The following is a 115,343-nucleotide window of genomic DNA, read 5'->3' on the forward strand; positions in this document are numbered from 1 at the left end:
TGACCGCTCTCGGCCTGCTGTCGAAGTGGCGCTGACGCACCGACGTTCTTCCATCTGTTTCAGCCCCGCCCCGCTCGCCTCAACAGGCGGGCGGGGTCTGGGCAGTTGTGCCCACCCTCACATTACTGAACGGTAACTAGGGCGTAGGCTCTGTTTGGTCTAGAAGTGTCGGATAGACGTATGGGTTAGACAGGGCTGATACCAGGGCGCAGGGAGGCGTGGGTATGGGCGTGGTGCAGATCGTCAGCACGGTGTTGGCGTTCGCGGTGACCGCGGTCGCCGTAGTGCTCGTCGTGCGGGCGGTGCGGCAGATGCTGGCCGTGATCAGGCTGGGACAGCCCGACCCGACGCGCTCGAACGACCGGGGCACGCGCACGGTGACGATGCTGCGCGAGACGTTCGGGCACACGAAGATGCTGACCTGGACGTGGGTGGGTGCCGCCCACTGGATCGTGATGATCAGCTTCATCGTGCTGTCGGCGCTGGTCCTGGGCGCCTACTTCGAGGTGATCAACCCGGAGTGGGAACTGCCGATCCTCGGCAACTGGGCGCCGTTCCTGTTCGTCACCGAGTGGCTGGGCATCCTCGGCATCGTCTCGATCATCACGCTGATCGCGATCCGGTTGCGCAACCTGCCCTCGCGCACCTCGCGGTCGCGGTTCGCCGGCTCCACGATGTGGCAGGCCTACTTCGTCGAGTACGTCATCCTCGCCGTGCTGATCCTGGGGTTCCTGATCCGCGGCTTCAAGGTCGCCAACGGCTGGTTCCACGCCCCCGGCTGGGCCACCCCGCTCTCGCACGCACTCGGCGACGTGCTGCCCGCCTGGCCGAACGGCATCACCATCACGGCCCTGGTGAAGATCGGTGTGTCGATGGCATGGGCGATCACCATCGGCCTGAACGTGACCATGGGCGTGGCCTGGCACCGCTTCCTGGCCTTCTTCAACATCTTCTTCAAGCGCAACGCCGACGGCGCCCCCGCGCTCGGCGCGCTCAAGCCGATGACCTCGGCGGGCAAGCCGATCGACCTGGAGGAAGCCGACCCGGAGCAGGACACCTTCGGTGTCTCCCAGGTCGAGCACTTCGGGTGGAAGGGTCTGCTGGACTTCTCCACCTGCACCGAATGCGGCCGCTGCCAGTCGCAGTGCCCGGCGTGGAACACCGGCAAGCCGCTGTCGCCGAAGCTGGTGGTGCTGTCGCTGCGCGACCACGCCTACGCCAAGGCGCCGTACCTGCTCGCCGGCGGCGGCAAGGACCTCAGCGGGGACGAGAAGGGCACGGCGGAGCAGCTGGCGAAGGTCAACGTCCTGGCCCTGGCCGAGGCGGAGCGGCCGCTGATCGGCGGCGCGGACGAGCTCGGCGTCATCGACCCGGACGCGCTGTGGGCGTGCACCACCTGCGGGGCGTGCGTGGAGCAGTGCCCGGTCGACATCGAGCACGTGGACCACATCGTCGACATGCGCCGCTACCAGGTGATGATCGAGTCGAGCTTCCCGGCCGAGGCCGGGGCGATGCTGCGCAACCTGGAGAACAAGGGCAACCCGTGGGGCGCCCCGCCGAACACCCGCGAGGACTGGACCAAGGGCCTGGACTTCGCCGTGCCGCGCGTCGGTGAGACCGAGTCGTTCGAGTACCTGTTCTGGGTCGGCTGCGCCGGGGCGTTCGAGGACAAGGCCAAGAAGACCACCCGGGCCGTTGCGACGCTGCTCAACGAGGCCGGGGTGTCGTTCGCGATCCTGGGCAACAACGAGACCTGCACCGGCGACCCCGCCCGCCGGATCGGCAACGAGTTCGTCTACCAGATGCTCGCCCAGCAGAACGTTGAGACGATCAAGGAATCCGGCGCGCTGAAGATCGTGGCGACCTGCCCGCACTGCTTCAACACCATCGGCAACGAGTACAAGGAGCTCGGGCTGGAGGTCGAGGTGGTGCACCACACCGAGCTGCTCGCGCACCTGGTCAAGATCGGCAAGCTCACCCCGGTGACGCCGATCGAGGGCGGACTCACCTACCACGACCCGTGCTACCTGGGTCGCCACAACCGGGTGTTCACCCCGCCGCGCGAGGTCCTCGGCGCCGCCCTGGGCGGCTCGACCGCCCCGGCCATCCTGGAGATGGGCCGCCGCGAGGAGCGCTCGTTCTGCTGCGGCGCCGGCGGTGCCCGGATGTGGATGGAGGAGCGGATCGGCAAGCGGATCAACGTCGAGCGCACCGAGGAGGCCCTGGCCACCGGCGCCAAGACGATCGCGGTCGGCTGTCCGTTCTGCTCCACGATGATCACCGACGGGGTCCGGTCCAAGGGCGAGGAGAGCGTCGAGGTCATCGACGTCGCGACCGTTCTGCTCAAATCCGTCAAAGGCTGACCGCGGGGGGCGACCACCAGCGATCGGCCGCCGACCGCATCGGTAAAGGAACGTGGCATCGCCGCAGGCGATGTAGTGACGCGCCGATGCGGTCGGCTTCCAAGGCCGATCGCCGCGCCCGCGAAGGCGGGCGCCATGAAACAGTCTGGCAGAATCGGGCGCGAGGTGATCTCGCCATCGACACGCTGTTGACGATCCTGCCCCTGCTGCTGTTCGTGCTGCTGACCGCCGGCAACGCGTTCTTCGTGGCTGCCGAGTTCTCCCTCGTCACCGTCGACCGCGCCGACATCGACACGCGCGCCGACCGCGGCGACCGCGCCGCCCGGACCGTCCGGCGCGCGCTGCGCGAGCTGTCGTTCCAGCTTTCCGGCGCCCAGCTCGGCATCACGCTGACCGCACTGCTCACCGGTTACCTGGCCGAGGACGCGCTGGCGAAGCTGCTGGCGCCGCTGAAGTTGTCCACGGGCTGGAACCACGCCCTGGCACTGGGCATCGCCACGCTGTTCTCGATGCTCTTCGGCGAGCTGGTGCCCAAGAACGCGGCGCTGTCGCGGCCGATGCCGCTGGCACTGCGTACGGCGGGGCCGATGCGGGTCTTCTCGCGGATCCTCCGACCGCTGATCATGGCGCTCAACGGTTCGGCGAACTGGCTGGTCCGGCGGATGGGCATCGAGCCGCAGGAGGAACTGGCCAGCGCCCGCTCGCCGGAGGAGCTGGGACTGCTTGCGGCGATCTCGGCGCAGGCGGGCGCGCTGCCGGGGGACACGGCGCTGCTGCTGCAGCGTACGGTCCGGTTCGGGGACAAGCACGCGGCCGAGGCGATGACGCCGCGCATCGACGTGGTCGGCCTGTCCGCGGCGGCCACCGTCGCCGAGCTGTTCGACGTGGTACGCGAGACCGGCCACAGCCGCTTCCCCGTCTACGAGCAGACTCTGGACACCGTCACCGGCGTGGTCTCCGTCAACGACGCGCTGGCCGTGCCGCTGCACCGCCGGGAGGCGACCTCGGTGGCCTCGGTCGCCCGCGAACCCGTCCTGGTGCCCGGCTCGCTCGACCTGGACAAGGTGCTCGCCGCCCTGCGCGCGGGCCGCGCCGACCTCGCCATCGTGGTCGACGAGTACGGCGGCACCGACGGCGTGGTCACCATCGAGGACCTGGTCGAGGAGCTGGTGGGCGAGATCGCCGACGAGCACGACACCGCCGAGGAGGAGGAGTCCGGCTCGGTGGAGGTGACCGTCCCCGGCGGCGTACGCACCTGGCTGGTGGACGGCATGCTGCGCGAGGACGAACTGGACGAGCAGACCGGCTTCCGCCTGCCGGAGGGCCCCTACGAGACGCTGGGCGGCTTCCTGATGGCCGAGCTGGGCCGCATCCCGGTGGTCGGCGATGTCGTCGACGTGCACGGCTGGGAGTTCACCGTGGTGGAGATGGACCGGCACCGGGTCGAGCTGGTCCGCCTGGCGCAGCTCGCGGGGGACGACGAGTGACCAACATCCTGATCACCATCGGGCTGCTGCTCGGCAACGCCTTCTTCGTCGGCGCGGAGTTCGCGCTGATCGCGTCCCGGCGTACCGTCATCGAGCCGAAGGCGCAGAGCTCGCGCCCGGCGGCCTGGGCGCTGTCGGCGATGAACCAGATTCCGCTCATGATCGCGGGCGCCCAACTGGGCATCACCATCTGCTCGCTGGCGCTGGGCGCGATCGCCGAGCCCGCGCTGGCCAACGTGCTCGCCCCGCCGCTACACGCCCTCGGCCTGCCGCCGAACCTGCTGCACACGGTGGCGTTCCTGACCGGCCTGCTCATCGTGGTCTTCCTGCACACGGTGCTCGGCGAGATGGTGCCGAAGAACATCACGCTGGCCGGGCCGGAGGCGAGCGTGCTGTGGCTCGGTCCGCCGATGCTGGCCTTCTGCGTGGCGACCAAGCCGCTGCTGCTGGCGATGAAGTGGGCGTCGCGGCAGGTGCTGCGGCTGTGGCGGATTCCAGCGGCCGACGCGGTCAAGACCGTGTTCACCGCCGAGGAGCTGGCCGGGCTGGTGGCGCAGGCACGCACCGAGGGGTTGCTCGATCCGGAGCAGCACGCCCGGATCGCGGGGGCGCTGGCGCTGCATCAGCGCACCGCCGCCGACGCGCTGCGCCCGTGGTCGTCGGTCACCATCGTCACCGACGACACGTCTCCGGCGACGCTGGAGGTGCTGGCCACCCGCACCGGCCGGTCGCGGTTCCCGGTGGTGGCCCGCGGCACCCGGCGGGTGCTCGGGTTCGTGCACGTCAAGGACATCATCGGGCTCGACGGGGCGGCGCGGCGCGAGCCGATCCCGCAGCGGTTGGTGCGCACTTTGGCCGTGGTGCCGCCGGAGCGTTCACTCGCCGAGCTGCTGTTGGCGATGCGCCGCGAGCGGCGGCACATCGTGCTGGTCAGCGACGGACCGGTGCCGGTCGGTGTGGTGACGCTCGACGATGTCCTGACCGCCATCATGGCCCCGAGCGCCGTCTGATCACGTCTGACGCTGCGTGACATCGGCGCAGCTCAGCGAAGTTGTCGCGTCAGCAGCTTGAAACCGGCTCACCTTGTTTCCTAGGGTTGGTGACCGACTGCCGCGTACGCCTGGTTGTTACCCCCTGCAACCCCGTGGCGGTCACCGCGGCCGGGTCTCCTCAACCCTCCGGCTGCGGTCGGCGGCAAAGGAGATCAGGTGTCCCCCCTCCGTACCGCGCGCAGACGTCCGCGGCGGCTGCTCCTTCTCGCTGCGGCGATGGCCGCCAGCCTGCTCAGCGGGCTGTTCGTGGGGCTGGTGCCGGCGACGCCGGCACATGCCGAGCCGTCGCTGGCCGAGATCGAGGCCGAGATCGCCAAGCAGTGGAACCAGCTCGAGCCGATCATCGAGGAGTACAACAAGGCCCACAGCGATCTGCTGAAGTCGAAGAAGAAGGCCGCGGCGATCGATGCCAAGCTGCAGCCGCTGCGGCTCACCGTCGAGGTGACCCGGACCCGGGTGGGCGCCATCGCCGCCGAGTACTACAAGGGCGGGCGCAACCAGGAGCTCAACTCGCTGCTGTCCAGCGGTTCGCCGAAGCAGTTCGCCGAGCAGCTGTCGATCCTGACGTACCTGGCGCACTCGAAGCAGGAGCAGATCTCCGCGACGACCGAGGCGAAGGCCAAGTTCGACCAGCAGAAGGCAGAGCTGGACGCGATCATCGTGGACCAGGCCAAGAAGGACGCCGAGGTCGGGGCCAAGAAGAAGGCCATCGAGACCGAGGTGAACCGGCTGCAGGCGCTGCGGCTCAAGGCCTACGGCAGTGGCGCGCCCGGTGGCGACTACAAGATCGGCAAGCTCTGCCCGGCCACCGCGATCGGCGGCGACGGGCAGAAGGTGGCCGTCGCCGCGTGCAAGCAGATCGGCAAGAGCTACGTCTTCGGTGACCCGGAGGAGCTGTCCAAGCTCCCGCAGGCGCACTACGACTGCTCGGGCCTGACCCAGTGGGCCTGGTACCAGGTCGGGGTGAAGCTGACCCACTACACCAAGGACCAGTGGACCGAGGGCAAGCGGGTGAGCACGCCGCAAACCGGCGACCTGGTGTTCTTCTTCCCGAACGACGGCCTGCACCACGTCGGGCTCTACGTCGGCAAGGTGAACGGCCGCGGGGTCATGGTGCACGCGCCGCACACCGGTGACGTGGTGCGCATGGCGTACATCGACACCATGCCGATCGCGGGTTACATCCGGCCCAGCTGACGCTGTTCCGACAGCTCATGCCGACCGCCGGGCCATTGTGGCCCGGCGGTCGGCGTTTGCGCCCGTGCGGGCCGGTGCACGCCCCGCTCGGCCGGTGTCTGGGCGTCGCCGCCCTGTGGTAGACCTGTCCGGGTGCGGCAGATCAAGTGGTGGCAGGTGGTACTCGTACTCGTGCTGATCGGGGCCGGGGGCGCGATCGCGTTCCTGGTGAGCCGGTCCGGCGACGAACCGCGGGCCACCCCGGCGCCCTCAGCGACCCCGTCCGGATCGTCCGCGCCCTCGCCGCGGCCGAACCCCGGCACCGGCCTGCGGCTCGACTTCGACGGCGGCCTGGACCGCAGCGGCGCCGGACTCACCCTGACGAAGAAGGCGCAGCAGGGCGGCGAGCTCACGTTCGTCGCGCACGACGCCGGGCTCGCGGTGCGGTTCCCGGAGACCTGCCACGCGGCGGCCGAGGACAGCTGCCCGCGGGCGATTCTGGAGGTGGCCGACAGCGCGGGGCTCAACCCGGGCCTGCGGCCGCTGCACTGGGGCGCGGCGGTCCTGATGACGCCTGGCGAGACCAGCAAGGGCTCCAACGTGGTCCAGAAGGGCTACTCGATGCAGGGCACCCAGTTCAAGCTCCAGGTCGATGGGTACGAGGGCAAGCCCAGTTGCGTCATCTCCGGTCCGGTCGAGGGCCAGAACCACATCTTCGTGGCGTTGGGCAGCAAGGGCGTGGCCGACGGCGGCTGGCACCACGTCGAGTGCGTCCGCGACGGCGCCAAGCTGGCCGTCCTCATCGACGGCGCCCCGTCCGGCGAGGCCGAACTGCCCGCTGACCTGGCCATCGACAACGAAGCCCCGGTGCGTGTCGGCGGGAAGGGCGCGGCGACCAACAACGACCAGTTTCACGGCATGATCGACGACGTCTTCATCGACATCCGGTAGGCCCGTGCACACGTAGAGCCATCGAACGTGGCCGAAGTTGCGAAACGGTAACGGCCGTGCCTAACGTGGATCCTCGTGTGTAGCCATAACAGGCCCCAGTCGGGGCTAACCAGTGGACCACGGACCCCCCGCCTCCTCGCGGTGCTGGCGGTAGCCGGCGCGGCGTTGCTGCTCACCCCCGCCGTGGCGCACGCCGCGCCGTCACCGGCGGAGGTCGAGAAGCAGATCGACGAGCAGTGGAACAAGCTCGAGCCGATCGTCGAGGAGCACAACGCCACGAAGATCAAACTCGCCCGGCAGCAGGAGAAGGCGCGGGCGCTGAACACGCAGCTCGCCCCGCTGGAGCTGCAGGTGCAGGTCACTCGGACCCGGATCGGCACCTTCGCCGACCACCTGTACCGAGGTGGCCAGCTGGCCCAGGTGAACCTGTTCCTGTCCCGGGGCGACAGTCGCGAGACGGCCCGGCGCCTGACCATGGTGGGTCAGGTCGCACGGGAGAAGCAGGCCCGGATCGCCGACGTGCTCGCCGCCAAGGCGGAGCTCGAGAAGGTCAAGGAGCCGCTGGACGTCCTGGTCGCGCAGCTCAGCAAGGTCGAGGCCGAACAGGCGGCCCGAGCCAAGGTGATCGAGTCCGAGATCGCCAAGTTGAACAAGCTGCGGTTGCAGGCATACTCCAGCGGCAGCGGGTTGGGCGAGTTGCGACCCGCGCCGTGCCCGGCGTCGTACCCGGGCGGCGACGCGGCGAAGGCCGCGCAGTTCGCCTGCCGTCAGATCGGCAAGGACTACGTCTGGGGCTCGGCGGGGCCGAACACCTTCGACTGCTCCGGCCTGGTGATGGCGGCTTGGGACAGCGTCGGGGTGTCCCTGCCGCACAACGCGAAGGCGCAGCGCTCGAAGATCAAATCTGTCAGCCGGGCCGACCTGCGCCCCGGTGACCTGGTCTTCTACTACAGCGACCTGCACCATGTCGGCATGTACGTCGGCGGCGGCTGGATCGTCCACGCCTCCCGACCAGGCAAACCGATCGCCATGCGCAAAATGGACGACGGCAATATCCACAGTTTCGGCCGCCCGGCCTGAGCTGCTCCGTCGTGAGGGCCGACGCGTTCGCGTCGGCCCTCACGACGTCTCAGGTCGCCCTCAAGATCGGTGCAGTTTCGGGGAAAGTGCGGCAATCGCGCCCAAGATTCGTGCACCTTCCCCGAACCCACATGATCGATCGAGGCGGTGCCGGGGCTCAGGACGTCGGGCGGAGCATCGGCGGGTGTAGGAGCTGGGCGGAGCCGCGGCGGAACAGTTGCGCCGGGCGGCCCCGCTCAGCGGCGACGGAGCGGCCCACCGGCTCCACGAAGCCGGGCGTGCCGGTCACCTTGCGGTGGAAGTTGCGGGGGTCGAGTCTGGCGCCCCAGACCGCCTCGTACACCGCGCGCAGCTCGGTGATGGTGAACTCGGGTGGGCAGAACGCCGTGGCCAGCGCCGAGTACTCCAGCTTGGCGCGGGCCCGTTCGATGCCGTCGGCCAGGATGCGGGCGTGGTCGAAGGCGAGCTCGTCGACCTCGGCCAGCGCCACCCAGTCGGCACCCGCGGCGTCGCCGCCCGCGACCGGGGCGGGCAGGTCGGGCACCAGTGCCAGGTACGCCACGGTCACCACGCGGCCACGCGGGTCCCGGTCGGGTGCGCCGTAACTGGCCAACTGCTCCAGGTGCCCCAACGGCGCGGTCAAACCGGTCTCCTCGACCAGCTCGCGCCGGGCCGCCGCGTCCAGGTCCTCCGTGCCGCGCACGAAGCCGCCGGGCAGCGCCCACGCCCCGAGGTGCGGCTCCAGCCCGCGCCGGATCAGCAGCACCTGCAGCGCGTCGTCGCGCACCGTCAGCACGACCAGGTCCGCCGTCACGGCGAACACGGGGTATTCGGTCTTCGACCCGACACCTGGAACCACCGCCATGATTTATCACCACCTTGACGAGAATGTAGCACGGAGCTTATCGTCATGGTGACGAAAAAGGGACCTGGGTTCATCCGAAAGGGACTCATCATGGCTGACGTGTCGAGACGGTTCTTCCTGCGGCACCTGCGCAGCACCCCCACCAGCTGGGTGCGCCACAGCGTGCGCGGCCGGGCCAAGCGCGCTGGGGTGGGGCTGGCGTTCTGGTACCGGCCACTCACCGCGGTGCTCAGTGAGGTGCCGATCGACGACCGCGAGCTGCCGCTGCTGTTCCACGCGCGCACCAGCGACTTCACCGACGTCACCGTGCAGGCCACGGTGACCTACCGGGTGGCGGAACCGGCGGTCGCCGTCGCCCGGCTGGACTTCTCGATCGACCCGTACCAGGGCAAGAGCGTGGGCCGGCCGCTGGAGCAGATCGCCACGCTGCTGGCCGAGCTCGCCCAGCAGCCCGCGCTCGACCTGCTCACCCGCCTGCCTCTGGCCGAGGCGCTGACCGAGGTCGCCTCGGTCCGCGAGGCGGTGACCGCCGCGCTGAGCACCGAGCCGCGCCTGGCCGACCTCGGCGTGCAGGTGGTCAGCGCCCGCGTGGTCGCCATCCGCCCGGAGCCGGAGCTGGAGCGCGCGCTGCAGACGCCGACCCGGGAGGCCGTGCAGGTCGAGGCGGACCGGGCCACCTTCGCCCGCCGGGCGCAGGCCGTCGAGCAAGAGCGCGGAATCGCGGAAAACGAGCTCAAAAACAAGATTGAGCTGGCTCGGCGCGAACAGCAGCTGGTCGAGCAGCACGGTGCCAACGCCCGCCGCAAGGCCGAACTGGACGCCGCGGCGCAGCTCGCCGACGCGCAGGGCCGAGCCGAGCGCGACCGGCTGCTCAGCGCGGCCGAGGCGGAGAAGGAGCGCACGCTGGCCGAGGCCAAGGCGGCGGGCGTACGGGCCCTCGGCGTCGCCCAGGGCGAGGCGGAGGCGGCGAAGCTGGCCGCATACCGGGACATGCCCGCCGAGGTGCTGCAGAGCCTGGCCCTGCGCGAGTTCGCCGGGCAGCTGCCGGAGATCGGGCAGCTCACCGTCACCCCGGACGTCATCACCGGCCTGCTGGCCCGTTTCGGCGCGGGTGGCGGCGACCGATGAGCGCGACGCTGGCCCCCCGGGCGGTCGTGGTGTCCCGTCGCAGCGAGCTCGACGAGCTGCTGGGACGCCACGGCACCCGGGCCGCCGCGGAGTACTTCCTGAAAGAACGGGGGAGGAAGATCTCCGAGGTGGAGGAGCGGCACGCGGCACAGCAGGCGGCGCTGGCCACGGTCAGCGCCGCCCTGCCCGCCGACTGGCGCCGCGGCCAGGTCGACCGCGACGACCTGGCCCGGTTCCTGTTCGGGCCGGAGGACGTGGTGATCACGGTCGGCCAGGACGGCCTGGTCGCGAACGCGGCCAAGTATCTCGACGGACAGCCGGTGGTCGGGGTCAATCCCGAGCCCGCGCGGTTCCCGGGCGTGCTGGCCCGCTTCTCCGCCGAGCAGGCCGCCGCGCTGCTGCGCGACGTCCCCGACGGCCGGGTGGAGGTGCAGCGGCGGGCCATGGTGCTGGCGACCCTCGACGACGGCCAGCAGCTCGGCGGGTTGAACGAGATCTACGTCGGGCACCAGTCGCACCAGTCGTCGCGATACCTGGTCACCACGCCGGAGGGCGGACGCGAGCGGCACTCGTCCTCCGGCGTGCTGGTCGGCACGGGCACCGGGGCCACCGGCTGGTGCGCCTCGGTCGCGCTGGAACGCGGGATGAACGAGACGCTGCCCGGCCCGGAGGCGAGCGAGCTGTGCTGGTTCGTCCGGGAGGCCTGGCCGTCCCAGGCCACCGGGGTGCGGTTCACGGCCGGTCGGATCGCGCCGGGGCAGCAGTTGTCGCTGACCAGTGAGAGCGAGCGCCTGGTGGTGTTCGCCGACGGCGTCGAGTCCGACCATCTGGTGCTGACGTGGGGGCAGCGGGTGGATATCGGTCCGTCGCCGCGCCACCTGCACCTGGTGATCGGGCACCCCTCGTTTTCCCGGAAACCGTCGCGTCCGGGCCGCCGGGGGAAGTGAGTTCACTCACCGATAAACAAGCGACCGGTCGGTCGTTTTGTATGGTGACCAGGTGACCGAGACAGACGGACGGCTGGCCCGTGGCGAGCGCACCCGCACCGCGGTGCTCGACGCCGCCGTGGCGCTGGCCAGCGAGGCGGGGCTGGACGGGCTGTCGCTCGGCCAGCTCGCCGAGCGGCTGCACGTCAGCAAGTCCGGTCTCTTCGCGCACTGGGCCTCGAAGGAGGAGCTGCAGCTCGCCGCGATCGAGCACGCCCGCGAGCAGTGGCGCCGCCTGATCGTCCTGCCCGCGCTGGAGCAGCCCCGCGGCGTACGCCGCCTGTTCGCCCTGCACGAGGCCCGGCTCGCCTTCTACACCGCGCGCACCCTGCCCGGCGGCTGCTTCTTCGCCAACGCCGAGTTCGAGTTCACCGGCCGCACCGGTGCCGTGCCCGACCGGCTCGTCGTCATCCTGAGCGAGTGGATCGAACTGCTGGAACGGCTCGTCACCGAGGCCGTCGAGCTGGGTGAGCTGCCGCCGACCACAGACGTGCGGCGGCTGGCCTTCGAGGTCGACGCGGCCGGGGTCGCGGCCCTGCTGCACTCCCGCCTGCTCGCCCGCAGCTGCGATGACGCCCGCCTGGCCGTGCTCGGCCGCCTGCGCGAACTGACCTCCGTACCCGATCTGCTGCCGGCACCCTGAGAGGCCCTGGATATGACCACCGCACTGCTCGACATGTCCACGGGCACCGTCCGCACCGCGACGATCCACATCGACGACCTGGACATCGTCGGCATCATGCACAACGCCCGGTATGCCCTGGTGCTGGAGCGGGCCATGTCGGAGTTCTGGGCCGAGCACGGCTACGGCTTCCGCGACGGCAGGCCGAGCAGCTCCGACATGATCGCGGCGGTTCGCGAGTTCACCATCACCTACCACGCGCCGATCCGCGGCACCGGCCCCGTCGGGGTGCAGTTCTGGCTGGACAGCATGGGTGAGACCAGTGCCGTCTACGGCTTCCGTTTCCTGTCCGAGGACGGCGCCACCGTGTACGCCGACGGCCGCCGCGTGATGGTCAAGATGGACCCCAAGGGCCGCCCCACCCCCTGGAGCCCCGAAGCTCGCACCATCGCCGCCGTCCTCCTCCGCTGACGACGCCGGAACTGTTGCCGCAGTTTCGGGGAAACTGTCTCTTCCTGGAGCCGGGTAGCCGCACTTTCCCCGAACCCGCAGCCTCGCCTGCCCAGCGGCGGCGATGGTGGGTTGGGAGGATGGTCCGGTGCGTCGGTTGGTCGGAACGCTGGTGGCGGCAGTGGTCGGGGTCGCGGCCGCGGGCTGTCGCGTCGATCCGGTCCAGCCGTGGACAGCTCCGACGCCCAGCCCCAGCCCGGTCGCGGTGACGGCAGGGCCCACCGCCGCGGCGAGTCCGAGCGCCGGACCGAGCCCGGTCGCCTCGCCGAAGGCGCTGCCCGGACAGACCAGGGCCGGGCTGCTGCCGCCGGTCGTCGAACACGGCAGCCGCAAGGAGCACCGGGTAGCGCTCACCTTCGACGCCGACATGACCGACGACATGCTGCGCCGGCTCGCGCGGGGCAAGGCCACGTCATATACCAACCTGCGCGTGCTGGACCTGCTGGAGCGGGAGCGGGTGCCCGCGACCTTCTTCCTCACCGGCAAGTGGGTGCGGCAATACCCGGAGGTGACCGCGCGCCTGGCCGCGAACCCGAGGTTCGAGCTGGCCAACCATACCTACGGGCACCAGGCGTTCACCGCGGACTGCTACGGGCTCCCGCAGATCAAGCCGGCCCAGATGACCGCCGACGTCGCGAAGACGTTCCAGCTCATCTCCGGGTACGGCGGCCGCCAGACCCGCTACTTCCGCTTCCCGGGGTTGTGTCACGACCACACCGCCCTGCGCGCGATGGCGCCGCTCGGCCTGACCGTCGTCGACGGCGACGTGGTCAGCGGTGACCCGTTCGCCGCCGACTGGCGCCCGATCGTCGCGGCGGTGAAGAAGCGGGTCCAGCCCGGCTCGATCGTGATCATGCACATCACCGAGGACAACGCCCGCTTCACCGACGAGGCGCTGCCGCACATCCTCGATCTCCTGCGCGAACGCCAGCTCCGCCCCGTGACCGTGTCCGAACTGTTGGGACGCTGAGCCCCGTCGGCGCATTGTCCCGGTTACCGGGCGGTGTTAGCGTGCCTCGCGTTCACACGGAGGGTCCTGCATGTCGCTGCACCGCAACACTGGAAAAGTCGTCCGGACCAGCCTGGTCATGCTGCTCCTGAGCGCGTTGGCCGCCGGGCTTCCGTCACTGCTGGCGCTCGTGGACCGGGAGTTCGTCCTCGGCCCGTGGTTCTGGTATCTGACCGGCGCCGTCATGGCGGTCTTCAGCCTCGGCAGCCTGTACTCCACGCTGCGCCACGAGTTCCGCCTGGAGGCGGCGGACACCGGGCTGGTGGTGCGGTGCGCCGAGATCAAGGCCGACCTTCCGTGGAGTTCGGTCGCGGCCGTCACCATCGAGCGGCCCCACTACCTCGACGGGAACGCCAGCCCCGCGGTCATCCTGTGGCTCGCGCCGGGTGTGGAGGTAAAGGCCAAGCCGAACTATCGCACCAAGGATGGAAGCCGGGCCGGGTTCCAACTGATCTCGCTCGACGACCTGGTGGAGAGCCCTGACGAGGTCGTCGCCACGCTGCGGCGGTACGGCGGGGAGAAGGTCGCCGTCCTGGCGCGACCCACCCGCTGAGGCGACTGTCCGATTTGCTGGGTCGCCGAACTTGACGTTGATCGCTAGGGTTGGCGCCACGACCAGGCAGCCCAGGGGGACGGGGAGATTCGCGTGGCCGATTCGGCGTCATACGCCATGGTGTGGGCCCGCCGTGCCACCGGCATCGGGCTGGCGGTGGCACTGCTGTTCGGGCTAGCCGCCCTGGTGACCTATCTGACCGGCCGGGCCGAGGTCGAGCACCTGGTCACCGAAGGTGTCGCGGTGCCCGCCACCGTGGTCGCGGTGCGCGCCGGCAAGATCGACACATTCGTGGTCAGGTACCGCCACGATGGCCGTACCTATACCGCGGAACTCACCGGCTCCATCGGCACGACGCTGTCGCTCGGCGAGCAACCGACGATCTACCTCGACCCGGCCGAGCCGGGCACGGTCGCCACCGCCGACGGACTGGCCAGCCGACCCGGACACTGGCTGCCGCCCGTGCTGGCCATGTTCGCGGGGCTCACCGCGTTCGTCGCGATCAGCGGGCGGATCACCACCCTGCGCCGCCGCTGGACCGAGGTGCGGCTGGACGACCTGCCCTCGACCACGCTCCGGGGCCGCCGCCGGCGCGGCGTCGTGCGCCGCCGGGACGTGGTCGCATGGATCATGCTCGGCATCGTGGCGGCCGCGCTGCCGCTCGCGATGTGGCTGAACCCGCTCGCGACCGCCCCGGTCATCGCGGGCGTGCTCGTGCCCGTCGCAGTCGCGTTCTACCTGCTCGGGCCATCGGGGAAGATCGTCGTCACGCCCCGGCGGCTCAGCCTGCACACCGCGTTCACCACCCGCCACGTCCCCCGACACCTGGTCGGCGGCGTCGACCTGGCCGACGACGACCACGTCCGGGTGCGCGTCGCCGGGCAGCGCCACCTGGCCGTGCCGATGGGTGCCGGTGCCGTCTGGGGTGACGGGCTCAACCGCCGGCCCGCGCAGCTGCGCGCGGCGGCACACGTCCGGGCGCTGCTGGAGGCCGTCCCCGCCGAGCGGACCCTCGGCGAGGTGCGCATCCGGCCCCGGATCTGCACGATCGCGCTCGGGCTCGTCTCGGGCGCCGGGTTCGTCGCCGTGGCCGTCACCGTCCTGAGCAGCTGATCCTCAGCGGCCCAGGAACGCCGTCAGCGCGTCCCGCCACTGCTGTGGGCTGTCCAGGTGCACGTCGTGGCCCGCGCCCTCGACCTCGACCGCGGTGACCTTCGGGTGCTCGGCCATCCGGGTGAACTCGTCGGCGTCCATGAAACCGGCGCTGCCGCGTACCAGCAGGATGTCGCAGTCGATGCGGGCGAACTCGGCCCACCGCGGCGCGTGCGCGCCCGCGACCGTGGCGACCATGACGTCGCGCTCGAACACCGGGCGCCAGCCGTCCGGGTGCTGCCGCAGGCCGCCCGCCCAGGCCGGGCCGACCAGTCCGCCGCCGAGGAACTCGGCCGCCGTGGCCAGGTCCGGGAACGGGACCGGCCACGACGCCAGCCAGCGGTCGATCGTGTCGGCGGTGCCGTCGCCGCCCTTCGGCCCCGCCTCCACCAGCACCAGTCGGGCGACCAGGTCAGGTCGCGTCGCCGCGGTCAGCATCGCGGTATGGCCGCCCAGCGACTGCCCGACCAGGACCACCGGTCCGATCCGGGTCAGCGCCGCGACGGTGTCGGCCACGTGAGCCTCGCGGGACACGTCGCCCGGCCGGGTCTGGCTCGCCCCGTGGCCACGGGGATCGAGCGCGTACACGTGATGGGTCGCCACCAGCCACTCCGCCGTCGCCGACCACTCCCCGGCGTAGCCGCACAGGCCCGGCAGCAGCAGCACCGCGTCCCCCGTGCCGCCGAAGTCGTGCAGCGCCAGGCGGGTCCCGTCGGGGGAGTGGAGGTCGATCACGCGCGCGTCGGTCACGGCTGCGCAGGCTAGCAGCGTTGGCGGGGCAGCGTGGTCTCGCACCGCCCCCTAGCATGGCCAGCTATGCCCCACGCCCTACAGCTGACCCGGTACCGCCTGATCTACGTGTTGATCGTGCTCACGGCTCCGCTCTGGCTGTGGCTTGCCACGGTGCCGGAGAACTGGCACGGGCTGGTCGTGCTGGCACGTCTGGCGGTGATCGGGGTCGGAGTCGTCTTCCTGGTGCGGGCCCATCGCCGTCCGGTCAGCACGAGACTCCGCTTCGACGTGGCGGACGGGGCATTCGTCACCCGGACGTACACGATTCCAGTGGTGTTGCTGTGCCTTACGGCGATGGAGGTGTGCGGGCTGAGTCTCTTCACCCGTCTCCCGCTGCTCGGCTGGTTTCTCGGCGCCCTGTCCGTGCTGGTGGCGTTCGGCACCGGCATGGTGCTGTGGCGCGGCCTGCCCGCGCTGGAACTGCATCCGGATGGAATCAGGATCGCGGGCTTAGTGCTGCGCGACGTCGAGATCCCGTGGACGCTGCTGCGTCCGGGGTTCCCGGTGCGGGGCAAGCTCTCCGATCAGACTCTGCCCCTGGTGTATGAGCAACCGCTGTCGCTACCCGCCAGACTGCGTCGTCACCGGACGCTGCAGCTGGTCTTCGAGGTCCACCCGTGGTTCCTGGCTGACGCGGTCCGCTGGTATGTCGACCATCCCGAGGATCGCGCCGCGATCGGCACCCAGGCCGAACACGACCGCCTCGTCGCCGCCCTGGGCGCGGCCTGAGCCGGATGTGCCACGGACAGGGCACGGACCCGCCAACTCGGCAGCCCTCTTGATCCCACGTTTACGATCAAGCCATGTCGTCCGGTCCGCAGCTTCCCATGTCCGCCCGGGGCGCCTTGCGGATCATGATCTTTGGCACCGGCGGACCGCAGACGAAGTCAGTGGCCGTCTGGCCGCTTCTCGGCGGGACCGCGGCCCTGATCGTCGTCCTCAGCATCCTCGAAGGCCTGATCGACGTGGTGTTCGGTGATCCGTGGCGCTGGGATCTCGGCCCCAGCATGGGGATCGCCATGTCGGGGTTTCTGGCGCCAGTGCTCCTCCAACCCATCCGACACCGTTGGCCCGCGCTGGTCGGCGGCCTCGCCGCTCTGCTCCTCGCGGTGTCGGTGCTGCGTGCCCTGCCCGCACCGCACCTGGCCGTGGTGGCGATTGGGCTGCTCACAGGTGTTGCCACCTTCGCGGGGATCACCCATTTACCCGCCTGGTTCCCGCGTAGCGGTGCAGACCCGACTGACTGAGCGTCGGCTGGGGAGACGGGCACGTAACGGGCACGACAGCCGGATAGAGATCGCGAGAAATAGAGAAGCCTGGTTGGGACTCGCGTCCTACCAGGCTTTTCGTTGTGGAGCGGGTGAAGGGAATCGAACCCTCACTGTCAGCTTGGGAAGCTGATGTTCTGCCATTGAACTACACCCGCGAGCGGTCCCCACTGTACCTGACCGCACCGCCGCAACGCACGCAGGTAAGTGCCGCGGGTCGAGGCCGCCGGTCAGGCCGCGAGAAGCTGCAGGTGGGGCCGGGCAGCTCGACGTTCGACGCGCGGCGCCGGCTCGGGAAGCGGCGCGCGCCGGTCCCGCCACAGCACCGGCAGGGTGTCGGGCTCGTGCCGGTGCAGCAGTGCGGTCTCGATGGCGAACTCGTACAGCCGCCAGTCGGCGAGCGGGGCGGCCCGGTGCGTGCGGGCCAGGTGGTCGACGGTGACCGGGCTGGTCACGGGGTAAGCGCGCCCGGTGACGCATGCTTCGACGTCGCTGTCCTCGGCCGGGTACGCGTGCAGGGCGTAGCGGCCGTCGCGATCGAGGTCGCGTCGCTTGGGCGTGTCGAGGATGAAGCAGTAGAGCCCCTCGTCGGTGACGATCGGGGACACCGGGTGCAGGCGCGGACTGCCGTCCGCGCGCACGGTCGCCAGGAAGCCCATGCCGGGCCCGTACTGGTGCAGCAGGGCGCGGATCGACGAGGCCAGCCACGGTGTGGCGGCGGCGAACTCGGACCAGGTAGCCATGTCGGGGACTTTATCGAACAAATGTTCGACTGCGCTATCGAGACACGCCTGCCGTGCCCGATCGGGTGATTTGTTGGTAAATGGCACCTCGGCGATCCCGATTTCGGGGCGCAACGTCAACTCCAACATGGGGGTACGACCACAAGCGGTGATCTCGGCACCCGGCCGTGCACATTCTTGGCCCCGGGCCCCACTTCGGGGTCCGGGGCCGTGCCCGGGGGTTCGGACACCGAGGTACTACCCGGCCGACAACGGCCTAAACCACCGCTGTGACCTGCTGATTCGTTGCGGGAAGGGAGGCTGGCACTAGGCTGGCGGTCGTGCTGCTTTCGGACCGCGACCTGGTAGCGGAGATCAAGTCGGGCCAACTCCAGCTCGATCCGTTCGAGCCGAGCCTGGTCCAGCCGTCGAGCATCGACGTGCGGCTGGACGGCCTGTTCCGGGTCTTCAACAACCACCTGTACACGCACATCGACCCGGCCGAGCGCCAGGACGATCTGACCACCATGGTCGAGGTGCGGGACGGGGAGCCGTTCGTGCTGCACCCGGGCGAGTTCGTGCTCGCCTCGACGCTCGAGGTCGTGACGTTGGGCAACCAGCTCGCGGCGCGGCTGGAGGGCAAGTCGAGCCTGGGCCGCCTCGGCCTGCTGACCCACTCGACCGCGGGCTTCATCGACCCGGGCTTCTCCGGGCACGTGACCCTGGAGCTGTCGAACGTGGCCACGCTCCCGATCCGGCTCTGGCCCGGTATGAAGATCGGCCAGCTGTGTGTACTACGCCTGTCCTCGGAGGCGGAGCACCCGTACGGTTCGACCGTGAACGGCTCGCGTTACCAGGGTCAGCGCGGCCCGACGGCGTCGCGCTCGTGGCTCAACTGGCGCACCTGGCCGACCGGAACCGGCGCGGCGGAGTAGCCCTTCCGGCATTTCGCCATCAACACGGCTGAATCATGGGCCGCATCGGACGCTTCGCTGCTGGCGACGCGTTGCCTTACTCGACTATGTCCCTTTGAAAAGCTGTCCGACCGGACAGAATGTGATCCACCAAGGGGACAATCTGAGCGTTGGGGCCAAGTTGATCAGGCATGCTGGTTGCCGTACGCATACCACTTGCCCTGTCGGGCGGACGCCCGCTCAGCCCCGGTTTCCGCGCCGGTCTCGGCGCGGCCTTCGTGCTGCTCGTTTTGATCTCCGCAGTGGAACTCGCCGACGGCAGTCCCGCCCGGTACGTGGGCCTGATGGCGACGGTTCCCTTCCTGGCAGCCGTGTTCGCACCCTGGCAGGCGGTGCTGGTCGCGGGCGGGGTGGCCACCGTCGCGGGCATGGTGTTCGCGTTCTTCAGCGGCCTGGACGACGTCCCGTCCTTCATCAACGTCATCGGGGTCGGCCTGGCCACCGGCATCGCCGCCGTGGTGGCGATGCTGCGCCAGCGACAGGCCGAGCGCATCGCCGAGTTGGCCAAGCTCGCGACCATCGCGCAGCAGGCGGTGCTGCGCACGCTGGGTCCGAAGGTCGGCACGCTGGCCGTGGCCGGTCGCTACATCTCCGCGACCGCGGCCGCCGACATCGGTGGTGACCTCTACGAAGCCCTGGACACGCCGTACGGCGTCCGCATGATCATCGGAGACGTGCGCGGAAAGGGCCTGGACGCGGTGCGTACGGCGAGCATCGTGCTCGGCTCGTACCGTCATGTGGCCTATGAGCGTGCCGACCTGCGCGCGATCGTCGCGGACCTGGACCGGGCCGTGGCCCGCAGCGTCGGCGACGAGGACTTCGTGACGGCCTGCCTGGTCGAGGAGCGCGGCGGCACGCTGACCATCGTCAACTGCGGCCACCCGGCGCCGATCCTGATCCGGCGCGGTGAGGTCATCACGCTGGATCCGCCCGCGCCCGCGCCGCCACTGGGCTTCATGCCGGTGGTACGCAGCCGGGTGGAGCGGCTGGAGCCGGGCGACCGGCTCCTGATGCTCACCGACGGTCTGGCGGAGGCGCGGCGCGACGGGGAGTTCTTCCCGATCACCGACCGCGCCCGGAAGCTGCTCGGGCACGGCACCGTCGCCGACGGGCTGGCCTCGGTCGAGTCCGCGCTCATGGAGTGGGTGCAGGACCGCCTCGACGACGACATCGCCCTGATCCTGATGGAGTACAGCGGGCCGACGCAGGCACCGGCACCGGTGCCCAGCTGGGAACTGGGCGCCGCGAACTGACGGTCAGGCCGCGGTGGTCGTACGCGACCGCCGCAGCGAGACCGAGAGCTGGGGCAGCGAGAACGGCTGGCCGACCATGCGGTGGCGGCCGACGTAACGCACCGGGTAGCGCGGCTCGAACAGCAGCTTGTGCAGCTTCTCGATCATGATTGACTCCCCTGGTCCGGCGGGCGGGGGCGCCCGCGTCACCCGGATGAACGACCTCACCCGCTTTCGGTGACGCCGTACGGCGTGGCGGCTTGCTTATGCCCGTTTTGACACTCTATGTGCGTCACTCGCCCGGCCGACCCGCCCAGAAATTCACGCAGATGTGACGAGGGAAGCGCACGATTCGGGTTGTCGATAGTTACCGACGAGTAATAGAGTCGCCTTACTGGTCGGTAACGAATGCGCTGAGGGCGGGAAAATGAGCCACTACCAGAGCAACCTGCGGGATCTTGAGTTCAACCTGTTCGAGGTGTTCAAGACGCCGTTCGGTGAAGGACCGTTCGCGGAGGTCGATACCGACACCGCGCGCAGCGTGCTGAGCGAGATCGACCGCATGGCGCGCGTCGACCTGGCCGCCAGCTACGCCGACGCCGACCGCAACCCGCCGGTGTACGACCCGGCCACGTTCACCGTGAAGATGCCGGAGAGCTTCAAGCGCTCGTTCAAGACCTGGATGGACGCGGAGTTCTGGCGCCTGGACATGCCCGGCGACCTCGGTGGCAGCAACGCCCCGCGTACCTTGACCTGGGCCTTCGCCGAGCTGGTGCTGGGCTCCAACGCGCCGGTGTGGATGTTCGGCTCCGGACCGTCCTTCGCGCACGTGCTGTTCGTCGAGGGAACCGAGGAGCAGAAGGAGTGGGCCAAGCTCTTCGTCGAGAAGAAGTGGGGCTCGACCATGGTGCTGACCGAGCCCGACGCGGGCTCCGACGTCGGCGCCGGGCGCACCAAGGCGGTCAAGCAGGAGGACGGCTCCTGGCACATCGAGGGCGTGAAGCGCTTCATCACCTCGGGTGAGCACGACATGTCCGACAACATCATCCACTACGTGCTGGCGCGGCCCGAGGGCCACGCGGTCGGCACCAAGGGCCTGTCGCTGTTCGTGGTGCCGAAGTTCCACTTCGACCCGCAGACCGGCGAGCTGGGTGACCGCAACGGCGTCTTCGTCACCAACGTCGAGCACAAGATGGGCATCAAGGTCTCCACCACCTGCGAGACCACCTTCGGCGGGCATGGCGTCCCGGCCAAGGGCTGGCTGGTCGGCGAGGTGCACGAGGGCATCCGGCAGATGTTCCTCATCATCGAGAACGCCCGCATGATGGTCGGCACCAAGGCGATCGCGACCCTGTCGACCGGTTACCTGAACGCGCTGTCCTACGCCAAGGAGCGGGTGCAGGGCGCCGACCTGCTGCAGATGACGGACAAGACCGCCCCGCGCGTCACCATCACGCACCACCCGGACGTCCGACGCTCGCTGCTGCTGCAGAAGTCGTACGCCGAGGGCCTGCGCGCGCTGGTCGCCTACACCGCGTACTGGCAGGACCGGGTGAAGATCGCCGAGTTCGCCGGGGACGAGAAGGCGGCCGGGCGCGCCGCCAAGATCAACGATTTCCTGCTGCCGCTGGTCAAGGGCTGCGGCTCCGAGCGCGCATTCGAGATCCTGGGCAACGAGTCGCTGCAGACCTACGGCGGCTCCGGCTTCCTGCAGGACTACCCGCTGGAGCAGTACGTCCGCGACTCGAAGATCGACTCTCTGTACGAGGGCACCACCGCGATCCAGAGCCTCGACCTGGTCTTCCGCAAGATCGTGCGGGACAACGGCCGCTCGCTGATGGCCGTCGCCGGTGAGATCCAGGAGTTCCTGAGCAACGAGACCGGCAACGGTCAGCTCAAGGAGGAGCGCGCCGCCCTGGCCACCGCGCTCGGCGACGTGCAGGCGATGCTCGGCACGTTCACCGGCTGGCTGGCCGAGTCGCAGAGCGACGACCCGCGCTCGCTGTACAAGGTCGGCCTGCACTCCCGCCGCCTGCTGCTCGCCATCGGCGACCTGGTCGTCGGCTGGCTGCTGCTGCGCCGCGCCGACGTGGCCCTCAAGGCGCTGTCGGCCGAGCCGAACACCACTGACGCCACCTTCTACACCGGCGTCGTGGCCACCGCGCGGTTCTTCTCCCGCGAGGTGCTGCCGCGGCTCGGCTCCGACCGCCGCATCGTGGAGCTGGCCACGCTCGACGCCATGGACCTGGACGAAGCCGCCTTCTGACCCGTGCACCCATCCCGCAGAGCGCGGGCGGCGCCTCGAGCGCCGTCCGCGCTTCCCTCGTTCAGGGGTCCTGCGGCCCGATGGCGTCCGGGATCGCGGTGGTTGGGATGCGCGCGGTCGCCGCTTACGGCAAGCTGAGCACATGGCCCCGTTGTCTGGCGCCGTCGAGCGCCCGCGCACTCTGGTGCTTTTGCGCCATGCCAAGGCCGACCGGCCCGTCGGGATCCCCGACGCGGACCGGCCGTTGACCGACCGGGGGCACGCCGACGCGGCCGCCGCCGGAGCCTGGTTGGTCAGCCAGGAGTACGTACCAGACCTGGTCCTCTGCTCCCCGTCTCGGCGAACCCGGCAGACCTGGCACTCCGTCGCCGTCGCGCTGTCGGGGGCGGGCTCGCCCACGGTCCACTACGAGCGACCGATCTACGAGGGTTCGGCCGACGACCTGCTCGACGTGATCCGCGCCGCCGACCCCGCGTGCCGGACCGTGTTGCTGATCGGCCACAACCCTTCGATCTCACAGCTGTCGGCACAGCTCGACGCGGGTGGGGGCGAGGGCGACTCCGACGGCCTGCGCACCTGCGGTCTGGCCGTGCACGTGGTCGAGTCCGACTGGGCCACCCTGGACGCCGCGAAGCTGGCCACCGCGCACACCGCCCGCGCCTGACAGAGGCCTTGCGCCGGTGGCCGATGATGGTCGACGTCGACCCATCCGGCCTCGGGGGAGCCTTTGCGTACGGATTCGATGTGCCTGCTGCTCAGCCTGCTCCTGTCGGTTCCCGCCGGCGGGGAGGCCAGGCCCGACCCGGGTGAACCCGCGCCGGTCTTCGTCGACAACACCGTCGCGTCGGGCTGCTCGGATGCGGGCACCGGCACCCAGGCCACGCCGTACTGCACGATCCGCGCGGCGCTGGCTGTGGCCCGGCCGGGCCTGACCATTCGCGTCAGGGGCCGTTTCGCGGAGCACGTGACCATCGACCGCTCCGGCGCCCCGGGCCAGCCCATCACCCTGCGGGGTGTCGCCGGTCCGGATGGGGCGACACCGCGCCTTGCCGGCCCGAACGCGGGGCTGACGATCTCCGGTGTGCACGACGTCGAGGTCGACGATCTGCAGGTGGATATGCCGGCCACCGGTTCGGCCGGCCTCGACCTGCACGACAGCATCCGTCTGACGATGCGGCGGATACGTGTGGCGCAGCAGCCGCAGACCGGCTACCCCGAACTCGGCGCCGCTGCCGTCTTCCTGCGCGCCGTGACGGACTCGGAACTGCTCGAGTTGTCCGTGCGGGTTCACACCAAATCCATGATTGTGATGGTGGGACAGACCTCCCGGACGCACGTGACCACCTTCTCGCGGAAATCCGCCGGAGGACTGGGCGGCAGCCTCATGATCGTCGGGGATGACAACACGGTGACGGGAGTGGCCGCCGGGGTGGCCGGCCTGCCCAATTCCACGCAGCCGTGTGCCGACCTGCGGGCGACCGCACGGCAGGACCTCATCCTGCAGCTGCTCCGCGGCGACTGCCTGCTCTGACCGAATCACCGCGCCAGGTGCCACCGGCGGGCTGCAGTTTCGGGGAAACTGCAGCTTAATCGGCCAAGATTCGCGCACTTTCCCCGAAACTGTGGCGATCTTGCCGTGGCGGGTGGCGGGTGGCGGGTGGCGGGTGGCGGGTGGCGGGTGGCGTCAGGCAAAGAGGGCGAAGTAGATGGCGATGTGGTGGCAGATCGCGGCCACCAGCGTGCAGGCGTGGAAGAACTCGTGGTGCCCGAACACCTCCGGCCACGGGTTGGGTCGCCGCAGCGCGTAGAAGACCGCCCCGACGCTGTACGCGGCGCCGCCGACCAGCAGCAGGACCAGGGCGGTGACGCCGCCACGGTGCAGGATGTCAGGCAGCACGGCGACCGCGACCCAGCCCAGGGCCAGGTAGAGCGGGGCGGAGACCCAGCGCGGGGCGTGCGGCCAGATCAGCGACAGCACCGCGCCGCCGAGCGCGCCGCCCCAGACCAGCGCCAGCAGCAGCACCGCCTTGCCGCGGTCGAGCAGCAGCACGCAGAACGGCGTGTACGTCCCAGCGATGAAGATGAAGATCATGGCGTGGTCGAGGCGGCGCATCGTCTGGTAGCCGCGTTCGCTCCATACCCGGCGGTGGTAGAGCCCGCTGATGCCGAACAGCCCGCACACGGTCAGGCTGTAGATCGCGACGCTGGTCACCGGCCCGGTGCCGGGCCGGAAGGCGGCGATGGTCACCAGGACGACGCCGCAGACCAGGGCGACGAAGAAGGCGTACGCGTGGAGCCAGCCGCGCATACGCGGCTTGCCGAGGTCGACGGGGCGCAGACGTGGGGCGCGTGCGGCGGTGCCGGTCATGGTCCTAGGTTACGGCGTCGTAGGTTACTTATCAGTAGGTAAAGGCGTGAAGTCGATGACACCTAGACTTGACGCGCTGCCTAACCGGGCGAGAGGAGATCAGGGTGGAGCGGGCGGACCTGCGCGCCGACTGTGCGAACTGCTTCGGCCTGTGCTGCGTGGCCCTGCCGTTCACCGCCTCGTCCGACTTCGCGCTCACCAAGGACGCCGGACAGCCCTGTGCCAACCTGCGCCCGGACTTCCGCTGCGGCATCCACGCGCGGCTGCGCGACAGCGGCTTCACCGGCTGCACCGTGTACGACTGCTTTGGCGCGGGGCAGAAGACCTCCCAGGTCACCTTCGGCGGCCGCAGCTGGCGCGACGACCCGGCCACCGCCACCGCGATGTACGCCGCCTTCCCCGTCCAGCGACAACTGCACGAGCTGCTGTGGTATCTCGCCGACGCGCAGAACCTGGTCACCGAAGAGCCGCTGCGTACCGAGCTCGCCCGTGCCAACGCCGAGACGGAACAGCTCACCGAACAGGACGCGGAGACGCTGCTGGCCCTCGACGTCGCCGCGCACCGGGCGAAGGTCAACGCGCTCCTGGTCCGGGCCGGGGAACTGGCTCGCTCCGCCGTACGCCCGAAGCCGAAGGACCGCCGCGGCGCCGACCTGGTCGGCGCCCGTCTGCGCAACGCCGACCTGCGCGGGGTGAACCTGCGCGGCGCCTACCTCATCGGCGCCGACCTGCGCGGTGCCGACCTGCGCCGGGCCGAGCTGATCGGGGCGGACCTGCGCGGCGCCGACCTGCGCGGCGCCGACCTCAGCGAGGCCGTCTACCTCACCCAGTTCCAAGTCAACGCCGCCCGTGGCGACCGGTCCACCCGGCTGCCCGCCACGCTCAGCCGCCCGCCGCACTGGGCGAATTGAAACAACAGCCGGGCGCGGCCAAGCACTACTGTGACCTTCCATGGATCTCAACGCTGATCTCGGGGAAGGCTTCGGCCGCTGGCAGCTCGGCGACGATGAAGCTCTGCTCGATGTCGTGACCAGCGCGAACGTCGCATGTGGCTTCCACGCCGGGGACGCCGAGACGATGCGGCGCAGCTGCGCGTACGCCGCCCGGCGCGACGTCGCCGTCGGCGCCCAGGTCGGCTATCGCGACCTCGCCGGATTCGGGCGCCGGTTCATCGAGTACGACCTGAACCAGCTGCGCGACGAGCTCATCTACCAGGTCGGCGCCCTGCAGGCGCTGGCCGCCGTCGAAGGCGCCCGGGTCCGCTACCTCAAACCGCACGGTGCGCTCTACCACGCCGTCGCGCACGTCGACGCGATCGTCGAGGCTGCTCAGGCCACCGGTCTGCCGGTGCTCTGCGCCCCGGCCTCGCCGTTGGCGACCGCCGCCGGCGATGCCGTCGTCCCGACCTACGCCGAAGGCTTCGCCGACCGGGCATACCGGGCTGACGGGACGTTGCTGCCGCGGGGCAAGGCCGGGGCGGTCATCACCGACCAGGAGGAGGTGGTGGCCCGCGCGCTGCTGATGGTGGTCGACCAGCGGGTGATCGCACTCGACGGGACGGTGCTGCCGCACGCGGTCGACTCGATCTGCCTGCACGGGGATACGCCAGGCGCGGTGGTGCTGGCGCGGGCCGTCCGGGCGGCTCTCGAAAACGCCGAGGTCCCGCTGACGCCGTTCATCCGCTGACACCGGCCCGGTCCGCGCCGGACCGGATTCCGATTTGACGTGACGGTGACCTATCCGGAGAACATTCTGGATAGGCCACCGTCGGTGCTGCGTGCGGCGGCGGGTCGCCCCTCGGTGAGCGCTAGTCGGCGTCGAGGCCGCGCAGGATCAGGGGGAGGCGGGTGGTGCCCTCGGCGTCGATGACGATCGGGACGCCCCAGTCCTGGCGAGTCAGGTGGCACGCGGCGTGCTCGGCGTCGGCGTCGCACGTGGCCGCCTGTGCGACCACCTGCAGCACACCCCGTGTGACGGCCGGGTTCAGCACCAGGCGTCTGCTCAGGTCTGTGGTGACCCCACCGCCGTCGAGGAGCAACTCGGCCGGAGAGGCGGACACCTCCAGCCGGGTCGGGTCGCCGAAGCTGTTGTCGAGCTTCTGGCCGGGCGCGGGCGTGAAGATCACGTCGAGGGTGACCTCGCCCGGCGCCAACAGCGCCGGTGGGCGCTCGACCTTGTGGCGGCCGCCGTCGACGTACGCGGTGAGGGTCTGCGCGAGTCCGATCAGTCGGTGCGCGGCGGACTCGACCACGAGCACGTTCCCGTCAGCGGTCGCCACGACGTCGCTGGGCTCGGCCAGGTTCCGTTCGACGGTCGACACCACGCCGTCGGCATACCGGCGCACCGCGCCGTTGTAGGTGTCGGCGATGAGCACCGAACCGTCCGCGAGCGCGCACACGCCGAGCGGGTGCTGCAGCAGCGCCTCGTCGGCGGAGCCGTCGACGTGGCCGAAGTCGAACAAGCCCTGGCCGACCGCCGTGTGCAGCACGCCGTCCTCGATCCAGCGCAGCGCGCTGGTCTCCGAGTCGGCCAGCCACAGCTTGCGGCCGTCGGGCGAGACGGACAGCCCGGAGGGCTGGGCCAGCCAAACGTCGGGCAGCGGGCCGTCGCGGAGAGCTTCGACGGTGGTGCCCGCGTACACCCCGACGGTGCGCTTGACCGGGTCGAACCACCACAGGGTATGGGTGCCCGCCATCGCGACGATCACCTTGCCGTCGTAGTAGGCGACGTCCCAGGGCGAGGAGAGGTCGGTGGCGCGGGCGTCGTGGGCGTGGTCGTCCACGCTGGACCGCCACTGCCGTCCCGTGCCCGCGACCGTGGTGACGCTCCAGTCGGCGAGCTTCACGCCACGCAGCAGGTGGTTGACCGTGTCGGCGACGACGATGTCGTACCCGACGAGCTCGGCGACGGATTCGGGCAGCGTGCACATGCCCTGCGGCTCGGAGAACGCGGCCCGCTCGGCGGTGCCGTCGGCCCGGCCGCGGCTGCCGGTGCCGATGCGCTGGGTGACCTGCGTCAGGTCGGCGTCGAGCACGGCCAGGCTGTGCCGGGCGGAGTCCGACACGAGCACCCGGCCGTCGGGCAACGGCAACGCCTTGCCGGGGAAGCGGAGCAGGGTGTCGGCAGGCGGTGGTGGCACGAACGGCCCGTCGCCGCGGTGCAGGGTGCCCTTGGCCTCGTGTTCGGCGATGAGCTGGTCGAGCAGCCGGACCAGGCCCTCGGCGTGTCCCTCCCCGGCCATCGACGCGACCACGTAACCCTCGGGGTCGACCACGGCCAGGGTCGGCCACGCCTTGGCGGCGTAGTGCTGCCAGGTGATCAGCTCGGGGTCGTCGAGCACCGGGTGGTCCACGCCGTACCGCTCGACGGCGGCGGCGAGGGCCTGCGGGTCGCGCTCGTGCTCGAACTTGGGCGAGTGCACCCCGATGACGACGAGCACGTCCGCGTACCTCTGCTCCAGCGGGCGCAGCTCGTCGAGCACGTGCAGGCAGTTGATACAGCAGAAGGTCCAGAAATCGAGAAGTACGATTTTTCCGCGTATGTCCTTGAGGGTGAGCTCTCGGCCACCCGTGTTGAGCCAGCCCCGTCCGCGCAGCTCAGGTGCGCGTACCCGCGAGATCGTAGCCATGTGCGCAAGCCTAGCCAGCCCGGTCCAAACCCCTCCCGCCGACGCCACCCCGCGTCTTGGCCCTACGCGGGCAGGCCGGGGGTGGCAGTTTCGGGGAAACCGCTGGAATGGACGTGTGGATAGGCGCACTTTCCCCGAAACTGCGGCCTCGGCCTCAGGCGGGAGTGGGGGCGGGGGTGAGCGGCGCGGCGGGGGTGAGGAGGCCGTCCTGTTCGGGAGTGATGAGGTTGCGGAGGGAGTAGGCGACCACGGACGCGGCCAGGCAGCCACCCGCGACCAGCACGATCCATACGCCACCCAGCCCCGCCGCCAGCAGTGGACCGGCACTGACCGGTGCGATCACCGCCGAGATGCCCCACACCATCGCCGACAGCGCGTTGTACCGCCCGCGCAGTTCGTCGCTGGCCAGCTCGTTGACCAGGGCCGGGTTGATCGGTGACAGCAGCGTCTCGCCGAACGCGAAGATCCCGCCGAACGCGATCACGCCGATGGCGCTGATCACCGTGTTGCGGCCGTCGACATACCCGGCGACGCCGAGTACCAGCCAGGCGGCGGCGAAGACGACGCCGACCGTCATCAGCGCGCGAGTGCGGCTCCGGCCCTGCAGCAGCCGGATGACCAGTAACTGGGCCAGCACGATCACGATGGTATTGCAGGTGAAGGAGTATCCGACGATGCGCGTGCTGGCCCCGGCGACCTTGGTCGCGAACCCGGTGAAGCCCACCTCCAGCTGCGCGTACCCGGAGACGGTCAGCAGCACACTGAAGATCATGAGACGGCGGAACGGGCGGTGCCGCAGCACCTCGGCGTACCCTCTGCGCTCTTTTGGTCCGGCGGCCGTGGGTTCGTCGCCGACCAAGCGCCGCCCGACCTGAGGCATGGTCAGCAAGATCACGAACGGGCCCGCGTAGCAGAGCATGTCGGCGAGGTAGATGAACTGGAACGTGCCCGGCCGGGTGACGTCGACGACGGTCCCGGCCAGCGCCGAGCCGATGCCGATGCCGAGGTTGAGCAGCGCGAACTGCAGACCGAAGACCCGCTGGCGTTCGTGCTCGCCGGTCAGCGTGGTCATGATGGTGTTCTGACCGGCCCAGATGGCCGCGCCGCCCAGGCCGCAGACGGTGAGCGAGGCGAACGCCTGCCAGATGTCGCCCACCAGGGCCAGCGAACCGGAGCCGATCGAGGAGATCGCCAGCGCGGGCAGCACCACGCGGCGGGCGCCGTACCGGTCGATCAGGGTGCCGCCCAGCGGCGACAGCAACAGGGTGAGCAGGCCGAACCAGCCGATGGCCAGACCCACGCTGGAGCCGGGCAGGTGCCGTACCTCGGTCAGGTAGATGTAGAGGAACGGCAGCGTCAGCCCTCGGCCGAGCGAGGAGAAGAGGGTGCCGACGAGCTGGCGTCGGGCCTCGCGGCGGGCGGGCAGGGCATCGCGCAACATGGGGCCAGTCTCGCTGGCCAGGGTGACGTTGCGCGACCGAAAAAACGGCCCAGTGGTCATGGTCACTGGGCCGTTTCGGTGCTTACACCAAAGTTCCGTTGCTAGGGCGTGGGCTCCGTCGACGGGGCGACGGACGGCGCGGTCCCGGTGGCAGCCGCGCCGGGCGCGAGGCAGAGGACCTTGCTACCCACAGTCACGTGCGGCTGCTGCTTGTCCGGGCACTGGTCGATGCTGTCGGTCACCGACACCACCGAGAACGCACCCTCGTCACCGCACGCGGCGGCGACCGCGGCGTTGCCACTCTGCTTCAGGCAGTCGCCCACGCCGAAGGTGTCCGAGCCGTCGTCGGACATCAGCTTCTGTACGCCGATGAGCAGGCCGAACGCGACGGTCAGCAGCAGCACGCAGCCGATGATGACACCGATGATCAGGCGGCCGCTGCGTACCGGCTTCGGCTCGACCGAACCGGTCTCGTCCGGCTTGAACTTGTCGAACTTGGCCTGGTCGGTGCCGGGCGGCGGAGGCGAGTCCACCGGCGGGCGCTGTCCGGGCACCAGGCCCACCGGCGCCTGGTTGCCGGGCTGCGCCCACTGCTGCTGCGGCTTGGCCTGGGCGACGGGTGCCGCCGTCTGCACGGGTGCCGGGCCGCCAGGCCAGGACTGCGGCGGGCCGGATGGCGGCACGGACGGCGCGGCGGCCGGAGGCTGCAGCAGATCGCCGTACGCGGGCTGGCGTCCGCCGCGGGCGGGTGCGGCGGGCGTAGCCGCGGCGGCCTGCGGGGGCGGCGGCGGTGACTGCGGCGTGGTCGGCATGGGCGGCGCCTGCTCGGCGGGCTGCGCCGGGCGGGAGCCGTACACGGTGGACGAGCGGGCGATCGGCGGCGCCGCGTGCGGCTCGACCGGGGCGACCTGGGGCGCGGAGACCGAAGCCCGAGCGGTGGCACGGGCGGCACCCTGCGCGGGTACGGCAGCAGCACCGCTCGCGGCCTGCGGCGGCACCGAGGCGGCCGCGGTCGTCGGCGCGGCGGCCGCAGCCGGTGCCGGAGTCCCTTCGGCGGGCGACGTCACCGATGCCGAGCCGTAGACCCGCGGCGGCGGCTTGGGCAGCGACACGTTCTCCTCGGGCGCGATGCGGCTGCTGGCGGGCACCGCGGCACTCGCGGCGCCCACGCTGGCCGAGCCGACGCTCGCGGACCCGACACTGGCCGACCCGACGCTCGCGGAACCGACGCTTGCGGACCCGACACTGGCCCGCGCCACCGACGGGGGCGGCGTGACCGGGATGGCGGCGGCGGGCGGCGTGCTGACCGGAGTGGTCGCGGCGGGCGGGGTGCTCACCGGCGTCGAGTAAGCGGGCGGCGCGCTGGCCGGACGCGACTCGTACGCGGGCGGGGTGCTCGCGGGGCGGGCCTCGTAGGACGGCGGTGCGCTGGCCGGACGCGACTCGTACGCGGGCGGGGTGCTCGCGGGCCGGGCCTCGTAGGACGGCGGTGCGCTGGCCGGACGCGACTCGTACGCGGGCGGGGTGCTCGCGGGGCGGGCCTCGTAGGACGGCGGGGCGCTGGCGGGCCGGGACTCGTACGCGGGCTCGGGGTCCATCAACGCGGCGACCGCGGGCGGCGGGGTCCACGGGCCGTTGGGCGCGGAGGGCTTCGGGCTGTCCCCGGCCGCGAACGCGGCCCACGAGGCCGAGCCCGACGTCGGTTCCGGCGTGGCCGGTTCGGGCTGCGAGAAGTCGGAGTAGTCGGGCCACTGCTGTTCGGCGCGGGCGGGCTCGGCCGGCGGCGCGCTCCACGGGCGCTCGGCGGGCGCGGCGCTCCACTGCGGCTCGGCGGGCGCGGCGGCGGCCTGCCACTGATCGGCCGACGGCGTCTGCCACGACGGCTCCGCCGGGGCCTGCCAGGCAGGCTCTGCGGGTGCGGCGTTCCAGGCGGGCTCTGCGGGTGCGGCGTTCCAGGCGGGTTCAGCCGGGGCGGGCGTCCACTGCGGCTCCGCGGGTGCGGCGTTCCAGGCGGGTTCGGCCGCGGTCTGCCAGGACGGGGTCTCGGCGGCGGGCGTCTGCCACGGCTGCTCCGGCGCCGGGGTGTGCCACGACGGCTGCTCGGGCTGCGAGGTCTGCCACGCGGCCTCGGCCGGGGCGGGCGTCCACTGCGGCTCGGCGGGCGCGGCCTGCCAGGACGGCTCGGCGGGCTCGGCCGGAGGCGCCACGAACGGCTCGTGCGCGGCGAACGCCGAGGACATCTCGTGGCGTACGCCCGGAATCGGCACCACGGCCGGGGCGGGCACGTACGGCTGGGCTTCCTCGGCGGCCGGAGCGGGGGCGGCCGAGTCGGCCGGGAATCCGGCGAACGACGACGGGGCGGCCGAATCCGGCGGGAAGTCCGACTGGGTCTGGCTGCCGTACGGGGTGAAGACCGGGAACTCCTCGGGTGCCGGCGGCGCCTCGAACAGCCCGTATCCACCCTGCCGTTCGTTCGCGTCAGCCGGCGGCCAGCCGGACTGCTGCGATCCCTCGGACGTCATATGCGCACGCCTCCCTCTTCGATGCCACCCCTCCAGGCGACAGCGCGGGAGTTGCGCAGCGTCACGCGGCCGAGGGGTGGCGGCCGTGCCCACCGTACCGGTCCCGCCGCCCGACCGGAATACGGGTGGCCCCGCCACCGATGTGACCGGTCCCTATGGCCGATCGCCCGCCACCGGTATGGCCGGACCGGAATGCGCCGCAGCCCCGCGCGGCTCGGGGCCGGCGGGGCTGCGACGTTTTTGGAGGAGGAGAAAGTCGGGTCAGCGCATGAAGACGCTGGTGATGGGGTCGCGCATCTCACCGGCGGCGCGGCTGCGCTGCGCACGCTCGCGGTGGGCGCGCTCGAGGTGGATCTGCTCGGCGCTGCGGTTCTTCCGCATCTTGTCCATGATGCTCATGCCGACTATTACATCGCATCGTGCCCGCCAACTCCACTGATTATTCGGTGTGCTCAGACACATTCCGAAGAATCTTAAGTCAACTGCCCGACAGGGTTCATGTTGCGGACCCGTCGGTGTTCGGGCGCCGACCGTCCACTCACCGCTTCGGCGTCACCGCCGCGAGCAGTTCGGGCTGCCGCCGGTCCAGCGCGTCGCCCGCGGTGAGCGCGCCGAGCCAGGCCGCGCCGAGGCCGTACGCCAGCCCGGCGGGCAGCGCCAGCACCGAGCCGACCGAGCCGCCGAGCACCGCCAGCAGGAACACCGGGATGGCCAGCAGCGGCCCGGTGATCATGGCGGCCATCGCGAACAGACTCTTGGCCACGCCCGTGCCGGTGTTGATGGCGAAGGGGTTCTGGCTCTCCGGCAGCGAGTAGGCCCCCCACACCGACAGGTGCAGGCAGCAGGCCAGGCCCGTGCCGTACGCGGCGAGCTGTACACCGAGCACGGCGGGCAGCTCGCCCGGGTGCCCGCGCAGCACCACCGTCAGCGCGGCCACGCCGAGCAGGATCGGCATCACGAACCACGAGTACGCCACGGCTCGGGCGCGCAGCTCCAACCGCCCCGGAATGCCCGCCACCACCTGTGCCGCGTACGCGCTGCCGTCATACCCGAACTGGTTGGCGATGCCGACCGAGGCCAGCGTGCCCACCCCGACCATGGTCAGCAGCTGCATGCTCACGGGGATCTGCCCGTCGGCGGCGGCCGGGCCGAGGTTGAGCATCACCGGCAGGAAGACGCCGACCACCGCGAACGTGATCAGACCGGCCCGGCGGCGCGCGTCGCGCAGCCAGTACCGCAGCTCCCGTACCCGCATCGCGCCGTACGCGGTGCGCGGCGCCCGGCTGCGCCGAAAGAACCTGGCCGTCGGGGTGCCCGCGCGCGCCGGACCGGCGCTGCCACCGCCGTCGCCCGCCGAACCGACCATGGCCGACTCCAGCGACGTGCTCCACCACCACGCCAGCAGCACGATCACGACCACGGTCAGCGCCAGCCGCGCCGCGACCGCGTCCCAGCGGCCCGCCATCGCGTCCTGGCCCACCACGTACGGCGCGCCGAAGGGCGTCCAGCCCAGCACCCGGGCGATCGACTGCAGTCGGTCCATGCCGATGGACTGGGCGCCGGAGTTGACCGCGTACTGGATCGGGCCGATCGAGGCGGCCAGCACGGCCAGCACCACCGCGGCCAGGTCGCGGGTGCGCCGGGCGCGCAGCGCGCGGGCGAAGCCGCTGGTGACCGCGCGGCTCATCAGCACGCACAGCACCAGCCCCAGCAGCACGCCGACGGCGCCGACCACCCCGGCCACCGGGCCGCCCTCGATCGCCGCGCCGACCGCCAGCCCGGAGGTGGCCAGCAGCGTCGCCGCGGCGGGCACGCCGATGAGCGCGCCGACCAGCAGCCCGCGCAGCAGCACCAGCTTCGGGATCGGCAGCAGCGCGAACCGGGCCGGGTCCAGGGTCTCGTCGACGCCGAACCAGACCAGCGGCATCAGCAGCCAGGCCAGCGCCAGCAGCGTGCCGCCGTACGCGGGGGCCAGCGCCAGCCCCTCATGCCCGGACACCATCGCGCCCAGGAACACCAGGAACGTCAGGCCGCCGTAGAACAGGGCGCCGAGCAGGCCGAGGATGAACATGATGATCTTCGCGGGCCGCCCGCGGAATCCGTTGCGCAGCGTACGCAGCTTGAGCTTGGCGAAGGTCAGAGCCATGACAGCTCCGAACCGGTCGCGGTGCGCCCGCCGACGATCTCGACGAACGCCTCCTCGAGCGTGTGCTCGCCGCGCACCTCGTCGAGCGTGCCCACGGTGCGGATGCGGCCCGCCGCCATGATCGCCACGTGGCTGCACAGCCGCTCCACCACCTCCAGCACATGGCTGGAGAAGATGACCGTGCCACCACCGGTGACGTAGCGGGTCAGGATGTCGCGGATGGTCGCGCCGCTGACCGGGTCGACCGCCTCGAACGGCTCGTCCAGCACCAGCAGCCGGGGCGCGTGCAGCAGGGCGCAGGCCAGCGCGATCTTCTTCTTCATACCGGCCGAGTAGTCGATGACCAGGGTGCGGCCCGCGTCGGCCAGGGCCAGCACGTCCAGCAGTTCGGTGACGCGCTGGTCGATCACGTCGGGGGCCAGCCCGCGCAGCAGGCCGTGGTAGGTCAGCAGCTCGGTGCCGTCGAGTCGGTCGAACAGCCGTACGCCGTCGGGCATCACCCCGACCAGCGCCTTGGCCCGCACCGGGTCGGCCCACACGTCGTGGCCCAGCACCAGCGCCCGGCCCGCGTCGGGCCGAAGCAGGCCGACCGCCATGGACAGGGTCGTGGTCTTACCAGCACCGTTCGGCCCGAGCAGGCCGAAGAAAGAGCCCGCCGGGACGGACAGGTCGACGCCGTCCACGGCGAGCTTGGTGTCGAACTTCTTCACTAGCCCCTGAAGGGCGAAGGCGGCATCGGCTGTCACCCGACCGACTGTAGACGCCTGTCCACAGCGGCAGAGTCGTGCGCCGATGCCGCCCTCGTCGCTGTCCGGTCAGTCCCTCCCGTGTTGGTTCAGCCGTTCCGCGTCGGCACACGTCCGGGTGGTCGGGCGCGGAGTGACGTCGGCCAGCAGTTCACGGGCCTGAGCCCGGCTGAGGTTCCAGGAGTACCACTGCTCCTTGTTCTGCCGCAGCTCGCGGTCCATCCAGCTCAGCGCGCAGCTGCGGTACGGCTCGGGCAGCTTGACCAGTGCGGGGGCCGCGTCCGGGCCAAGTGCCCGCAGGTACCAGAAGTCGATCTTCTGCACCCGCTCGACGTTCTGCTCGGCGATGAAGTGCTCCGGGTTGGCCACGGCCAGGCCCAGCAGCAGCGCCGCGAACCCGGCCACCGCCGCGCGCGGGAACCACGTCGCCCGCAGCTTCCAGCCCGCGAGCGCCACCAGCACGAACACGCCACCCAGGTACAGCTCGACCGAGCCGAAGAACAGCCGTTCGCGGGTCCAGCCGTAGGTGTTCTGGTAGAGCCACATGCGCCAGGCCGCCGAACCGACGATCACCATGCTCAGCACGATCAGCAGGCCCAGCAGCGAACGCAGCAGCGTCCGGTCCGAGCTGGTCTCCTTGGGCGCCCAGCGCGACACCAGCCCGATGACGACCAGCGTCAACAGGGTCACCACGAGCAGTTGGCCGAAGCCGCGTACGGCGTACTGCGAGTAGGTCAGGCCGGTGGTCTTGCGGATGTACTCGGAGTCGCCGAAGAAGTTGCGCACCTGCAGCGCCACGAACGCGGCGAACAGCAGCACCAGGCCGCCCAGCGGCAGCGCCAGCTCGATGCGCCCGATCCGGCGGGGCGAGGTGCGCTCCATGCCGGACAGGTCCGGCGGCGCCAGCACCGTGAAGATCGCACCGGCGGTGACCAGGCCGCCGATCGTGGTGTAGATCAGCCCGCGGGCGATGGTGCGGCCGTTGAGCTCCGGCAGCAGGTCGCCGAGCAGCTTCGCGAACGAGGCGTCCGCCGAGGCGAACAGGGCGCCGAAGACCACCAGCAGCACCACGGTGACCAGCAGCGACAGGGCGATCCGGCCGAACGTGCCGCCCTTCTCCCGGGCCCGGTGCCAGTTGGCCAGGCCCCGGCCCAGCCACGGGATCGCCCGCAGCGCCGCGATCGGGACCGCGATCGACGCGAACAGCACCGCACGCACCGACCGGCCGCCCGCGACCGCGAGCGAGCCGCAGGCCACCGCGCCCAGCGCGCAGAACACGAACAGCCACTCCGCGGCGCGGAACGTGCCGACCGCCAGCAGCGCGATCGCGATCACGCCCCAGCCGACGCGGATCAGGCGCTCCGCCTTGCTGTCCGGCTTCGGGCCGAACCGGGCCGCGTGCACGACCGCACCGGCCAGCACCAGGCCGACGAGCACCCAGCCCAGACCGGGGCGGCTCAGCGGCAGCATGATCGCCGTGGCCAGGCCGCCGATCAGGGCGGCGATCCAGGCCGCCGGGCCTCCCGCGTAGTCAGGCCCCTTCCAGCGCGACTCCATGAACCCCGGCGGGGGTGGCGGCAGCGGGTTGAACCGGGTCATGTCCGCCGGGTACTGCTGCGGCGGCACCTTCGTGGCGCCGGGTTCGGACCCGGCCGGGGTGGCCGTGGTGGCGGTCGTGGTGGACTCGGCGGTCGCGGCCGCCGGGCTGTCGGGGGCGGTCCAGGCGTTCGCCTCGGCCGCCGGAGTCTCGGCTGCCGGAGTCTCGGCCGCCGGAGTCTCGGCTGCCGGAGTCTCGGCTGCCGGAGTCTCGGCTGCCGCGGCCTCCGGGACGGGGCTGTCCGCGGCCGGGGTCGCCGCCGCGGCGGGCTCTGCCGCCTCGGACGGCGGTGGGGCGCTGTCTGGGTTGGGGGTGGACATCATTGCCTCCAGGCTCGGCTGGCTTGCGCTGCGAAACGACATGCGGACGGCGGATCGACGCGGCGGGCTGCCTCGCGGCAGCGCGCCGACGGCTCACCGCTGATCGTGGGGCAGGGTGACGCGTACGCGGCAGCCGACGCCCGCCGGGGGGTCGACGATCGCGATGGTGCCGTGGTGCAGCTCGACGGCCCACCGGGCGATGGCCAGGCCGAGGCCGGTGCCACCGTCGCTGCGGGCGGTCTGGGTGGCGCGGGATCCGCGCCGATCGGAGTCGGCGGCCGAGGACATCGCCCCCGGCCGGGACACCTTGGTGGTGAAACGCTCGAAGACCCGCTCCCGGTGGGCAGGGGCGATCCCGATCCCCTGGTCGAGCACTTCGAAGACGGTCGTCGCGCCCTCGGGCCGGGCACTGACGGTGACCAGGCCCCACGGCGGGCTGTGCCGGGCGGCGTTCTCCAGCAGGTTGGCGAAGACCTGGTGCAGGCGGGCCGGGTCGGCGCTGATCGTGTGGGCGACCACGCCGTCGAGCCGGAACCTGGTCTTCGGCGAGTTCAGCCCCGCCTCCTCCACGACCGTGGCCAGGAACTCGGCGACCGGCACCGGCACCCGCTGCAGCGCCGCCGCGCCCGCGTCGACCTTCGACAGGTCCAGCAGCTCGGTGACCAGGCGGCTGAGCCGCTGCGTCTGCGCCAACGCGGTACGCAGCGTGGCCGGATCGGCGGTGCTGACCCCGTCGACCATGTTCTCCAGCACGCCCTGCAGCGCCGTGATCGGCGTACGCAGCTCGTGCGACACGTTCGCGATCAGCTCGCGTCGCTGCTGGTCGTTGGCGGCGAGGTCGGCCGCCATCAGGTTGAACGCGCGGGCCAGCGTGCCCACCTCGTCACGGCTGGTCGCCCGCACCCGGCGGCTGTAGTCGCCCCGCGCCATCGCCTTGGCGGCGGCGGTCATCTCCCGCAGCGGCTTGGTCATGCCGTGCGCCAGCACCTGCAGAGTGATCACGCCGACCATCGCCGCGGAGATCGCGGTCCGCCACGGGATGGCGTTCAACGACAGGTAGAAGACGCTGAGGCCGGTGGCACCCGAGATGCCCAGCAGGATGCCCAGCTTCAACTTGATCGATCGGAACGGGTCCAGCGGCCGGGGCAACCGGTCCAGTGCCCGGTTGGAGAACACGATCAGGGGGCCGAGCAGCCAGTACATCGGCTTGGTCAGCCAGTCGAGGATGCGCTCGATCATGGGTGCTCGGCTTCCAGCGCGTACCCGACGCCGTGCACGGTCCGGATCAGGTCCGCACCGATCTTGCGTCGCAGGGCCTTGATGTGTGAGTCGACGGTACGGGTCCCGAAGCCCTCGGCCCAGCCCCAGATCTCGGCGAGCAGCCGTTCGCGGGGCAGCACCGCCCGGTGCCGCTCGGCGAGGTACACCAGCAGGTCGTACTCGGTCGGGGTGAGGTGGGCCTCGACGCCGTCACGGCGCACCCGGCGCTCGGTGCGGTTGATCTCCAACGGGCCGAGCTTGATCGGGGCCTCGGGCGCGGTCGTCCGCTCGGCCCGACGCAGCAGCGCGTGCACCCGGGCCGCCAGCACCCGCAGCGAGAACGGCTTGGTCAGATAGTCGTCGGCGCCCACGGCCAGCCCGACCAGCAGGTCGTTCTCGTCGTCGCGAGCGGTCAGCATCAGCACCGGCACCGGCCGCTGCGCGTGGATGCGTCGACACACCTCCAGCCCGTCGAAGCCGGGCAGCATCAGGTCGAGCACGACCAGATCCGGCCGCAGCCGCGCCGCCGCCTCCACCGCGGCCGGTCCGGTGCCCGCGTGGTCGACGGCGAACCCCTCCGCCCGCAGTCGGGCGATCACCGACCCGGCGATGGTGGGGTCGTCCTCGACTACCAGGACCCGACGCTCGTTCATGTCACGGGACTGTAGCCGCCACCTGTGCAGACCCTCAGCCCCCAATGTGAAGGAGTTGTGCACGCCTCCCCACCCCCGGGGTAAGGAAGGGCACCTTGTTGTCGCATTACGTAAGAAAGGAGAACGGCCGAGCGCCCTGACGGGTGCCCGGCCGTTCGAAGTTCGGGTGGGTCAGTACGCGCCCTTGCGCTTGAGCACGACTCCGACCGTCCGCCACAGGATGGACAGGTCGTACGCCAAGGACCAGTTGTCGACGTAGTAGAGGTCGAGGCGGACCGCCTCGTCCCAGCTCAGGTCCGAGCGACCGGAGACCTGCCACAGGCCGGTCATACCAGGGCGCACCAGCAGCCGCCGCCGTACGTCGCCGAGGTAGTCGCCGTCGTCGGCGGGCAGCGGCCGCGGCCCGACCAGCGACATCTCGCCCTTCAGCACGTTGATCAGCTGGGGCAGCTCGTCGATCGAACTGGCCCGCAGGAACCGGCCGACAGGCGTGACCCGCGGATCGTCACGGATCTTGAAGAGCATGCCGTCGCCCTCGTTCTGGGCCTCCAGCTTGCTCTTGCGCTCCTCCGCGTCGGTGTACATGGTGCGGAACTTCCACACCTTGAACACCCGTCCCTCGTGCCCCACCCGCAGCTGGCGGAAGAACGCCGGGCCACGGTCGGTGATCGAGATGGCCAGCGAGATCACCAGCAGGATCGGCGACAGCACCACCAGGCCGAGCGCGGCCGCGATGCGGTCCAGCAGGTTCTTGGCCAGCCAGGCGACGCCGGAGAGCTTCGGCTCCTCCACGTGCAGCAGCGGCAGGCCCTCGATCGGCCGAATGTGCACGCGCGGGCCGGCGATGTCGGTGAGCTGCGGCGCGACCACCAGGTCGATGCCGGTGCCCTCCAGCTGCCAGGCCAGGCGGCGCAGCTCGTCGGGTTCGGCCCCGGCCGAGCCGCAGACCGCGATCGTGTCGGCGCGCAGCTCGTGCACGAGTTCGACCAGGTCGCGGCCGTAGTGCACCGGCACCGGAGCCTGCGCCCGCCGGGCGGCGGGCAGGTGCTCGGACAGGTGGATGGCGACCGGCACCAGCCCGGCCTTCGGGCTGCGGGAGACGACCTTGTAGACGAACAGGGTCTCCGGCAGCGAACCCACCAGCAGCATCCGGTACGTGGCCAGGCGGCCGCGGCGACGGATCATGTACAGCGCGCGCCGGGCCATCAGCCGCAGCACGAAGATGTACGCCATCGCGCCGAGCACGACGACGCCGACCGTGCCTCGGGAAAGGTCCTTCTGGAACGCGAACGCCAGGAACGACACGGTCGCGCCCACGGCGATGGTCGCCCGGAACACCCGCTTGAACTCGTCGGTGCCCAGGCCGATGACGCGCCTGTCGTAGGCCCCGTTGGCCCACAGCAGCAGCAGCCACATCACCGGCAGCGCGAGGTACGCCACCGCCTGGAAGAAGTTGGTGCGCCCGTCGAAACCGGCCGTGACCCGCTGGGCCTCGAACCAGGAGATGGCCGTGTAACTGGCCAGGACCGCGCACAGGAAGTCGCCGAAGATCAGGCACATGATGTACGGCCGGTGCCACCTGGCGCGGCGGGCCGTGGGCCGGGCGAACGCGGTGCGGGCCACACCGTTGGTCTTGGGGGTCGGCGGGAGTTCGTAGCGGTCCGCCACGAAGTCCGGAACGTTCGACCGAGTGGACGCCCTGCTCGGGTGCTTCAGGCTCGTCGTCACCTCACCTGGGTCCTCCCGTGCGTCACGTCCCTGCCCGGCGGAACCGGCCAGTGTTGCAGCCTGCGGCGTTGAACGTGCGGCAGGACGGGGTTCGCCCACAACGTTCAGTCTCGCATGGTTTGTCCGGGGGGCACGGTGACACCGTGTGCAGATGCGTCCGAACACCCCAGGACCGGGACACTATACGAAGTCGGCTCTCGGTGACACTAGCGCAAGAGCTTGGAAAGTCTCCGGTCCGCGAGCGGCTTTCCGCCGGTCTGGCACGTCGGGCAGTACTGCAGACTCGAGTCCGCGAACGAGACTTCCCTGATCAGGTCGCCGCAGACCGGGCATTTCTCACCGGCTCGACCGTGCACCCGCAGCCCCGCCCGTTTCTCCGCTTTCAGGGTGGCGGCACGCTGACCCACGGAGCGGGTGACCGCCTCGGTCAACACCTGCCGCATCGCCGCGTGCAGCGCTTCGAGCTGCGCCGCGGTGAGCTTGTCGGCCCGCGCGAACGGCGACAGCCGGGCGGTGTGCAGGATCTCGTCCGAGTACGCGTTGCCGACGCCCGCCAGCACCTGCTGGTCGCGCAGCACCCCCTTGAGCTGGGCGTTGCGGTCCTTGAGCACGTCGGCGAGCCCGGCCAGGTCGAGGCCGAGCGCGTCCGGGCCGAGCCTGGCCACCCCCGGCACCTGCGCCACATCGGTCACCAGATAGGCGGCGAGCTTCTTCTGCGTACCGGCTTCGGTCAGGTCGAAGCCCGACCCGTCGCCCAGCCGCACCCGCAGCGCGATCGGCCCCTTGCCCGGCTTGAGCAGCGTGTCGGGCAGCTCGTCGCGGTAGTGCAGCCAGCCCGCGCGGGCCAGGTGCACCACCAGGTGCAGTTCGTCGGCCTGGATGTCGAGGAACTTGCCGTGGCGCGCGGCGCCGGTGAGGGTGCGCCCGTGCAGGGCGGACAGCGGCGGGTCGAACGTCTTGAGGGCGCTGATCGCCGACACGTCGACCCGCTCGACGCGCTGACCCACGGCCCGCTCGCGCAGATATGCGGCGAGGGCCTCCACCTCAGGCAACTCCGGCACGACCGTAACGCTACCGTTCACACATGACGTTGAAAGTCGTCGTCGCGCACAACCGGTACCGTTCCGAGCTGCCCTCGGGTGAGAACGTCATCGTCGATCAGGAGATGGCGCAGCTCGCCGCGGCCGGGGTGACGGTGCTGCCGTTCCTGCGCAGCTCCGACGACATTCCGTCGCTGCCCGCCGCGAGCAAGGCGCTGTTGCCCCTGTCGCCGATCTGGGCGCCCGGCGCCCAACGTGACCTGGCCCGACTGCTGAAGGCCGAGCGGCCGGACGTGCTGCACCTGCACAACCCGTACCCGCTGCTGTCGCCCTGGGTGGTGCGGACCGCGCACGCGCACGGCGTGCCGGTGGTGCAGACCGTGCACAACTACCGGCAGGTGTGCGCACCCGGCCTGTACTTCCGCGACGGGCAGGCCTGCTACGAGTGCCGGGGCAAGGCGTTCGCGCTGCCCGCGATCAAGCACAGGTGCTACCGGGACTCCGCCGCGCAGAGTGCGATCATGGCGACGGCGCTGGCGGTGCACCGCCCGACCTGGCGCTCGGTCGACCGGTACATCGCACTGACCGACAACATCGCCGACCACCTGCGCGACTACGGCATCCCGGACGACCGCATCGTGGTCAAGCCGAACGGCGTCGACGACCCGGGCCGCCCGACCCCGCCCGGCGAGGGCGTGCTGTTCGTGGGCCGGTTGAGCCCGGAGAAGGGCCTCGGCCTGCTGCTCGACGCCTGGCGGCGGCACCCGGACGGCTCGCTGGGCACGCTGCGCATCGTCGGCGACGGCGAACTGCGCACGCTGGCCGAGCAGGCCGCCGCCGAGCGCGACGACGTGGTGTTCCTGGGACCCCAGGACCGCGAGGGGGTACGGGCCGCGTTCCGCGCCTCGGCCCTGTTCGCCGCCCCGTCGACCTGGCACGATGTGCTGCCCACAGTGATCATCGAGGCGCTGGCCGGCGGCCGGGCGGTCATCGGCAGCGCGCTGGGCGGCATCCCGTACCTGATCGGCGACGCCGGGGTCGCGGTGCCGCCCACGGTCGACGACTGGGCCGCCGCGCTGCCCGACGCGGTCAAACTGGCCCCGTCCCTGACCGAGGCGGCCCGTCGCCGCTACGAGCAGACGTTCCACCCGTCCGTGGTCATGGACCGCCTGATCGGCGTCTACGAGGAGCTGCGCCGCTCCTGACGCGGCCGCGGTTCTCGCGGGGCGAGCCCGTAGAGCCGAGGCAGGTCGACGAGCAGAACGCTCGGGTCCGTCTCGGCGACCCGCCGGAGTTCCTCGGTGAACCCGCGGCCGCTGAAGCAGGCCAGCCGCACCCGCTCGGTGCGGATCCGCTTGACCGTGAGCAGGTCGCGGGCGCGGCGCAACCGGTCGAGATGGGGCAGGCCCATGGTCTGCTGCCACTTGGCCTCGCCCAGGCACAGGACACCGCTTTCGGCGCCGAGCACCACCACGTCGACCTGGATCTGACTGCGCTCGGCCGGGTCCGCGACGGTGCCCGCCGCGACCTCGGCCGGAGGCTCGCCGAACAGCTCGACCGCGTTGCGTAGGGCGTACTCACGGCACAGTTGCTCGAAGTGGGGTCCGACGACCTGCGAGCGGAACGTGTCGCGGCCGGACTGCCAGGCCTGCTCCGCCATGCCGCGCTCCAGGAAGCTCCAGTTGCGGCGCATCACGGCCGAGTAGAACGTGATCAGGGGCTCGGCGATGCGGTACACCGAGCGGCCGGTCCGGAACGCGTCCGCCTCCTTCGTGATCAGACCGCAGTCCTCCAGCACCGTCAGCGGGTGCGAGATGTTGGTCGACGGCCGTTCGAGGTAGCCCGCGATGCCCCCGCGGGTGTTGTGGCCGAGCGCGATCGCGCCCAGCACGCCGTGGTAGAGCGCCGTGTCCCGGGCGCCGGTCTCCTCGGCGAGCAGGTAGCGCGCTTCCCGGAACAGCGGCACCGCCGGGTTGAGCACGGTACGGACCACCCAGCCGTCAAAGTCGTCCACACCGGCCGGGGCGTCGGAATGCACGAACTCGTGCCGGTACGCCGGGGTTCCGCCGACGATGCTGTGCAGCAGCAGGGCCAGTTCCGGCTGTTCCGCGACCCCCCAGAACCCTGCCGCGGTCAGGTAGTCCATCGGCCGGACCACGAGTTCCAGGCTGGCCCGGCCGCGCAGCGGCGCGTTGCCGGACAGCAGCCCGCCCATGACCGACATCGCCGAGCCGCACACCAGCAGTTTCGACTTGCTCTCGCGGGCCGTGCCGCCCGGATCGAGCGCCCGCTGCAGGTGCGAGGCGAGCGACGGGCTCGCCGCCAGCAGGTACGGCAGTTCGTCGATGACGATCAGCCCGTCCGGCACCACGGCGTACAGCCGCTCGATCGCCTCCTCCCAGCCGCTCAGCTGGAACTCGCCACCGGTGCCCGCGCGGGAGGCCAGGGTTCGGCCGAAGCGCCGCAGCGACTCCAGCTCGGTGTCCTCACTCGCGGCGAAGTAGAAGCCCCCGGTGGCGCGGGCGAGGGCGTCGAGCAGGAAGGTCTTGCCCTGTCGGCGCCGACCGCTGACCACCCCGAACCGGACGCTGGGGGCGGTGGAGGTCGCGAAGCCGACCAGCGACGCCCACTCGGCGTCGCGGGCGAACATTCCCTCGGGCTTGGTCAGCACCTTAGAACTGTACCTCTAAGAGTTACGCCTCTTAGAGGTACAGCTCTACGCAGGTTGCCCTGCCGACGGGTTAAGAAAGGGGCCCTTCCTATACGGAAAGCGATGGGAAGGGGCCCTTCCTTACCTACGAGCGGTAGGCGGTGCGGGCGGTGAAGGCGATGCTGGCCAGTAGGAAGCCGAAGTTGACGACGGTGAACGCCGCCACGAACCAGATCGTCAGGCCGGGCGCGAACGCCAGCACCAGACCCGCCACAAAGATCACGGCGCCGTAGTCGCGGACCAGCTTGACCAGCCGCACCGGCAGCGACGTCGAGGTGACCATCGACTGGGCCTTGTCACTGGTGGCCAGGACGCTGGTCACCAGGTTGACCATCCAGGAGCCGGCGAACAGGGCGGTCAGCCACACCGGCGGCTTGGCGACCGCGACCAGCGCGGTGACCAGCCCGATCTGCGACGCCACGTCGCACAGGATGTCGATGCGCGCCCCGGCCAGGCTGCGCTGGTTGGTGACCCGGGCCAGCTGTCCGTCGGCGCAGTCCAGGCAGTACGCCACCTGCCAGCCGACGAGCGCGAGCAGCCCCAGCGCCAGACCGCCCTGCCCGCGTACCACGATCAGGGTCGACACGGTCAGCCCTAGCACCAGGTTGGCCAGGGTCAGCGTGGTCGGCTTGAGCCCGGTGCGCTCGGCCACGAGGGCGAACACGGCGCCCAGGCGCTGGCTGAGCGCTTCGGAGAACAGCCCGCCACCGCGGTTGACGGCGTAGAAGTCGGCGGCCGAGGGGCGCCGCACGGGCGACGCGTGCAGGTCAGTCGATGACATCGGCGTAGTCTCCCACCCGCGCGCGGATCTGCTCGTAGTTCAGGTTCAGGTGCTCCAGGATGGTGTACCGGTCGGGTCGGGTGCGCGGGGCGTACTCCACCGCGCGGGCGAAGTCGTCGTCGCTCAGGCCCAGGTCGGCGGGCTTACGCGGCAGGTCGTGCCGCTTCAGGCAGGCGTCGATCTCAGCGAACCGGGCCTGCTGTGCCGGGTCGATTGAGGCCCGCAGGAAGGTGCAGAACAGGGCGCCCAGCCCGCACTGCTCGCCGTGCCCGGCGGTGCCGGGGAACAGGATGTCCAGCGCGTGCGAGATCTCGTGGCAGCCACCGCTGGCCGGGCGGGACGTGCCCGCGATCGCCATGGCCAGGCCGCTGGTGATGAGCGACTCGGCCAGCACCGTCACGAACCCGTCGTCGGTGACGTCACCGGGATGGCGCAGCACCGCCTCGGCGCCGGAGCGGGCCATCGCGACGGCGAGGCCGTCCACCGGCTCGCCGGTGAACTGGTGCGACAGTTGCCAGTCGGCGATCGCATTGATCTTGCTCAGGGTCTCGCCCACGCCGGCCCGGGTCTGCCGGTCCGGTCCCTGCTCGACGAAGTCGAGGTCGACCACCACCGCCAGTGGGATGTGCACGCCGTAGGAGCCCCGGCCGCCGTCGTGGTCGAGGGTGGCGATGGGCGAGGCGATGCCGTCGTTGGCCAGGCTGGTCGCCACGGTGACCATCGGGATGCCGTACCGCGAGGCCGCGTACTTCGTCGTGTCGATGGTCTTGCCGCCGCCGATGCCGACGACGGCGTCGAGGTTGCGTCCGCGCAGCTTCTCGCCCAGCGCCAGCGCCGACTCGACCGTCCCGCCCTCCACGTGCAGGACCAGCGCGCGGCCCAGCGTGGGGGCGATCAGCTCGGCGATACGTTCACCCTGACCCGGGCCGACCACTACCGCGACGTCGCCCCCGGCCGAGATACGCCGGTCGACCAGGAGCGGCCCCAGTGCGGCGACCGCCCCACGGCGTACGTCGATGCTCAGCGGCGTCTGTACCGATCGGGTCAGTAGTGGCATGCGATCTCCCGGGCTCGGGCCAGGTCGTCGTGGTTGTCGACCTCGACCCAGTTCACCTTGCCGATCGAGGCGCCCCGCACGGTGCCGCCACGCTCGGCCAGCTCCTGGTAGCCGTCCTCGTAGTAGAGGTTGGGGTCGCGTTCCCAGGTGGCGCGCAGCGCGTCGGCCAGCGCGTCGGCGGCCTCGGGCCGGATCAGGGTGGCCCCGATGTACTCCCCGTGCGCGGTGGCCGGGTCCATCAGCTTGGTGATCTTCGCGAGGCGGCCGTCCGTACCGAAGATGACCTTCATCTCCTCGTCGGCCAGCTTCTTCACGTCGTCGATCGCCAGCACGATGCCCGCGTCGGCGTACGCGGCGTCGGCGGCCGCCGCCTGCAGGGTGCGCTCGACCGACACCGGGTGCACGGTGTCGCCGTTGACCAGCAGCACGCCCCGGGCGAAGTGCTCGCGCGCCAGCCACAGCGAGTACGCGTTGTTCCACTCCTCGGCCTTGTCGTTGTGCACGAGGGTGATGGCGACGCCGTACTTCTCCTGCAGGGCGGCCTGGCGGACCTCGACGGCCTCGGCCCGGTAGCCGACCACGATCACGACCTCGGCGAACCCGGCCTCGGCCAGGTTGGCCAGCGCGATGTCGAGGATCGTGGTGTCCCCGTCCACCGGCACCAGGGCCTTGGGCAGCGTGTCGGTGTAGGGCCGCAGCCGCCGTCCGGCGCCGGCGGCCAGCACCATGCCGATCATGGTCACTCCTTCGGGAGGGGGTTAAGTCGCTGGTGAAGGCTACTGCACCCGGTCGTCGGCGTGCGGGGCGCCGAGAGTCGACCGGGATGCACACGCGCAAAGCTATGACAAGTCTTGTGAACTACCCGAACCGGCCCCAAGATGTCCGTACGGTGCGTTTCAATGAGGTTGCGTTCCGAAGGGGTGATTGCAGATGACCCATGCCATGCAGGTGCGGGAGGCTATGAGCAAGCCGGTGCTGCTGGTCGGCCCGCAGCACACGCTGCGGCAGGCGGCCCAGCTCATGTCGATGCGCCGCGTCGGCTCGGCGATCGTGATAGACCCCGATGGCGAGGGGCTCGGCATAATGACCGAGCGGGACATCCTCAATGCCATCGGCTCCGGGCTCGACCCGGACGTGGAGCAGTGCGCGGGCCACATCACCTGGGACGTCGTGTACGCGTCCCCGGACTGGAGCCTGGAGGAGGCCGCGATGGCGATGACCAGAGGCGGGTTCCGTCACCTGGCCGTCCTCGACGGCGACGAGATTCTGGGCATCATCTCCGTACGGGATCTGATGCGGGTCTGGGCGCTGCGGCGCGCGGAGGCCACCGCCAACGTGTGATTTCCCGGTAGGCGGATTCGCGAACACGGCTCGTAGCGGCGCGCCGCCGATGTAGCGGCGCGCCAAGCTACTCCCCGCGTTCGCCTGCCACGCCCACCGGCAGGTGGGTGGGGGTGTCCCGCATTTCGGGCCGATTACGCTTGGTGGCCATGACCGCCGAGCAGCTCATCTCGTTCGCCCGGGGCGCCCCGAGCCTCGACATCGTCGATGTCGAGGGCCTCAGCGCCGCCGCTGTCCGCGCCTTCGCCGCCGACCCGGCCGGCCTCACCGCGTACGGCAACTCCTACGGTTACGCACCGCTGCGTAAGTGGGTCGCCGACAAGCACGGTGTCGCCGTCGACCAGGTCCTCATCACCAACGGCTCGCTGCAGGCCGACGCCTTCCTGTTCAACCAGCTCGTCAAGCCGGGCGACCACGTCGTGGTCGAGAAGCCGACCTACGACCGGACGCTGCTCAACCTGCGCTCGCTCGGCGCGCACGTGCACCAGGTCACGGTGCGGCCCGACGGCATCGACACGGCCGAGCTGCGCGCGCTGCTGGAGTCCGGGGTGCGGCCGACGCTGGCGCACATCATCCCGAACTACCAGAACCCGGCGGGCGTCACCCTGTCGGTGGAGAAGCGCCGCGAGCTGCTCGAACTGGCCACCGAGTACGGCTTCACGATCTTCGAGGACGACCCGTACGTCGACATCCGGTTCTCTCGGGATGGCAGCCGCGGTGAGGCGCTGCCGTCGATGCTGTCGCAGACGAAGCTCGCCGGTGGCGACGCCGCCGACGTGGTCGTGCACGCGAGCTCGTTCACCAAGACGGTCTGCCCCGGCGTGCGCGTGGGCTACCTGATCGGCGCCAAGCAGATCATCGACGACATCGCCCGCAACGCGACCAACCTCTACATCTCGGCCGGCCAGGTCGCGCAGGGCATCGTGTACGAGTTCTGCCGCTCCGGCGACATCGACCGCTCGGTGGCCACCGTCAGCGCGGCGTTGGCCGAGCGGGCCTCGGTGCTCGCCACGTCGCTGCGCAAGCACATCCCGGGTGTCGAGTTCACCGAGCCCGACGGCGGCTACTTCCTCTGGATCGAGCTGCCCGCCGACGTGCACGTGGACAAGCTGCTGCCCGCGGCGGCCGAGCGCGGTGTCGCGGTGGTGAAGGGGTCCGACTTCCTGATCGAGGGCGGCACCAGCGCGCTGCGGCTGGCCTTCAGCGCCGTCACCGTCGACCAGATCGACGAGGGTGTGCGCCGACTGGCCGATGCGGTCGAAGCCGTTCGCGGCTGAAGATCCGACAGCCCGGCACCCGGCGACCACCGGAGGCCGGGCTGTTTCGTACCCATGGGTCGGTTCGGTTATCCGACTGGGTTTCTGTCGTATTTCTGACAATGGCTGGGTCGTCGTCCAGGGTTCCCCCGCCGGCGTTTCGTGGATCACAATTCGTCCGGCGCGTCGACTACGTGCCGACAGCTTTGCCCCGCCCCCGATGAAAGAGGAACGGACACCCACCCCCCACCCCGGGTGCCGTTCCGGCGCCGGGTGGACCCGCCGCAACTCCCCCCGAACGCGGCGACCACGTCCACCCGGCGCCATCGTCGTATCTGGACCCCGCCGCCGAGACGCGAGGCACGTCGTGCGCACGTCCACGCGGCGGGATGCCCGCGGCGCGTAGCCTGTCGAGCGGAGTCGCCGCCGCAGCGGTGGCCGTACGAAGGGGGCGAGCTGTGGTTGACGACTTCCGGGACGAGCCCGGCCGGCGCGCCTCCAATGGCGACCGCCTGACCCGCGCGTTCAGCGCCCCCGCCCGAGCGGTGAGCCGACTCGTCTCCGGCATCGGGCTCGGCGCGGACGAGACGTCCCCGGTTCCGGCGCAGCCGGGCGAGCGTCGGGACGCGATCGTCGACTGCGCCATCTACGTCGAGGGACGACGGCTGCCGTCGACCGGGGACTACCGCGAGGCGTTGGCCCAGGCCAAGCGCACGCCGGGGGCGTTCGTGTGGCTGGGGTTGTACGCACCCGACGCCGACCAGATGGCGGGCATCGCCGAGTCGTACGACCTGCACGAGCTGGCCGTCGAGGACGTGGTCAGCGCCGGGCAGCGGCCCAAGCTGGAGCAGTTCGGGGACGTGCACTTCGTGGTGCTGCGGACCGCCCGCTACGTCGAACACCAGGAGCTGACCGAGAACTCCGAGGTCGTCGAGACCGGTCAGATCATGCTGTTCATCGGGCCCGACTTCGTCATCTCGGTGCGCCACGGCAACGCCTGTCGGCTCAAGCCGGTGCGCGAGCACCTGGAGAGCCGCCCGGAGCTGCTGCGACAGGGCCCGTGGGCGGTGGCGTACGGGGTGCTCGACCACGTGGTCGACCTGTACGTGCTGGCCGCCGACGGCATCGGCCAGGACGTGGACGTGCTGGAGGAGGCGGTGTTCTCGCGCGACTCCAGCGGCCGGATGCAGCGCATCTACCAGCTCAAGCGGGAGCTGGTGGAGTTCAAGCGCGCCTCGCTGCCGCTGCAGCGCCCGCTGCAGTCGATGATCAGCGACACGCCGGAGATCACCAAGGAGCTGCGCAAGTACTTCCGGGACGTGCAGGACCACCTGGCCCGGGTGGTCGAGCAGGTCAGCTCGTACGACGACCTGCTGATCTCGATCATGCAGGCGCGCCTGGCACAGGTCTCCGTCGACCAGAACAACGACATGCGCAAGATCGCCGCGTACGCCGGTATGGCCGCCGCGTGGACCGCCATCACCGGTGTCTACGGCATGAACTTCGAGTACATGCCGGAGTTGCACATGCGCTACGGCTACCCGGTGACCATGGCGTTCGCCCTGGCCGTCTCGTACGGCATCTACCGCTCGTTCCGGCGTTCCGGCTGGCTGTGACCGGGTGAGGGGCGCCGTCGGGCACCCCTCACCGCGGACCCGCTACATCCGGCTGTTCTTCGAGCCCGACGACGAGTACTTCGCGACGAAGCTGTCGGTGGCGTCGTTGGCGGTCTCGGCCATGTCGTCGACCTTCGACTTCATGTTGCCCCGGCTGTCCTTGAGCGACGAGGCCGCGGAGTGCAGCTTGTCGGCGGTCTTGTCCATCGCCTTGCTCGCGTGATGGGTCGCCTTGCCGATGGCCGAGTCGGTCTTGCCGGAGACCTTGTCCACCATGGCGCGGCCGTCGGAACGCACCGACTCCAGGGCCTGGCTCGGGTCGTACTCCGACCACTGCTGCTGCTTGCGGCGCTTCACGACCAGCGCGCCCACCGCGCCGGCGGCGATACCGGCCGCGAGCAGGCCGACGAGCATCTTGGTGTTCCGGTGCGACACCTGCGCCTCCTTCTTCCGCGTCTTGGCCTTCGCCTTCTTCGTGGAAGCGGTGGCGCTCGCCACGCCCTCCCGGTAGGCCGCCATCAGCGGCGCCAGGGTTGACATCGTCGAGTCGATTCCGCCGGAAGTGGCTCGGCGCATCTTTCCGGTGGTCGGGCCGATCCGGTTGCCGACACCGCCGGCGGCATGCGTCGCCGCCTGCAGGAAATGGTCCCAGCTTTGGCCCATTTCTTCCCGCATGAGCTGCCCGCGCGTCTTGTGCGGTTTGAAACCCAGCATTTCCCCCGCCTTCCTGCCGCGCGCCCCCGCGTGCGGCAGACATTCGCCACGGGCGCCCCCGCGCCCGCGCCGTGGTGCACAAGGCGCGCGATCGAAGATACGAAGGCGCGCCTCGCTCATGTCCCCGAGTGTCATCCTGCCTCGCCGGACGCCTCCGCACCACCGGAACGGGCACATGGGAGAATCTGTCGGTAACTGACCACCAAGAAATTCGGGAGAGAAGACGTGGCTGACGCCCGTTACGCCGTCCTGCACACCAGCGCCGGCCCGATCCGTCTTGAGCTGTTCGGCAACCACGCGCCCAAGACCGTCCGCAACTTCGTGGAGCTCGCCGAGGGCACCCGCGAGGGCGCGACCGACCCGCGCACCGGCGCGCCGATCAAGGGGCCGTACTACGACGGCACCCCGTTCCACCGGGTGATCGACGGCTTCATGATCCAGACTGGGGACCCGACCGGCACCGGCCGCGGTGGCCCCGGCTACACCTTCGCCGACGAGTTCCACCCGGAGCTCAGCTTCGACAAGCCGTACCTGCTGGCGATGGCCAACGCCGGTCCGGGCACCAACGGGTCGCAGTTCTTCATCACCACCGGTGCCACGACCTGGCTGAACCGTAAGCACACCATCTTCGGTGTGGTCGCGGACGCCGACTCGCAGAAGGTCGTCGACGCCATCTCCAACACCGCGACGGACCCGTCGGACCGTCCGCTGGAGCCGATCATCATCGAACGAATCGAGATTGAGCGCTAGTCTCGTCCGCATGACGTCTCCCGCACCCCAGAGCGGTCAAGCCGCCGTACCTGTCTGCTACCGCCACCGGGGGCGGGAGACGCATCTCAGCTGCACCCGCTGCGGCCGCCCGATCTGTCCCGACTGCATGATCCCGGCGTCCGTGGGGCACCAGTGCCCCGACTGCGTCGCCGAGGGGCGGCGTACCCAGCGCCCGGCGCTGACCCACTTCGGCGGGTCGCAGATCGGCATGCACGGGTACGTCACCAAGGCGCTGATCGGCCTCAACGTCGCCGTGTTCATGGCGCTCACCGCCCTGTACGGCACCAGGGTCCTCACCGGCGGCTCGACCCCGCTGCACGAGTGGGGGGCGGCCCTCGGGCTGACCGTGACCAAGGCCGAGGGCGGCTACTACGAGGGTGCGCTGCCCCAGTTCGGCGAGGTGCTGACGGGCATCCACGACGGGGGCTACTACCGCCTCTTCACGGCGATGTTCCTGCACTACGGCGTGATCCACCTGGCGCTGAACATGTGGGCGCTGTGGGTGCTCGGCCGGTCGCTGGAGGCGGCCCTCGGGCCGATCCGGTTCGGGGCGCTCTACCTGATCTGCGGATTCGGCGGCAACGTGGCCTGCGCCCTGCTGAGCCCGTACGCGTTCTCGGCTGGTGCCTCCACCGCCATCTACGGCCTGTTCGCGGCGTACTTCTTCGTGCTCCGGCGACTGGGCCGCGACGCCATGTCGGTCCTGCCGATCATCGCGATCAACGTGGTGCTGTCGTTCTCCATCCCCGGCATCTCCTGGCAGGGCCACCTCGGCGGCCTGGTCACCGGTGCGGTCTGTGGGCTGGGGCTGGCGTACGCGCCGCGGGAGAACCGCAACTTCGTTCAGGCGGTGGTGCTCGCCGGGGTGTTCGCGGTGCTGGTGGCGCTGGCGGTCTTCGTACCACCGATGGTGTGATGGCGCCGCACAACCAGTGCGACCGGTGTCAATAGGTCCCCGCGTGAGTGACTCGCGTGACGTCCGTCACGCGCGCTCGTTGGTCCTTACATGGACGTCTTTTCGCGTACGTTCCTCCCCGCCACCGGCGAGGCCGGCATTCCCATGGCCACGGTCAGCCGGCACATGCCGATCTTCCGTCGCTGCATCGAGGCGGGCGACGCCACCGTGCTCGTCGCCCGCGCGCTGCGCCCCGAGCGGCCCCTGGGCCGCGAGTACCTGCTGCTGCTGACGTACCGCCGCCTGGTCATCACCCAGGAGAGCCGCATCCTGCGGCGCCTGCGCCTGCACCTCAACACCGACCTGCGGCACCTGGCGAACGTCACCTGGCACCCGGACCCGCGCCTGTCGGCCATCGAGTTCGCGGCCACGGCCGTCGACGGCATCCGCGAGCGGTTCTGGATCCACGCGGGCCACCCCAAGCAGGTCTGGCACCTCGACGCCCTGTTCAGCCACGTCTTCAAGCCGAAGCTGATCGCCCAGCGCGCCGCGTCCCCCGACGCCACCCCCTACCGCTCCTTCGCCGACCACCTCGTCGGCGCTTGATTGCTGGCGCCCGCCTCCGCGGGCGCGGGCTTCCGTCCCCGAAGCCGATGGCTCCCGCGCGTCGCTACATCGCTTCGCGATGTCACGCTCCTTCGCGGCAACCATCGGCGGACGGAAGCCAGTCGGTGGTCACGGTGAAGGCAAGTCAAGGACCTTGACGTATGCCTTACCTGATCCGTACACAGGTCGGACATGATGGCGGGCGTGACTGAGAAAGGTCTGGTCCTCGTCGTCGAGGACGAGCGGCCGATCGCCGACCTGATCCGGCTCTACCTGCAACGCGACGGTTACGGCGTGCAGGTCGAGGCGGACGGCAACGCGGGGCTGGCGGCGGCCCGGCGGCTGCGGCCGGTCGCGTGCGTGCTCGACATCGCCCTGCCCGGCCTCGACGGCACCGAGATCTGCCGCCGCCTGCGGGCCGAGGACGTCTGGGTACCGATCATCTTTCTCACCGCCCGCGACGACGAGGTCGACCGGATCGTCGGGCTGGAGTTGGGCGCCGACGACTACCTGACCAAGCCGTTCAGTCCCCGTGAGCTGGTGGCCCGGCTCAAGGCGGTGCTGCGCCGCTCCGGCGGCACACCCGAACCCGACCGCAGCCGCACCGTCGGCGCGGTGCGGCTGGACCCGGCGCGGCGCGAGGTCACCGTCGACGGGCAGCCGGTCCACCTGACCAGCACCGAGTTCGACCTGCTGGCCCACCTGATGAGCCGACCGGGTCGGGTCTACACCCGCGACGAGTTGCTGAGCACGGTGTGGGGCTACGCCGCCCACGGCGGCACCCGCACCGTCGACGTGCACGTCGCCCAGGTCCGCGCCAAGCTGGGCGACGCCGCGGGCATCCTGCGTACGGTCCGGGGCGTGGGGTACACCGCCGATGCCTGACCGCCGCGCCGACCTGACCGTGCCGATCCGGGTGCTCGCCGCCCCGCCGAAACCGGTCCAGAGCACCACCACGTTGACCACCCGCGCGGTCGTCGCGGGGCTGCTCGTCGCCCTGATCTCGGTCCTGGTCACGGCGCTGGTCGCGGTGCCGCTGGCCGCCAAGGCCGCCGAGCGGGCCGCCCGGGACGGTCTGGCGACGCAGACCGACGTGGTCGCCCTGATCCTGAAGAACCGCCGCACCGCGGCGTCCGATGAGAAGCTGATGCAGCAGCTGCGCAAGCTCGACGACGGTACGACCGGCTTCCTGATCACCGGCGGCCAGCCCGACCGGACCGGCCTGCCCGATCGTGTGGTCCGGCAGATCGCGGCCGGGCAGCCGGTGAGCGAGCGGCTGGCCCTGGTCGACGGCAGTCTGGCGGTGATCGAGGGACGCCCGCTGGGCGACGGCGACGGCGTCGTCCTGGCCCGTCCGGCCGGAACGGGCATGGCCAAGCAGGTGCTGCGCAACCTGTGGCTGCCGCTGCTGGCAGGGCTGGGCGCGGGCGTGCTCGCGGGCGTACTGCTGGGGCGGCGGCTGGCCCGGCCGATCCGCAACGCGGCCACCGCCGCGGCCCGGCTCAGCTCCGGCGATCGTGCGGTCCGGCTGCAGGCCGAGCCACCGCTGGAGGTGGAACGCCTCGCGCAGTCGATCAACGAGCTGGCCGAGGCGCTGGCCACCAGCGAGGGCCGCCAGCGCGAGTTCCTGCTGTCGATCTCGCACGAGCTGCGCACCCCGCTGACCACCATCCGGGGGTACGCCGAGGCGCTGTCCGACGGCGTCGTCGACGCCACGGCCGCGCCGGGCGTCGGGCAGACCATGCTCGCCGAGGCCGAACGGCTGGACCGGCTGGTCGCCGACCTGCTGTCCCTGGCCCGCCTCGACGCCGCCGACTTCACGATCGAGCCGACCGACGTGGAACTGGTGTCGCTGGTCCGCTCGGCCGAACGCGCGTTCGCGCCCCGGGTGGCGACCGCGGGCGTGCTGCTGCACGCCGACACACCGCCGCACGAGGTGTGGGCGCGTACCGACCCGGTGCGGCTGCGCCAGATCATCGACGGTCTGGTCGAGAACGCGCTGCGGGTGGTGCCGCAGGGACGCCCGATCGTGCTCGCGGTGCGTGAGCAGGCCGGACACACGGTGGTCGAGGTCCGCGACGGCGGCCCCGGTCTCAGTGACGACGACCTGGCGGTGGCGTTCCAGCGGGGGGCGCTCTTCCAGCGCTATCAGGGAGTACGGCAGACCGGCACCGGCCTCGGCCTGGCGCTGGTGGCTGGGCTGGCCCGCCGCCTGGGCGGCACGATCGAGGCCGGGCACGCCGCCGAGGGCGGCGCCAGATTCACGGTGCACCTGCCCCGCGCGTCGGGCTGACGGCTGCCGAACGGCCGGGAACAGGGCGCCTGCGGGGAGGTGCCCGGTCTCACAATCCGCCCTCGATATACGCATATCGAGGCGGGCTGACCTCGCCCGATGTGCGCAGCAGCAGCCGAAGGGCTAGACTCGGCGCGTTCCAGCCACAGTACGCAGCGGAGAGCCCTCGTGAAGCTATCCATTCTCATGCCGGTCTACAACGAAGAGACCCGGCTTGGCGAGGCGCTCAAGCAGGCGCTGGCGGTTGACTACCCGTGTGAGACCGAGCTTGTCGTCGTCAACGACGGCAGCAAGGACGCCACCGCCGACATCCTCAACGGCTGGGACGACTCGCGCCTGCGCGCGATCCACCACGCGAAGAACGCGGGCAAGGGTGCCGCGATCCGCACCGCGGTCGAGTCCGCGACCGGTGACTACATGGTCATCCTCGACGCCGACCTCGAGTACGACCCGAAGGACATCCCGAAGCTGCTCGGCCCGGTCCTCGACGGCCGCGCCAAGGTCGTCTACGGCAACCGCACCTTCGGCGGCCACGCCGCGTTCTCGTTCTGGTACGTGATGGGCAACAAGGGCGTGACCCTGTTCGCCAACATCCTGTTCAACTCGTACATCGGCGACCTGGAGACCTGCTTCAAGCTCATGCCGCTGGCGCTGTACCGGTCGCTGAACATCAAGTCCAAGGGCTTCGGCATGGAGGCCGAGGCCACCGGCAAGCTGCTCCGTCGCAAGATCCGCCCGTACGAGGTGCCGATCAGCTACAACGCGCGCACCCGCGAAGAGGGCAAGAAGATCACCGCGATGGACGGCGTCGAGGCGCTGCTCATCCTCATGCGTGAGCGCCTGCGCCCCATCCCCAAGCAGCGCTGACCCTCAGCCGCTGACCGTCACCCGCTGACTTTCAGCAGCACCTTGCCGACGTGCTCGTTGGCCGCCACGAGCCGGTGCGCCGTGGCGGTCTCGGTCAGCGGCAGCACCCGGTCGATCACCGGCCGGATCGCGCCCGATTCGAGCAGCGGCCACATGTCCCGGCGTACGCCCGCGACGATCTCGGCCTTCTCCGCCGCCGGACGTGACCGCAGCGCCGTCGCCGCCACCGTGCCCCGCTTGGACAGCAGTGCGCCCAGGTCCAGCTCGGCGCGGGTGCCGCCCTGCAGCCCGATCACCACCAGCCGACCGCCCCGGGCCAGCGCCTCCACGTTGCGCCCCAGGTACGACGCGCCCATGATGTCCAGCACCACGTCGGCGTTCACGCCGGTGAACTCCTGGGTCGTGTAGTCGAGGCACTCGTCGGCGCCCAGCAGTCGCAGCCGGTCGTGTTTGACCGGACGGGCCGTGGCCACCACGCGGGCGCCCAGCGCCTTGGCGTACTGGATCGCGAACGTGCCGACCCCGCTGCCGCCGCCATGAATCAGCACCGTCTCGCCCGAACGCAGACCCGCCACCTGGGTCAGGTTCGACCAGACCGTGCAGGCCACCTCCGGCAGCCCCGCCGCCGTCACCAGGTCGATTCCCGTCGGCACCGGCAGCACCTGCGCCTCGGACACGGCCACCAGTTCGGCGTAGCCGCCGCCGTTGAGCAGCGCGCACACCTCGTCACCCGGCTGCCACGAACCGGCCCCGCGCATCACCGTGCCCGAGCACTCCAGACCGGGCCAGGCGGGCGCGCCCTTGGGCGGCGGGTAGTAGCCGCCGACCTGTAGCAGGTCGGCTCGGTTGACGGCGCTCGCGGCCACCCGGATCAGCACCTCGCCGTCAGCCGGAGCCGGATCGGGCACCTCGGCGAGGAGCAGCTCGCCCTTGGCCGGGTTCGTCATCGCACGCACTCGATCATCTTCCGCCCCCGCTCCCGTCCCCGCCCGCACCTCCCACTCCGCGCGGGGCGCGCGTCGCGGCTTGGGCGCAGTTTCCCGGAAAGTGCTGGAATCTTGGGCGGGATACCTGCAGTTTCCCCGAAACTGTCGGACGCCACACCTGGTGGGTATCTGCGTGTACCTTGGCGCCGGGCTCTGGCACACTGGTCGCTGGCAATCTGCCAGGAGGGTTCGCCTAGTGGCCGATGGCGGCGGTCTTGAAAACCGCTAAGGCAGCGATGTCTTCGTGGGTTCGAATCCCACACCCTCCGCCGATAAGCAGTAAAAACGCAGCCAGGGGCCTGCCCGAGAGAATTCTCGGGCAGGCCCTGGCTCGTGCGGGTGTTCGAACGATGGTGGTTGGGTCCGGCTGTTCACGGATATCTGCGGAAAATACGCGGAAAACAGGTCAGCAATTCTGCGGGTTCGCTGCCTCGGTCGGTGTTCCGGCCCGTCCTGGACACCACGCTCAGCCTCATCCACAACCCCCGGCCGACGGGCGCCATCAACTCGTCGGTGGTGGCGGCGACGACTGGCGCGTACGGGGTCGGTGAGTACCGGATCGTCTACGAGATCGACGACCAGGCGCCGACTGTGACGGTCATGCGTGTGGCGCACCGGCGTGACGTCTACCGGTAGCTGTAGGTCGATCAGCTGTCTAAGCAGGGGCCAGCCACCGCATGGGGCCGCTCTTGTGGAAGCCGCACCAAGGCGCAGCAAGCGGTGCAATTACTCCTGATTTGGTCGGTACGGACACTTCGGTGGTTACTGACCGTTATCGTCGAGGAAGTGCTCGATGGGCCCGTCGAGGACGATCGTCTCCTTTCGGTATGAACGCGCTGGTCGTCGGGGTTACGTTCCCGTCATGCCGATCTCGTCTCTCAGAGAGGGCTGTGCATTGCTAAAACGTCTATCTCCCGTGCCTCGACGCCTGATCGTCCCGGCGGTGTCTGCGGCAGGCGCCGTCACCGCGACGGTGCTCGCGGGAGCATTGCTTGTCGGTACCGGGACGGCGTGGGCCGCATTGCCCACGGTGAATCTGGGCACGGCCACGTCATTCGCGGTGCTGGGAGGCCAGTCCGTCACCAACACCGGTCCCACAATCGTCTCGGGCGATCTGGGCATCAGCCCGGGTCCGGGTACCGCGATCACCGGCTTCCCGCCCGGCCTGGTAATCAACGGCGTCCAGCACCCAACCGACGCCGTCGCGAGTCAGGCTCAGACCGACTTGACGACCGCGTACAACGATGCGGCAGGCCGGACGCCAGCCACGACAACGGGGGTCGAACTCGGCGGACAGATCCTCCCCGAGGGCGTGTACACCAACCCCACGTTCGGTCTTACGGGCACCCTCGTCCTGAACGGGCAGGGCCGTCCCGACTCGGTGTTCATCTTCCAGACGGAAGCAACGCTGATCACCGCGCCGAACAGCACGGTCGCACTGATCAACGGCGCGCAGGCCTGTAACGTGTTCTGGCAGATCGGCAGCTCGGCAACCCTGGACACCAACACCACGTTCGTCGGCACCATCATGGCCCTGACCACGATCTCGTTGAAGAGCGGTGCCACCGTCAACGGACGGCTGCTGGCCCGAAACGGCTCAGTCACCCTCATCAACAACACGATCACGAGGCCGTTCTGCGCGCTCCCGCCCACGCCTGGACCGACCGCGACCGGCACTCCCGGAGGACCTGGGCCTTCGCCTTCAGTCCCCGGAACACCTGGGCCTTCGCCTTCGCTCCCCGGAACACCTGGACCCGGCGGACCCGGCGGACCCGGGGGGCCTGGAGGGCCTGGAGGGCCTGGAGGGCCTGGAGGGCCGGGGGGACCCGGGGGACCTGAGGGGCCTGGGGGGCCGGGGGGACCCGGAGGACCTGGGGGGCCGGGGGGACCCGGGGGACATGGACCCGGAGGCCCTGGGGGACATGGACCTGGAGGCCCTGGGGGACATGGACCCGGAGGACCCGGGGGGCCCGGAGGACCGCGGCCTTCACCCACCAAGCCGACGCCCGGTCCGAAGCCGACCAAGACCGGTAGGCCACAGCCGAGCCCCACAAGTTCGGGACACTACGGGCCGCCCGACTGCGGCGGGCGCGATCGCTGCTAACTGCTGAACAACCCGACGCTCGGCCCTCTGCCAACCTGGTGCGAGGGCCGAGCGCTTGCTCACAGAGCTTCTACGAACAGGGGATTCACAACCGGGTTACACCATCGAGGCCGCGTGACAGGGCACTAGAAGCGCTGGGCGATGGGGGGTCACGGAAGATACCCGGAAGAATCGGGGAAGTAGACAGAAAGGACCAGCTCAGCGCATGCCTGACTCGCGGTCTTGAAAACCGCTGAGGCAGCGATGTCGTCAAAGGTTCGAAATCCCTTACCGTCCGACGAGGACAATACGCAGCCAGGGGCCCGTCCGAAGAGCTCTTCGGACGGGCCCCTGGCTCGTGCGGAGGTATGACTGCGTACGGCCGAAACGTGGGACCACTACCTTCACCGTTGCAACTGAGTGAACTCCTCCGTGCATCTGATCTCCGCTACAGGTCCTGAGCTGTGCGACGAGTCGCCAAAGCCCGGTTACCCGCCGTAGTACTTCAGCTGTTGCCGGCTGAGTTCGGTGTGGGGGTGGTCGGCGCCCTTGACGCGGGTGTTGTCGGCGACGAGGGTGCGGAACAGGCGTATCGCCTCGGTCCGGTCCCCGCTCTGCCCGATGTTGCGCGCGAGGTTGTGGCGGGCGGTCAGGGTGTGGGGGTGGTCGGCGCCCAGGACGCGGATGTAGTCGGCGACGAGGTCGCGGAGCAGAGGCACCGACTCGGCCCAGTCCCCGCTCTCCCCGATGTTGCGCGCGAGGTTGTGGCGGGAGGTCAAGGTGTTGGGGTGGTCGGCGCCCAGGACGCGGGTGCGGTCGGCGACGAGGTCGCGGTACACGCGTGCCGCCTCGGCCCGGTCCCCGCTCTCCCCCATGTTGTACGCGAGGTTGTGGCGGGAGGTCAGGGTTTCGGGGTGGTCGGCGCCCAGGACGCGGGTGCGGTCGGCGACGAGGGTGCGGTACAGGCGTGCCGCCTCGGCCCGGTCCCCGCTCTCCCCGATGTTGTACGCGAGGTTGTTGCGGGCGGTCAGGGTGTGCGGGTGGTCGGCGCCCTGGACGCGGGTGCGGTCGGCGACGAGGGTGCGGTAGAGGCGTGCCGCCTCGGCCCGGTCCCCGGCCTCTCCGATGCTGCGCACGAGTTGATGGCGGGCGGTCAGGGTATCGGGGTGGTCGGCGCCCTGGACGCGGGTGCGGTCGGCGACGAGGGTGCGGCACAGGCGTGCCGCCTCGGCCCGGTCTCCGGCCTCTCCGATGCTGCGCACGAGTTGATGGCGGGCGGTGAGGGTGTCGGGGTGGTCGGCGCCCTGGAGGCGGGTGCGGCCGTCGACGACGTGGCGCAGCAGATCCGCGGCCTCGGCGTAGTCGCCCCGGTCGTGCATCCTGACGGCGTCGTTGTGCTGGCGGGTGAGGGTCGCGGCGTCGACAACCGCAGCCGCCGGCGCAGCTGGGGTGACGGTCTGGCCGCCACGCAGGCGAGTGGTGAACTGGGGCGGTGGCATCCGGTCGCCGGTGACGTCCTCGTATTGCAGGTGTGCCAGGCGGAAGAACCGTTCCCCGACCAGCAGCAGGGGGAAGATCGGCTTACGGCGTAGCTCGGCCTGGTCGATCTCCCTGTCGACCCATTCCGACCGGCGGGCCTCCGGGGACATCACCACGACGAACGCGGCACACGAGTCGATCTGACGCTCGATCACCTCACTCCACCGCTCACCCGTGATGAGCTGCCGGTCGAACCACACCACCACGCCGGCATCCATCAGATGAGTCGCCAACCGCTCCACGTATTTGCCGTCTGAGGCGTGGCTGTAGCTGATGAACACGTGACCGGACACACCAGCAAACTACCGACCGCTGTCGATCTCGGGGTACGGCCGGAAGGGCAGGAATTTCAAGATCCGTGCGAAACGCGGTTCAGGGTCGGTCAGAAGAGATCTTCCTGACCGACCCTGTCGTCCGGAACCGCTATCCGCCGTAGCGCTGCAGCCATTGCCGACTCAGTTCAGTCTCGGCATGGTCGGCGCCCAGGACGCGGGTGCGGTCGGCGATGATCTGGCGGAACAGGCGTACCGCCTCGGCCCGGTCGCCGCTCTCCCCGACGTAGTGCGCGAGGTTGTGCCGCGCGAGCAGGGTGCTGGGGTGGTCGGCGCCCTGGAGGCGGGTGCGGTCGACGACGAGCGCGCGGAACAGGCGTACCGCCTCGGCCGGGTTGCCGCTCTCCCCGATGTTGTACGCGAGGTTGTTGCGGGAGAGCAGGGTATGGGGATGGTCGGCGCCCAGGACGCGGGTGCGGTCGGCGACGAGTTTACGGAACAGGCGGACCGCCTCGGCGCGGTTGCCGCCCTCGCCGGTGTTGTGTGCGAGGTTGTGCCGGGCGAGCAGGGTGTCGATGTGGTCGGCGCCCAGGACGCGGGTGCGGTCGGCGACGACGTCGCGGAGTAGGCGCACGGCCTCGGCCCGGTTGCCGCCCTCGCCGGTGTTGTGCCCGAGCTCGTGGCGGGAGAGCAGGGTGTCGGGATGGTCGGCGCCCAGGGCGCGGGTGCGGTCGGCGACGATCTCGCGGAACAGGCGCACCGCCTCGGCCCGGTTGCCACCCTCCCCGACGTAGTACGCGAGGTTGTTGCGGGAGACCAGGGTGTGGGGGTGGTCGGCGCCCAGCACGCGGGCGCGGTCGGCGACGACGTCGCGGAACAGGCGCACCGCCTCGGCCGGGTTGCCGCCCTCCCCGATGCTGTACGCGAGTTCGTGCCGGGCGAGCAGGGTGTCGGGGTGGTCGGCGCCCAGGAGCCGGATGCGGCCGGCGACGACGTGGCGCAGCAGATCCGTGGCCCCGGCGTAGTCGCCCCGCTGGTACGCCCTGACGGCGTCGTTGTACTGGCGGGTGAGGGTCGCGGCGTCGACAGGCGGACCCATCGGGGCGGTCGGGGCGGTCGGGGCGGTGTTCCGGCCGCTGCGCAAGCGGGTGGTGAACCCGGGCGTCGGCATCCGGTCGCCGGTGACGTCCTCGAACTGCAGATTCGCCAGCCGGAAGAACCGCTCCCCGCCCAGCAGCAGCGGGAAGATCGGCTTGCCGCGTAGTTCGGCCTGGTCGATCTCCCGGTCCACCCACACCGACTCGTTCGAGGCGGGGCTCATCACCACGACGAACGCCGTGCACGAGTCGATCTGCTGCTGGATGACCATGGCCCACCGGTCGCCGGTGATGATCTGCCGGTCGAACCACACCTCGACCCCGGCGGCGGTGAGATGCGCGGCCAGTTTCGTGACGTAGGCGCTGTCGGTGGCGTGGCTGTAACTGATGAACACATGACCGGACACCCCCAGCAAACTACCGACCGCTGTCGATCTCGCAACATCGGCCGGGGCCCGGAAGTGCTCGCGACCGGTCAGCGCAGGCAGCAGCCGCCGCAGACCTTCGGCTGCGGCAGGGTGAACGCCAGGCAGCAGGTGCGGCGGTGTACGCCAGGCTCGCCGGTGGGGCCGGGGACGAGGTCGACCAGCTCGTCGAGTTCGAGCGCGGTCAGGACCGTCCCGGCGGCTTCGGTGATCGAGCCGGGCACGTCCGGTCCACCGCGGACCAGCGCGTACGCGATGCCGGAGGCGACCGAGCCGAGCAGCGTGCGCCGACCGACCTTCACGTGCTCGCGGATGCGCTCCGACAGCGGGTCGAGATGCTGGTCGAGCAGGCTGGTGCGCAGCGTCTTGAGCAGCAGCGACTCGTCGCCGACGACGGTGACGCCGGGGTGGCCGGTGTGGGCCAGCGGGTCGTCGGGCAGCACGGCGAGCTGCACGCCGCGCAGGCCGACCTGGACCAGGGCCTCGCCGGGCTCGCCGCTGAAGCGCACCAACACGTTGTCGGCGGAGACCAGCGGCACGCGCCGGGCGACGGCCCAGCTGAGCACGGCGGGCATGGCGACCCAGTAGCTGTAGGACTTCCACGAAAGAGTGGCAGCGGCGTGCGGTGCGGCGCCCCAGCGGCGGTGCGCGGTGGCGAACAGCGCGGGTAGGGCGGCTCCGCCGGTGAGAGCGGTGGCAGGCGTCCAACCAGGCATGCCGTTGACGATGAGGGGTTCGGGCAGGCCGTGCACCGCTTCGTCACCGAGACGGTTGCGGATGGAGCGGAGTGTGACGGTCAGTGGCCGTAGGGCGTCAGTCAGGTCGTACGGCGTGAGCGTGCGCACCCCTTCCTCACCGGCCCCTTCCTGCACTTAGTCACAGTCGCTGATAACCCGGCAACTGTACCTTGATAAGGCTAGGCTAACCAGACCCCATGCCAGTTTACGTTATTTCATTTACCGTGTGTGACCTCTGGCATAGTTCAGGGCGCTCCCACGCCCGATGGTCGCTTGGCAAGCTGTCAAGGCTTTTGTCGCGTAATCAGCACTTCTCGTTAGTTGATCCTCAAGCCGCGAAGAATGAGGATTCACGACGAACCGAGGAGGGGGCGAGGTGTGGCATGACCGAGCGCACCGTGGTCGGGTCATGAGCGTTTCGCCGGTGGAACGTGCCGTGGAGGCCTTCGCGACCGAGCTCAGCCGGTGGCGGATCGACCGCGGTATGACCAAGAAGCAGCTTGCCAGCCGGATGGGCTTCGATCCCTCGTACATCAGCCACATCGAGGGCCGAAGACACAGGCCCACCGAGGACTTCGCACGCCGGGCCGAAGCGGTGCTCAACGCCGGTGGCGCGATCTGGCGCCGATTCCAGGAGTACGAAGAGGCCCGTCAGGCCCGCGGCCCGTCCACCCTGCTCACCCGTGAGCCGACCGTCCCCACCCAGTGGCTGCCCCCGGGCACCGGCCTGGTGGTGGAGTTGGAGGAGGCTCAGCTCACCTACGACGACGGCTCGTACCAGGTCGTCGTGCGTCGTGCCCTCTACAACGCGGGCAACGAGCCGGTCACGCGTTATCTCATCCGGGTGGCCGTCGACCGGTACCCGGGCCAGCCGCAGCGTTCCAACGACCACCACCGGACCCACCCGCTGTCCCTCGAGGAGCTGGGCCTGGTCGCCTTCTGCGGCGACCCGGGCACGGCCGAGCCGATGGTGTGGCGGGCCAAGCAGGACCGGGACGCGTTCAAGGAGATCTGGCTGCTGTTCGAGAACGCCGACGGCCGCTTTCCGCTCTACCCCGGGGAGCGGACCACGGTCGAGTACCGCTACCACGTCGACGAGTTGAAGTGGGGCAGCTGGTTCGAGCGGGCGGTCCGGCTGCCCACCCGGCGGCTGGTGGTGCAGATGCGCTTCCCGGCCGGGCTCGACCCGCAGGTGTGGGGGGTGGAGACGTCGATGGCGGCCGAGGAGGCGCCGTTGCGCACCCCGATCGTGCGCGAGCAGGAAGGGGACCGGGCGGTGTTCACCTGGCGCACCGAGGACCCGTCCCTGAACGCGCGATTCCAGCTCCAGTGGCGGTTCCGGGCGGTCGCCTCGGCGCCACCGGCCCTGGTGCCCTGACCTGACGGAGGCGCCGCGGCCACTGCGGCCGCGGCGCTCAGACGTCGCTGAAGGCGTCGTACCGGACCCGGGTCTGCGGCACCTGCAGCTGCGTGAGCGTCCGCAGGGTGCCCCGGACCATGTTCGGCGAACCGCAGACGAAGAAGTCGTGCTCGAGCCACGGCCCGAACCGGGACAGCGCGTCGGAGATCGAGCCCTCCTCGCCGCCCCAACCCGGATCGTCGCTGCACACCGGCACGATCGACAGCCACGGGTACGCCGACGCGAGCTGCTGCAGTGACGCCAGGTCATACAGGTCGTCGCGGTCGCGGGCGCCGAAGAAGATGTGCACCCAGCGGGTGCGGTTGAAGGTGGTCAGCTCCTCCAGCAGCGCCTTGATCGGCGACAGGCCGGTGCCGCCCGCGACGAAGACGATGTCTCGGGTGGAGCGACGGTCCAGCACCATGGTGCCCATCGGCGAGGCCAGTCGCAGCATGTCGCCGACCTTGGTCCGGCGCACCAGCGCGCCCGACACCCAGCCCGCGCCCAGCGCCCGCACGTGGAAGTCCATCGTCCCGTCGGTGCGCGGCGCGTTGGCCACCGAGTACGTCCGCCACACCCGCGGGTGGTGCTGCGGGCACTCCACGGACAGATACTGCCCGGCCCGGTACTCGAGCTGCTGCAGCGGCCGCACCGTGAACACGGCGATGTCGCGGCTGCGCCGCTCGTGCGCCACCACCTCGGCGTGCCACCACGCCGGGTTGCTGTCGGCGGCGGCCCCGGCCAGCATCTTGCGGGCGATCACGTCGTACGCGTCGCGCCAGGCCTGCTCGTACTCGAAGGTCCACTCGTCGCGGGCGAAGGCGCGCAGCGCCTCCAGCAGGGCGGCGCCGACGACCTCGTACTGCTCCGGCTGCACCTGGAACTTGCGGTGGTCGCGGCCGAGCGAGCGCAGGTACTCGTCGAACCGGTCCGGGTCGTCGACGGTCTGTACGGCGCTGACGATGGCACCGAGCAGACGCGCCCGCTGCACGTCCATCGTCACCGGGAACATCTCTCGTACGCTCGGGTGGTTCAGGAAGATCCGAGCGTAGAAGTACCCGGCCAGCTTGTCCTGCTGCTCCTCGACGAGAGTCCAGCTCTCTTTCAACAGCCGCTGAAGGTCACTCACGTTCGAACGATGTCAACAACGAGCGATCGGCCATCGCACAGACTGTGCGACCCTGTTGTGTCATGGCTGCTGAAGAGCTCGACTGGGGGAGTCCCCGCCCCACCCGCACCATCCTGGGCCACGAGGTGCTACTGCTGCTCGGCGTCTCGCTGGGCTACTCCGCCATCCGATCCGTGCTGTCACTCATCGACAAACTCACGGTTCATGTGCCGCTGAACCAGCAGGCGGCCGAGCTGAACACGGCCGTCACCCCGGACCGCCCCTGGCTGGATCTGACCATCCAACTGACCCGGATCGCGTTCGGCGTGGTTCCGGCGCTGTTCGCGATCCATCTGCTCAACCGGGGACCGGGCCTGGGCGGCAGGCTCGGCGCGCCCGAGATCCTCGGGTACGCCCGACGGCGGCCCGCCTTCGACCTCGGCGGCGGCGCCCTGCTCGCGGCGGCGATCGGCATCCCCGGCCTCGGCCTCTACCTGGCCGCCAAGGCGCTCGGGTTCAACGCCACCGTGGTCGCCTCCGGGCTGGGCGAGGTGTGGTGGGCGGTGCCGGTGCTGGTCCTGGCCGCGGTGGAGAACGCGGTGCTGGAGGAGGTGGTCGTGGTCGGCTACCTGCTGACCCGGCTGCGCCAGCTCGGCTGGAGCACCGGGACGGCGATCGCCACCAGCGCGGTGCTGCGCGGGTCGTACCACCTCTACCAGGGATTCGGGGCGTTCGTGGGGAACGCGATCATGGGGGTGGTGTTCGCGCTGGTGTATCTGCGGTGGCGCCGCATCGGGCCGCTGATCGTGGCGCACACGCTGCTCGACATCGTGTCCTTCGTCGGATACGCCCTGCTGGCCGACCACCTGAAGTGGCTCTAGCCGGTACACGAAGCGGGGCGGTGCGTGTGTCGCACCGCCCCGCTCCACGTCACCCTGTCAGTTGTACGGGTAGACGATGACCTTCTCGCCGGTGGTCGGGATGGACACCTGCTTGGCGGTGCTGAAACTCGTCCCGCCGTACCAGCCGTGGCCGGGTTCGCCGCCCTCCAGGTGCAGCCGGACCGTGCCGCCTCCCATGACGCGGTACACGGCCTGGCCGCCGGCCTGCGGCACCCAGATCCGCCCGACCAGGTCGCCGTTGCTGGTGTATGCCGCGGCGAAGTAGTCGGCGGGCGATCCGGTGGCCGTCACCTTCAGCACCGTGCCCAGCTGCAGCTGCTGGTCGAAGGTGGTGGTCTGTCCGGCCACCACCGGCACCAGCGTGGCGCTCTGCCGCTTGTACGCCGCGCCGCTCCACTGCCAGGCGTGCGAGTCGGTGATGAAGTCCAGCGGCCACGAGTACGGCCCCAGGAAGTCGATCGTGTACCGACCCTGTGCGTCGATGTCCACGCTGCCCCGGCTGACGTCGCCGACGATGGGCGCGGAGACCGCGACGTGGCCGCTGGTCACCGGGTTGCCGTCGGCTCCGGTGACGACACCGGTGATGGTGCCCTTGCGGTCCAGGTAGATCTTGTGGATGTACTTCGCCTGGCCGGCCGTCACGGTGACGTCCCGGGCCTGGGCCTGGTCGCCGGTGCCGCCGGTGAGGCCGACCCACTGCGCCCCGTAGGGCGAGCCCTGACCGGGCAGCGCGAAGACCTGGTACGTGCCGGCCGTGACGGCGGTCAGCGTGACCACCCCGTCCGGGCCGCTCTCGGCCCCGCAACCCTCGGACAGGTGGAACTTGACCCGGGTCTGGGTGGACAGGCACACGCCCGCCACCGGCGCCCCGGTCGCCGCGTCGACGACCTTCGCCTGGATCGAGGCGTACGGCACCAGGCTGACCTCGATCTCGGCCTGTCCGGGCAGCACGTTCACCGGTCCGACATTCTCGTTCGGCTGGTAGCCCTCGGCGTAGAGGTTCAGCCTCCAGTAGCCGACCGGCAGGTCGGACAGCACGGCGGCGCCGTTGCGCTCCTCCGCCCAGAAAGCACCGGCCTGGACCGAGAATCCCGCGACCGGCGCGCCGGTCACCGAGTTCTTCGCGGTGACCCGGATGCTCCCGGTGGCCAGCTTCGTGTCGTTCACGACCAGGTTCTGGCCCGCCAGGACGGTGACCGGGTCCGCGTCCTCGGCCGCGACCTTGCCGTACGCGTACTGGCTGACCGTGTGCGCCCAGTCGTAGAAGTACACGGTGTACTCGCCGGCCAGCATCGGGTTGGTCTGCCAGTAGCCGTCGGTGTCGGAGTCGGCCTGGTACTGGCCGCCGTAGGCGTCGGTGAACTGCGCATAGACGTTCGCGATCCCGTTACCGGCCGAGTCGGTGAACCGGCCGCTGGCCGTGCCTGTGGGCAGCAGCGTCTCGTTCACAGTGATCACATCGGTGCCGGTGATCGTGAAGATCTGGCCCTGCGACTCCACCCGCTTGCCGGGCACGTACTGGTTGATCTCGTTGCCTTCCTCGCCGAACGGGATGACCACCCGGTAGGCGCCGGGGAAGGCATCCATCCGGTACCGGCCGTCGGCGTCGGCGTAGGCGAACGTGACGTTGTAGCCTCCGGACGCGGTGATGAGTTCCACGACCTTGTCGGCCGCCGGGGTTCCGTCGGCGCGCACGAGGCGACCCGTGATCGCGCCACGGCCCACCTGCGTCTCGTTCACGGTGGTGGTCTGGCCGGCGGTCACCTGGAACGTCTGCGCCAGCGCGGAATCCACCTGGCCGGGAGCGTACTGCTGCTGCTCGTCGGTCCAGAAAGACACTTGGTAGCCGCCGGCGAAGGCGTCGAGGCTGAACTCGCCGTTCGCGTCGGTGGTGAGGTCGTAGTTGTAGTGGCTGTAGGTGCGTGGAATCACCGACACGCGCCGGTTCGGCAGCGGATTGCCCGCCGCGTCGGTGAACCGTCCGGCGATCGTGCCGACCGGGAGTAGAACCTCGTCCACGGTGACAGTCCCACCGGCGGTGACGGTGTACGTGGTCGCGCTGTCGTAGTCGGCGGTCTGGTGGGCGTACTGCTCGGGACGCCCGGCCCCGTAGAAGCTCACCCGGTAGTCGATGCCTGCGGGCAGGTCGGTGATCTCGTAGCGACCGTCCGAGCCGGTCACGGCCGCCCCCCAGCCCCAGCCTTGGGCGCTGACGGTGATGCCGGATGCGGGCAGGCCGTTCGCGGTTACCTGACCCTTGATCGTGCCGGTGTCGGGGTCGGCGTGTGCCGGAGTCGTCAAGCCGATGACGGCGACGGTGACGGCGAGCAACGTCGTGGCGACCCGGCGCAGAGTGTGACTGCGCATGCGTCCTTCGGTTGTGAGGAGTTGGACAAGCACGCACAGAGATCTGAAAGTGCGACAGACCCCCGTGGTCGCGCACACGATATCGGGCCGGGGCCACCTCGCGCGGCCCCGTTTCGATCCGCTGAGATGCGAACGGGGGCGGTGCGTCGCGCACCGCCCCCGACATCTCCTGATCAAGCGGGTCAGCTGTACGGGTAGACGACGACCTTCTCACCCGAGGTCGGGATGGACACCGGCTTGGCGGTGTTGAAATCCGTCCCGCCGTACCAGCCGTGGTCGAAACCGGTGCCCTCGTAGTGCAGCCGGACCTGGCCGCCGCCCAGCACCCGGAACGAGACCTGGGCACCGTCCTGCGGCACCCACTCGTAGCCGGCCATGTCGCCGTTGCTGCTGGTGTAGGCCGCGTTGTAGCCGCCGGCCGGGGAGCCGGTGACGGTGACCTTCAGCAGCGTGCCCAACTGCAACTGCTGGTCGAACGTGGTGCTCTGCCCGGCCGTGACCGGGATCAGCGTCGCGTTCTGGCGCCGGTAGGCCGCGCCGCTCCACTGCCAGGCGTGCGTGCTGGTCTGGAAGAACAACGGCCACGAGTACGGACCGAGCAGGCTCAGCGTGTACCGGCCGTCGGCGTCGATGTTGGCGCCGCCCGCACTGCCCTCCCAGGTCACCGGGGTGACGATGGAGACCCTGCCGCTCGTCACCGGGGTGCCGTCGGCGCCGGTGACGACACCGGTGATGGTGCCCTTGCGGTCAAGGTAGATCTTGTGGATGTCCTTGGCCTGGCCGGCCGTCACGGTGACGTCCCGGGCCTGGGCCTGGTCGCCGGTGCCGCCGTTGAGGCCGACCCACTGCGCCCCGTAGACCGAGTTGCGATCCGGCAGCGCGAAGATCTGGTACGTGCCCGCCGCGACCGAGTCGAGCACGACCTCGCCGTCGGCGCCGCTCGCGGCCGGGCAGCTCCTGATCAGCCGGAACTGGGTGCGCGTCTGGGTGAACAGGCATACGCCCGCCACCGGCTCGCCCGTTGCCGCGTCCACCACCTTCGCCCGGATCGACGCGTTCGGCACCAGCGTGACCTCGAGCGTGGCCTGCTGCCCGGCGACGACGGTCACCGGACCGGCCTTGTCGATCATCTGGTAGCCCTGGGCGTACACGCGCGGGTACCAGGTGCCGACCGGCAGGTCGGGCAGGACCGCGGCGCCGTTGGCCTCATCGGCGAAAGCACCGCCGACCTGCACCGTGAAGCCGCTGACCGGGGCGCCGGTGATGGCGTCCCGGGCGGTCACCCGCAGGCCGGACGTGGCCAGCTTCGTGTCGTCGACGACCAGGTTCTGGTCGGCCACCACGGTGAAGCGGGTCGCGTCCGCGATGTCGATCTTGCTGTACGCGTACTGATCGACGGTCGCGTGGTCGTAGAAATGCACGGTGAACTGACCCGGCAGCAGCGTGCTGATCTGCCACGTCCCGTCGTCACGAGTGGTGGCCTGGTAGTAGCGGCCGTACTCGTCGTTGAACGACACGTCGACGTTCGGGACGCCGTTGCCCGCGGCGTCGGTGAAGCGGCCGCTGGCCGAGCCCGTGGCCAGCATCGTCTCGTTCACCGTGGTCACGGAGTCCGCGGCCACCGTGAACACCTGTGCCTCGGATTCCAGCCGCTTGCCGGGCACGTACTGGTTGATCTCGGTGGCTTCCCCGGTGATCTCGATGGCGATCTTGTAGCTGCCGGGCATGACGTCGATCCGGTACTGCCCGTCGGCGTCGGTGTAACCGAAGGCACCCGGCCCCCCGCTCGTGGACATCAGGTTCACGGCCGCGTCGGGGTACGGCGTGCCGTCCGCGCGGACGACGCGGCCCGCGACGGCGCTCTGGAGCATCGCCGTGGCGTCGACGGTGACCGTCTGACCGGACCCCACCGGGTAGATCTGCGCCTGCGCCCAGCTCAGCGTCGCCGGGGCCCACTGCCGCTGGGTGCCGAGCTCGAAGGCGACCTTGAAGTTGCCGGTGGGCACGACGACGGAGTAATAGCCGTCGGCGTCCGTGGTGCCGACGTATGACCAGGCCTCAGGGTCAGACCACGCCGCGACCATGATGCCGGCCAGACCGTTGCCCGCAGGGTCGGTGAACCGGCCCGCGACGATGCCCGTGTCGATGAGTGTGTCGTTCACCGTGGTGGTGCCGCCGGCGGTCACGGTGAACTGCGTCGCGTTGTCGGTGGTCGCACTGTGGTAGGCGTACTGGGTCGGCCCTCCCGGTGGGGTCAGGAAGACCGTGTAGTAGTCGCCCGCGGGTAGGCCGGTGATCTCGTAGCGACCGTCCGAGCCGGTCAGGGCCGAGCCGAAGCCGGGGCCGACGACCTGCACTTCCGCATTGACGACCGGTTGGCCGTCGTCGGTGATCTGGCCGGAGATGGTGCCGGTGCCGGGTTCGGCGTGCGCGGGCGTGACCAGTCCCATGGCGGCGACGGTCACGGCGAGCAGCGTCATCCCGAACCGGCGCAGGTTGATTCTGCGCATGCGTCCTTCAGGGGTGAGGAGATGGGGAGCACGCACAGGGGTGTTCCGCCCCCGTGGTGCCGTCACGATAGCGGCGCGGTACGACTGCGCGCTGTCCTATAACGCGACTCGGGGGACGGCACAGTGCCGTCCCCCGAGTGAATCCACCAGACTTCAGTCGAGCACGTACACCTTGGACGCGGTGTTCGGAACAGACAGGACGGTGGCGTGGTCCCGGTCGGCGCCGCCGTACCAGTGCCAGCCGGTGCTGTCGTCCCAGCGGACCTTCACCTTCTGCGGGCCGAGCACCCGGAAGGTGGCGCCCTCGGCGTCGCTGACCCAGGCCCAGCCGCCCCCGGCGACGTCACCGGTGACCGCGTTCTCCATCACGATGAAACCGCTGTACAGCACACCGGGGATCTGCACCGTGACCTCGGTGCCGGGGGCCATCCGGTAGCCGTACCGGGTGGTCTTGCCGGATTGCACCTTGACCGTCGTCGCGTCCAGGCGGTTGCCCACCCGTCCGCTCCACTGCGGCGCGTGGTCCTGTGCCTTGAACAGCAGCGGCCACTGGTACGGCCCCAGCCAGTCGATCCGGTACGTGCCGTCCTCGGCGATCGCCTCGCCGCCGTAGCCGCCGCCGACGTTGAAGCCCTCGTCGACCACGCGTACCGAGCCGTACTCGAGGGGCTGTCCGGTGGTGCTGGTGACCTTGCCGGTGATGGTGCCCGCCCGGTCCAGCCGGATCGGTGCCACGGTCTTCGTCTGGCCCGCCACCAGGGTGAAGGTCTTCGCCTCCTGCGGCAGGCCGGTGCCGCCGTTTGGGCCGACCCACTGCGCGCCCAGCCCGTTGTGCTCGATCGGCAGGGCGAACAGCTGGTACTTGCCCGCGCTGAGCCGCAGCTCGATCTGGCCCGAGGCGTCGGTGCGCTCGCAGCCGTCGCCGAGCGCCACCTGCTTGGGCCTGACCGGGAAGACGCAGACGTCGGCCACCGGGCGCCCGGTCCGGCGGTCGAGCACCTTCGTCCGCAGCTTCGCGTACGGGTACAGCACCACCTCCACCGTGCTGTTCTGCCCGGCGGTGACCGTCGCGGTGAAATCACCGCCGGTGTAGCCCTCCACGTAGACCCAACCGGGGTAGGCACCGATACGTACGTCTTCCACCACCGCCGAGCCGGTGGTGGTGGAGAACGACCGACCGGCCACGTCACCGCTGAACTCGGTCAGCGGCGAGCCGGTGAGTCCGTCGCGGACGCTGATCGTGAGGCTGCCGGTCGGCAGCCGCACGTCGTCGGCGGTCGCCGTCACGCCGTTGGTCACGGCGATCCGGTCCGCCTCGGCGAAGGTGGTCTTGCCGCGGTAGAACTGCTGGTTGCCGGAAGGCTCCTGGAACTGCAGCACGAAGCTGCCCGCGGGCACCTCCGGGAGGCTGTAGGAGCCGTCCGACCCGGTGCTGCCCCAGATGGGCAGCTGGTCGCCGCTGGAGGCGAAGACGCTGAGCGAGACGTCGGCGACGCCCTGCCCGTTCGCGTCGGTGTAGCGGCCCGCGATCGAGCCGGTGCCCAGCAGCTGCTGGTCGATGGTGGTGACCGCGCCCGCGGCCACCGAGAAGGTGCCCGCGTCCTGCTCGGTCCACACGTTCGGGTACCACTGCTCCAGCCCGGAGGGGCGGCGCAGCCGCAGTCGCCAGTCGCCCGCGAAGACGAGGTCGGCCCGATACTCGCCGTTCTCGTCCGTGGTGACCGGCCAGGCTCCCGAGGCGCCATCGGTGGCGACGACGTCCACGGTGATTCCGGCGGCCGGGGTGCCGTCGGCGGCGGTGATTCGACCCGCGACACTGCCGGTGGGCAGCAGCGTGTCGTTCACCGTGACCGTCTGACCGGCGGCCACCTCGATCAGGGCCGAGCCCGCCTCGGTGCGCGAGCCATAAGCCCACTGGTCGCCGCCGCGTTCCACCATGAAGTGGACCCGGTAGGTGCCGGGGAAGACACCCAGGGTGAAGTTGCCGTCGGAGGCCCAGGCCCACGAGTTGAGCCCGTCGTCGGAGCGGGCCTCGACCGACACGGCCACGCCGTTGCCGTCGCCGTCGGCCAACCGGCCGCTGATGGTGCCGTACGGCAGCAGCGAATCGTCGACGGTGGTGGTGGCACCCGCCGTCACCGGGATCAGGGCCGCCTGGCCCCAGTCGGTGGCACCGTACGCCAGTTGGGTCGGGTGACCCGAGGCGGAGAACTCGACCTGATAGTCCCCGGGGGGCAGGTCGGTGATGCTGTAGGCGCCGGTGGCGTCGGTCTGCGCCGAGTTCGAGCCCGCCCCGATGGCGTAGACCAGCGCGTTCACGACCGGTACGCCCTGGTAGGTGAGGTGTCCTGCGATGGTGCCGGTGTCGGGTTCGGCGTGCGCGGCGGTGCTCACGGCGGCAGTGGCCATGATCACAGAGAGCGTCGCGAACCCGAGTCGGCGCAGGTTGGATCTGCGCATGCGTCCCTCGGATCGTGAGAGGAAGGGATGGGTTTGCACACACAGGGAAAGATCCCCCGATGCGCGACACGATAGTCGCTTTGCTCAACCCGGTGGGGGCACGGTATCCTCGTGCGTCGGTGGTCAAACAGGGAGACCTGTGGGTCCACCACTGGAGGCTTCGCCTAGTTCGGTCTATGGCGCCGCACTGCTAATGCGGTTGGGGTCTTAAAGCCCCTCCCGGGTTCGAATCCCGGAGCCTCCGCGCGGGACCACGTTCGCGGTCGGAAAACCGGCCGTGTATGCTGATCCAGCAAGCAAGCGCCCGTAGCTCAATGGATAGAGCATCTGACTACGGATCAGAAGGTTAGGGGTTCGAGTCCCTTCGGGCGCACCAGCAGGCCAAGGCCGGTTTCCAGTTCTGGAAACCGGCCTTGATCGTTTGTACGGATCGTGCCCGTCAGACCTCGAGCGCCCAGCGCACGAACCGCCGCCGCGACGTGAACCCGGCTTTCTCGTAGACCCTGAACGCCCCGAAGGGGTTCGCCGAGTCCACTTTCACGCCGGCGCGGTCGTAGCCCTGGTCGGCGAGGGCCCGCAGCGCGTGCCCGATCAATGGCCTGCTCGGCGGGCACACAAAAGCGCCCGTCCGCGCGAGCGCGGCACGGGTGCTTGGCAACCGCAGGTCAGTCGTCCTTGCGGTTGGGATCCTTGACGAAGACTCCGTCTCCCTGGCGACCCTCGATCAGGTTCTCCGCCTTGAGCACCAGCATGGCGCCGCGCACGGAGCCGTAGCTGATCTGGTACTCCTCGCGCAGCTGGCTGATGGACGGCAGCTTGTCTCCGGGCTTCAGCTCTCCCGAGCGAATCCTCTCGCGGATGGCGTTCGCCAGCCGTTCGTACTTGGCGGTCATACGGTCATCTCCCATGGCTCGCCCCAGTAGTAGATCACCGTCACTTGTCCGGAATCAACTTCTTCCTCAGGTCTAGACATAGTCGACTAGGCCGTTTATGGTGATGATGGTCTCAGGCCCATGGCTCGCACCCCATGGTCCCTGAGACCGAGGGTGTGCCGACTGCAGCCAGTGAGGCGCAGGTGGTACGCCGGGCGCGGCGGGCGCACCTGTGTGCCGCTGACCCGCCGCGCCCTCCAGGGGATATGCCCCTGGCCGTTCAGCTGATCACGGCCTTGCCGTTACAAAACCGTTACCTTGCGGTGAATCTCGACCGTCTGTGATGAGCCTCATTCGCGACTCGGACATCTTCGGGCCAACGCCTCGACATCGGTGACTCTGCGTGAGATTTCTTGATCTCGCACGCCACCGCGTGTTACCGACGGGTAGCTAGCCCCTTGTGGTCCGCGTCATAAGCCGGAAACATCGTGCCCACCCCCGGGCGCGGTGTCCCCTGCGCGCCGGTGCAGACGAACCCCGCTGGCGACGCGCCGCGGGGCAAACCCCCAACGCGAGGAGGTCCCCGTGAAGGACTCGCAAGGCAATCTGGTACTGGGGCGTACCAGGTGGCGGCGTTTCGCCGCCGTCGTGGTGCCGGCCACCATCGCCGTCTCGGGCCTCATGGCCGGTGTGGCGCAGGGTGCGGTTCCGGTGACTTTCCACATCTCGGGCCAGACCGCCAAGATCTCGGCCGACCACCTGAGCGCCGACGGCTTCAGCCAGTACGGCGGCGTGCTGGTGGAGAAGAACGGCACTCCGCACGCGGTCGCCATGTCGGCGATCAAGGACGCGAAGCTGACCAACCTCTGCCAGTCGGTCACCACCCCGCTGCCCTTCGGCACGTTCACGCTGTTCATCCGCGCCGGCCGGTCGGCCGGGGCCCCGGTGACCGCGCACAACCTGCTGATCGGCATGGACAGCCTGGCCGGTGACGCCGAGTTCACCAACATCAACATTGGTGCCGACGCGTCCGAGCTCACCGCCGGCGGCCCGGCCTCCGGCACCGCGGGCATGTTCGGCCAGGAGGCCGACAAGGCCGAGATCGACAACGTCAAGCAGGTCGCCCGCAGCACCCAGGCCGGCACGTTCAACCTGACCGGTCTGTCGCTGACGGTCGAGGCCAACTCGACCGGCTGCTTCCCCGGCTGACCACTGGCCGAGCCGTTCTGGCCGGGGGCGTGTCATCATGGCCCACCCCCGGCCATCATCCCTTGGAGGCACCCGTGAACCCGTGGCAACGGTTGAACGCCTGGCGGCGCAGCCGGCCGTACTGGGGCGGCATGTTCCTCATCCTGGCCGGCATCGAGATCATGGCCAGTACGAAGATGACCCTCGACGGCGCCACCATCAGTGTCGGAGTCACCGGCCTGCAGGCCCTGCTGATCCCGTTCATCCTCGTGGTCGCAGGGCTGCTGGCCTGGTTCTCGCCGGCGCAGCGGATGTTCTACGGCCTGATCGGCGTGTTCGTCGCGATCTACTCCCTGATCGCGATCAACCTGGGTGGCTGGTTCGTCGGCACGATCTTCGGCATCGTCGGCGGCGGCCTCGTCTTCGCCTGGAATCCCGCGTCGGACAAGGGCGACCGGGCTGAGGGCGACGACGAGCCGAACTCCGACGACGGCGGGCACCACGCCGACGTGAACGACCTGCTCGACGGCCCGATGACCGACACCCTGCCGCCGGCGGTCAACCCGCTGCGCGACGGTGTGCCGGCCCAGCGGCAGCCGTACGGGGAGGAGACCCCCGACACCGACCGCCGCAACGGCCCCCGCCATGCGGCGATGGGCATCGTCGTGGCGACCCTGGCCGCGTCCATGCTCGGTGTGGTCGTGGCGCAGCAGCCGGCTCGCGCCGCCGAGTGCGGCACGGTCGCGGCCGCCGCCGGACCGGTCCGGACCGTGGTGGGCGGCCTGCTCACCACGATGGGGCAACTGCTCGGGGTGGCGGCCACTCCGTCGCCGTCGGCGAGCCCCACCCCCTGCCCGACTGATTCGCCCGAGCCGTCCCCGTCGCCGTCGACCGAGGCTCCGGAACCGTCGGCGTCCCCGTCACCGAAGCCGTCGGCGTCGCCGGAACCCTCCGGCTCGCCGACGGCCAAGCCGTCTCCGGACGAGTCGGAGCCCGCACCCACCTCGCCGACGCCCACGCCGTCCCCGACGGCCAAGCGACTGCAGGCGGCAAAGGGTCAGCCGCTGGTGGCGGAGCGGGCCTCGCTGCTGACCGGCACCCGCGTCACCATGTACAACCTGGTGTTCGACGGGATCGTGCAGTTGCCGACCCAGTCGGGCACGGTCGAGGTGCTGCAGTTCTCCATGAGCCAGTCGGACACCGTGGACTTCAAACTCCACGTGTACGGCAAGGGCGGCGCCGACCAGGAGCTGACCACGCCGAAGCTGACGGTCAAGGGCGACACCGTGAAGTTCTACACGAGCAGGTTCCGTGGGAACCTGCTCGGCCTCATCCCGGTCGACTACAGCCCGACGTCGCTGCCGCCGAACATCCCGCTCCCGCTGGTGTTCTTCACCGACCCGGTGATCGACCTGGTGTTCGTCGACTCGCCGGTGCTGACGGCACCCGACCTCAAGGTCACCACGCTGTAGCCGAAAGGCCTGTCCGAGGGCGCCTTCTCCCCACCGGGGAGGGGGCGCCCTTTCAAATTGCCGGGCAATCGGTCGTATGCGGGCGCAAGATACGCCCGATTGCCTGGCAACTCGAACGAGGCCGTCAGGCGATGACGGTGTCCAGGGCGATCTCGACCATCTGCGAGAAGGTCTGCTCACGCTCCTGGGCGGTGGTCGCCTCACCCCGCTTGATGTGGTCGCTGACCGTGAGGATGGTCAGCGCGCGGGCGTCGTAGCGGGCCGCGATCGTGTACAGCGCCGCCGACTCCATCTCGACCGCCAGCACGCCGTAGTCGGCGAGCGTGTCGTACAGGTCGGGGCGGTCGGTGTAGAAGGCGTCGGCGGCCAGGATCGGGCCGACCCGCATCGTGATGCCGCGCCGCTCGGCCACCTCCACCGCCGTGCGTAGCAGGCCGAAGTCGGCCACCGGGGCGTAGTCGATCAGGCCGTCGAAACGCATCCGGTTCATGTTGGAGTCGGTGCTGGACCCGATCGCGGCCACCACGTCGCGCAGGTTCAGCGACTCGGCCAGGGCTCCGCACGAGCCCACCCGGATCAGCGTCTTCACGCCGTAGTCGTTGATCAGCTCGTGGGCGTAGATCGAGGCCGAGGGCATGCCCATGCCGGAACCCTGCACCGACACCCGCACCCCCTGGTACGTGCCGGTGAAGCCGAACATGTTGCGCACCGTCGAGTAGCAGTTCGCGTTCTCGAGGTAGTTGTCCGCGATCCATTTGGCCCGCAGCGGGTCGCCGGGCATGAGAACCCGCTCCGCGATCTCACCGGGCTTGGCGCCGATATGCGTACTCATGGGCTGATCTTCCCATGCAGCAGAAAACGCCCGCCGGTTCCTCGGTGGAAACCAACGGGCGTTCTCGTGGCGGTGGCGGCGGGATTTGAACCCGCGGAGGGGTTACCCCCTCACACGCTTTCGAGGCGTGCTCCTTAGGCCACTCGGACACACCACCGCCGCAGACAATACACGATGTCTCAGCAGGCGCCGAAACCGGTATTGAACAGCTGTCGCAGCGAGTCGCCGTAGCCCGCGATCGCCTTCTGGACGGAGGTGCCGTCGTGCAGGAACAGGTAGCCGCGGTCGCCCTGGGTGACCAGCAGGCCGTCGAACTGGTAGCTGCCGGTCGGGGCCGTCAGCTCCTGGGCCTGCGGGTACGCGGCCCGGACCGCGGTGACACTGCTGCCGGTGTGCACGCCCTCGGGCGTACGCAGCGGGTTGTCGAACCAGACCAGGGTCAGCCGGTCGTCCGGACCGAACACCAGGCTGCCCTCGGGCATGCCGGTGGCCTGGGCGCTGCAGCCCGCGCGGGACTTGTCCAGCCGCTGGTCCAGGTCGCCGCGGGTGGCGCCGAAGCGAAGGCCGCGCACCCCCTGCAGATCGACGATGTCGGGGCCCTGGGCCACGGAGGCGACCACGGCGTCGCGCTGAGGGGCGGTGTGGGTCGCGTTGGTGGCCTGGGCGGCGCAGGCGGCGCCACCCAGCATCATGACGGTCGCGAGAGCGAATGATCCGCGCATGGCTGTCCCCTTACCAAAAACTACGGCCTGTGAAGTGACTCTCACCGGGGGTGAGGTCGTGTCGGCAATCCTACGACTACCTTGCGTGACCGCAACCTCACCGTGAGGTTTTCTCGGAGGTGACTCGCTCATATTTATCCAGTTTAGGGCTGTTTTATGCCGCTGAAACCGGTTGAAACACGGTCAGGTGAGCAGGAAGCGGCCGTCGGAAAAAACCTGGAACTTTCCCAGTACTCGGTCCATGCGGCCCGCTGCGAGCCCGCAGGTGTGGCGAGGCGAAACTGCAGGAAAGGGGCCCAGGATTCGTGCTGTTTCCCCGAAATCGCGCCCTCCAACCGCGGGGCGGCGCGGTGCGGCGCGGGGAGGGGTGGATGCGGGAGGGGAAGGGTGGTCAGGGGCCGGTGACGACCTGGCCGGCGTGGGACTGGCAGGTGCAGGTGATCCAGAGGGCGCGGGTGGTGGTCCCGGTCGGGGTGCTGATGAGGCGGTGCTCCACCCGCTTGCCCGCGCCGTAGCAGTCCAGGCAGACGAAGGGCGGCGGCGCCGCGTCGCGCTCCTGCTCGCTCATGACGCCCACGCTAGGTGTCGCCCGCAGACGAGTCGAGCCCTGGTCCGTGGGGCGAGGCTTGAGCCGGCGGAGGATACGAGGGTGTCCGGTGCCACCGCTGCCGTGCTTATCTGACCGGTTCGAGAATCGAGAAGTCGACGAAATGCTTACGGACGTGGGCCGTCCGAGCCGCCGAGTCGGCCATGGTGCCGACCATCACCCGGTAGTCGGCCACGCCCCGCTCGCTGATCCCGAAGGACACCCCCTCGACCGGCCGCGCCGCGAAGGCAAGGGCGAAGTGCCGTACCGCGGCGGGCCGGCAGTAGGCGTAGTAGCGCCGCACCGGGGTATGCCGTGGCATCCACACGGCGAAGCCGTGGACGACGGCGGCGCCGTACAGCCGCCCGCCGCCCTCCGCCGCGAACCGGGTCACCTCGCAGACCTCCGGCGCCCCGTCGTCGGCCGCCGGCAGCACCCCGAGATCACGCATCTCCAGGCGCGGCGCAGTGGCCGGGGTGAGGCGGACGGTGGCGGTGAGGCGGCCGCCGGCGAGCAGTCCGAAGACGAAGCTGTGCCGGTCGATCTCCTCCTCGTGCTCGAGCACCTCCAGCGGCAGGTCCAGCCGACTCGCGTAGACCCGCCGCCGCAGGGCGACCACCTCCCGCCACAGCTCGGAATCGCCGTCCGGGGCGACCCGCAGGCACCGCAGACTCGTCACCGCGCCGCGACCGCCCGGGCGGCCCAGGCGTGGTAACTCTCGTCCAGCAGCTGCCCGGTGAGCCACAGGGAGGTCCTGGCCACCTGCAGCACCTCGGCCTGCTCCTGGTCGGTGACGGCCCACCGCTCGATCTGCTCGACCACCTCGCCGGCGTGCTTGGCGTCGATCTCGGCGTGCGCGACGAAGAAGGACATCTCACGGTCGCCGAGGCCGAGGTCGGTGCGCATCGCGCCGAGCAGCGCGGTGATGTGCGGGTAGACCGACTCCGCCCAGTACGAGTAGCCGAGTCGGGCGGTGGCGCCCTTCATCAGCGCCACCGAGTACAGGTAGCCGATCAGTGCGGTGGTGGCGCGCAGCGGCGGGGCCTCCAGGGCGCCCTCCAGCAGGCCCGTCGCCCGCAGGTCGTGCTCGATCATCTTCTCGTGGCCGAGCTCCTCCTCGGCGTGCTCGAAGCAGTAGCGCAGCAGGCCCATCTTCGCGGGTGGCACCCGCCAGGCTGCGAAGGACTGGTTGATCGGGTTGTGCTGGGTGTAGTGCCACAGCTGGGCCATGACGGTCCGGTAGAGCTCCCGGTCCAGGCCGTGCTCGGTCAGGTGGCGCCAGAAGGGGCCGGCGTGGATCTCCTGCCATCCCCGGGCGGTCTCGTCCTCGAGCAGCGTGACGAACGGCGAAGTCATCTCTTCCTCCAGAAGTCTCTCAACGGGCGCTCAACGTCCACCATGGACTGGGCACGTTGGACTCCCCTCAGTTCTCACGGCACACGAGTGGAGCTGACTGACCTCCGACAAATCGTTCCGGATCGGCGCTGAACGCGGCTACTTCACACATGCTCAGCTGAACCGTTCCGGTCGCTCTCAGCCGGGGCTCGCGGCCGGCTGCTGCCCGGATTGAGCAGCAGACCAATACCGCCACGGACAAGACGAAGTCGCGGGCGGGCCGCCGCCGCGTCGGTCTGCCCACCGAACTGGTCGAGCCGCTGCGGGCCCATCGGGAGGCGCAGGACAAGGAACGGGTGACGGCGTGCCGGCTCTGGAACGAGGAAGGCTGGGTGTTCGCCACCCCCCGCCGGTAGGCCGCTCAGCCCCAACCAGGTCGGCGGGGTGATCTGGAAGCGGACGAAGAAGCAGAAGAAGCGCAAGAAGGCAGGCGCGGGCGGCGACGAGAGCGGTGCTCCGGCCCTGGTCCAGGGCCGACCGAGACCGAAACTGAGGCCAGAGACGAGCTGAGGGCCAGCCCTTGACCAGGGCTGGCCCTCAGCTGTTGCTGCGCAGAGAGCGGAGGATACGAGATTCGAACTCGTGAGGGTTTTATCCCAACACGCTTTCCAAGCGTGCGCCCTAGGCCTCTAGGCGAATCCTCCGTGGAGAAGGATACATACCGGGGTGGCGGCGCGCACGACCGACCCAGCGGGTAGCATGACAGAGCCCCCGTGCGGCGGCACCCTGTGAACCTCCCCAGGGCCGGAAGGCAGCAAGGATAAGCAGGCAATACCGGGTGCACGGGGGCCCTTCCATGTCCGGGCCCGGTCGCGGCCGACAGCGTCGGCGGTGCGGTCTAGGCTGTCGGAGTCGGCAGTGGCGGCGATCCAGAGGAGCACAGCATGCGCCCGGGTGGTGGACGACAGCAGCCCAACATGAAGCAGCTGATGGGTCTGCAGCGGCAGCTTCAGCAGGCACAGGCGGCGCTGGCCGAGGCCGAGGTCACCGGCACCGCGGGTGGCGGCCTGGTCACTGTCACCGCCAGCGGCACCGGCGAGTTCCGCCGCGTCTCGATCGACCCGAAGGCCGTCGACCCCGACGACGTCGAGACGCTCGAGGACCTGGTCCTCGCGGCGATCACGAACGCCGCCGACGAGGTCCGCAAGATCACCGAGCAGAAGATGGGTCCGCTCTCCGCCGGTCTCGGCGGCATGGGCCTTCCCTTCTAGGCCCGGCCACCGTGTACGAGGGTGCGATCCAGGATCTGATCGACGAGCTGGGCCGACTGCCCGGGGTGGGCCCGAAGAGCGCCCAGCGCATCGCCTTCCACGTGCTGGCGGCGGACCCGACCGACATCAAGCGGCTGGCCGCGGCGTTGACCCGGGTCAAGGAGCAGGTGCGCTTCTGCGTGCAGTGCTACAACGTGGCAGAAGAGGACATGTGCCGCATCTGTCGCGATCCGCGTCGCCGTGAGGACGCGATCTGCGTCGTCGAGGAGCCCAAGGACGTGGTGGCCATCGAGCGGACCAACGAGTTCCGCGGCCGCTACCACGTGCTCGGCGGGGCGATCAATCCGCTGGAGGGGGTCGGCCCCGACAACCTGCGCATCCGTGAGCTGATGGCCCGGCTGAGCAGCGGGAAGGTCCTCGAGCTGATCCTGGCCACGGACCCGAACACCGAGGGTGAGGCCACCGCCACCTACCTGGCGCTGATGGTCAAGCCGATGGGTATCACGGTCAGTCGCCTGGCCAGCGGGCTGCCGGTCGGCGGCGATCTTGAGTACGCCGACGAGATCACGCTCGGTCGTGCCTTCGAAGGCCGCCGCACCCTCTGATTCACGTCCTATCACGCCCCGCAGATATTCAAGCAGCACGATGTCCCTATGGCGTCTAGCTGCTGTTTTCTGCGTCACCGGCGTCCGGTTTTTATAACGCCACCATCACGGTCGGGCCTGAACTTGGTTACAGGCACGGCCCGAGCTTGACGCGGTACGACTCGCGAAGAATGCTCTGATCACGCGGTGGCGTGCACCACACGGCACCGCTGTCGCCTGTCATCCGATCGCCCCCCACGGCGGATGGGGTCGGGCGGCGCGAGTCACGCTAGGTAACAACCGAGCGGATGTCGCGCGGCAGCCGGCCACCCCTCAGGCGCAACCGGTGTGACGTGACCGGCGTCCGCAGGGAGGGGCGCTCCGTCTCATGGCCACGCCAGTCGACACCTCTGTCACCGAGGTGCGCACCGAAGCCGCGCCCGCCAAGGCGATCGAAGGCCGATCACTGGGCCGCATCGCCTGGTCTCGCCTCAAGCGGGACAGGGTCGCCATGTCCGGCGGTGTCGTGGTCCTGCTGCTCATCCTGATGGCGATCTTCGCGCCGTTCATCGTGAAGCTGCTGGGGCACCCGCCGAACGATTTCCACCAGGACACCGCGCTGCTCGACCCGTCGCTGGGCAACCTGCCGCGGGGTGGCTTCCTGTTCCCCAACAGCGGGATCAGCAAGGACTACCTGTTCGGCATGGAGCCGCTCAACGGCCGTGACCTGTTCAGCCGGGTCGTCTACGGCGCGCGGATCTCGCTGTTGATCGCCTTCCTGGCGACCGTGCTGTCGGTGTTCATCGGGGCGACGCTGGGCGTCATCGCCGGTTTCTTCGGCGGCTGGGTGGACACCCTGATCAGCCGGGCGATGGACCTGTTCCTGGCGTTCCCGCTGCTGGTGTTCGCGATGGCGATCGTCGGCATCCTGCCGGACACCGCGTTCGGGCTATCCGGCAACGGCCTGCGCATCGCGATGCTGATCTTCGTGATCGGCTTCTTCAACTGGCCCTACGTCGCGCGCATCGTGCGCGGTCAGGCGCTGTCGCTGCGGGAGCGCGAGTTCATCGACGCGGCGCGCAGCCTCGGCGCCCGGGGGCCGTACATCGTGTTCCGGGAGATGCTGCCGAACCTGATCGCGCCGATCCTGATCTACACGACGCTGACCATCCCGACGAACGTGCTGTTCGAGGCGGGCCTGTCGTTCCTCGGCGTCGGCATCCAGGCGCCGACCGCGAGCTGGGGCGGCATGCTCGGCAAGGCCACCGAGTACTACAACGTGCCGCACTTCATGTTCTTCCCCGGCATGGCGATCTTCGTGACCGTACTGGCCTTCAACCTCTTCGGCGACGGTCTGCGCGACGCCCTCGATCCCAAGGGCAAGCGCTGACCCCGCCCCATCGGCAGGACCACCACTCCAGCGGTTCGAGACGCGAACCGTTCCACCAGGGAGGAATGTAAGTGAAGAAGAAGGGAAGGGTGCTCGCGGCTTCAGTCGCCGCGTTCGCACTCGCGCTGGGGGCAGCAGCCTGCAGCGGTAGCAAGGACGAACCCACCACTCCGGCAGCGAAGGACGCCTACAACGGCGCGCTGACGGCGGTCTTCAACCCGTCCGACAAGAAGGGCGGCACGATCAAGCTCGCCCACTCGTCCGACTGGGACTCGCTCGACCCGGGCGACACCTACTACGGCTACTCGTGGAACTTCGTGCGTCTCTACGGCCGCTCGCTGGTCATGTTCAAGCCGGGCCCCGGCGCGGAGAGCAGCCAACTGGTGCCGGACCTCGCCGAGAACCTGGGCGCGCCCAGCGACGGCGGCAAGACCTGGACCTACAAGCTGCGCGCCGGCCTGAAGTACGAGGACGGCACCGCGATCACGTCCAAGGACGTGAAGTACGCGGTCCTGCGGTCCCTGGACAAGGACGTCTTCGTCAACGGCCCGACCTACTTCAACGACTTCCTGGCGCTCGAGGACGGGTACAAGGGCCCGTACAAGAGCAAGGGCGTCGACACCAAGGCCATCGAGACCCCCGATGACCTGACGATCGTCTTCCACCTGAAGACGGCGTTCGGTGGCTTCGACTACTTCGCCATGCTGCCCTCGACCATTCCGGTTCCGGAGGCCAAGGACAACGGCGCGAAGTACAAGGAGCACGTGGTCTCCTCCGGCCCGTACATGTTCGACACGTTCGAGGCCGAGAAGAGCTTCTCCCTCAAGCGCAACCCGAACTGGGACCAGGCCACCGACCCGAACCGCAAGGCGCTGCCGGACCGCTACGAGGTCCAGCTGGGCGTCGCGGCCGCCGACATCGACAACCAGCTCATCTCGGGTGACCTGCAGATCGACGTCGCCGGCACCGGTGTGCAGTCGGCCACCCTGGGCAAGGTCCAGAGCGACCCGGACCTGAAGGCCCGCGCGGACAACCCCTCGATCGCGCGTCTGTGGTACACCTCGATCAACCCGAAGGTGGCGCCGCTGGACAACATCGAGTGCCGCAAGGCCATCATGTACGCCGCGGACCGCACGGGCTACCAGGCCGCCTACAACGGTGAGGAGGCCGGTGGCGCCATCGCGACCAGCCTCATGCCGCCGCAGGTGCCGGGCGCGATCAAGGACGTGACCTGGTCGGCCGGTGCCGACAACAAGGGTGACCTCGACAAGGCCAAGGCCGCGCTCGAGGCCTGCGGTCACAAGGACGGCTTCGAGGTCAACATGGCGTACCGCTCGGACCGCCCGAAGGAGCAGGCGACCGCCGAGTCGCTGCAGCAGTCCCTGGGCCGCGTCGGCATCAAGCTGACCCTGAAGGGCTACCCGGCCAGCGACTACTTCGCGCTGTACGCGGGCAAGCCGGGCTTCCGCAACGGTGAGGCCAAGCTGGGCATGGCCACCAACGGCTGGGGCGCGGACTGGAACGACGGCTTCGGCTTCCTGTCGCAGATCGTCGACAGCCGGGTCATCCGTGACTCGGGTGGCTCGTCCAACATCTCGGTCATGATCCCCGAGGTCGACGCGATGATCGACCGGGCGCTGCTCGAGACCGACGTCAAGAAGCGTGACGCGCTCTGGGGACAGGTCGACAAGCGCGTCATGGAGGAGGCCGTGATCCTGCCGGGTGTCTGGGCCAAGGCGCTCACCATCCGCGGCAAGGGTCTGACGAACGTCTTCGTCAACGAGTCGTTCGGCATGTACGACTACCTGGCCCTCGGTGTGCAGCAGTAATCACACCAGGCAACTGGACGGCAACAACCAAAGGTAGGTGAAGGCGTAGGGTGGCCGACCGGGCTCCGGTCCGGTCGGCCACCCGGGCCGACAATCGTGGTCAACTACATCATTCGGCGCCTGTTCGGCGGCGCGATCATGCTCTTCGCGGTGAGCATCGCGACCTTCCTGATCTTCTTCGGTCTGCCCCGGCTGGCCGGTGCGACCCCGGAGAGTTTCGCGGCGCGCTACGTCGGCCCGCGGGCCACCGCCGAGGTGCAGGCGCAGGCGGCGGAGAGACTCGGCCTCAACGACCCGCTGTACGAGCAGTACGGCCGCTGGGTGAAGGCGATCTTCGTCGGCGCTGACTACGACTACGGCCCGGCCGTGGAGCACTGCCCCGCGCCCTGCTTCGGCTACTCGTTCATCACCAAGCGTCCGGTCTTCGACGACCTGATGGACCGACTGCCGGTGACGGCGTCGCTGGCCCTGGGCGCGGCGTTGATCTGGCTCCTGGCCGGTGTCGCCACCGGCGTCCTGTCGGCGCTACGAAGAGGCAGCCTCTTCGACCGGGCCGCGATGGGCACGGCGCTGGCCGGTGTCTCGCTGCCCATCTTCTTCACCGGCACGCTGGCGCTGTCCCTGTTCAGCTATGGCAGACCGTTCGACTGGACCGCGCGTGGCGGCGCTTTCACGCCGATCACCGAGAACCCCGGCGAATGGGCGTACAACCTGATCCTGCCGTGGATCACGTTGGCGTTCCTCTACGCCGCCGCCTACGCCCGCAACACGCGGGCGGGCATGCTCGAGACGATGGGCGAGGACTACATCCGCACCGCCCGCGCCAAGGGTCTGCTCGAACGTACGGTCGTGGTCAAGCACGGCCTGCGTGGCGCGCTGACCCCCATCATCACCATCTTCGGCCTGGACCTGGGTCTGCTGCTGGGCGGCGCCGTGCTCACCGAGAAGACCTTCTCGCTGCACGGTATCGGCCACTTCACGATCGACGCGATCGACAAGCAGGACTTCCCGCGCATCATGGGCGTCACCATGCTCGCGGCGTTCTTCATCGTGGTCGCCAACCTGGTCGTTGATCTGCTCTACGCGGTGGTCGACCCGCGGGTGAGGCTGTCATGAACACTGTGATCTCTCCTCGCCCCTCGGCGGAGGCGACGTCCTTCCTGGAACTGCGGGATCTGAAGATTCACTTCCCGACCGACGACGGCGTGGTCAAGTCCGTCGACGGGCTCACCTTCTCGCTGGAGCGCGGCAAGACCCTGGGCATCGTCGGCGAGTCCGGCTCGGGCAAGTCCGTGTCCAGCCTGGGCATCCTCGGCATCTACCACCAGGGCAACGCCAAGATCTCCGGCGAGATCTGGCTCGACGGCCAGGAACTGGTCAGCTCGTCGCGCGAGCAGGTGCGCCAGCTGCGCGGCAAGCGGATGGCGATGATCTTCCAGGATCCGCTGTCGGCGATGCACCCCTACTACAGCGTGGGCGCCCAGATCATCGAGGCGTACCGGGTGCACAACAACGTGTCCAAGAAGGTCGCCCGCAAGCACGCGATCGACATGCTCGGCCGGGTCGGCATCCCGCAGCCGGACCGGCGCGTGGACGACCACCCGCACCAGTTCTCCGGCGGCATGCGGCAGCGGGCGATGATCGCCATGGCGCTGTCGTGCGACCCCGAGCTGCTGATCGCCGACGAGCCCACCACGGCGCTCGACGTGACGGTGCAGGCGCAGATCCTGGACCTGATGCGTGACCTGCAGCGCGAGTTCAACTCCGCGCTGATCATCATCACGCACGACCTGGGTGTCACCGCCGAACTGGCCGACGACGTCCTGGTCATGTACGGCGGCAAGGGCATCGAGTACGGCAGCGCCGAGGACATCTTCGAGCGGCCGGAGCACCCGTACACGTGGGGTCTGCTCGGCTCGATGCCGCGCCTGGACCGGCCGGTCACCGAGCGGCTGCTGCCGATCAAGGGCACCCCGCCGTCGCTGATCAACGTGCCCTCGGGCTGTGCCTTCCACCCGCGCTGTGCCTTCGCCGACCGTACCGGTGGCGCCAGCCAGCGCGACGTGCCGGAACTGCTGTCGCTGGACAGCGGCAAGCACCGCGTGCGGTGCCACCTGCCCGCCCAGGAGCGCCGTCAGATCTGGCAGAACGAGATCAAGCCGAACCTGGAGGGCGTGGCATGAGTGCCGAGATGAACAACGACGCCCTGCTGTCGGTGCGCGGTCTGCAGAAGCACTTCCCGATCACCAAGGGCCTGCTCCGGCGCAAGGTCGGCGCGGTGCAGGCGGTCGACGGGCTGGACTTCGACGTCAAGCCCGGCGAGACCCTGGGCCTGGTCGGCGAGTCCGGCTGCGGCAAGACCACCACCGGCCGCCTGCTGACCCGGCTCATCGAGCCGACCGGCGGCAACATCCGGTTCGAGGGCCGCGAGATCACGCACCTGTCCCAGGGGAAGCTGCGTCCGCTGCGGCGGGACCTGCAGATGATCTTCCAGGATCCGTACTCGTCGCTCAACCCGCGACACACGGTGGGCGCCATCGTCGGCGCGCCGTTCCACATCCAGGGCGTCAAGACCCCGCAGGGCACCAAGAGGGCCGTGCAGGACCTGCTGGAGCTGGTCGGCCTCAGCCCGGAGCACTACAACCGCTACCCGCACGAGTTCTCCGGCGGTCAGCGCCAGCGCATCGGCATCGCCCGTACGCTGGCCCTGAAGCCGAAGATGATCATTGCGGACGAGCCGGTGTCGGCCCTGGACGTGTCCATCCAGGCGCAGGTGGTCAACCTGCTGGAGGACCTGCAGCAGGAGCTCGGCCTGACCTACGTCGTGATCGCGCACGACCTGTCGGTGGTGCGCCACATCTCCGACCGGGTCGCGGTCATGTACCTCGGGAAGATCGTCGAGATCGCCGATCGGGACTCGCTGTACTCGCGGCCGCGCCACCCGTACACGGCGGCGCTGCTGTCGGCGGTGCCGGTGCCGGACCCGAAGCGGCGCGCGGGCGACCAGCGTGAACGCATCCTGCTCACCGGCGACGTGCCCAGCCCGATCAACCCGCCGTCGGGCTGCCGGTTCCGTACCCGCTGCTGGAAGGCGCAGGAGATCTGCGCGACCACGCCGCCGCCGCTGGTGCGGCACGTGGCCACCGACACCGAGGGCCACCTGGCCGCCTGCCACTTCCCGATGGCCGACGGCGAGACGCGCTGACCGGTTCGACCTCGCAGAGCCCGTACGCCGCCACTGGCAGCGTGCGGGCTCTGCCGCTTTCGGATCCGCCGTGGAGGATTCTCCTACTCGGAGCGTGATAAGCTCAGCACTGATTGTCACCGTATCTGCGCCTGCCTCGGGACGCCCGAGGCGCCTCCAGGAGTGCAGCGCGACGCCGGCCCGTGCCGGGCATCGGTGCCGCATCTCTCGCCCGAATAGGGCACTCACCAACCCGACTCCGCAAGTGGGGTGCGACCATGCCCATCACACTGTGGAATTTTCCGCCTGACTGGGTGGCAAAGACCGGTCCGGTAGGGGCCAAAATCGTGGAATTCGTCTCCAAGTGGTACCCGGAAGCCGACGGAGTGTTCGTGAGCTCCGCCTACCGAGCCCATGAGGATGACGGCGGCACGTGGTCCCATCACAACGGCCAGATCTACAGGAACTCGAAGACAGCCGCCGTCGACTTCGTCACGTACTCCCGGCCGGGCACCGCTCAGCTCGGCCTGCACGGTCGCGACTCCGCCAAGATGCGCGACCTCGCCAAGTGGCTGTACGAACACTTCGGGGATCTCACCGTCGAGATGTTCCACACCACGCCGTTCAACACCGACAACGGCTTCAACATCAGGTACCAGGAGCCGACCCACGGCATCCCCGGCCACGACAACCACATTCACTTCGCCACCTCCGAGGCCCTGCTGGGCAAGATGGAGTCCCGCGCGCCGCAGCTGTTCCGGGAGCCGGTCCCGCACAACGTGGTGGTCGAGCCGGTCGTGGGTGCGAGCACGCTGTTCGGGTGGGACACCTCGGACTACGACCACGACCGCGGGATGCGCCCCAGCCACGTCCGGGCGGCGGCGGAGGAGGGCATCCGGTTCTTCACGCACAAGGTCACGGACGGCACCAAGACGATCCACAACAGGGCCGGCGGGAAACTCAAGGCGGCCCGGGACGCGGGCATCCCGTTCCTGGGGGCGTACGCGGTGCCGCGCACGCCCGGCAACAACGGCCACGGCGGCATCATCCACCAGGTGGAGTTCGCCATCGCCGAGACGACCAGGCAGTTCCCGGACTGGCAGGACTTCCCGGGCTGGTTCTGGCAGGTCGATCTGGAGCACTGGGACTGGGACACCGTGCAGCCCTGGTGCGGGGTCGAGATGTGCAAGCAGCTGCGGGAGCTCACGGGCAAGACGGCCCTGCTCTACGCGCCGCACTGGTCGTACGGGGACAGTATCGCCGGGGCGGATCCGCTCTGGGCCAGCGACTACGGCCCCAACCGGATCGGGAACTTCAAGGACCTGTACGACGCCCGCGACGGCAACACCGGCCGGGGCTGGCGCAAGTACAGCGACCGGACGCCGGTGATCTGGCAGTTCGGCAGCCGGGGGATCGTCGGTGGGCAGAAGACGTGTGACATCAACGCCTTCCGCGGCACCGAGGACGACTTCGCCCGGATGATCAACGCACCAGCCGTCGTCTGACCGGCGCAGCACGCCCCTGACTCGTGCGGTTTCGCGGAAACCGCACGAATCAGGGTGCCGATGGCGGCATTTGCCTGAGATCGCGCCAACGCTTCGGGCGGGCGCGCCCGACCTACTAGTCGATCTTTTCCAGGTTGAAGCTGCGGCGTAGGGAGTCGACAGCGGCCTGCTCGGTGGTCTGCCGGGCAGTGGCGGCGTCGACCACCTCGTCGGTGGGCTCGTCGCCGGGGTCGAAGCCCTCGTATGCCCGCAGGCCGCCGGGCGGCGGTCCGTCGAACTCGGGATCGTACGGCGGCTCGTCCAGCGGCGGCCCGTCGTCGGCAGCCGAGGCCCGGCGACCGGCTGGGGCGGGTGCCTGCGAGCGACCGGTGGCGGCTGCCTGACCAGTCCTGCCCGCCGGGGCCGCGGTGCGGCGCGGGGCAGCCGGTGCGGCGGCGGGCCGCTCGGCCGGGGCGCTGACCGGAGCGGCGGCGGCCGGGGCCGTTCCGCCGACCGGGGCGGTGGCGGGCCAGTCGTCGCCGCCGGTGGCCGGGACGGGTGCGGTGCGAGCCGGGGCGGTGCGGGCCGGAGCGGCGGTCATCGGCGCGCCGACGGTGCGGCCGGGTGCGGCACCGCGCTGGTCTCCGCCGACCTCGCAGCGCAGCTGCCAGGTGCCGCCGAGCACCTGGTGCACCGCCTCCAGCAGCGGACCGGGGTCGTTCTCCACCCCGGTCGCGTGGATCTTGTGCTTGAACAGCAGCACCAGCGTGCTGCCGTCGATGTCGCGCACGACCGCCTCCCGGGCGAAGGCCGCCGCCTTCTTGCTGCTGCGGCCGACCGTACGCACGATCTCCTCCCACGAGCGGCGCACATCGGCCGCGCTGCCCGCGCCGCCCCCCGCCGGGGCGTGGGCAACGGGCGCGGCGCTGACCGGGACTGCGCTCACCGGCGCGGCGCTGGCCGGGACCGCGCTGACCGGAGCCGCGGCGGGTGCTGTGGGCGCGGCGGCCTGGGGGGCGCGCGGCGCGGGCTCGGCAACCGGCTCGCGGGCCGCCGCGGCGCGGGCCGGAGCGGTTTGGGCCGGAGCGGTTTGGGCCGGGGTGGTTTGGGCCGGGGTGGGCTCGGGGCGGCTGTACTCGACGGCCCGGGGCGCGACGGCGCCGGACTCCAGCCGCTCCAGGCGCTGCAGCAGGGCGGCGGCCGAGTCGTCGACGGCGGGCAGCAGCATGCGCGCGGTGATCAGCTCCAGCAGCAGCCGGGGTGAGGTGGCCCCGCGCATCTCGACCAGGCCGTTGGCCACGATGTCGGCGCAGCGGGACAGCGTCGCCGGGCCGAGCTGCCCGGCCTGGGCGCGCATCCGGGTCAGCTGCTCCTCGGGCACGTCCACCAGTCCGCTGCCCGTGGCCTCGGGGACCTGGCGCAGGATGATCAGGTCACGGAGGCGCTCCAGCAGGTCACCGGCGAAGCGGCGTGAGTCGTGCCCGGCCTCGGCGACCCGGTCGATGGTCGCGAACGCGGCGGCACCGTCCCCGGCCACCAGCGCGTCGAGCATCTCGTCGATGAGGGTGGCGTCGGTGACCCCGAGCAGGGCCACCGCGCGGGCGTACGTCACGCCCTCCGGCCCGGAACCGGCGATCAGCTGGTCGAGCACGGACAGCGAGTCTCGCGCGGAACCGCCGCCTGCGCGCACCACCAGCGGCAGCACCTGCGGCTCGACCGTGACGCCCTCCGACCCGCACAGCTGCTCCAGGTACGGCCGGAGCACGCCCGGCGGGATGAGCCGGAACGGGTAGTGGTGGGTCCGGGACCGGATGGTGCCGAGCACCTTCTCCGGTTCGGTGGTGGCGAAGACGAACTTGACGTAGTCCGGGGGCTCCTCGACGAGTTTGAGCAGCGCGTTGAAGCCCGCCGACGAGACCATGTGCGCCTCGTCGATGATGTAGATCTTGTAGCGGCTCACCGCGGGCGCGAAGAACGCGCGTTCGCGCAGCTCACGGGCGTCGTCCACGCCACCGTGGCTGGCCGCGTCGATCTCGATGACGTCGATCGAGCCGGGGCCGTCGGGCGCCAGGGCGCGGCACGAGTCGCACTCGCCGCACGGGTCCGGGGTCGGGCCCTTGGCGCAGTTCAGCGACCTGGCCAGGATGCGCGCGCTGGAGGTCTTGCCGCAGCCGCGCGGCCCGGAGAACAGGTACGCGTGATTGAGCCGCCCGCTCTTCAGGGCCTGGATCAGCGGCTCGGTGACGTGATCCTGCCCGATCACCTCGGCGAAGGTGCGGGGGCGGTACTTGCGGTACAGCGCCAGCGCCACGGCTCCTCCATGTCCTCGGCCCGCTTCGGGGCCATCCTGGCACGTCAGGTTTCATCCGAACGTCGCACGCCACCGTACCCCGCGGGGCTGACCATCAGCTCGCGCAGTCACTACGATCCCGCAGGCAACACTCTCGGGGAGGAAGGCACCACCATGCGACTGCGGACGATCGGCGCGCTCCTGGGCGCCCTGCTGCTGGGCGCGCTCGCCCCGGCGGCGGCGAGCGGCGCGGGCGCGCTCACCCTCTCCGCCATGCGCGGCACGGTCGAGATCAACGAGTACGAGGTGTCCGTGGTCGGCATCGTCGCCGACAACCACACCGGCGCCGCCATCCGCGACGCCGCGGTCGTGGTGGACGCCTCGCAGGTGTCGAGCAGCGTCGAGGTCATGCACATGCTGCAGGACTGCGCCCGTGCCGGAAAGGTGTTCACCTGCCGGACCAGCGTCGCGGCCGGGGATTTCGCCCAGTTCCAGCTCGTCGTGCAGGCGCACCAGGGTGCCGGTAAGGGACCTGCGGGCCAGGTGACCGTGACGGCTCCGGGCTCGACCCCGATCAAGGTCGGCCTGCAGGTGATCCGGCCCCAGTTGGCCGACATCCAGACGACCTCGGACCGGCAGGTGGGCTCGGTCGGCCAGACCGTGCCGGTCACCATCGTCGTGCACAACGCGGGCCCGGACTCCTCCTACCGCCCCACGGTCTTCGTCTATGAGGCCGACGGACTGGATTTCCAGGGATTCGCCGCCTGCCCCGGGACGCTGGAGGAAGGCGGTTGCATGCTGCCGACGCTGACGGCGGGCAAGTCGCTGGCAGTCGTCGCCAAAATCAAGATCACGGGCAAGGATCCCAGCGGGACGTACGGGGTGCGGACCTCGACCGCCGACCCGAACACGGCCAACGCGGGCCTGCTGGACGTCTGCGTGCGCGGCGGCTACTGCACCAACGGCCGTCGCTACGGCGTGCAGGCCGCCCCGAGTGGTGGTGCCGCCTCGCCGAAGCCGCAGGCCACCGCCACCGCCACCACCAGCGCCGCACCCGCCCCCGCCGAACCGGGCACCCCCTCGGGGACAGGCACTGGTGCCGCCCCGGCCGCGTCGGAGCACGCGGTGGCCGCTCCGGACCTCGAGCCGATGGCGGTGCGGGGTCCGGCCGAAGGGCTGCCCGCGATGCTGGCGTTCGGGTTGGTGTTCACGGTGGTGGTGGTCGCGTCGGTGCAGGTGGCGCGCACCTTCCGGCCTGGTCGGGACCGCTGAGGGACAACGGTTCGATATCACCTCCGCTACCGGAGGTAGCGCACTCCATCGACGGCCGTTATGGTCGCGTCATGCGTACGCCCCGGCGCCGGGTCTGGTCGATCTTCCTCGTGCTCGCGACGCTGCTCGCGACGAGCTGCACCGATGACAACAGCAACCCGCTGCCCCCGCCGGGCGTGGCGGGGCTGCCCACCTTCAGCACCAAGGACACGCTGGTGTTCGGGGTGGGGCAGGCGCAGTCGCTCGACCCGGCGCTGGCGCCCGACGCCGAGTCGCTGCGGGTGGCCCGGCAGGTGCTGGAGACGCTGGTGCAGATCCAGCCGGGCACGGCCCGGGTCATGCCCGGCCTGGCCGAGAGCTTCACCGCCGACCCCACCGGCACGGTGTGGACGTTCCTGCTCAAGCGGGGGGTGAAGTTCCACGATGGCACCGACTTCGACGCCGCCGCGGTCTGCGCCAACTTCGACCGCTGGTACCACTTCACCGGGCTGCTGCAGAACGCCGACGTCTCGGCGTACTGGCAGCTGGTGTTCGGGGGGTTCGCCCAGAACAGGTCGAGCCGCCTGCCCGCGAGCCTGTTCAAGTCGTGCACGGCGACCGACGCCAACACGGCGGTGCTGACGCTGACCAAGGCGAGCAGCAGGTTCCCGGCCGCGCTGGCGGTGCCCGCGTTCGCCATCTCCAGCCCGGCGGCGCTGCAGAAGTACCAGGCGGACAACTTCAAGGGCGGCACCGGCTACCCGGCATACGCCGAGCACCCGGTCGGCACGGGGCCGTATCGGCTGGTGTCGTGGGACCGGAAGGCGCGCCGGATCACCATGGAGGCCTTCGAGGGCTACCACGGGACCAAGGCGAAGATCAAGAACCTGGTCTTCCAGGCGATCGAGGCCAACCAGCGCAAGCAGGCGCTGCTCGACGGCTCGGTGCAGGGCTACGACCTGGTCAACCCGGCGGATATGAAGGAGCTGGGGGAGAAGGGGTACAAGCTGCTGCCGCGGCCGCCGTACAACGTGCTCTACCTGGGCATCAACCAGGCGGGCAACCCGGCGCTGGCCAAGCCCGAAGTGCGGCAGGCGATCGCGTACGCGGTGAACCGGCAGCGCATCGTGGACGAGGTGTTCCCGCCCGGGGCGAAGGTGGCGCTGAACTTCCAGCCCGACAGCGCCGCCGGGTTCAACCCCGACGTCAACGACTACAAGGCCAACCCGCAGCAGGCGAAGGTGCTGCTGGAGCGGGCGGGCTACCCGAACGGGCTGACCCTGCGGCTGCACTACCCGACCAACATCTACCGCGACTACCTGCCGGACCCGAAGAAGATCGTGGAGCTGATCACCGAGGACCTGAAGGCGGTCGGCATCACGGTGCAGCCGACGGCGCTGCCGTGGAACCCGGCCTACCTGAACACGGTGACCAAGGGCAGCGCGCACGACCTGCACCTGTTCGGCTGGGAGGGCGACATCGGGGACGCGTACACGTTCCTGGGCAGCCTGTTCGACAAGCGTTCGGCCGAGTTCGGGTTCACCGACGCCGACCTGTTCGGGGCGCTCAAGGAGGCTGACGGGGCGAGCTGGCTGCGCCGACCCGACCTGTACCGGGCGCTCAACGCCAGCCTGATGCAGAAGCTGCCCGCGGTGCCGCTGGTGCACGGCCCGACCACCTTGGTCACCGTGCAGGACCTGGTGGGCATCGTGCCCAGCCCGCTGACCGACGAGCACTACGCGGAGGCGCTCTTCCTCTGAAGCGAGCCGTCGAGCCTGTGCCAGGTACGGCGCGCCCGCGTGTCAGGGCAATCGGACTTTTATGGACATAAGGTAGCCTGCCAGCTTGCCACGTTCCGTGCTCGTTGGGGGTCCGCGATGCTCCGCGCACTGAGTCCAGTCCTGTTGGGAACCACGTTCGTGCTGGCCGGAGCCGGTGCGCTGCCCGCCGCCGCCGCTGACAGCAGCCTGGCCGTCACGGTCCCCGACAAGGCGGTGGCCAACGAGATGGGCGGCACCGAGCTGCTGGTGAAGCTGGACAACAGCGGCGAGCAGGACCTGAGCAAGGTCACGCTCAAGGTGCGCCTGGGCGGCGCGCTGTCGGGCCGGGTGGAGCTGGTCGGCGCCGACTGGTGCAACAAGGACAAGACCTCGGCCACCTGCTCGGTCGACCGGATCACCCCGGGCAGCGGCATCACCGCGCGGATCTCGCTGCGCGCCCGCAAGAACGCCCCGCTCGGGGCGGCGGGCAACGTCACCGTCACCGCGCACGCCGCGACGGGCACCGCGCCGATCACCACCGTGCCGATCGAGGTCACGTCACCGCCGTACACGGACATCTCCGCGACGGCCGCCAGCGCCCCTACCTACCTGCGCGTCGGCGAGACCGGCGCGTTCACGGTCACCTACCGCAACTCCGGGCCCGTGCCCGGCGTGCTGCGCATCGGCAAGCCCGGCGGGACCGGCTTCGCCGATCCGAGCTGGACGGACTGCCCGCTGCCCGACGGCGACGGCTGCCTGATCGAGGCCCTGGCGCCCGGCGGCACCCGCAAGGTCACCTTCACCGAGAAGCTGACCAGCGCACACCCCGGCGAGCCGCACGTGGCGATGACCGTGGACGGCGCGTACGACCGCCTCGTCACCGACAACTACGCCAGCTTCGCGATCTGCGTCCACGAGACCGGCGACTGCACCCGGTCCGTGCCCGGACACCACCCGTCGGCCTCGCCGTCGCCCGCCCACCACCCGTCGGCCAAGCCCAGCCCGGTCGACGCGCCCGTCGCCCAGGCCGAGGCGGAACCGCTGGCGGCGGCGCAGCCGGACCGGGTGGTGCTGGCCAAGGCCGAGCCGGAGTACGACGAGGCCGAGGAGGTGCTCGGCATCGGCACGTACGCGGTGATCGGTTTTCTGATCCTGGTGGCCTCGATGATGCTCGCCTGGCACCACCGCCGCCGCCACCACCGCTGAGTCGCGACACGACGAAGGCCGCCCGGGTGCACCGGGCGGCCTTCGTCGTTCTGTCAGCCCTCGGGGCGGTTGAGGATCCCGACCGCCTGCGCGTGCAGCGCGGCCACGGGATCGGTGACCGGCACGGTCGCTCCGGTCACCGTGTACCACTCACCCGCGCCCAGGTACTGCACCTTCAGCCGGGCCAGCCCGTCGGCGCCCAGCTCGCTGGCGAGGGTCAGCTCGCCGGTGACCACGCCCACCTCATCGGTCATGACTCCGCCCGGACCGGCGACGATGTTCGTGGTCAAGGTGCTCATACGCAGGACTCCAGCATGTCGCTCAGTGCGGCCTTCTCGGCCGAGGTCACGGTGAGCTTCCAGTACGTCTTCACCGTGATCCAATCAACGGCGTAGGTGCACCAGAAGTCGCGCGACGGCGGCTTCCACGTCGACGGGTCCTGGTCACCCTTGGACCGGTTGCTGCTGGCCGAGACCGCGAACAGCTGCGGCCGGGTCAGGTCGTTGGCGAAGTCGGAGCGCTTGTCGTCGGTCCACGAGTCGGCCCCGGAACGCCACGCCGCCGCCAGCGGCACCATGTGGTCGATGTCGACCTTCAGCGGGTCGGTGGTGTCGGCGCCGTCGTAGACGCTGTGCCAGCTGCCGCCGGTGACGTTGCAGCCGTCCAGTTTGATGTTCTTGCCGTCGCGGGCCAGCACGGTGTCGCGGACGTCGCAGTTGCTGCCCGCCTTCTTCCAGTGCGGGAACCGGTCGCGGCTGTAGCCGGTCATCGGCCGGGCCTCGGCGACCTTGAGGGTCTTCAGCGAGGCCGCCGCGGTGGTGCCGTCACCGGCGGCCGCGGGCGGCCGGGCGCCGTCTTTGCTGCCCGACGAGCCCGTGTTGCCCGCCTCGGGGTCGCAGGCGGCGGTGAACAGCACGGCGGTCAAGAGTAGGGAGATACCGGTCCATCTGAGAGGTTTGGGGGAACGCACGTGCTAACCCTACGGCTGATCCGTGCGGTCGCAACTACACGGAAGACGTCTACGCAGGTGTCCGGTTTCAGCGTGCGTTCGGCGCGACGGCGACGAGAATGGGCCGGGTGGACGGTGCCGGACTGACGTTGCGCAGCCGCGCGGGCAAGGGCACGCTGGCCGCGGCGGTGCTCGCCTCCGGTATGGCGTTTCTCGACTCGACCGTCGTCAACGTCGCGCTGCCGTCGCTCGGCCGCGACCTCGGGGCCACCCTGGCGCAGCTGCAGTGGGTGGTCAGCGGATACACGCTGACGCTGGCGGCGTTCGTGCTGCTCGGCGGGGCGCTGGGTGACCACTGGGGACGGCGGCGGATGTTCGTCGTCGGCGTCGTCTGGTTCACCGTGGCCTCGGTGGCCTGCGGCTTCGCCCCCAACGTCGAACTGCTGATCGTGGCCCGGATCGTGCAGGGCGTCGGGGCCGCGCTGCTCACCCCCGGCTCGCTGGCGCTGCTGCAGGCGTCGTTCACCAAGGACGACCGGGCCCGCGCGATCGGGGCGTGGTCCGGCCTGGCCGGGGTCACCACCGCGCTCGGGCCGTTCGTCGGCGGCGTGCTCATCGACCAGGCGTCGTGGCGCTGGATCTTCCTGATCAACGTGCCGTTGGCGGCGGTGGCGGTGCTGCTCGCGCACCGCTACGTGCCCGAGAGTCGGTCGCCCGAGGTCGACCATCACTTCGACCTCGCCGGGGGCCTGCTCGGGGCGCTGGGCCTGGCCGGGCTGACCTACGCGCTGATCGCCTGGCCGGAGCAGGGGTTCGCCTCGGTCGCGGTGCTCGGTGGGCTGGTCGTGGCGGTGCTCGGGGCGGTGTCGTTCCTGCTGCGCGAGCGTCACTGCGGGCCGCGCGCGATGCTGCCGCTCCAGCTGTTCGACTCGCGCGCCTTCTCGGTGCTGAACCTCTACACCCTGCTGGTGTACGGCGCGTTCGGCGGCTTCCTGTTCCTGCTGGTCATCTTCCTGCAGAACGTCGTCGGGTACGACGCGCTGCAGGCGGGCCTGTCCACCCTGCCGATGACGCTGCTGATGTTCGCCTTCGCCGAGCGCTCCGGCGCCCTGGCCACGAAGATCGGGCCGAAGCTGCAGCTCACCACCGGTCCGATCTGTTGCGCGATCGGCATCCTGCTGCTGCGTGAGGTCGGTCCGGGCACCGACTACTGGACCGGAATCCTGCCCGGAGTGCTGGCCTTCGGCGTCGGACTGACCCTGTTCGTCGCCCCACTGACCGCGGCGGTGCTGGCCGCGGTCGCGGTGCGCCACGCCGGGGTGGCCAGCGGCGTCAACAACGCCGCCGCGCGGGCCGGATCGCTGCTGGCCGTGGCGGTGCTGCCGCTGCTGGTCGGGCTCACCGGCGACCAGTACGAGCAGGCGGGGCCGATGACCGCCGGCTATCGGCAGGCCGCGCTGTGGGCGGCCGGGGTGCTGGTCGTCGCGGCGGGGCTGGCCCTGTTCGTCTGCCCGCACGTGCCGCTGAGCCGTGCCGAGGTGCGCAGACAGAAAGAGGAGCACCTGCCCGAGTTCGGCAGGTGCCCCTCCGCGTGATCGTCAGCGGTTGACCGCGCTCGCGACCGCCTTCAGCGAGGCGGTGACGATGTTGGCGTCGACGCCGATGCCCCAGCGGGTCTCGCCGTCCACGTCGCACTCGACGTACGCGGCCGCCTGGGCGTCACCGCCGCTGGTCAGCGCGTGCTCGGCGTAGTCCAGCACCCGCACGCTCACGTTGTGGTCGGACAGCGCGTGGATGAACGCGTCGATCGGGCCGTTGCCCACCCCGGTCAGGCGACAGGCGTCGCCGTCGAGGTCCGCCTCGGCGACCAGCTCGACCTTGCCGTCCACGGTCGCCACCGAGTACGAGCGCACCGCCAGGCGGCGGTCGGTCAGGTACTCGTCGGCGAAGATCGAGTACATCTCGGCGGGGGTGACCTCGCCGCCGGCGTCGTCGGTGCGGCGCTGGACCACGCCGGAGAACTCGATCTGCAGGCGGCGCGGCAGGTCCAGCTGGTGCTCGGACTTCATGATGTACGCGACGCCGCCCTTGCCCGACTGCGAGTTGACCCGGATGACGGCCTCGTACGAGCGCCCCAGGTCCTTCGGGTCGATCGGCAGGTAGGGCACGCCCCACTCGAAGTCCTTGACGGGAACCCCGGCCTGCTCCGCCTTGCGGGCGTGCGCGTCCAGGCCCTTCTTGATCGCGTCCTGGTGCGAGCCGGAGAACGCCGTGTAGACCAGGTCGCCCGCGTACGGGTGCCGCTCGTGCACCGGCAGCTGGTTGCAGTACTCCACGGCGCGCTTGATCTCGTCGATGCCGGTGAAGTCGATCTTCGGGTCGATACCCTGGCTGAACAGGTTCAGGCCCAGCGTGACCAGGTCGACGTTGCCGGTGCGCTCGCCGTTGCCGAACAGGCAGCCCTCGATCCGGTCCGCCCCGGCCAGCAGGCCCAGCTCGGCGGCGGCCACGCCGGTGCCCCGGTCGTTGTGCGGGTGCAGGCTCAGGATGACCGAGTCACGGCGCGGCAGGCGCCGGTGCATCCACTCGATCGAGTCGGCGTACACGTTGGGGGTGGCCATCTCGACCGTGGCGGGCAGGTTGATGATCAGCGGGCGCTCGGGCGTCGGGTCGATGACCTCGATCACCGCTGAGCACACCTCCAGCGCGTACTCCAGCTCCGTGCCGGTGTACGACTCGGGCGAGTACTCGTAGCGGATCTCGGTGTCCGGGGTGATCATCTCGGCGTACTTCTGGCACAGCCGGGCGCCGTCGGTGGCGATCGCGGTGATGCCGTCGGTGTCCAGCCCGAACACCACCTCGCGCTGCAGCGTGGAGGTCGAGTTGTAGAAGTGCACGATCGCGCGCCTGGCCCCGCGCAGGCTCTCGAACGTCCGCTCGATCAGGTGCTCCCGGCACTGCACCAGGACCTGGATCGTCACGTCGTCCGGAATCAGCTGCTCCTCGATGAGCTGCCGCACGAACGAGAAGTCGGTCTCGCTGGCCGCCGGGAAACCGACCTCGATCTCCTTGTATCCCATCTTGACCAGCAGCTCGAACATGCGGCGCTTACGGTCGGGGGACATCGGGTCGATCAGGGCCTGGTTGCCGTCGCGCAGGTCCACCGCGCACCACTGCGGGGCGGCCTCGACGCGGCGGGTGGGCCAGGTCCGGTCGGCAACGTCTACGCGGAACTGCTCGTGGTAGCCGCGATAACGCTGGAAGGGCATCTTGCTGGGGCGCTGAGCTGCAGCAGACATGGGTTCCATGCTCCTTGAAAGTCATGCGGGTCGCGCGATCCGACGCGGTTGTGTGGGCAAGCACACGAGGATGTGGATCGATGTCGTTGACCTGGCAACAGAAATGCCGGGACCGGGAGCTGAGCGGAAACCGGCTAACGGGCACGCGCCGTCACTCCGCGACGAGGTGCCGGTGTTGCTGCGCAGTGGGCAGCGGCTAGGCCTCGTCGCGGCAGCGAAGCAGGAGGCTCACGTACCGCATGATGGTTGTCGACTTTACGCCGCCGTGGCCGCTGCGGGAGTGGTTGCCCGAAGATTGGGACGCGAGTCGGCCGCACGTGCCACGACCGGCCCGATGACCAGCGCGCCGACCGCGAACATCGCCGCGATTGCGAGCCAGCCCCAACCGCCCGTGGTCACCGCCAGCGCGATCAGCCCCGCCGGGGCGATCATCGACTGCGCCGAGGTGCCCATCCGGAACGCCCCGAGATAGGCGCCGCGCCGATCCGGCGGCGGCAGCTCGGCCATCACCGTCCACGCCCCGGCCGAGTAGAGCAGCTCGGACATGGTCAGCAGCACCGTCGCCCCGAACATCGCCGCCATCGTCGGCCACCCGGTGGTGCCGCCCGCGAGCAGGTAGATCGGGCAGCCCAGCGTGGCGGCCAGGGCACCCAGGCGCAGCGAGCGGACTGCCCCGGTCAGGGTGTGCGTGCCACGCGTCAGCGCCACCTGCATTGTCGTCGCCATGAGCGTGTTGGTGACCGTCAGCACGCCGAGCCACCAGCGCGGCGCGTCGGTGTTGTGCAGCAGCCACAGCGGAGCCACCTCCATCGCGACCGTCATGTAGCAGGCCAGCACCGCGCAGACGGCGGTGACCGCGAGGTAGGGCCGGTCGCGGAAGACCTCGCTCGCCCGGGGGCGCTCCGCTCGCTGCTCCCGGTGGCGCACGAGGGCGGGCAGCCTGGTGACGAAGAAGGAGTTGGCCAGCAGCACCACGCTGTTGACCAGCACCATGCCGTAGTACCCGGGAAGGGTGTCCAGCGCCAGCGCCAGCGCCGCCAGCCCGGCCCCGAGCGACCAGCCGACGTTGAGCCAGGAGCGGGAGAACGCCTGGGTGCGCACCCGGTCCTCCGGCGCCAGCGCCTCGATCAGGTACACGCTGCGCCCCGCCTGCGCCACCATCGCCACCAGTTCCAGCAGCACCATGACCGCGATGAAGCCGACGAACCCCCGCACCAGGGGCCACAGCGCGAACAGCAGCCCCTGCACCGCCGTTACTCGGCCCCACAGCAGCAGCGGCCCCACCCGGTCGGCCAGCGCGCTCAGCGGGACAGCGAGCAGCAACGCGGCCGCCGCCGCCGCGGACAGGCCCAGGCCGATCTCGTGCGGGCGCAGGCCGACGACCCTGGTGAAGAAGACGGCGCTACCGGTCAGGAACGTGCCGTAGCCGATGCCCACCAACAGGCTCTGCGTGGCCAGCCGCCGGGCGATCCCGGCAGGCGGAATCAAGTTCTTGCGTACCCCCATGCCGGACATTTCACCGGACGGCCGCAGCTTTCGCTGTCCCATGGCCGCTGACCTGCGTGCCAGGATCCTTCGCCGAAGCGGGAGACCATGCGGTTCCACCGATCCCACAGCTCAGGACCGGCCACGTAGTCGACGATGTCGTACGCCGGCCGATCGAATGCCAACGCGGACCAAGCCGTTGTAGGCCGAGATGCGACGTCGCGGCTATGGCAGGAGACAAACAGGAGGCTGACGTACCGCATGATGGTTGTCGACCTTACGCCGCGTGGCCGTTGCGGGAGTGGTTGCCCGAAGACTGGGAGCGAGCCTGCCTCATCAGGCAGGCGACGGCACCGGGGCCAGGTCGGTGCGACTGCGCGTGGCCCGCAGCACGATCGGGCCCACCGCGAGCGCCCCCGTGGCGAACAAGCCCGAGATCGCCAGCCAGCCCCACCCGCCGGTGCTCACCGCCAGCGAGATCAGCGCCGCCGGGGCCAGCATGTTCTGCATCGAGCCACCCATCTTGAACGCCCCGACGTAGGCGCCGCGCTGGTCCGCCGGAGGCAGCTCCGCCATCATCGTCCAGGCACCCGCCGACTGCCATAGCTCGGACAGGGTGAGCAGCACCGTCGCGAGCAGCAGCAGCGCCAGCGTCAGCATGCCCGAAGCGCCCCCGGCCAGCAGGTAGACCGGGCAGCCCAGCATCGCCGCGACTGCGCCGAGGCGCAGGGACCGGACCGCACCGCCGATGGTGTGACTGCCCCTGGTCATCGCGACCTGCATTGTCGTGGCCATCAGGGTGTTCGTGACCGTCAGCACGCCCAGCCACCACCGTGGCGCGTCGGTGTGCTGCAGGAGCCACAGCGGGGCGACTTCCATCTCGATGGTGATGTAGGACGCCAGCACGGCACAGACGGCGGTGACCGCCAGGAAGGGCCGGTCCGCGAAGACCGCCCAAGGCCGGGTCGTCGGGGCCGATCCCGAACGCGCGTGCTCGGGGGCGGGCAGGCGGCTGATGAAGACGGCGTTGCCAAGCAGCACGACGCTGTTGACCAGCACCAGCGAGTAGTACGCCGGGAGGGTGTCGATCGCCAGCGCGAGCGCGGCCAGCCCCGCCCCGAGCGACCACCCGACGTTCAGCCAGGAGCGGGAGAAGGCCTGCGTACGCACCCGGTTCTCCGGGGTGAGCGACTCCATCAGGTACACGTTGCGTCCGGCCTGGGCCACCGTGCCGACCAGTTCCAGGGCGATCATCGCCACGAGGAAGGTCCAGAACCCGCGGGCCAGCGGCCACACGGCGAAGAGCAGGCCCTGGAGTGTGACGCCGCTCACCCACATCCGCTGGGACCCGAACCGGTCCGCGAGGGCGCTCAGCGGCACCGACGTGACCAGCGCGGTGGCCGCGGCGGCGGACAGTCCGATGCCGATCTCGTGCGGACGCAGCCCGACGACTTGCGTGAAGAAGACGGCACTGCCGGTGAGGAAGGTGCCCTGGCCGATGCCGAAGAGCAGGTTCTGGGTCGCCAGCTTCCGGGTCAGACCGGCGGGCGGGATGAGGTTGTCGCGTAGGCCCATGGCAGCGATTCCAGCGGGTTCCACCCGGACGCGGAAACCTTTTAGGCTGGGCCGAATCGAAGCGGGGGTACGGGGTGAGCCAGGTCAGATTCGGATCGATGGACGCCGTCGAGGTGCGGTTCAGGTGCTCGCCGGTCTGGGAGACGCTCGCGGGTTTCTGGGCGCTGAAACATCCCCGGCGGCACGCCGTGCACCAGCCGTGGCTGCGCCAGGTCCGCCCGCTGCTACGGCGGCCTGACCTGGCCGGTCACGTCGCGGTCATCGCACCCTTCATGTGGAACCGGGGCTGGCTGCCCGACTTCCTCACCCCGCCCCCGGCCGGGCCGGGAGATCTCTTCGAACAGGAACTGGCGGCGCTGGCCGCGACTGCGCCGGAGCGGGTCAGGGACGAGATCGCCGCGATCCACCGGCTCCGGCCGCTGCACGACGGCGCGCTCGCCGTCGCCGCCGACCCGGAGGCGATGCTGCCCCGGCTGGTCGAAGCCATGCGCAGGTGGCACGACGCGGCGATCGCGCCCTACTGGCCGCGTATCCGAGCGCTGCTGGAGGCCGACATCGCGGCGCGCGGGCAGTGCCTGGCCGAGTCGGGCCTGCGCGGCCTGTTCGACTCGCTGCACCCGACCATGCGCTGGGACGGCGACCGGATCGTCACCCGGGACCGCTGGAATCTCGATCTCAGCGTGCGCGGCCGTGGCCTGACCCTGATGCCCAGCATCTTCGCCGACCGCAACGTGCTGTGGAACGTCGGCGACCACGTCGCGCCCTGCGCGATGTACCCGGTCCGGGCGGTGGCCACGCTGTGGGAGGGTCAGCTCGCGGCTTCCGGCAGCGGCCTGGTCCGGGTGGTGGGCCCGGCGCGGGCCCGACTGCTGGAGCTGGCCCGCGGCCCGGTGACGACCAGTGGTCTGGCCCAGCTCACCGGCCTGTCCGCGGGCGCGGTGTCACAGCACCTGAGCGCGCTGCACGACGCGGGCCTGATGCAGCGCCGCCGCGACCGCAGGCAGGTCCTCTACCAGCTGACCACCGTCGGTGAGGCGCTGCTGGATGCAGGCGTCACTCGCTGACCAGCCGGGAGACCATACGGTGCCCGCCGACCTCGTACGCCCCGTCGCGCAGGACATGCATGGTGACCATGCCATCGACCTGGTCGGCGTCGGCATCGCCGCGGACGATCCAGTAGTGCTCGATGCCGAGGGCGGCGTACACCGCGAACTTCGCGACGGCGTCGTTCTCCTCGCTGCGGTCGGAGACGGCCTCGACGACGACGTGGATGACACCCGCGTCGTGTGTCGTGTCGCGAGGCCTGGGTCGATGACCGGAGACGAAGACGACCCCGTCGGCGACGAAGTTGTTGCGGCCGCTGCCACCGCGGACGAAGCCGCTGTCCGCGACGTACTGCTCGCCGGCGACCTCGTGCCCATCGCGGCGCCAGTGTTCCAGGATCATCAGGATGATCTGCCAGTGCCAGACGGTGACCGGCATGTAAACGAGTTCCAGCCTTCCGTCATGCAGCTCCCACGCCCAACCTCGGTTGGGGGTCGGCAGATTCTCGAACGTCGCGCGTGTGATCACGCCGTCGCTGGGCAGGTCGATGGTCACAGTCACGATCATCACCCTCCCTGCTCCGTGCGTACGGAAAATCAGCCTACCGGCGCGAGGCGGTCCAGAGGTACCACCAATTCGCGCCGGTCGACGTCGTCGCCGACGGCTCAGGCCTTCGGGGACGGGCTCGGGGTGCCGGAGGCGGAGACCGACGGGCTGGGCGACGGCGGGGCCTTGATGGGCAGCGGCTGGCCGGGGACGACCGGGCCGGGCAGCTGCACACTCTGCGGCCCGGGTGCGGGCGGTCCCGCCAGCATCAGCGTGCCGAAGCCGACCCGTGCCGCGGTCAGCGTGCCGTCGGACTCGAAGCAGTAGATGCCCGCGTCCATGGGCAGCTTGAGGCTGGCCGCGGACGACTCCACCGAGTAGCAGCGGCCGGCGGCGCCGGGCAGCGTGTCGACCTCGGCCACGGCCAGGGCCGCCCGGCGGTCGGTGAGCACGCCGAGCCAGTCGGTGACCAGGTGCTCCAGCTTCACGTCGGCCTTGGTGGGCAGCGGGCCGGGCAGCCGTACGCAGCCGGAGTAGGGGTGGTTGCCCGCGGGCAGGGCGCACTGGTGCAGCGCCCCGGCGGTCCACACCAGCGCGATGTCGACCTGGCCGCTGTTCGCACCGCCGGGCAGGTCGATCCGCCAGGAACGGTCGATCGCCCGGGTGATGGTGACCCGGCGCACCGGCCGCTTCGGTGACGTGAACGTGTACGTCGCGACCTGCTTGAGGTCCTTGGCGGCCGCGGCCCGTCCGGCGAGCTGGGCGCGCGGCTCGGTGGCCTCCACGGGCCCGGCGACGGTCGTCGCGGTGGCGCTCGGTGTCGCCTGCGGGACGTTGTCTCCGCAGCCCGACAGGGCCAGACTCGCGACGATCAAGGCAAGGGGGGTGAGGGTAGCCCGACGCACCGGCCCATTGTCGTCTTCCGGCTCAACTCTCCGGCGTATCGCGCTCGGTGTGGCGGGTGTCACAGTCCAGATTTCTTCCGGCCGGACCGCGAACGCGGCGGACGTCCGGAGGGCGGGGGAGCCGGTGCGGCAGAGGATCTCGTACGCCGTCAGCCTGGCCGCCCGACTGCTGGGATCGAGCCGCAGGTGCCCGGTGGGGGCGCGGTTAAGCTGAGACGTCCCTAAGCCCTGACGTGGAGAGGAGCCCGGCACCGTGGCCCTCGTGGTGCAGAAGTACGGCGGTTCGTCGGTCGCCAACGCCGAGCGGATCAAGCGGGTAGCCGAGCGGATCGTGGCGACGCGCAAGGCCGGCAACGACGTGTGCGTGGTCGTCTCGGCGATGGGCGACACGACGGACGAGCTGATCGACCTGGCTCACCAGGTGAGCCCCCTGCCGCCCGGTCGCGAGTTCGACATGCTGCTCACCGCGGGTGAGCGTATCTCGATGGCGCTGCTGGCGATGGCGATCCACAACCTGGGCTACGAGGCCCGGTCGTACACGGGGTCGCAGGCGGGCGTGATCACCACGTCGACGCACGGCAAGGCGCGCATCATCGACGTGACGCCGGGCCGGTTGCGCGGCGCTCTCGACGAGGGCGCGATCGTGATCGTGGCGGGCTTCCAGGGCGTCTCCCAGGACACCAAGGACATCACCACGCTCGGCCGGGGCGGCTCGGACACCACCGCGGTGGCGCTGGCCGCCGCGCTCAAGGCCGACGTGTGCGAGATCTACACCGATGTGGACGGCGTGTTCAGCGCCGACCCGCGGATCGTGCCCAACGCCAAGAAGGTCGAGCAGATCACCTACGAGGAGATGCTCGAAATGGCCGCGAGCGGGGCGAAGGTGCTGGTGCTGCGCTGTGTGGAGTACGCGCGCCGCTTCAACATGCCGATTCACGTCCGTTCGTCGTACACGAACAAGCCCGGCACCCTGGTGACTGGATCAATGGAGGACCTTTCCGTGGAGCAAGCACTCATCACCGGCGTGGCCCACGACCGCGGCGAAGCGAAGATCACGATCGTCTCCGTCCCGGACGAGCCGGGCGAGGCCGCGAACATCTTCCGCGCGCTGGCCGATGCCGAGATCAACATCGACATGATCGTGCAGAACGTCTCCACCGAGGCCTCCGGCCGCACCGACATCTCGTTCACGCTGCCCAAGGTCGACGGCCCCACCGCGATGGCCGCGCTGCAGAAGGTCCAGGAGCGCGTCGGCTTCAAGGGCCTGCTCTACGACGACCACATCGGCAAGATCTCGCTGGTCGGCGCCGGTATGCGCTCCAACCCGGGTGTCACCGCGACGTTCTGTGAGGCGCTGGCCCGCGCGGGCGTCAACATCGAGATCATCTCCACCTCGGAGATCCGGATCTCCGTCGTCTGCCGCGACACCGACCTCGACGAGGCCGTCCGCGCGGTCCACGACGCGTTCGACCTCGGCGGCGCCGAGGAGGCCGTGGTCTACGCCGGTACCGGCAGGTGACGGCCGTGCCCACCCCCGGCAGGCTGCCCACCCTCGCCGTCGTCGGCGCCACCGGCGCCGTCGGCACGGTGATGCTCGACATCCTCAGCCACCGCCGCAACGTCTGGGGCGAGATCCGCCTCATCGCCTCGGCCCGCTCCGCCGGTCGGCGGCTGCTGGTGCGTGGCGAGGAGGTCGAAGTCGTCGCGCTCAGCGAGGAAGCCTTCGACGGCGTCGACGTGGCCATGTTCGACGTGCCCGACGAGGTCTCCGCGATCTGGGCACCGATCGCCGTGTCGCGCGGCGCGGTCGCGGTCGACAACTCCGGCGCGTTCCGGATGGACCCGGACGTGCCCCTGGTCGTGCCCGAGATCAACCCGGAGCAGACGCGCAACCGGCCCAAGGGCATCATCGCCAACGCCAACTGCACGACCCTGGCGATGATCGTGGCCATCGCACCCCTGCACAACGCGTACGGGCTCAAGGAGCTGGTGCTCGCGTCGTACCAGGCGGTCTCCGGCGCCGGTCAGTCCGGCGTCGACGCGCTGCACGACCAGCTCACCAAGGTTGCCGGGGACCGAATGCTGGGCTCACGCACCGGCAACGTGCGCCACGCCATCGGCGACGAGCTGGGCCCGTTCGCGGCGCCCGTCGCGCTCAACGTGGTGCCGTTCGCGGGTTCGCTCAAGGACGGCGGCTGGTCCAGCGAAGAGCTGAAGATGCGCAACGAGTCCCGCAAGATCCTCGGCCTGCCCGGCCTGAAGGTCAGCGCGACCTGCGTACGCGTCCCGGTGGTGACCGGCCACTCGGTCGCCGTACACGCGGTCTTCGGTTCCGAGGTCGACGCGGCCGACGCCCGTGGGGTGCTGGACAGCGCCCCCGGCGTCATCGTCGTGGACGACCCGGGGGCCGGGGAGTTCCCGATGCCCATCGACGCCGTCGGCACCGACCCGTCCTGGGTCGGCCGCATCCGCCGGGCCGTCGACGACCCCCGCGCGCTGGACTTCTTCGTGACCGGCGACAACCTGCGCAAGGGCGCCGCCCTCAACACCGCCCAAATCGCCGAACTCCTCGCCACCGAGCTCACCCACCGCTGACCTGAGGTAAGGAAGGGCACCTTCTTATCGCTTTGCGATGTAGAAGGTGCCCTTCTTGACAGGCGCCGCTCACGCAGGCGAGGAGGCAGGACGCGGACGCGAGACGCGAGACGCGAGACGCGAGACGGCGATCATGCAATTTCGGGGAAACTGCATGAATACAGGCCAAGATTCCAGCGCTTTCCCTGAAAGTGCAGCATCCGACGGCGCGTGGACGCGCGGCGGCGAGGGCGGTGGCGTCAGTCGGCGAGTTGGGCGCCGTCGCGGCCGGCTCGCTTGACCTTGTAGAGCGACTGGTCGGCGCGGTACAGCGCCGCCTCGGGGCTCTCCTGCTCGCGCTGCACGGCCACGCCCACACTGATGGTGCGGCCGGTGGCGCGCGCGGCGGCGAGCAGTCGCTCGGCGATCAGCATCGCCTCGGCCGCGCTCGGCACGTCGACCACGGCCACGAACTCGTCGCCGCCGACCCGGAACAGCTCGTCGCCCAGCCGCAGCGCCTGCTGCAGCGCCGTCGCCATCTGCACCAGCACCCGGTCGCCCGCGGCGTGGCCGAGGGTGTCGTTGACCGTCTTGAACTCGTCGATGTCGATCGCCAGGAGCGCGGTCTGCCCCGGCGTCGCCGCGGCCAGCCGGTCCCCGAACGGGCCGCCGTGCCGCAGGCCGGTCAGCGGGTCGGAGTTGGCCTGCCGGTGCAGTCGCCGCAGCGTGCTGAGCTTCTCCAGGCAGCTGGTGGCCTGCGCGGCCAGCAACTCCAGCAGGTTCACCATGGCGCTGTCGGGCACGATCGCGGTCTCATCCAGCACCACCAGGGCGCCCGTGGACGAGGTGACCGTCGGGGTGCTCGGCCCCAGCGGTACGGCGATCATCGTGCGGACCCCGGCCCCGGTCAGCGCCTCGAACCCACGCGCGTCCAGCACCGCTGGATCGCCCAGGGTGTACGACGCGCCGTACCGGCAGGCCTCGTCCAGCAGCGCCGACAGCCGGTCGGGCTCGATCTGGGCCAGCCGGGCGACCAGCGGCCGGTCCCGGGGCTCGGGCGAGCTCGCCGCGATGACCACGTTCATGGGCCGCTCGGCCTCGTCCGGCTCGGCGTCGCCGAGACCGAGCTCGGGCAGCAGATCCGGGGCCGGTCGCAGCAGTACGGCCGCCGCCAGCCCGGTCACCTCGCGGGCCGCGCGGCAGGCTCGCAGCAGCACCTCGCCGTCGGTCTCCGCGCTGGTCAGGGCAAGTGAGTGGCGCAGCAGCTGCTCGCTGCGGGTCTCGGGCGGCGGTCCGCCGAGCTCGCTGAGTCGGGCGCCGAGGAGACGGCCGGACTGGATGATGATCTCTTCCCAGCCGTCCAGCGACAGTGCCTCGGCCCACTCGGCGTTGATCACGCCGACGGGGTGGCCGGTGCGGTCGATGATCGGCGCGCAGATCTCCGCGGTGATCGGCGGCCCGAGCCGGATGTAGTCGGGGTCGTTGGCGACGTCGAGGATGGTGACGGCCTTACCGCTGGCGTACACGCGACCGACCACGCCCCGGCCCAGGGGCACCGCGGAGAACACCTGCCAGGCGCCGCTGGCCGAGACGCAGCGGAGCTGGTCCTTGACGTGCAGCAGCGCCTCGATCAACGCCGGGGTGTGGCGGCTGAGCACCGACACGGTGGCACTGCACGCCTCGACCGCACTGCGTGCGGCCCGCAGTGCTGCGGCGACATCATCGATGATGCGATTAAGGGGCACGAGGTGGGGTTCCGCTTGATCCACTATCCGGGGTAAGGGGCTTATGGCCGCCAAGCTTACTCACGGTGCGCGAAAAATCGTCGCTTCTGAGAGTCGGCGATGCGGTACGAGCGGCTCGAAGCCTGGAACCTGTTGGCCCCCAACGGGGCCGGGGATCAGGCAGCATCGCGACGGTATGCCGCCATCCTCCCGGATGCTGGGAAGGTGAGTTTCGGCACGTCGACCTGGGGCGGGCTGGGGGCGGCACTCCTACACTCCGGCCGTGGCGGGCGCGGGCTCGTCGAGGGTGTCACGCACGACTGGTCCAGGCCCGAAGTCCCGGTCCGCCGACTCCAGGCCGAGGTCGCGCCCGTTCGGTGCGAAGGGGCCTGTCGCGGCGGCCCAGTCAGCCAGTTCCGTCAGCGACTGCCGGGAGGTCCAGGTCCTGTCGTCGGCGATCAAGGCGACGTTCCACCACAGCGCGTGTCGACCGATGAGCTCTCCGAACAGCGGCAGGTGCAGGGAGTGTGTACGCCGGGCCGCCTCGGCGCGTTCGAAGAAGCGCACGATCAGGTCGGCGTCGATACGCGGGGACCCGGTGCCGTCGGCGTACACGGAGGCATCGCCGTCGCGGCGCAGGTCGGTGCGCGTGACGCGGCGGACCCTGTCCGGCTCGCCCTTCTTGCGCTGGTCCTGTCCGAGCTTGGTCAGGTGGGTGACGAGCCGCTGCCGGGCCTGCCACAGGTCGCCGGTCATCAGCTCCTGGTGCAGTGCGAGCACGCGGTCGACGCGGCGATCACGGTTGTCGCGCGCCAGCGTCGCCGCCGCCAGCCCGAGCGCGGCCACCACGCCGACAGCCTGGACCCCTCCGGTCAGCGCGTCGTAGGCGCCGCGATCGAGGAGCAGCGCCAGGACGGTCCAGCCGACTCCGGCCGCCAGTACGGCGCTGACAGTGGCCCACTTGCTCCGGCGAGTAGCGAACATCGCTCCATGATGGCAACGGTCCGCAACTGGATGATCCCGTCGGGTGACCGGTCGCGCCGAAGTGGTTGAAGGGGGGTGGATACCGGAACAGTCAGGTCCCGAGCACGCCGGGGACGCTCGCCCACCCCCCGTAGCCGCGCTTTCCCATCGGGGTCGCTGAGTCCGGCTCACTCGTGCCGTGAAGGTATCCCGCGCGTACGACAATCCGTCGCGCAGCGCCGAACCGCTTTAGACACCGGATCGTGAAACTCTCGCACTCGCGGCCGATCCCCTGAGATCGACAGCAGTCGGTAGTTTGCTTGGGGTGTCGGGTCATGTGTTCATCAGTTACAGCCACGCCAGCGACGGCGACTATGTCGCGAAGCTGGCCAGGCATCTGACCTCCGCCGGGGTCGAGGTGTGGTTCGACCAGCAGGTCATCACGGGTGACCGGTGGGCCATGGTGATCCAGCAGCAGATCGACACGTGCGCGGCGTTCGTCGTGGTGATGAGCCCCGCCTCGTACGAGTCGGTGTGGGTGGACCGGGAGATCGACCAGGCCGAACTCAACGGCAAGCCGATCTTTCCCTTGCTGCTGGGCGGGAAGCGGTTCTTCCGGCTGGCGAATCTGCAGTTCGAGGACGTCACCGGCGACCGGATGCCGACGCCCGGGTTCACCGCCCGCCTGCGCGGCGACCGGAGCGCCGGCCGGTCCGGGCCGGTGACTGCCGCCGTCGACGCCGCGACCCTCACCCGCCAGTTCAAGGACGCCGTCAGGATGCACGAGCGCGGCGACCATGCCGAGGCTGCGGATCTGCTGCGCCACGTCGTCGCCGGTCGCATCCGGCTCCTGGGCGCCGACGACCCCGACACTCTGTTCGCCCGGCACGAACTCGCCTACAGCATCGGGCGGGCTGGGGACCGGGCCGAGGCGGTACGCCTGTACCGCGAGGTCGTCGCCGACCGCACCCGCGTCGCGGGTGCCGACCACCCCGGTACCCTGGCCTCCCGTCACAACCTCGCACACAACATCGGGGAGGACGGCAACCGGGCCGAGGCGGTACGCCTGTACCGCGGGATCATCGCCGACCGCACCCGCGTTCTGGGCGCCGACCATCCCGACACCCTGCGCTCCCGCCACAACCTCGCACACAACATCGGGGAGGGCGGGAGTCGAGCCGAGGCGGTGCGGCTGCTCCGCGAGGTCGTCGCCGACCTTACCCGCGTCGTGGGTGCCGACCACCCAAGTACTCTGGCCTCCCGCCACGACCTTGCGCACAGCATCGAAGAAGTCGGGGATCGGACCGAGGCGGTAGACCTGTACCGCGACGTTGTCGCTGACCGCACCCGCGTCCTGGGCGCCGACCACCCCGACACCCTGCGCTCCCGCCACGACCTCGCGTTCACCATTGGGGCGGGTGGGGATCGGGCCGAGGCGGTACGCCAGTTCCGTGGCGTCGTCGCCGATCGCACCCGCGTCCTGGGCGCCGACCACCCCGACACCCTGGCCTCCCGCCACAGCCTCGCGTACAACGTCGAAGACGTCGGGGACCGGGCTGAGGCGGTACGGCTCTACCGAGAGGTCGTCGCTGCCCGCACCCGGGTCCTGGGCGCCGACCACCCCAACACCCTGCGCTCCCGCCACGACCTCGCGTTCACCATCGGGGCGGGTGGGGATCGGGCCGAGGCGGTACGCCTGCTACGCGACGTGGTCGCCGACTCCACCCGTGCCATGGGCGCCGACCACCCTGACACCCAGGTCAGCCGTGAGGTTCTGGAGTACTTCGGCAGTTAGCGGGTTCACCGGCGCATCGCTCGGCCGGGGATCTGTGGGGGAGATTGAGCGCTCCGAAAGGCGGCAGGGCCGGTCTCCCGCGCGGGAGAACCGGCCCTGCTCTGCACTTCTTCTGGTCGGGGTAGCCGGATTTGAACCGACGGCCTCTTCGTCCCGAACGAAGCGCGCTACCAAGCTGCGCTATACCCCGAAGCGGTGCTCCGAAATACTAGCCCACGGTCCCGGCTCCGCCAAAACCGGTATCCCCCTCAGCGTGGGATGAGCGTGAGGAGTGTCGCCTCCGGGCGGCAGGCGAAGCGCACCGGCGCCGTCGGATGCGTGCCCAGGCCGGCCGACACGTGTAACCAGGCCCCGTCCCAGCGGTGCAGCCCGCGCGCCAGTGACCGCTCCAGCCCGCAGTTGGTCACCAGCGCGCCGAAGCCCGGCACCCGGACCTGCCCGCCGTGGGTGTGCCCGGACAGCAGCAGGTCGAAGCCGTCGGCGGTGAACGCGTCCAGCACGCGCGGCTCGGGGGCGTGGCTGAGCGCGATCCGCACCGCCGCGGCCGGGTCGGCGGGCCCGGCCGGGTAGGCGTCGAGGCCGATGTGGGGGTCGTCCACGCCCGCGAGGTCGATCATGCGGCCGCCCGCCTTGACGGTGGCGCGGGCGTTGTTGAGGTCGGTCCAGCCCGCGGCCAGGAACGCGGCGCGCAGCTCCGCGGTGGGCAGTTCGACGCCGTGGCGGTACTCCCGGTCCTCCTGGAAGTAGGTGAAGGGGTTCTTCCAGACCGGGCCGGTGTAGTCGTTCGAGCCGAAGACGA

101 protein-coding genes, 7 tRNA genes, 1 other RNA gene and 1 pseudogene (2 of these 110 cut by a window edge) are annotated in these 115,343 nt (G+C 70.3%); 59 read left to right on the forward strand and 51 right to left on the reverse strand.

The genetic code is table 11. The features are described from left to right. The 7 genes from KUA19_RS24430 to KUA19_RS24460 all read left to right on the forward strand — a co-directional run. Nucleotides 1-35, forward strand: partial view of a cell division protein CrgA gene (locus KUA19_RS24430; protein ID WP_217399387.1) — the end only. Its footprint begins 229 nt before the window's first position; 35 of the gene's 264 nt are visible here — the last part of the coding sequence; its start codon lies off the left edge, out of view; its stop codon occupies nt 33-35. A gap of 189 nt (nt 36-224) precedes the next feature. Next, nucleotides 225-2,363, forward strand: a complete 2,139-nt coding sequence (locus KUA19_RS24435; RefSeq protein ID WP_217399389.1) for a (Fe-S)-binding protein — start codon at nt 225-227, stop codon at nt 2,361-2,363. 197 nt (nt 2,364-2,560) lie between these two features. Then, nucleotides 2,561-3,850, forward strand: a complete 1,290-nt coding sequence (locus tag KUA19_RS24440) for a hemolysin family protein (RefSeq protein ID WP_254550073.1) — start codon at nt 2,561-2,563, stop codon at nt 3,848-3,850. Next, on the forward strand, nt 3,847-4,860 hold the full coding sequence (locus tag KUA19_RS24445; protein WP_217399393.1) for a hemolysin family protein: 1,014 nt from the start codon (nt 3,847-3,849) through the stop codon (nt 4,858-4,860). Before KUA19_RS24440 ends, KUA19_RS24445 begins: the two co-directional genes overlap by 4 nt. 198 nt (nt 4,861-5,058) lie before the next feature. After that, complete coding sequence (locus tag KUA19_RS24450) at nt 5,059-6,099, forward strand: C40 family peptidase (RefSeq protein WP_217399395.1); 1,041 nt, start codon at nt 5,059-5,061, stop codon at nt 6,097-6,099. A 132-nt stretch (nt 6,100-6,231) separates the two neighbouring features. Beyond that, on the forward strand, nt 6,232-7,029 hold the full coding sequence (locus tag KUA19_RS44635) for a LamG-like jellyroll fold domain-containing protein (RefSeq protein WP_217399397.1): 798 nt from the start codon (nt 6,232-6,234) through the stop codon (nt 7,027-7,029). A 141-nt stretch (nt 7,030-7,170) separates the two neighbouring features. Continuing rightward, a complete protein-coding gene (locus KUA19_RS24460; RefSeq protein WP_217399398.1) occupies nt 7,171-8,109 on the forward strand; it encodes a C40 family peptidase in 939 nt (312 codons plus the stop codon). Between the two features lie 157 nt (nt 8,110-8,266). On the opposite strand, the gene KUA19_RS24465 is transcribed toward KUA19_RS24460, so the two are convergent. Continuing rightward, a complete protein-coding gene (locus KUA19_RS24465; RefSeq protein WP_217399400.1) occupies nt 8,267-8,974 on the reverse strand; it encodes an NUDIX hydrolase in 708 nt (235 codons plus the stop codon). 90 nt (nt 8,975-9,064) lie between these two features. On the opposite strand from KUA19_RS24465, the gene KUA19_RS24470 reads away from it, so the two are divergent. From KUA19_RS24470 to KUA19_RS24500, 7 genes are all read left to right on the forward strand, one after another. Then, nucleotides 9,065-10,102: an SPFH domain-containing protein gene (locus tag KUA19_RS24470; protein WP_217399402.1), complete on the forward strand. Its 1,038-nt coding sequence runs from the start codon at nt 9,065-9,067 to the stop codon at nt 10,100-10,102. Next, nucleotides 10,099-11,049 carry a diacylglycerol kinase catalytic domain-containing protein gene (locus KUA19_RS24475; RefSeq protein WP_217399404.1) on the forward strand — a complete coding sequence of 317 codons (951 nt, stop codon included), beginning with the start codon at nt 10,099-10,101 and terminating at the stop codon, nt 11,047-11,049. The genes KUA19_RS24470 and KUA19_RS24475 overlap by 4 nt, the downstream gene beginning before the upstream one ends. Before the next feature lie 52 nt (nt 11,050-11,101). Then, nucleotides 11,102-11,731, forward strand: coding sequence for a TetR family transcriptional regulator C-terminal domain-containing protein (locus KUA19_RS24480; RefSeq protein ID WP_217399406.1), 630 nt, complete (start codon nt 11,102-11,104; stop codon nt 11,729-11,731). Nucleotides 11,732-11,743: 12 nt separating this feature from the next. Next, nucleotides 11,744-12,181, forward strand: a complete 438-nt coding sequence (locus KUA19_RS24485) for an acyl-CoA thioesterase (protein WP_217399407.1) — start codon at nt 11,744-11,746, stop codon at nt 12,179-12,181. Nucleotides 12,182-12,308: 127 nt separating this feature from the next. Next, on the forward strand, nt 12,309-13,190 hold the full coding sequence (locus KUA19_RS24490; protein WP_308167617.1) for a polysaccharide deacetylase family protein: 882 nt from the start codon (nt 12,309-12,311) through the stop codon (nt 13,188-13,190). Nucleotides 13,191-13,260: 70 nt separating this feature from the next. Continuing rightward, nucleotides 13,261-13,782, forward strand: a complete 522-nt coding sequence (locus KUA19_RS24495; RefSeq protein WP_217399411.1) for a hypothetical protein — start codon at nt 13,261-13,263, stop codon at nt 13,780-13,782. A 93-nt stretch (nt 13,783-13,875) separates the two neighbouring features. After that, nucleotides 13,876-14,895, forward strand: coding sequence for a hypothetical protein (locus tag KUA19_RS24500; protein ID WP_217399413.1), 1,020 nt, complete (start codon nt 13,876-13,878; stop codon nt 14,893-14,895). 3 nt (nt 14,896-14,898) lie between these two features. Here the strand turns inward: KUA19_RS24500 and KUA19_RS24505 are convergent, their stop codons facing one another. After that, entirely contained in the window at nt 14,899-15,684 is a 786-nt protein-coding gene (locus KUA19_RS24505; RefSeq protein ID WP_217399415.1) for an alpha/beta fold hydrolase, read from the reverse strand. A 66-nt stretch (nt 15,685-15,750) separates the two neighbouring features. Between KUA19_RS24505 and KUA19_RS24510 the strand changes: the two genes are divergently transcribed. Both KUA19_RS24510 and KUA19_RS24515 read left to right on the forward strand, forming a co-directional pair. Next, complete coding sequence (locus KUA19_RS24510) at nt 15,751-16,455, forward strand: hypothetical protein (RefSeq protein WP_217399417.1); 705 nt, start codon at nt 15,751-15,753, stop codon at nt 16,453-16,455. 74 nt (nt 16,456-16,529) lie between these two features. After that, a complete protein-coding gene (locus KUA19_RS24515; RefSeq protein WP_217399419.1) occupies nt 16,530-16,973 on the forward strand; it encodes a hypothetical protein in 444 nt (147 codons plus the stop codon). Between the two features lie 105 nt (nt 16,974-17,078). On the opposite strand, the gene KUA19_RS24520 is transcribed toward KUA19_RS24515, so the two are convergent. After that, a tRNA-Gly gene (locus KUA19_RS24520) sits at nt 17,079-17,152 on the reverse strand. 72 nt (nt 17,153-17,224) lie between these two features. Further along, on the reverse strand, nt 17,225-17,737 hold the full coding sequence (locus KUA19_RS24525) for a pyridoxamine 5'-phosphate oxidase family protein (RefSeq protein WP_217399421.1): 513 nt from the start codon (nt 17,735-17,737) through the stop codon (nt 17,225-17,227). 320 nt (nt 17,738-18,057) lie between these two features. Between KUA19_RS24525 and dcd the strand changes: the two genes are divergently transcribed. Then, nucleotides 18,058-18,651 (forward strand): dCTP deaminase, encoded by a 594-nt coding sequence (gene dcd, locus KUA19_RS24530; protein WP_217399423.1) that lies wholly within the window; start codon nt 18,058-18,060, stop codon nt 18,649-18,651. A gap of 170 nt (nt 18,652-18,821) precedes the next feature. Beyond that, the gene (locus tag KUA19_RS24535; protein WP_217399425.1) at nt 18,822-19,943 is read left to right on the forward strand and encodes a PP2C family protein-serine/threonine phosphatase; all 1,122 of its coding nucleotides are present in this window, start codon (nt 18,822-18,824) and stop codon (nt 19,941-19,943) included. A gap of 3 nt (nt 19,944-19,946) precedes the next feature. Here the strand turns inward: KUA19_RS24535 and KUA19_RS24540 are convergent, their stop codons facing one another. Then, nucleotides 19,947-20,090: a hypothetical protein gene (locus KUA19_RS24540; protein WP_217399426.1), complete on the reverse strand. Its 144-nt coding sequence runs from the start codon at nt 20,088-20,090 to the stop codon at nt 19,947-19,949. Between the two features lie 259 nt (nt 20,091-20,349). Between KUA19_RS24540 and KUA19_RS24545 the strand changes: the two genes are divergently transcribed. The 3 genes from KUA19_RS24545 (at nt 20,350) to KUA19_RS24555 (ending at nt 23,719) form a co-directional block, all read left to right on the forward strand. Continuing rightward, nucleotides 20,350-22,188 carry an acyl-CoA dehydrogenase gene (locus KUA19_RS24545; RefSeq protein WP_217399428.1) on the forward strand — a complete coding sequence of 613 codons (1,839 nt, stop codon included), beginning with the start codon at nt 20,350-20,352 and terminating at the stop codon, nt 22,186-22,188. 151 nt (nt 22,189-22,339) lie between these two features. Next, complete coding sequence (locus KUA19_RS24550; protein WP_372451845.1) at nt 22,340-22,852, forward strand: SixA phosphatase family protein; 513 nt, start codon at nt 22,340-22,342, stop codon at nt 22,850-22,852. A gap of 78 nt (nt 22,853-22,930) precedes the next feature. Continuing rightward, complete coding sequence (locus KUA19_RS24555; RefSeq protein ID WP_217399432.1) at nt 22,931-23,719, forward strand: right-handed parallel beta-helix repeat-containing protein; 789 nt, start codon at nt 22,931-22,933, stop codon at nt 23,717-23,719. 153 nt (nt 23,720-23,872) lie between these two features. Here KUA19_RS24555 and trhA read toward each other — a convergent pair whose 3' ends face one another. Next, the gene (trhA, locus tag KUA19_RS24560) at nt 23,873-24,556 is read right to left on the reverse strand and encodes a PAQR family membrane homeostasis protein TrhA (protein WP_254550046.1); all 684 of its coding nucleotides are present in this window, start codon (nt 24,554-24,556) and stop codon (nt 23,873-23,875) included. Between the two features lie 104 nt (nt 24,557-24,660). On the opposite strand from trhA, the gene KUA19_RS24565 reads away from it, so the two are divergent. Together KUA19_RS24565 and KUA19_RS24570 are read left to right on the forward strand one after the other, a co-directional pair. Then, nucleotides 24,661-25,467: a pentapeptide repeat-containing protein gene (locus KUA19_RS24565; RefSeq protein ID WP_308167618.1), complete on the forward strand. Its 807-nt coding sequence runs from the start codon at nt 24,661-24,663 to the stop codon at nt 25,465-25,467. A gap of 40 nt (nt 25,468-25,507) precedes the next feature. Next, nucleotides 25,508-26,242: a LamB/YcsF family protein gene (locus KUA19_RS24570; protein WP_217399434.1), complete on the forward strand. Its 735-nt coding sequence runs from the start codon at nt 25,508-25,510 to the stop codon at nt 26,240-26,242. A 121-nt stretch (nt 26,243-26,363) separates the two neighbouring features. On the opposite strand, the gene KUA19_RS24575 is transcribed toward KUA19_RS24570, so the two are convergent. From KUA19_RS24575 to KUA19_RS24625, 11 genes are all read right to left on the reverse strand, one after another. Further along, complete coding sequence (locus tag KUA19_RS24575) at nt 26,364-28,184, reverse strand: NHL domain-containing thioredoxin family protein (protein ID WP_217399436.1); 1,821 nt, start codon at nt 28,182-28,184, stop codon at nt 26,364-26,366. 154 nt (nt 28,185-28,338) lie between these two features. Then, nucleotides 28,339-29,625, reverse strand: coding sequence for an MFS transporter (locus KUA19_RS24580; RefSeq protein WP_217399438.1), 1,287 nt, complete (start codon nt 29,623-29,625; stop codon nt 28,339-28,341). Nucleotides 29,626-29,726: 101 nt separating this feature from the next. Beyond that, nucleotides 29,727-32,147: a hypothetical protein gene (locus KUA19_RS24585; RefSeq protein WP_217399440.1), complete on the reverse strand. Its 2,421-nt coding sequence runs from the start codon at nt 32,145-32,147 to the stop codon at nt 29,727-29,729. Nucleotides 32,148-32,408: 261 nt separating this feature from the next. Continuing rightward, nucleotides 32,409-32,546, reverse strand: a complete 138-nt coding sequence (locus KUA19_RS24590) for a hypothetical protein (protein WP_217399443.1) — start codon at nt 32,544-32,546, stop codon at nt 32,409-32,411. A gap of 139 nt (nt 32,547-32,685) precedes the next feature. After that, nucleotides 32,686-34,293, reverse strand: coding sequence for an ABC transporter permease (locus tag KUA19_RS24595; RefSeq protein WP_217399445.1), 1,608 nt, complete (start codon nt 34,291-34,293; stop codon nt 32,686-32,688). Next, nucleotides 34,284-35,039, reverse strand: a complete 756-nt coding sequence (locus KUA19_RS24600; RefSeq protein ID WP_217399447.1) for an ABC transporter ATP-binding protein — start codon at nt 35,037-35,039, stop codon at nt 34,284-34,286. The genes KUA19_RS24595 and KUA19_RS24600 overlap by 10 nt, the downstream gene beginning before the upstream one ends. A 69-nt stretch (nt 35,040-35,108) precedes the next feature. Next, on the reverse strand, nt 35,109-36,956 hold the full coding sequence (locus KUA19_RS24605; RefSeq protein ID WP_217399449.1) for a DUF4153 domain-containing protein: 1,848 nt from the start codon (nt 36,954-36,956) through the stop codon (nt 35,109-35,111). A 93-nt stretch (nt 36,957-37,049) separates the two neighbouring features. Next, nucleotides 37,050-38,195, reverse strand: a complete 1,146-nt coding sequence (locus KUA19_RS24610) for a HAMP domain-containing sensor histidine kinase (protein ID WP_217399451.1) — start codon at nt 38,193-38,195, stop codon at nt 37,050-37,052. Then, nucleotides 38,192-38,869, reverse strand: coding sequence for a response regulator transcription factor (locus KUA19_RS24615; protein WP_217399453.1), 678 nt, complete (start codon nt 38,867-38,869; stop codon nt 38,192-38,194). The genes KUA19_RS24610 and KUA19_RS24615 overlap by 4 nt, the downstream gene beginning before the upstream one ends. 171 nt (nt 38,870-39,040) lie before the next feature. Continuing rightward, a complete protein-coding gene (locus tag KUA19_RS24620; RefSeq protein WP_254550083.1) occupies nt 39,041-40,585 on the reverse strand; it encodes a sugar transferase in 1,545 nt (514 codons plus the stop codon). 218 nt (nt 40,586-40,803) lie between these two features. Beyond that, nucleotides 40,804-41,658, reverse strand: coding sequence for an Fpg/Nei family DNA glycosylase (locus KUA19_RS24625; protein WP_217399457.1), 855 nt, complete (start codon nt 41,656-41,658; stop codon nt 40,804-40,806). Nucleotides 41,659-41,687: 29 nt separating this feature from the next. Here KUA19_RS24625 and KUA19_RS24630 point away from each other — a divergent pair, with 29 nt between their 5' ends. Next, a complete protein-coding gene (locus tag KUA19_RS24630; RefSeq protein ID WP_217399716.1) occupies nt 41,688-42,842 on the forward strand; it encodes a glycosyltransferase family 4 protein in 1,155 nt (384 codons plus the stop codon). On the opposite strand, the gene KUA19_RS24635 is transcribed toward KUA19_RS24630, so the two are convergent. The 4 genes from KUA19_RS24635 to KUA19_RS24650 form a co-directional block, all read right to left on the reverse strand. Then, the gene (locus tag KUA19_RS24635; protein WP_308167619.1) at nt 42,818-44,308 is read right to left on the reverse strand and encodes an ATP-binding protein; all 1,491 of its coding nucleotides are present in this window, start codon (nt 44,306-44,308) and stop codon (nt 42,818-42,820) included. The two genes, KUA19_RS24630 and KUA19_RS24635, sit on opposite strands and share 25 nt — an antisense overlap. 124 nt (nt 44,309-44,432) lie before the next feature. After that, nucleotides 44,433-45,128, reverse strand: a complete 696-nt coding sequence (locus KUA19_RS24640) for a CDP-alcohol phosphatidyltransferase family protein (RefSeq protein ID WP_217399459.1) — start codon at nt 45,126-45,128, stop codon at nt 44,433-44,435. Then, on the reverse strand, nt 45,115-46,185 hold the full coding sequence (locus KUA19_RS24645; RefSeq protein ID WP_217399461.1) for an iron-containing alcohol dehydrogenase family protein: 1,071 nt from the start codon (nt 46,183-46,185) through the stop codon (nt 45,115-45,117). Before KUA19_RS24645 ends, KUA19_RS24640 begins: the two co-directional genes overlap by 14 nt. Then, complete coding sequence (locus KUA19_RS24650) at nt 46,173-46,922, reverse strand: phosphocholine cytidylyltransferase family protein (RefSeq protein WP_217399463.1); 750 nt, start codon at nt 46,920-46,922, stop codon at nt 46,173-46,175. Before KUA19_RS24650 ends, KUA19_RS24645 begins: the two co-directional genes overlap by 13 nt. Before the next feature lie 205 nt (nt 46,923-47,127). Here KUA19_RS24650 and KUA19_RS24655 point away from each other — a divergent pair, with 205 nt between their 5' ends. The 3 genes from KUA19_RS24655 (at nt 47,128) to corA (ending at nt 50,398) form a co-directional block, all read left to right on the forward strand. Continuing rightward, nucleotides 47,128-47,526, forward strand: coding sequence for a CBS domain-containing protein (locus tag KUA19_RS24655; protein WP_212828353.1), 399 nt, complete (start codon nt 47,128-47,130; stop codon nt 47,524-47,526). Between the two features lie 149 nt (nt 47,527-47,675). Continuing rightward, nucleotides 47,676-48,803 (forward strand): aminotransferase-like domain-containing protein, encoded by a 1,128-nt coding sequence (locus KUA19_RS24660; protein WP_217399465.1) that lies wholly within the window; start codon nt 47,676-47,678, stop codon nt 48,801-48,803. A 437-nt stretch (nt 48,804-49,240) separates the two neighbouring features. Next, on the forward strand, nt 49,241-50,398 hold the full coding sequence (gene corA / locus KUA19_RS24665; RefSeq protein WP_372451840.1) for a magnesium/cobalt transporter CorA: 1,158 nt from the start codon (nt 49,241-49,243) through the stop codon (nt 50,396-50,398). Between the two features lie 42 nt (nt 50,399-50,440). Here the strand turns inward: corA and KUA19_RS24670 are convergent, their stop codons facing one another. Continuing rightward, a complete protein-coding gene (locus KUA19_RS24670; RefSeq protein ID WP_217399469.1) occupies nt 50,441-51,232 on the reverse strand; it encodes a hypothetical protein in 792 nt (263 codons plus the stop codon). A gap of 105 nt (nt 51,233-51,337) precedes the next feature. Here KUA19_RS24670 and KUA19_RS24675 point away from each other — a divergent pair, with 105 nt between their 5' ends. From KUA19_RS24675 to KUA19_RS24700, 6 genes are all read left to right on the forward strand, one after another. Beyond that, nucleotides 51,338-51,862: a peptidylprolyl isomerase gene (locus tag KUA19_RS24675; RefSeq protein WP_217399471.1), complete on the forward strand. Its 525-nt coding sequence runs from the start codon at nt 51,338-51,340 to the stop codon at nt 51,860-51,862. Nucleotides 51,863-51,872: 10 nt separating this feature from the next. After that, a complete protein-coding gene (locus KUA19_RS24680) occupies nt 51,873-52,799 on the forward strand; it encodes a rhomboid family intramembrane serine protease (protein WP_217399473.1) in 927 nt (308 codons plus the stop codon). A gap of 90 nt (nt 52,800-52,889) precedes the next feature. Further along, complete coding sequence (locus KUA19_RS24685; protein ID WP_217399474.1) at nt 52,890-53,384, forward strand: hypothetical protein; 495 nt, start codon at nt 52,890-52,892, stop codon at nt 53,382-53,384. A 195-nt stretch (nt 53,385-53,579) separates the two neighbouring features. Beyond that, on the forward strand, nt 53,580-54,269 hold the full coding sequence (locus KUA19_RS24690; protein ID WP_217399475.1) for a response regulator transcription factor: 690 nt from the start codon (nt 53,580-53,582) through the stop codon (nt 54,267-54,269). Continuing rightward, nucleotides 54,262-55,677 (forward strand): sensor histidine kinase, encoded by a 1,416-nt coding sequence (locus KUA19_RS24695; RefSeq protein WP_217399477.1) that lies wholly within the window; start codon nt 54,262-54,264, stop codon nt 55,675-55,677. Before KUA19_RS24690 ends, KUA19_RS24695 begins: the two co-directional genes overlap by 8 nt. A 168-nt stretch (nt 55,678-55,845) precedes the next feature. After that, a complete protein-coding gene (locus tag KUA19_RS24700) occupies nt 55,846-56,544 on the forward strand; it encodes a glycosyltransferase family 2 protein (RefSeq protein WP_217399479.1) in 699 nt (232 codons plus the stop codon). Nucleotides 56,545-56,561: 17 nt separating this feature from the next. Here KUA19_RS24700 and KUA19_RS24705 read toward each other — a convergent pair whose 3' ends face one another. Beyond that, a complete protein-coding gene (locus KUA19_RS24705) occupies nt 56,562-57,491 on the reverse strand; it encodes an NAD(P)H-quinone oxidoreductase (RefSeq protein WP_217399720.1) in 930 nt (309 codons plus the stop codon). Nucleotides 57,492-57,712: 221 nt separating this feature from the next. Here KUA19_RS24705 and KUA19_RS24710 point away from each other — a divergent pair. The 3 genes from KUA19_RS24710 (at nt 57,713) to KUA19_RS45020 (ending at nt 59,634) form a co-directional block, all read left to right on the forward strand. Continuing rightward, a tRNA-Ser gene (locus tag KUA19_RS24710) sits at nt 57,713-57,799 on the forward strand. 169 nt (nt 57,800-57,968) lie between these two features. Beyond that, entirely contained in the window at nt 57,969-58,166 is a 198-nt protein-coding gene (locus KUA19_RS24715) for a type II toxin-antitoxin system RelE family toxin (RefSeq protein ID WP_217399481.1), read from the forward strand. Between the two features lie 226 nt (nt 58,167-58,392). Continuing rightward, nucleotides 58,393-59,634: an ice-binding family protein gene (locus KUA19_RS45020; protein WP_217399483.1), complete on the forward strand. Its 1,242-nt coding sequence runs from the start codon at nt 58,393-58,395 to the stop codon at nt 59,632-59,634. A 467-nt stretch (nt 59,635-60,101) separates the two neighbouring features. On the opposite strand, the gene KUA19_RS24725 is transcribed toward KUA19_RS45020, so the two are convergent. From KUA19_RS24725 to KUA19_RS24735, 3 genes are all read right to left on the reverse strand, one after another. Then, nucleotides 60,102-61,445, reverse strand: a complete 1,344-nt coding sequence (locus KUA19_RS24725) for a tetratricopeptide repeat protein (protein ID WP_217399485.1) — start codon at nt 61,443-61,445, stop codon at nt 60,102-60,104. A 130-nt stretch (nt 61,446-61,575) separates the two neighbouring features. After that, nucleotides 61,576-62,928, reverse strand: coding sequence for a tetratricopeptide repeat protein (locus KUA19_RS24730; RefSeq protein WP_217399486.1), 1,353 nt, complete (start codon nt 62,926-62,928; stop codon nt 61,576-61,578). A 68-nt stretch (nt 62,929-62,996) separates the two neighbouring features. Further along, entirely contained in the window at nt 62,997-63,791 is a 795-nt protein-coding gene (locus tag KUA19_RS24735) for an IucA/IucC family C-terminal-domain containing protein (protein ID WP_217399488.1), read from the reverse strand. A 301-nt stretch (nt 63,792-64,092) separates the two neighbouring features. On the opposite strand from KUA19_RS24735, the pseudogene KUA19_RS24740 reads away from it, so the two are divergent. Further along, a pseudogene (locus KUA19_RS24740) lies at nt 64,093-65,046 on the forward strand (helix-turn-helix domain-containing protein); the annotation flags it as partial. A 52-nt stretch (nt 65,047-65,098) separates the two neighbouring features. Here KUA19_RS24740 and KUA19_RS24745 read toward each other — a convergent pair. Then, nucleotides 65,099-66,211, reverse strand: a complete 1,113-nt coding sequence (locus KUA19_RS24745; protein ID WP_217399492.1) for a globin domain-containing protein — start codon at nt 66,209-66,211, stop codon at nt 65,099-65,101. Between the two features lie 62 nt (nt 66,212-66,273). On the opposite strand from KUA19_RS24745, the gene KUA19_RS24750 reads away from it, so the two are divergent. Continuing rightward, nucleotides 66,274-67,071, forward strand: coding sequence for a CPBP family intramembrane glutamic endopeptidase (locus KUA19_RS24750; protein ID WP_217399494.1), 798 nt, complete (start codon nt 66,274-66,276; stop codon nt 67,069-67,071). A 57-nt stretch (nt 67,072-67,128) separates the two neighbouring features. Here KUA19_RS24750 and KUA19_RS24755 read toward each other — a convergent pair whose 3' ends face one another. From KUA19_RS24755 to KUA19_RS24765, 3 genes are all read right to left on the reverse strand, one after another. Next, the gene (locus KUA19_RS24755) at nt 67,129-69,459 is read right to left on the reverse strand and encodes a carboxypeptidase-like regulatory domain-containing protein (protein ID WP_217399495.1); all 2,331 of its coding nucleotides are present in this window, start codon (nt 69,457-69,459) and stop codon (nt 67,129-67,131) included. A gap of 182 nt (nt 69,460-69,641) precedes the next feature. Continuing rightward, complete coding sequence (locus tag KUA19_RS24760; RefSeq protein ID WP_217399496.1) at nt 69,642-71,969, reverse strand: carboxypeptidase regulatory-like domain-containing protein; 2,328 nt, start codon at nt 71,967-71,969, stop codon at nt 69,642-69,644. Between the two features lie 153 nt (nt 71,970-72,122). Further along, nucleotides 72,123-74,429: a carboxypeptidase-like regulatory domain-containing protein gene (locus KUA19_RS24765; protein ID WP_217399497.1), complete on the reverse strand. Its 2,307-nt coding sequence runs from the start codon at nt 74,427-74,429 to the stop codon at nt 72,123-72,125. 153 nt (nt 74,430-74,582) lie between these two features. On the opposite strand from KUA19_RS24765, the gene KUA19_RS24770 reads away from it, so the two are divergent. Both KUA19_RS24770 and KUA19_RS24775 read left to right on the forward strand, forming a co-directional pair. Continuing rightward, a tRNA-Ser gene (locus KUA19_RS24770) sits at nt 74,583-74,673 on the forward strand. 56 nt (nt 74,674-74,729) lie between these two features. Next, nucleotides 74,730-74,805 (forward strand) — tRNA-Arg (locus KUA19_RS24775). 63 nt (nt 74,806-74,868) lie between these two features. Here KUA19_RS24775 and KUA19_RS24780 read toward each other — a convergent pair. Then, a complete protein-coding gene (locus KUA19_RS24780; protein WP_217399498.1) occupies nt 74,869-75,024 on the reverse strand; it encodes a GNAT family N-acetyltransferase in 156 nt (51 codons plus the stop codon). 70 nt (nt 75,025-75,094) lie between these two features. Next, nucleotides 75,095-75,322, reverse strand: a complete 228-nt coding sequence (locus KUA19_RS24785) for a winged helix-turn-helix domain-containing protein (protein WP_217399499.1) — start codon at nt 75,320-75,322, stop codon at nt 75,095-75,097. Between the two features lie 564 nt (nt 75,323-75,886). On the opposite strand from KUA19_RS24785, the gene KUA19_RS24790 reads away from it, so the two are divergent. Next, a complete protein-coding gene (locus KUA19_RS24790) occupies nt 75,887-76,510 on the forward strand; it encodes a DUF6230 family protein (RefSeq protein WP_217399500.1) in 624 nt (207 codons plus the stop codon). Nucleotides 76,511-76,584: 74 nt separating this feature from the next. After that, entirely contained in the window at nt 76,585-77,961 is a 1,377-nt protein-coding gene (locus tag KUA19_RS24795) for a DUF6114 domain-containing protein (RefSeq protein ID WP_217399501.1), read from the forward strand. A gap of 124 nt (nt 77,962-78,085) precedes the next feature. Here KUA19_RS24795 and deoD read toward each other — a convergent pair whose 3' ends face one another. From deoD to KUA19_RS24830, 7 genes are all read right to left on the reverse strand, one after another. Continuing rightward, complete coding sequence (deoD, locus tag KUA19_RS24800; protein ID WP_217399502.1) at nt 78,086-78,793, reverse strand: purine-nucleoside phosphorylase; 708 nt, start codon at nt 78,791-78,793, stop codon at nt 78,086-78,088. A 67-nt stretch (nt 78,794-78,860) separates the two neighbouring features. Then, nucleotides 78,861-78,950: transfer RNA gene (locus KUA19_RS24805), tRNA-Ser, on the reverse strand. A gap of 22 nt (nt 78,951-78,972) precedes the next feature. Then, nucleotides 78,973-79,515, reverse strand: a complete 543-nt coding sequence (locus KUA19_RS24810; protein ID WP_254550051.1) for a hypothetical protein — start codon at nt 79,513-79,515, stop codon at nt 78,973-78,975. 391 nt (nt 79,516-79,906) lie between these two features. Continuing rightward, a complete protein-coding gene (locus KUA19_RS24815) occupies nt 79,907-80,083 on the reverse strand; it encodes a hypothetical protein (RefSeq protein ID WP_217399504.1) in 177 nt (58 codons plus the stop codon). Between the two features lie 106 nt (nt 80,084-80,189). After that, nucleotides 80,190-80,780 carry a hypothetical protein gene (locus KUA19_RS24820; protein ID WP_217399507.1) on the reverse strand — a complete coding sequence of 197 codons (591 nt, stop codon included), beginning with the start codon at nt 80,778-80,780 and terminating at the stop codon, nt 80,190-80,192. Next, on the reverse strand, nt 80,777-81,457 hold the full coding sequence (locus KUA19_RS24825; RefSeq protein WP_217399509.1) for an iron-containing redox enzyme family protein: 681 nt from the start codon (nt 81,455-81,457) through the stop codon (nt 80,777-80,779). Before KUA19_RS24825 ends, KUA19_RS24820 begins: the two co-directional genes overlap by 4 nt. A 598-nt stretch (nt 81,458-82,055) precedes the next feature. Then, nucleotides 82,056-82,140, reverse strand: a tRNA-Ser gene (locus tag KUA19_RS24830). Between the two features lie 58 nt (nt 82,141-82,198). Here KUA19_RS24830 and ffs point away from each other — a divergent pair. The 9 genes from ffs to KUA19_RS24875 all read left to right on the forward strand — a co-directional run bounded on the left by ffs (nt 82,199) and on the right by KUA19_RS24875 (nt 91,199). Next, nucleotides 82,199-82,294, forward strand: an RNA gene (ffs, locus tag KUA19_RS24835) — signal recognition particle sRNA small type. 86 nt (nt 82,295-82,380) lie between these two features. Beyond that, nucleotides 82,381-82,707: a YbaB/EbfC family nucleoid-associated protein gene (locus KUA19_RS24840; RefSeq protein WP_217399512.1), complete on the forward strand. Its 327-nt coding sequence runs from the start codon at nt 82,381-82,383 to the stop codon at nt 82,705-82,707. Nucleotides 82,708-82,718: 11 nt separating this feature from the next. Continuing rightward, entirely contained in the window at nt 82,719-83,312 is a 594-nt protein-coding gene (gene recR / locus KUA19_RS24845; protein WP_217399514.1) for a recombination mediator RecR, read from the forward strand. 367 nt (nt 83,313-83,679) lie between these two features. After that, entirely contained in the window at nt 83,680-84,681 is a 1,002-nt protein-coding gene (locus tag KUA19_RS24850; protein ID WP_217399516.1) for an ABC transporter permease, read from the forward strand. Nucleotides 84,682-84,770: 89 nt separating this feature from the next. Beyond that, nucleotides 84,771-86,510, forward strand: a complete 1,740-nt coding sequence (locus tag KUA19_RS24855) for an ABC transporter substrate-binding protein (protein WP_217399518.1) — start codon at nt 84,771-84,773, stop codon at nt 86,508-86,510. Between the two features lie 96 nt (nt 86,511-86,606). Continuing rightward, the gene (locus KUA19_RS24860) at nt 86,607-87,626 is read left to right on the forward strand and encodes an ABC transporter permease (protein ID WP_217399520.1); all 1,020 of its coding nucleotides are present in this window, start codon (nt 86,607-86,609) and stop codon (nt 87,624-87,626) included. Then, nucleotides 87,623-88,693 carry an ABC transporter ATP-binding protein gene (locus tag KUA19_RS24865; RefSeq protein WP_217399522.1) on the forward strand — a complete coding sequence of 357 codons (1,071 nt, stop codon included), beginning with the start codon at nt 87,623-87,625 and terminating at the stop codon, nt 88,691-88,693. Before KUA19_RS24860 ends, KUA19_RS24865 begins: the two co-directional genes overlap by 4 nt. Then, entirely contained in the window at nt 88,690-89,715 is a 1,026-nt protein-coding gene (locus KUA19_RS24870; protein WP_217399524.1) for an ABC transporter ATP-binding protein, read from the forward strand. Before KUA19_RS24865 ends, KUA19_RS24870 begins: the two co-directional genes overlap by 4 nt. Nucleotides 89,716-90,086: 371 nt before the next feature. Beyond that, complete coding sequence (locus KUA19_RS24875) at nt 90,087-91,199, forward strand: glycoside hydrolase family 25 domain-containing protein (RefSeq protein WP_217399526.1); 1,113 nt, start codon at nt 90,087-90,089, stop codon at nt 91,197-91,199. A gap of 115 nt (nt 91,200-91,314) precedes the next feature. Here the strand turns inward: KUA19_RS24875 and KUA19_RS24880 are convergent, their stop codons facing one another. After that, complete coding sequence (locus KUA19_RS24880) at nt 91,315-93,489, reverse strand: DNA polymerase III subunit gamma and tau (protein WP_217399528.1); 2,175 nt, start codon at nt 93,487-93,489, stop codon at nt 91,315-91,317. 153 nt (nt 93,490-93,642) lie between these two features. Between KUA19_RS24880 and KUA19_RS24885 the strand changes: the two genes are divergently transcribed. The 3 genes from KUA19_RS24885 (at nt 93,643) to KUA19_RS24895 (ending at nt 97,685) form a co-directional block, all read left to right on the forward strand. After that, nucleotides 93,643-94,740: a DUF11 domain-containing protein gene (locus KUA19_RS24885; RefSeq protein WP_217399530.1), complete on the forward strand. Its 1,098-nt coding sequence runs from the start codon at nt 93,643-93,645 to the stop codon at nt 94,738-94,740. A 71-nt stretch (nt 94,741-94,811) separates the two neighbouring features. Beyond that, nucleotides 94,812-96,479 (forward strand): ABC transporter substrate-binding protein, encoded by a 1,668-nt coding sequence (locus tag KUA19_RS24890; protein WP_217399532.1) that lies wholly within the window; start codon nt 94,812-94,814, stop codon nt 96,477-96,479. Between the two features lie 117 nt (nt 96,480-96,596). Next, nucleotides 96,597-97,685, forward strand: a complete 1,089-nt coding sequence (locus KUA19_RS24895) for a COG1361 family protein (protein WP_217399534.1) — start codon at nt 96,597-96,599, stop codon at nt 97,683-97,685. 53 nt (nt 97,686-97,738) lie between these two features. Here the strand turns inward: KUA19_RS24895 and KUA19_RS24900 are convergent, their stop codons facing one another. Together KUA19_RS24900 and KUA19_RS24905 are read right to left on the reverse strand one after the other, a co-directional pair. Continuing rightward, nucleotides 97,739-97,984, reverse strand: a complete 246-nt coding sequence (locus KUA19_RS24900) for a hypothetical protein (protein WP_217399536.1) — start codon at nt 97,982-97,984, stop codon at nt 97,739-97,741. Beyond that, the gene (locus KUA19_RS24905) at nt 97,981-98,610 is read right to left on the reverse strand and encodes an HNH endonuclease family protein (protein WP_254550052.1); all 630 of its coding nucleotides are present in this window, start codon (nt 98,608-98,610) and stop codon (nt 97,981-97,983) included. The genes KUA19_RS24900 and KUA19_RS24905 overlap by 4 nt, the downstream gene beginning before the upstream one ends. Nucleotides 98,611-98,762: 152 nt before the next feature. Here KUA19_RS24905 and KUA19_RS24910 point away from each other — a divergent pair, with 152 nt between their 5' ends. Then, on the forward strand, nt 98,763-100,229 hold the full coding sequence (locus KUA19_RS24910; protein WP_308167622.1) for an MFS transporter: 1,467 nt from the start codon (nt 98,763-98,765) through the stop codon (nt 100,227-100,229). Nucleotides 100,230-100,232: 3 nt separating this feature from the next. Here KUA19_RS24910 and leuA read toward each other — a convergent pair whose 3' ends face one another. From leuA to KUA19_RS24925, 3 genes are all read right to left on the reverse strand, one after another. Beyond that, complete coding sequence (gene leuA, locus KUA19_RS24915; protein WP_217399540.1) at nt 100,233-101,933, reverse strand: 2-isopropylmalate synthase; 1,701 nt, start codon at nt 101,931-101,933, stop codon at nt 100,233-100,235. A gap of 255 nt (nt 101,934-102,188) precedes the next feature. Beyond that, nucleotides 102,189-103,481, reverse strand: coding sequence for an MFS transporter (locus KUA19_RS24920; protein ID WP_217399542.1), 1,293 nt, complete (start codon nt 103,479-103,481; stop codon nt 102,189-102,191). A gap of 273 nt (nt 103,482-103,754) precedes the next feature. Continuing rightward, complete coding sequence (locus KUA19_RS24925) at nt 103,755-104,993, reverse strand: MFS transporter (protein ID WP_217399544.1); 1,239 nt, start codon at nt 104,991-104,993, stop codon at nt 103,755-103,757. 98 nt (nt 104,994-105,091) lie between these two features. Between KUA19_RS24925 and KUA19_RS44045 the strand changes: the two genes are divergently transcribed. Continuing rightward, on the forward strand, nt 105,092-106,057 hold the full coding sequence (locus KUA19_RS44045) for an ArsR/SmtB family transcription factor (protein WP_217399546.1): 966 nt from the start codon (nt 105,092-105,094) through the stop codon (nt 106,055-106,057). Here the strand turns inward: KUA19_RS44045 and KUA19_RS24935 are convergent. Beyond that, nucleotides 106,047-106,598 carry a Uma2 family endonuclease gene (locus KUA19_RS24935; protein ID WP_217399548.1) on the reverse strand — a complete coding sequence of 184 codons (552 nt, stop codon included), beginning with the start codon at nt 106,596-106,598 and terminating at the stop codon, nt 106,047-106,049. The two genes, KUA19_RS44045 and KUA19_RS24935, sit on opposite strands and share 11 nt — an antisense overlap. A 104-nt stretch (nt 106,599-106,702) precedes the next feature. After that, nucleotides 106,703-107,458, reverse strand: coding sequence for a hypothetical protein (locus KUA19_RS24940; protein WP_217399550.1), 756 nt, complete (start codon nt 107,456-107,458; stop codon nt 106,703-106,705). Nucleotides 107,459-107,741: 283 nt separating this feature from the next. Here KUA19_RS24940 and KUA19_RS24945 point away from each other — a divergent pair, with 283 nt between their 5' ends. Beyond that, nucleotides 107,742-109,007 carry an aspartate kinase gene (locus KUA19_RS24945; RefSeq protein ID WP_217399552.1) on the forward strand — a complete coding sequence of 422 codons (1,266 nt, stop codon included), beginning with the start codon at nt 107,742-107,744 and terminating at the stop codon, nt 109,005-109,007. A 5-nt stretch (nt 109,008-109,012) separates the two neighbouring features. After that, a complete protein-coding gene (locus KUA19_RS24950) occupies nt 109,013-110,083 on the forward strand; it encodes an aspartate-semialdehyde dehydrogenase (protein ID WP_217399554.1) in 1,071 nt (356 codons plus the stop codon). A gap of 239 nt (nt 110,084-110,322) precedes the next feature. Here the strand turns inward: KUA19_RS24950 and KUA19_RS24955 are convergent, their stop codons facing one another. Both KUA19_RS24955 and KUA19_RS24960 read right to left on the reverse strand, forming a co-directional pair. Beyond that, nucleotides 110,323-111,831 carry a diguanylate cyclase gene (locus tag KUA19_RS24955; protein WP_443623180.1) on the reverse strand — a complete coding sequence of 503 codons (1,509 nt, stop codon included), beginning with the start codon at nt 111,829-111,831 and terminating at the stop codon, nt 110,323-110,325. Nucleotides 111,832-112,056: 225 nt separating this feature from the next. Next, nucleotides 112,057-112,770, reverse strand: a complete 714-nt coding sequence (locus KUA19_RS24960; RefSeq protein WP_217399558.1) for a hypothetical protein — start codon at nt 112,768-112,770, stop codon at nt 112,057-112,059. A gap of 304 nt (nt 112,771-113,074) precedes the next feature. Here KUA19_RS24960 and KUA19_RS24965 point away from each other — a divergent pair, with 304 nt between their 5' ends. Next, on the forward strand, nt 113,075-114,544 hold the full coding sequence (locus KUA19_RS24965) for a tetratricopeptide repeat protein (protein WP_217399560.1): 1,470 nt from the start codon (nt 113,075-113,077) through the stop codon (nt 114,542-114,544). Between the two features lie 113 nt (nt 114,545-114,657). Here KUA19_RS24965 and KUA19_RS24970 read toward each other — a convergent pair. Continuing rightward, nucleotides 114,658-114,734 (reverse strand) — tRNA-Pro (locus KUA19_RS24970). A gap of 58 nt (nt 114,735-114,792) precedes the next feature. Continuing rightward, nucleotides 114,793-115,343, reverse strand: the 3' portion of a protein-coding gene (locus tag KUA19_RS24975; RefSeq protein WP_217399562.1) for a metallophosphoesterase. 325 nt of this gene lie beyond the right edge of the window; the window shows 551 of its 876 coding nt (coding positions 326-876); its start codon lies off the right edge, out of view — the gene reads right to left on this strand; it ends in the stop codon at nt 114,793-114,795.

Source organism: Catellatospora tritici, assembly GCF_019083965.1.
Classification (GTDB): domain Bacteria; phylum Actinomycetota; class Actinomycetes; order Mycobacteriales; family Micromonosporaceae; genus Catellatospora; species Catellatospora tritici.

Excerpts from the sequence above, each read along its gene's own strand:
- KUA19_RS24755 (WP_217399495.1), bottom strand. The coding sequence starts at position 69,459 with ATGCGCAGTCACACTCTGCGCCGGGTCGCCACGACGTTGCTCGCCGTC.
- KUA19_RS24825 (WP_217399509.1), bottom strand. The coding sequence starts at position 81,457 with ATGACTTCGCCGTTCGTCACGCTGCTCGAGGACGAGACCGCCCGGGGA.
- KUA19_RS24575 (WP_217399436.1), bottom strand. The coding sequence starts at position 28,184 with ATGGCTACGATCTCGCGGGTACGCGCACCTGAGCTGCGCGGACGGGGC.
- KUA19_RS24485 (WP_217399407.1), top strand. The coding sequence starts at position 11,744 with ATGACCACCGCACTGCTCGACATGTCCACGGGCACCGTCCGCACCGCG.
- KUA19_RS24525 (WP_217399421.1), bottom strand. The coding sequence starts at position 17,737 with ATGGCTACCTGGTCCGAGTTCGCCGCCGCCACACCGTGGCTGGCCTCG.
- KUA19_RS24785 (WP_217399499.1), bottom strand. The coding sequence starts at position 75,322 with ATGACCGCCAAGTACGAACGGCTGGCGAACGCCATCCGCGAGAGGATT.
- KUA19_RS24590 (WP_217399443.1), bottom strand. The coding sequence starts at position 32,546 with ATGAGCATCATGGACAAGATGCGGAAGAACCGCAGCGCCGAGCAGATC.
- KUA19_RS45020 (WP_217399483.1), top strand. The coding sequence starts at position 58,393 with ATGCCGATCTCGTCTCTCAGAGAGGGCTGTGCATTGCTAAAACGTCTA.
- KUA19_RS24695 (WP_217399477.1), top strand. The coding sequence starts at position 54,262 with ATGCCTGACCGCCGCGCCGACCTGACCGTGCCGATCCGGGTGCTCGCC.
- KUA19_RS24680 (WP_217399473.1), top strand. The coding sequence starts at position 51,873 with ATGACGTCTCCCGCACCCCAGAGCGGTCAAGCCGCCGTACCTGTCTGC.
- KUA19_RS24645 (WP_217399461.1), bottom strand. The coding sequence starts at position 46,185 with ATGCCACTACTGACCCGATCGGTACAGACGCCGCTGAGCATCGACGTA.
- KUA19_RS24810 (WP_254550051.1), bottom strand. The coding sequence starts at position 79,515 with ATGCGCGGATCATTCGCTCTCGCGACCGTCATGATGCTGGGTGGCGCC.
- KUA19_RS24960 (WP_217399558.1), bottom strand. The coding sequence starts at position 112,770 with ATGTTCGCTACTCGCCGGAGCAAGTGGGCCACTGTCAGCGCCGTACTG.
- KUA19_RS24570 (WP_217399434.1), top strand. The coding sequence starts at position 25,508 with ATGGATCTCAACGCTGATCTCGGGGAAGGCTTCGGCCGCTGGCAGCTC.
- KUA19_RS24765 (WP_217399497.1), bottom strand. The coding sequence starts at position 74,429 with ATGCGCAGATCCAACCTGCGCCGACTCGGGTTCGCGACGCTCTCTGTG.
- KUA19_RS24925 (WP_217399544.1), bottom strand. The coding sequence starts at position 104,993 with ATGGGCCTACGCGACAACCTCATCCCGCCCGCCGGTCTGACCCGGAAG.
- KUA19_RS44045 (WP_217399546.1), top strand. The coding sequence starts at position 105,092 with ATGGACGCCGTCGAGGTGCGGTTCAGGTGCTCGCCGGTCTGGGAGACG.
- KUA19_RS24435 (WP_217399389.1), top strand. The coding sequence starts at position 225 with ATGGGCGTGGTGCAGATCGTCAGCACGGTGTTGGCGTTCGCGGTGACC.
- KUA19_RS24660 (WP_217399465.1), top strand. The coding sequence starts at position 47,676 with ATGACCGCCGAGCAGCTCATCTCGTTCGCCCGGGGCGCCCCGAGCCTC.
- KUA19_RS24895 (WP_217399534.1), top strand. The coding sequence starts at position 96,597 with ATGCTCCGCGCACTGAGTCCAGTCCTGTTGGGAACCACGTTCGTGCTG.
- KUA19_RS24615 (WP_217399453.1), bottom strand. The coding sequence starts at position 38,869 with ATGAACGAGCGTCGGGTCCTGGTAGTCGAGGACGACCCCACCATCGCC.
- leuA (WP_217399540.1), bottom strand. The coding sequence starts at position 101,933 with ATGTCTGCTGCAGCTCAGCGCCCCAGCAAGATGCCCTTCCAGCGTTAT.
- KUA19_RS24920 (WP_217399542.1), bottom strand. The coding sequence starts at position 103,481 with ATGGGACAGCGAAAGCTGCGGCCGTCCGGTGAAATGTCCGGCATGGGG.
- KUA19_RS24470 (WP_217399402.1), top strand. The coding sequence starts at position 9,065 with ATGGCTGACGTGTCGAGACGGTTCTTCCTGCGGCACCTGCGCAGCACC.
- KUA19_RS24865 (WP_217399522.1), top strand. The coding sequence starts at position 87,623 with ATGAACACTGTGATCTCTCCTCGCCCCTCGGCGGAGGCGACGTCCTTC.
- KUA19_RS24540 (WP_217399426.1), bottom strand. The coding sequence starts at position 20,090 with ATGATCGAGAAGCTGCACAAGCTGCTGTTCGAGCCGCGCTACCCGGTG.
- KUA19_RS24690 (WP_217399475.1), top strand. The coding sequence starts at position 53,580 with ATGGCGGGCGTGACTGAGAAAGGTCTGGTCCTCGTCGTCGAGGACGAG.
- KUA19_RS24640 (WP_217399459.1), bottom strand. The coding sequence starts at position 45,128 with ATGTCATCGACTGACCTGCACGCGTCGCCCGTGCGGCGCCCCTCGGCC.
- KUA19_RS24595 (WP_217399445.1), bottom strand. The coding sequence starts at position 34,293 with ATGGCTCTGACCTTCGCCAAGCTCAAGCTGCGTACGCTGCGCAACGGA.
- KUA19_RS24475 (WP_217399404.1), top strand. The coding sequence starts at position 10,099 with ATGAGCGCGACGCTGGCCCCCCGGGCGGTCGTGGTGTCCCGTCGCAGC.
- KUA19_RS24585 (WP_217399440.1), bottom strand. The coding sequence starts at position 32,147 with ATGACGTCCGAGGGATCGCAGCAGTCCGGCTGGCCGCCGGCTGACGCG.
- KUA19_RS24495 (WP_217399411.1), top strand. The coding sequence starts at position 13,261 with ATGTCGCTGCACCGCAACACTGGAAAAGTCGTCCGGACCAGCCTGGTC.
- KUA19_RS24555 (WP_217399432.1), top strand. The coding sequence starts at position 22,931 with ATGTGCCTGCTGCTCAGCCTGCTCCTGTCGGTTCCCGCCGGCGGGGAG.
- KUA19_RS24535 (WP_217399425.1), top strand. The coding sequence starts at position 18,822 with ATGCTGGTTGCCGTACGCATACCACTTGCCCTGTCGGGCGGACGCCCG.
- KUA19_RS24465 (WP_217399400.1), bottom strand. The coding sequence starts at position 8,974 with ATGGCGGTGGTTCCAGGTGTCGGGTCGAAGACCGAATACCCCGTGTTC.
- KUA19_RS24605 (WP_217399449.1), bottom strand. The coding sequence starts at position 36,956 with ATGTCCACCCCCAACCCAGACAGCGCCCCACCGCCGTCCGAGGCGGCA.
- trhA (WP_254550046.1), bottom strand. The coding sequence starts at position 24,556 with ATGACCGGCACCGCCGCACGCGCCCCACGTCTGCGCCCCGTCGACCTC.
- KUA19_RS24760 (WP_217399496.1), bottom strand. The coding sequence starts at position 71,969 with ATGCGCAGAATCAACCTGCGCCGGTTCGGGATGACGCTGCTCGCCGTG.
- deoD (WP_217399502.1), bottom strand. The coding sequence starts at position 78,793 with ATGAGTACGCATATCGGCGCCAAGCCCGGTGAGATCGCGGAGCGGGTT.
- KUA19_RS24890 (WP_217399532.1), top strand. The coding sequence starts at position 94,812 with ATGCGTACGCCCCGGCGCCGGGTCTGGTCGATCTTCCTCGTGCTCGCG.
- KUA19_RS24685 (WP_217399474.1), top strand. The coding sequence starts at position 52,890 with ATGGACGTCTTTTCGCGTACGTTCCTCCCCGCCACCGGCGAGGCCGGC.
- KUA19_RS24815 (WP_217399504.1), bottom strand. The coding sequence starts at position 80,083 with ATGAGCGAGCAGGAGCGCGACGCGGCGCCGCCGCCCTTCGTCTGCCTG.
- KUA19_RS24705 (WP_217399720.1), bottom strand. The coding sequence starts at position 57,491 with ATGACGAACCCGGCCAAGGGCGAGCTGCTCCTCGCCGAGGTGCCCGAT.
- KUA19_RS24885 (WP_217399530.1), top strand. The coding sequence starts at position 93,643 with ATGCGACTGCGGACGATCGGCGCGCTCCTGGGCGCCCTGCTGCTGGGC.
- KUA19_RS24870 (WP_217399524.1), top strand. The coding sequence starts at position 88,690 with ATGAGTGCCGAGATGAACAACGACGCCCTGCTGTCGGTGCGCGGTCTG.
- KUA19_RS24580 (WP_217399438.1), bottom strand. The coding sequence starts at position 29,625 with ATGTTGCGCGATGCCCTGCCCGCCCGCCGCGAGGCCCGACGCCAGCTC.
- KUA19_RS24515 (WP_217399419.1), top strand. The coding sequence starts at position 16,530 with ATGTCGTCCGGTCCGCAGCTTCCCATGTCCGCCCGGGGCGCCTTGCGG.
- KUA19_RS24650 (WP_217399463.1), bottom strand. The coding sequence starts at position 46,922 with ATGATCGGCATGGTGCTGGCCGCCGGCGCCGGACGGCGGCTGCGGCCC.
- KUA19_RS24840 (WP_217399512.1), top strand. The coding sequence starts at position 82,381 with ATGCGCCCGGGTGGTGGACGACAGCAGCCCAACATGAAGCAGCTGATG.
- KUA19_RS24900 (WP_217399536.1), bottom strand. The coding sequence starts at position 97,984 with ATGAGCACCTTGACCACGAACATCGTCGCCGGTCCGGGCGGAGTCATG.
- KUA19_RS24655 (WP_212828353.1), top strand. The coding sequence starts at position 47,128 with ATGCAGGTGCGGGAGGCTATGAGCAAGCCGGTGCTGCTGGTCGGCCCG.
- KUA19_RS24510 (WP_217399417.1), top strand. The coding sequence starts at position 15,751 with ATGCCCCACGCCCTACAGCTGACCCGGTACCGCCTGATCTACGTGTTG.
- KUA19_RS24610 (WP_217399451.1), bottom strand. The coding sequence starts at position 38,195 with ATGATCGAGCGCATCCTCGACTGGCTGACCAAGCCGATGTACTGGCTG.
- KUA19_RS24545 (WP_217399428.1), top strand. The coding sequence starts at position 20,350 with ATGAGCCACTACCAGAGCAACCTGCGGGATCTTGAGTTCAACCTGTTC.
- KUA19_RS24670 (WP_217399469.1), bottom strand. The coding sequence starts at position 51,232 with ATGAGCGAGGCGCGCCTTCGTATCTTCGATCGCGCGCCTTGTGCACCA.
- KUA19_RS24850 (WP_217399516.1), top strand. The coding sequence starts at position 83,680 with ATGGCCACGCCAGTCGACACCTCTGTCACCGAGGTGCGCACCGAAGCC.
- KUA19_RS24750 (WP_217399494.1), top strand. The coding sequence starts at position 66,274 with ATGGCTGCTGAAGAGCTCGACTGGGGGAGTCCCCGCCCCACCCGCACC.